The 115,343-nt window shown below is 36.5% G+C and carries 105 protein-coding genes and 1 tRNA gene (2 of these 106 only partly in view); 47 read left to right on the top strand and 59 right to left on the bottom strand.

The features are described 5' to 3' along the window. Nucleotides 1-1,034: the 3' end of a peptidylprolyl isomerase gene (locus YQ22_RS05690; RefSeq protein ID WP_071340403.1), read on the top strand. 1,084 nt of this gene lie to the left of the window's left edge; the window shows 1,034 of its 2,118 coding nt (coding positions 1,085-2,118); its start codon lies beyond the left edge, outside the window; it ends in the stop codon at nt 1,032-1,034. Between the two features lie 52 nt (nt 1,035-1,086). Here YQ22_RS05690 and YQ22_RS05685 read toward each other — a convergent pair whose 3' ends face one another. Together YQ22_RS05685 and YQ22_RS05680 are read right to left on the bottom strand one after the other, a co-directional pair. After that, nucleotides 1,087-1,998, bottom strand: a complete 912-nt coding sequence (locus YQ22_RS05685; RefSeq protein ID WP_071340402.1) for a GYDIA family GHMP kinase — start codon at nt 1,996-1,998, stop codon at nt 1,087-1,089. Between the two features lie 11 nt (nt 1,999-2,009). Next, on the bottom strand, nt 2,010-3,326 hold the full coding sequence (locus YQ22_RS05680; protein ID WP_071340401.1) for a hydroxymethylglutaryl-CoA reductase, degradative: 1,317 nt from the start codon (nt 3,324-3,326) through the stop codon (nt 2,010-2,012). Between the two features lie 210 nt (nt 3,327-3,536). Between YQ22_RS05680 and YQ22_RS05675 the strand changes: the two genes are divergently transcribed. After that, nucleotides 3,537-5,702, top strand: coding sequence for a S9 family peptidase (locus YQ22_RS05675; RefSeq protein WP_071340400.1), 2,166 nt, complete (start codon nt 3,537-3,539; stop codon nt 5,700-5,702). Nucleotides 5,703-5,718: 16 nt separating this feature from the next. Continuing rightward, nucleotides 5,719-7,251 carry a peptide MFS transporter gene (locus YQ22_RS05670; protein WP_071340399.1) on the top strand — a complete coding sequence of 511 codons (1,533 nt, stop codon included), beginning with the start codon at nt 5,719-5,721 and terminating at the stop codon, nt 7,249-7,251. A gap of 6 nt (nt 7,252-7,257) precedes the next feature. On the opposite strand, the gene YQ22_RS05665 is transcribed toward YQ22_RS05670, so the two are convergent. From YQ22_RS05665 to surE, 5 genes are all read right to left on the bottom strand, one after another. After that, entirely contained in the window at nt 7,258-9,270 is a 2,013-nt protein-coding gene (locus tag YQ22_RS05665; protein ID WP_071340398.1) for a ComEC/Rec2 family competence protein, read from the bottom strand. 1 nt (nt 9,271) lies between these two features. After that, the gene (locus YQ22_RS05660) at nt 9,272-9,838 is read right to left on the bottom strand and encodes a C40 family peptidase (protein ID WP_071340397.1); all 567 of its coding nucleotides are present in this window, start codon (nt 9,836-9,838) and stop codon (nt 9,272-9,274) included. A gap of 68 nt (nt 9,839-9,906) precedes the next feature. Beyond that, nucleotides 9,907-11,028 carry a lipid-A-disaccharide synthase gene (lpxB, locus tag YQ22_RS05655; RefSeq protein WP_071340396.1) on the bottom strand — a complete coding sequence of 374 codons (1,122 nt, stop codon included), beginning with the start codon at nt 11,026-11,028 and terminating at the stop codon, nt 9,907-9,909. Nucleotide 11,029: 1 nt separating this feature from the next. Further along, a complete protein-coding gene (locus YQ22_RS05650) occupies nt 11,030-11,314 on the bottom strand; it encodes a hypothetical protein (RefSeq protein ID WP_058105050.1) in 285 nt (94 codons plus the stop codon). Nucleotides 11,315-11,344: 30 nt separating this feature from the next. Further along, the gene (surE, locus tag YQ22_RS05645; RefSeq protein WP_058105051.1) at nt 11,345-12,118 is read right to left on the bottom strand and encodes a 5'/3'-nucleotidase SurE; all 774 of its coding nucleotides are present in this window, start codon (nt 12,116-12,118) and stop codon (nt 11,345-11,347) included. Nucleotides 12,119-12,308: 190 nt separating this feature from the next. Here surE and YQ22_RS05640 point away from each other — a divergent pair, with 190 nt between their 5' ends. Then, the gene (locus tag YQ22_RS05640) at nt 12,309-14,447 is read left to right on the top strand and encodes a carboxy terminal-processing peptidase (RefSeq protein WP_071342513.1); all 2,139 of its coding nucleotides are present in this window, start codon (nt 12,309-12,311) and stop codon (nt 14,445-14,447) included. 57 nt (nt 14,448-14,504) lie between these two features. Here YQ22_RS05640 and YQ22_RS05635 read toward each other — a convergent pair whose 3' ends face one another. The 3 genes from YQ22_RS05635 to msrB all read right to left on the bottom strand — a co-directional run bounded on the left by YQ22_RS05635 (nt 14,505) and on the right by msrB (nt 16,036). Next, nucleotides 14,505-14,912, bottom strand: a complete 408-nt coding sequence (locus YQ22_RS05635) for a DoxX family protein (protein WP_071340395.1) — start codon at nt 14,910-14,912, stop codon at nt 14,505-14,507. 130 nt (nt 14,913-15,042) lie between these two features. Continuing rightward, nucleotides 15,043-15,585 carry a peptide-methionine (S)-S-oxide reductase MsrA gene (gene msrA, locus YQ22_RS05630; RefSeq protein ID WP_071340394.1) on the bottom strand — a complete coding sequence of 181 codons (543 nt, stop codon included), beginning with the start codon at nt 15,583-15,585 and terminating at the stop codon, nt 15,043-15,045. Continuing rightward, nucleotides 15,578-16,036 carry a peptide-methionine (R)-S-oxide reductase MsrB gene (gene msrB, locus YQ22_RS05625; RefSeq protein WP_071340393.1) on the bottom strand — a complete coding sequence of 153 codons (459 nt, stop codon included), beginning with the start codon at nt 16,034-16,036 and terminating at the stop codon, nt 15,578-15,580. The genes msrA and msrB overlap by 8 nt, the downstream gene beginning before the upstream one ends. Nucleotides 16,037-16,128: 92 nt before the next feature. Between msrB and YQ22_RS05620 the strand changes: the two genes are divergently transcribed. Further along, nucleotides 16,129-16,941: a DNA/RNA non-specific endonuclease gene (locus tag YQ22_RS05620; protein WP_071340392.1), complete on the top strand. Its 813-nt coding sequence runs from the start codon at nt 16,129-16,131 to the stop codon at nt 16,939-16,941. On the opposite strand, the gene rodA is transcribed toward YQ22_RS05620, so the two are convergent. From rodA to YQ22_RS05580, 8 genes are all read right to left on the bottom strand, one after another. After that, nucleotides 16,938-18,221, bottom strand: a complete 1,284-nt coding sequence (rodA, locus tag YQ22_RS05615) for a rod shape-determining protein RodA (protein ID WP_071340391.1) — start codon at nt 18,219-18,221, stop codon at nt 16,938-16,940. The two genes, YQ22_RS05620 and rodA, sit on opposite strands and share 4 nt — an antisense overlap. Continuing rightward, complete coding sequence (mrdA, locus tag YQ22_RS05610) at nt 18,211-20,079, bottom strand: penicillin-binding protein 2 (RefSeq protein WP_058105057.1); 1,869 nt, start codon at nt 20,077-20,079, stop codon at nt 18,211-18,213. The genes rodA and mrdA overlap by 11 nt, the downstream gene beginning before the upstream one ends. Beyond that, a complete protein-coding gene (gene mreD, locus YQ22_RS05605; protein ID WP_058105058.1) occupies nt 20,076-20,585 on the bottom strand; it encodes a rod shape-determining protein MreD in 510 nt (169 codons plus the stop codon). Before mreD ends, mrdA begins: the two co-directional genes overlap by 4 nt. Next, on the bottom strand, nt 20,575-21,399 hold the full coding sequence (mreC, locus tag YQ22_RS05600; RefSeq protein ID WP_071340390.1) for a rod shape-determining protein MreC: 825 nt from the start codon (nt 21,397-21,399) through the stop codon (nt 20,575-20,577). Before mreC ends, mreD begins: the two co-directional genes overlap by 11 nt. A 172-nt stretch (nt 21,400-21,571) precedes the next feature. After that, complete coding sequence (locus YQ22_RS05595; protein ID WP_027066022.1) at nt 21,572-22,600, bottom strand: rod shape-determining protein; 1,029 nt, start codon at nt 22,598-22,600, stop codon at nt 21,572-21,574. Between the two features lie 56 nt (nt 22,601-22,656). Next, on the bottom strand, nt 22,657-24,189 hold the full coding sequence (purH, locus tag YQ22_RS05590) for a bifunctional phosphoribosylaminoimidazolecarboxamide formyltransferase/IMP cyclohydrolase (protein ID WP_058105060.1): 1,533 nt from the start codon (nt 24,187-24,189) through the stop codon (nt 22,657-22,659). Nucleotides 24,190-24,281: 92 nt separating this feature from the next. After that, nucleotides 24,282-24,731, bottom strand: a complete 450-nt coding sequence (locus YQ22_RS05585) for a GAF domain-containing protein (protein ID WP_071340389.1) — start codon at nt 24,729-24,731, stop codon at nt 24,282-24,284. 111 nt (nt 24,732-24,842) lie between these two features. Continuing rightward, the gene (locus YQ22_RS05580) at nt 24,843-25,940 is read right to left on the bottom strand and encodes a hypothetical protein (protein WP_071340388.1); all 1,098 of its coding nucleotides are present in this window, start codon (nt 25,938-25,940) and stop codon (nt 24,843-24,845) included. A gap of 183 nt (nt 25,941-26,123) precedes the next feature. Between YQ22_RS05580 and YQ22_RS05575 the strand changes: the two genes are divergently transcribed. The 3 genes from YQ22_RS05575 (at nt 26,124) to YQ22_RS05565 (ending at nt 29,396) form a co-directional block, all read left to right on the top strand. After that, the gene (locus YQ22_RS05575) at nt 26,124-26,537 is read left to right on the top strand and encodes an HYC_CC_PP family protein (RefSeq protein WP_156894537.1); all 414 of its coding nucleotides are present in this window, start codon (nt 26,124-26,126) and stop codon (nt 26,535-26,537) included. Between the two features lie 179 nt (nt 26,538-26,716). Continuing rightward, on the top strand, nt 26,717-29,008 hold the full coding sequence (locus YQ22_RS05570; protein ID WP_071340387.1) for a TonB-dependent receptor: 2,292 nt from the start codon (nt 26,717-26,719) through the stop codon (nt 29,006-29,008). A 22-nt stretch (nt 29,009-29,030) separates the two neighbouring features. After that, entirely contained in the window at nt 29,031-29,396 is a 366-nt protein-coding gene (locus YQ22_RS05565) for a heavy-metal-associated domain-containing protein (protein ID WP_058105147.1), read from the top strand. Between the two features lie 401 nt (nt 29,397-29,797). Here YQ22_RS05565 and groL read toward each other — a convergent pair whose 3' ends face one another. The 7 genes from groL to miaB all read right to left on the bottom strand — a co-directional run bounded on the left by groL (nt 29,798) and on the right by miaB (nt 36,752). Continuing rightward, nucleotides 29,798-31,432, bottom strand: coding sequence for a chaperonin GroEL (groL, locus tag YQ22_RS05560; protein ID WP_058105064.1), 1,635 nt, complete (start codon nt 31,430-31,432; stop codon nt 29,798-29,800). Between the two features lie 118 nt (nt 31,433-31,550). Beyond that, entirely contained in the window at nt 31,551-31,829 is a 279-nt protein-coding gene (locus YQ22_RS05555) for a co-chaperone GroES (protein ID WP_036156781.1), read from the bottom strand. A 142-nt stretch (nt 31,830-31,971) separates the two neighbouring features. Then, a complete protein-coding gene (gene secG / locus YQ22_RS05550; RefSeq protein ID WP_058105065.1) occupies nt 31,972-32,331 on the bottom strand; it encodes a preprotein translocase subunit SecG in 360 nt (119 codons plus the stop codon). Between the two features lie 6 nt (nt 32,332-32,337). Next, nucleotides 32,338-33,453 (bottom strand): hypothetical protein, encoded by a 1,116-nt coding sequence (locus tag YQ22_RS05545; protein ID WP_071340386.1) that lies wholly within the window; start codon nt 33,451-33,453, stop codon nt 32,338-32,340. A 4-nt stretch (nt 33,454-33,457) separates the two neighbouring features. Then, on the bottom strand, nt 33,458-33,979 hold the full coding sequence (locus YQ22_RS05540) for an LptE family protein (RefSeq protein WP_058105067.1): 522 nt from the start codon (nt 33,977-33,979) through the stop codon (nt 33,458-33,460). A gap of 21 nt (nt 33,980-34,000) precedes the next feature. Then, nucleotides 34,001-35,287: a sigma-54 interaction domain-containing protein gene (locus YQ22_RS05535; RefSeq protein WP_071340385.1), complete on the bottom strand. Its 1,287-nt coding sequence runs from the start codon at nt 35,285-35,287 to the stop codon at nt 34,001-34,003. A 19-nt stretch (nt 35,288-35,306) separates the two neighbouring features. Beyond that, nucleotides 35,307-36,752 carry a tRNA (N6-isopentenyl adenosine(37)-C2)-methylthiotransferase MiaB gene (miaB, locus tag YQ22_RS05530; protein WP_071340384.1) on the bottom strand — a complete coding sequence of 482 codons (1,446 nt, stop codon included), beginning with the start codon at nt 36,750-36,752 and terminating at the stop codon, nt 35,307-35,309. Between the two features lie 151 nt (nt 36,753-36,903). Here miaB and YQ22_RS05525 point away from each other — a divergent pair, with 151 nt between their 5' ends. The 9 genes from YQ22_RS05525 to YQ22_RS05485 all read left to right on the top strand — a co-directional run bounded on the left by YQ22_RS05525 (nt 36,904) and on the right by YQ22_RS05485 (nt 48,829). After that, the gene (locus tag YQ22_RS05525) at nt 36,904-37,632 is read left to right on the top strand and encodes a hypothetical protein (protein WP_071340383.1); all 729 of its coding nucleotides are present in this window, start codon (nt 36,904-36,906) and stop codon (nt 37,630-37,632) included. Nucleotides 37,633-37,706: 74 nt separating this feature from the next. Then, entirely contained in the window at nt 37,707-38,972 is a 1,266-nt protein-coding gene (locus YQ22_RS05520; RefSeq protein ID WP_071340382.1) for an LVIVD repeat-containing protein, read from the top strand. Nucleotides 38,973-39,184: 212 nt separating this feature from the next. Beyond that, nucleotides 39,185-41,674 carry a type I DNA topoisomerase gene (gene topA, locus YQ22_RS05515; protein WP_071340381.1) on the top strand — a complete coding sequence of 830 codons (2,490 nt, stop codon included), beginning with the start codon at nt 39,185-39,187 and terminating at the stop codon, nt 41,672-41,674. 59 nt (nt 41,675-41,733) lie between these two features. Further along, on the top strand, nt 41,734-42,891 hold the full coding sequence (locus YQ22_RS05510) for a formimidoylglutamase (RefSeq protein ID WP_058105073.1): 1,158 nt from the start codon (nt 41,734-41,736) through the stop codon (nt 42,889-42,891). 122 nt (nt 42,892-43,013) lie between these two features. Further along, nucleotides 43,014-44,378, top strand: a complete 1,365-nt coding sequence (gldK, locus tag YQ22_RS05505) for a type IX secretion system lipoprotein PorK/GldK (protein ID WP_058105074.1) — start codon at nt 43,014-43,016, stop codon at nt 44,376-44,378. A gap of 85 nt (nt 44,379-44,463) precedes the next feature. After that, complete coding sequence (gene gldL / locus YQ22_RS05500; protein WP_058105075.1) at nt 44,464-45,120, top strand: type IX secretion system motor protein PorL/GldL; 657 nt, start codon at nt 44,464-44,466, stop codon at nt 45,118-45,120. Between the two features lie 56 nt (nt 45,121-45,176). Beyond that, nucleotides 45,177-46,736, top strand: coding sequence for a type IX secretion system motor protein PorM/GldM (gldM, locus tag YQ22_RS05495; RefSeq protein ID WP_058105076.1), 1,560 nt, complete (start codon nt 45,177-45,179; stop codon nt 46,734-46,736). Between the two features lie 64 nt (nt 46,737-46,800). Then, complete coding sequence (gene gldN / locus YQ22_RS05490) at nt 46,801-47,688, top strand: type IX secretion system ring protein PorN/GldN (protein ID WP_058105077.1); 888 nt, start codon at nt 46,801-46,803, stop codon at nt 47,686-47,688. 97 nt (nt 47,689-47,785) lie between these two features. Continuing rightward, entirely contained in the window at nt 47,786-48,829 is a 1,044-nt protein-coding gene (locus tag YQ22_RS05485) for an NAD(P)/FAD-dependent oxidoreductase (RefSeq protein WP_071340380.1), read from the top strand. On the opposite strand, the gene YQ22_RS05480 is transcribed toward YQ22_RS05485, so the two are convergent. Further along, nucleotides 48,819-49,214 (bottom strand): DUF983 domain-containing protein, encoded by a 396-nt coding sequence (locus YQ22_RS05480; RefSeq protein ID WP_071340379.1) that lies wholly within the window; start codon nt 49,212-49,214, stop codon nt 48,819-48,821. The genes YQ22_RS05485 and YQ22_RS05480 overlap by 11 nt on opposite strands. Before the next feature lie 135 nt (nt 49,215-49,349). Here YQ22_RS05480 and YQ22_RS05475 point away from each other — a divergent pair, with 135 nt between their 5' ends. The 8 genes from YQ22_RS05475 (at nt 49,350) to YQ22_RS05440 (ending at nt 60,460) form a co-directional block, all read left to right on the top strand. After that, nucleotides 49,350-51,260: an ABC-F family ATP-binding cassette domain-containing protein gene (locus tag YQ22_RS05475; RefSeq protein ID WP_071340378.1), complete on the top strand. Its 1,911-nt coding sequence runs from the start codon at nt 49,350-49,352 to the stop codon at nt 51,258-51,260. A gap of 161 nt (nt 51,261-51,421) precedes the next feature. Then, a complete protein-coding gene (locus YQ22_RS05470) occupies nt 51,422-52,297 on the top strand; it encodes a leucine-rich repeat domain-containing protein (protein ID WP_058105081.1) in 876 nt (291 codons plus the stop codon). Nucleotides 52,298-52,508: 211 nt separating this feature from the next. Beyond that, nucleotides 52,509-53,393 carry a leucine-rich repeat domain-containing protein gene (locus tag YQ22_RS05465; protein ID WP_071340377.1) on the top strand — a complete coding sequence of 295 codons (885 nt, stop codon included), beginning with the start codon at nt 52,509-52,511 and terminating at the stop codon, nt 53,391-53,393. A gap of 429 nt (nt 53,394-53,822) precedes the next feature. After that, a complete protein-coding gene (locus YQ22_RS05460; RefSeq protein WP_071340376.1) occupies nt 53,823-54,953 on the top strand; it encodes an efflux RND transporter periplasmic adaptor subunit in 1,131 nt (376 codons plus the stop codon). Beyond that, a complete protein-coding gene (locus tag YQ22_RS05455) occupies nt 54,953-58,213 on the top strand; it encodes an efflux RND transporter permease subunit (protein ID WP_071340375.1) in 3,261 nt (1,086 codons plus the stop codon). Before YQ22_RS05460 ends, YQ22_RS05455 begins: the two co-directional genes overlap by 1 nt. Then, nucleotides 58,213-59,577: a TolC family protein gene (locus tag YQ22_RS05450; RefSeq protein ID WP_071340374.1), complete on the top strand. Its 1,365-nt coding sequence runs from the start codon at nt 58,213-58,215 to the stop codon at nt 59,575-59,577. Before YQ22_RS05455 ends, YQ22_RS05450 begins: the two co-directional genes overlap by 1 nt. Before the next feature lie 22 nt (nt 59,578-59,599). Then, the gene (locus YQ22_RS05445) at nt 59,600-60,268 is read left to right on the top strand and encodes a hypothetical protein (RefSeq protein ID WP_071340373.1); all 669 of its coding nucleotides are present in this window, start codon (nt 59,600-59,602) and stop codon (nt 60,266-60,268) included. A gap of 9 nt (nt 60,269-60,277) precedes the next feature. Further along, complete coding sequence (locus YQ22_RS05440; protein ID WP_071340372.1) at nt 60,278-60,460, top strand: CPXCG motif-containing cysteine-rich protein; 183 nt, start codon at nt 60,278-60,280, stop codon at nt 60,458-60,460. Here the strand turns inward: YQ22_RS05440 and YQ22_RS05435 are convergent, their stop codons facing one another. Then, nucleotides 60,461-61,138: a head GIN domain-containing protein gene (locus YQ22_RS05435; RefSeq protein WP_083414199.1), complete on the bottom strand. Its 678-nt coding sequence runs from the start codon at nt 61,136-61,138 to the stop codon at nt 60,461-60,463. Nucleotides 61,139-61,301: 163 nt separating this feature from the next. Between YQ22_RS05435 and YQ22_RS05430 the strand changes: the two genes are divergently transcribed. The 5 genes from YQ22_RS05430 to YQ22_RS05410 all read left to right on the top strand — a co-directional run bounded on the left by YQ22_RS05430 (nt 61,302) and on the right by YQ22_RS05410 (nt 66,471). After that, on the top strand, nt 61,302-63,617 hold the full coding sequence (locus YQ22_RS05430) for a glycoside hydrolase family 113 (protein ID WP_198033518.1): 2,316 nt from the start codon (nt 61,302-61,304) through the stop codon (nt 63,615-63,617). A gap of 241 nt (nt 63,618-63,858) precedes the next feature. Then, nucleotides 63,859-64,242 (top strand): hypothetical protein, encoded by a 384-nt coding sequence (locus YQ22_RS05425; RefSeq protein ID WP_071340369.1) that lies wholly within the window; start codon nt 63,859-63,861, stop codon nt 64,240-64,242. Between the two features lie 124 nt (nt 64,243-64,366). Then, the gene (locus YQ22_RS05420) at nt 64,367-65,401 is read left to right on the top strand and encodes a sensor histidine kinase (protein ID WP_071340368.1); all 1,035 of its coding nucleotides are present in this window, start codon (nt 64,367-64,369) and stop codon (nt 65,399-65,401) included. Next, nucleotides 65,398-66,159: a LytR/AlgR family response regulator transcription factor gene (locus YQ22_RS05415; RefSeq protein WP_071340367.1), complete on the top strand. Its 762-nt coding sequence runs from the start codon at nt 65,398-65,400 to the stop codon at nt 66,157-66,159. Before YQ22_RS05420 ends, YQ22_RS05415 begins: the two co-directional genes overlap by 4 nt. 90 nt (nt 66,160-66,249) lie before the next feature. Then, nucleotides 66,250-66,471 (top strand): hypothetical protein, encoded by a 222-nt coding sequence (locus YQ22_RS05410; protein WP_071340366.1) that lies wholly within the window; start codon nt 66,250-66,252, stop codon nt 66,469-66,471. 109 nt (nt 66,472-66,580) lie between these two features. Here the strand turns inward: YQ22_RS05410 and YQ22_RS05405 are convergent, their stop codons facing one another. The 18 genes from YQ22_RS05405 to YQ22_RS05320 form a co-directional block, all read right to left on the bottom strand. Further along, nucleotides 66,581-67,819 (bottom strand): DUF2130 domain-containing protein, encoded by a 1,239-nt coding sequence (locus YQ22_RS05405; protein ID WP_058105094.1) that lies wholly within the window; start codon nt 67,817-67,819, stop codon nt 66,581-66,583. A 305-nt stretch (nt 67,820-68,124) separates the two neighbouring features. Then, entirely contained in the window at nt 68,125-68,661 is a 537-nt protein-coding gene (locus YQ22_RS05400; RefSeq protein ID WP_071340365.1) for a DinB family protein, read from the bottom strand. 29 nt (nt 68,662-68,690) lie between these two features. Beyond that, nucleotides 68,691-69,194, bottom strand: a complete 504-nt coding sequence (locus tag YQ22_RS05395; RefSeq protein WP_071340364.1) for a hypothetical protein — start codon at nt 69,192-69,194, stop codon at nt 68,691-68,693. A 178-nt stretch (nt 69,195-69,372) separates the two neighbouring features. Next, the gene (locus YQ22_RS05390; RefSeq protein WP_071340363.1) at nt 69,373-70,047 is read right to left on the bottom strand and encodes a hypothetical protein; all 675 of its coding nucleotides are present in this window, start codon (nt 70,045-70,047) and stop codon (nt 69,373-69,375) included. 214 nt (nt 70,048-70,261) lie between these two features. Further along, entirely contained in the window at nt 70,262-71,434 is a 1,173-nt protein-coding gene (locus YQ22_RS05385) for a Shedu anti-phage system protein SduA domain-containing protein (protein WP_156894536.1), read from the bottom strand. Between the two features lie 244 nt (nt 71,435-71,678). Next, the gene (locus YQ22_RS05380; protein WP_071340362.1) at nt 71,679-72,161 is read right to left on the bottom strand and encodes a hypothetical protein; all 483 of its coding nucleotides are present in this window, start codon (nt 72,159-72,161) and stop codon (nt 71,679-71,681) included. Nucleotides 72,162-72,520: 359 nt separating this feature from the next. Continuing rightward, nucleotides 72,521-72,913: an endonuclease domain-containing protein gene (locus YQ22_RS05375; protein WP_071340361.1), complete on the bottom strand. Its 393-nt coding sequence runs from the start codon at nt 72,911-72,913 to the stop codon at nt 72,521-72,523. A 103-nt stretch (nt 72,914-73,016) separates the two neighbouring features. Continuing rightward, a complete protein-coding gene (locus tag YQ22_RS05370) occupies nt 73,017-74,777 on the bottom strand; it encodes a serine hydrolase (protein ID WP_071340360.1) in 1,761 nt (586 codons plus the stop codon). A gap of 38 nt (nt 74,778-74,815) precedes the next feature. Further along, the gene (locus tag YQ22_RS05365; protein ID WP_083414197.1) at nt 74,816-76,090 is read right to left on the bottom strand and encodes a metal-dependent hydrolase family protein; all 1,275 of its coding nucleotides are present in this window, start codon (nt 76,088-76,090) and stop codon (nt 74,816-74,818) included. A 788-nt stretch (nt 76,091-76,878) separates the two neighbouring features. Then, nucleotides 76,879-77,391: a hypothetical protein gene (locus YQ22_RS05360; RefSeq protein ID WP_071340359.1), complete on the bottom strand. Its 513-nt coding sequence runs from the start codon at nt 77,389-77,391 to the stop codon at nt 76,879-76,881. A gap of 166 nt (nt 77,392-77,557) precedes the next feature. Beyond that, nucleotides 77,558-78,400, bottom strand: coding sequence for a sugar phosphate isomerase/epimerase family protein (locus YQ22_RS05355; RefSeq protein ID WP_442914839.1), 843 nt, complete (start codon nt 78,398-78,400; stop codon nt 77,558-77,560). 62 nt (nt 78,401-78,462) lie between these two features. Further along, nucleotides 78,463-79,164, bottom strand: coding sequence for an NUDIX hydrolase (locus tag YQ22_RS05350; protein WP_071340357.1), 702 nt, complete (start codon nt 79,162-79,164; stop codon nt 78,463-78,465). A gap of 158 nt (nt 79,165-79,322) precedes the next feature. Further along, nucleotides 79,323-80,171 carry a GNAT family N-acetyltransferase gene (locus YQ22_RS05345; RefSeq protein WP_071340356.1) on the bottom strand — a complete coding sequence of 283 codons (849 nt, stop codon included), beginning with the start codon at nt 80,169-80,171 and terminating at the stop codon, nt 79,323-79,325. Nucleotides 80,172-80,198: 27 nt separating this feature from the next. Further along, nucleotides 80,199-81,398, bottom strand: coding sequence for a glutamate-5-semialdehyde dehydrogenase (locus YQ22_RS05340; RefSeq protein WP_071340355.1), 1,200 nt, complete (start codon nt 81,396-81,398; stop codon nt 80,199-80,201). Continuing rightward, entirely contained in the window at nt 81,398-82,186 is a 789-nt protein-coding gene (proB, locus tag YQ22_RS05335; protein ID WP_071340354.1) for a glutamate 5-kinase, read from the bottom strand. The genes YQ22_RS05340 and proB overlap by 1 nt, the downstream gene beginning before the upstream one ends. Further along, nucleotides 82,179-82,994 (bottom strand): pyrroline-5-carboxylate reductase, encoded by an 816-nt coding sequence (gene proC / locus YQ22_RS05330; protein ID WP_071340353.1) that lies wholly within the window; start codon nt 82,992-82,994, stop codon nt 82,179-82,181. The genes proB and proC overlap by 8 nt, the downstream gene beginning before the upstream one ends. Before the next feature lie 44 nt (nt 82,995-83,038). Continuing rightward, entirely contained in the window at nt 83,039-83,230 is a 192-nt protein-coding gene (locus YQ22_RS05325; protein WP_071340352.1) for a hypothetical protein, read from the bottom strand. A 139-nt stretch (nt 83,231-83,369) separates the two neighbouring features. Then, nucleotides 83,370-84,230: a sigma-70 family RNA polymerase sigma factor gene (locus YQ22_RS05320; protein ID WP_071340351.1), complete on the bottom strand. Its 861-nt coding sequence runs from the start codon at nt 84,228-84,230 to the stop codon at nt 83,370-83,372. Nucleotides 84,231-84,584: 354 nt separating this feature from the next. Between YQ22_RS05320 and YQ22_RS05315 the strand changes: the two genes are divergently transcribed. The 7 genes from YQ22_RS05315 to YQ22_RS05290 all read left to right on the top strand — a co-directional run bounded on the left by YQ22_RS05315 (nt 84,585) and on the right by YQ22_RS05290 (nt 92,673). Further along, nucleotides 84,585-86,237, top strand: a complete 1,653-nt coding sequence (locus YQ22_RS05315; RefSeq protein ID WP_071340350.1) for a PAS domain-containing sensor histidine kinase — start codon at nt 84,585-84,587, stop codon at nt 86,235-86,237. A gap of 129 nt (nt 86,238-86,366) precedes the next feature. Further along, on the top strand, nt 86,367-88,166 hold the full coding sequence (locus YQ22_RS05310; RefSeq protein ID WP_071340349.1) for an alpha-amylase family glycosyl hydrolase: 1,800 nt from the start codon (nt 86,367-86,369) through the stop codon (nt 88,164-88,166). Nucleotides 88,167-88,348: 182 nt separating this feature from the next. After that, nucleotides 88,349-88,882: a helix-turn-helix domain-containing protein gene (locus YQ22_RS05305; protein WP_058105162.1), complete on the top strand. Its 534-nt coding sequence runs from the start codon at nt 88,349-88,351 to the stop codon at nt 88,880-88,882. A gap of 36 nt (nt 88,883-88,918) precedes the next feature. Next, nucleotides 88,919-89,359 (top strand): response regulator, encoded by a 441-nt coding sequence (locus YQ22_RS05300; RefSeq protein WP_071342509.1) that lies wholly within the window; start codon nt 88,919-88,921, stop codon nt 89,357-89,359. 131 nt (nt 89,360-89,490) lie between these two features. Further along, nucleotides 89,491-91,422, top strand: a complete 1,932-nt coding sequence (locus YQ22_RS05295) for a PAS domain-containing sensor histidine kinase (protein ID WP_071340348.1) — start codon at nt 89,491-89,493, stop codon at nt 91,420-91,422. 106 nt (nt 91,423-91,528) lie between these two features. Continuing rightward, nucleotides 91,529-91,690, top strand: coding sequence for a hypothetical protein (locus YQ22_RS19065; protein WP_156894535.1), 162 nt, complete (start codon nt 91,529-91,531; stop codon nt 91,688-91,690). Then, nucleotides 91,681-92,673 carry a helix-turn-helix transcriptional regulator gene (locus YQ22_RS05290; protein ID WP_071340347.1) on the top strand — a complete coding sequence of 331 codons (993 nt, stop codon included), beginning with the start codon at nt 91,681-91,683 and terminating at the stop codon, nt 92,671-92,673. Before YQ22_RS19065 ends, YQ22_RS05290 begins: the two co-directional genes overlap by 10 nt. Nucleotides 92,674-92,910: 237 nt before the next feature. Here the strand turns inward: YQ22_RS05290 and YQ22_RS05285 are convergent, their stop codons facing one another. From YQ22_RS05285 to YQ22_RS05265, 6 genes are all read right to left on the bottom strand, one after another. Further along, nucleotides 92,911-93,354, bottom strand: a complete 444-nt coding sequence (locus tag YQ22_RS05285; protein ID WP_071340346.1) for a response regulator — start codon at nt 93,352-93,354, stop codon at nt 92,911-92,913. A 188-nt stretch (nt 93,355-93,542) separates the two neighbouring features. Next, entirely contained in the window at nt 93,543-93,983 is a 441-nt protein-coding gene (locus YQ22_RS05280; RefSeq protein WP_071340345.1) for a response regulator, read from the bottom strand. 15 nt (nt 93,984-93,998) lie between these two features. Next, nucleotides 93,999-94,856, bottom strand: coding sequence for an SDR family oxidoreductase (locus YQ22_RS05275; protein ID WP_071340344.1), 858 nt, complete (start codon nt 94,854-94,856; stop codon nt 93,999-94,001). Between the two features lie 21 nt (nt 94,857-94,877). After that, nucleotides 94,878-95,120, bottom strand: a complete 243-nt coding sequence (locus YQ22_RS18900) for a four-helix bundle copper-binding protein (RefSeq protein ID WP_232231319.1) — start codon at nt 95,118-95,120, stop codon at nt 94,878-94,880. Between the two features lie 244 nt (nt 95,121-95,364). Beyond that, nucleotides 95,365-95,886, bottom strand: coding sequence for a DUF421 domain-containing protein (locus tag YQ22_RS05270; protein ID WP_058105168.1), 522 nt, complete (start codon nt 95,884-95,886; stop codon nt 95,365-95,367). Continuing rightward, the gene (locus YQ22_RS05265) at nt 95,883-96,143 is read right to left on the bottom strand and encodes a SemiSWEET family sugar transporter (RefSeq protein ID WP_071340343.1); all 261 of its coding nucleotides are present in this window, start codon (nt 96,141-96,143) and stop codon (nt 95,883-95,885) included. The genes YQ22_RS05270 and YQ22_RS05265 overlap by 4 nt, the downstream gene beginning before the upstream one ends. Before the next feature lie 196 nt (nt 96,144-96,339). Between YQ22_RS05265 and YQ22_RS05260 the strand changes: the two genes are divergently transcribed. Continuing rightward, complete coding sequence (locus tag YQ22_RS05260; RefSeq protein WP_156894534.1) at nt 96,340-96,777, top strand: DUF6789 family protein; 438 nt, start codon at nt 96,340-96,342, stop codon at nt 96,775-96,777. A gap of 48 nt (nt 96,778-96,825) precedes the next feature. Beyond that, nucleotides 96,826-97,359, top strand: coding sequence for a hypothetical protein (locus tag YQ22_RS05255; protein ID WP_071340341.1), 534 nt, complete (start codon nt 96,826-96,828; stop codon nt 97,357-97,359). Nucleotides 97,360-97,397: 38 nt separating this feature from the next. Here YQ22_RS05255 and YQ22_RS05250 read toward each other — a convergent pair whose 3' ends face one another. The 3 genes from YQ22_RS05250 to YQ22_RS05240 form a co-directional block, all read right to left on the bottom strand. Next, nucleotides 97,398-97,829, bottom strand: a complete 432-nt coding sequence (locus YQ22_RS05250; protein ID WP_071340340.1) for a BLUF domain-containing protein — start codon at nt 97,827-97,829, stop codon at nt 97,398-97,400. Between the two features lie 128 nt (nt 97,830-97,957). Beyond that, nucleotides 97,958-98,031, bottom strand: a tRNA-Arg gene (locus tag YQ22_RS05245). Between the two features lie 104 nt (nt 98,032-98,135). Next, nucleotides 98,136-98,582, bottom strand: a complete 447-nt coding sequence (locus YQ22_RS05240; RefSeq protein WP_058105173.1) for a MarR family winged helix-turn-helix transcriptional regulator — start codon at nt 98,580-98,582, stop codon at nt 98,136-98,138. A gap of 99 nt (nt 98,583-98,681) precedes the next feature. Here YQ22_RS05240 and YQ22_RS05235 point away from each other — a divergent pair, with 99 nt between their 5' ends. The 5 genes from YQ22_RS05235 to YQ22_RS05215 all read left to right on the top strand — a co-directional run bounded on the left by YQ22_RS05235 (nt 98,682) and on the right by YQ22_RS05215 (nt 104,398). After that, nucleotides 98,682-99,809 (top strand): pyridoxal phosphate-dependent aminotransferase, encoded by a 1,128-nt coding sequence (locus YQ22_RS05235; RefSeq protein WP_232231314.1) that lies wholly within the window; start codon nt 98,682-98,684, stop codon nt 99,807-99,809. Between the two features lie 61 nt (nt 99,810-99,870). Next, entirely contained in the window at nt 99,871-101,001 is a 1,131-nt protein-coding gene (gene hppD, locus YQ22_RS05230; RefSeq protein ID WP_071340338.1) for a 4-hydroxyphenylpyruvate dioxygenase, read from the top strand. A gap of 75 nt (nt 101,002-101,076) precedes the next feature. Then, on the top strand, nt 101,077-102,231 hold the full coding sequence (locus YQ22_RS05225) for a homogentisate 1,2-dioxygenase (RefSeq protein ID WP_071340337.1): 1,155 nt from the start codon (nt 101,077-101,079) through the stop codon (nt 102,229-102,231). Nucleotides 102,232-102,248: 17 nt separating this feature from the next. Continuing rightward, nucleotides 102,249-103,484, top strand: a complete 1,236-nt coding sequence (fahA, locus tag YQ22_RS05220; RefSeq protein WP_071342508.1) for a fumarylacetoacetase — start codon at nt 102,249-102,251, stop codon at nt 103,482-103,484. A 17-nt stretch (nt 103,485-103,501) separates the two neighbouring features. Then, on the top strand, nt 103,502-104,398 hold the full coding sequence (locus YQ22_RS05215; protein WP_071340336.1) for a flavin reductase family protein: 897 nt from the start codon (nt 103,502-103,504) through the stop codon (nt 104,396-104,398). On the opposite strand, the gene YQ22_RS05210 is transcribed toward YQ22_RS05215, so the two are convergent. Then, on the bottom strand, nt 104,399-105,271 hold the full coding sequence (locus YQ22_RS05210; protein WP_071340335.1) for a cation diffusion facilitator family transporter: 873 nt from the start codon (nt 105,269-105,271) through the stop codon (nt 104,399-104,401). Between the two features lie 68 nt (nt 105,272-105,339). After that, nucleotides 105,340-105,882 carry a DUF4287 domain-containing protein gene (locus YQ22_RS05205; RefSeq protein WP_071340334.1) on the bottom strand — a complete coding sequence of 181 codons (543 nt, stop codon included), beginning with the start codon at nt 105,880-105,882 and terminating at the stop codon, nt 105,340-105,342. A gap of 250 nt (nt 105,883-106,132) precedes the next feature. Between YQ22_RS05205 and YQ22_RS05200 the strand changes: the two genes are divergently transcribed. Genes YQ22_RS05200 through YQ22_RS05190 form a run of 3 tightly spaced genes read left to right on the top strand, consistent with a single transcriptional unit; the run spans nt 106,133 to nt 112,922 of the window. Next, on the top strand, nt 106,133-109,456 hold the full coding sequence (locus tag YQ22_RS05200; protein WP_071340333.1) for a transglutaminase family protein: 3,324 nt from the start codon (nt 106,133-106,135) through the stop codon (nt 109,454-109,456). 11 nt (nt 109,457-109,467) lie between these two features. Further along, nucleotides 109,468-112,029, top strand: a complete 2,562-nt coding sequence (locus tag YQ22_RS05195) for a circularly permuted type 2 ATP-grasp protein (protein WP_071340332.1) — start codon at nt 109,468-109,470, stop codon at nt 112,027-112,029. Nucleotides 112,030-112,031: 2 nt separating this feature from the next. Then, nucleotides 112,032-112,922, top strand: a complete 891-nt coding sequence (locus YQ22_RS05190; RefSeq protein ID WP_071340331.1) for a transglutaminase family protein — start codon at nt 112,032-112,034, stop codon at nt 112,920-112,922. 5 nt (nt 112,923-112,927) lie between these two features. Here the strand turns inward: YQ22_RS05190 and YQ22_RS05185 are convergent, their stop codons facing one another. From YQ22_RS05185 to YQ22_RS05175, 3 genes are all read right to left on the bottom strand, one after another. Further along, nucleotides 112,928-113,650, bottom strand: a complete 723-nt coding sequence (locus YQ22_RS05185) for a hypothetical protein (protein ID WP_071340330.1) — start codon at nt 113,648-113,650, stop codon at nt 112,928-112,930. A 196-nt stretch (nt 113,651-113,846) separates the two neighbouring features. Continuing rightward, a complete protein-coding gene (locus tag YQ22_RS05180; RefSeq protein WP_071340329.1) occupies nt 113,847-114,512 on the bottom strand; it encodes a response regulator in 666 nt (221 codons plus the stop codon). A gap of 3 nt (nt 114,513-114,515) precedes the next feature. Then, nucleotides 114,516-115,343: the 3' portion of a tetratricopeptide repeat-containing sensor histidine kinase gene (locus tag YQ22_RS05175; protein ID WP_071340328.1), read on the bottom strand. The gene runs 837 nt beyond the window's last position; only the last 828 of its 1,665 coding nucleotides appear in the window; its start codon lies beyond the right edge, outside the window; the stop codon is at nt 114,516-114,518.

The following is a 115,343-nucleotide window of genomic DNA, read 5'->3' as shown; positions in this document are numbered from 1 at the left end:
CTACAAGAGCAAACCCGGAAGTAAAGAGAACAAAAGAAGAAGCTGAGGCAAAGGCAAAAGAACTATTAAGGGAAGCAAAAAAATCTGGTGTTGTTTTTTCAACCTTGGCTAGAGATAATTCAGATGGTCCATCTGCTCCTAATGGTGGAGATTTAGGGTACTTTCAAAGAGGGGTAATGGTTCCTGCTTTTAATGACTTTGCATTTGGAAACTCAGAAGGTTCGATCGGTATGGTCGAAACAGATTTTGGATTTCATGTAATTAAAATTGATGATAAGGAAGATGTGGTTCAGATTGCAACTGTTTCAAGAGAGATAGTAGCTTCAGAAGAAACAATAAATACGTTGTTTACCAATGCGACCAAATTTGAAATGGAAACTACGGATGATGAAAGTGCTTTTTCGACATTGGCAAAAGAGGGTAACTATGTTGTACGTCCGGTAAACAAAATTAAAGCTTTGGATGAAAACCTTCCTGGTTTGCCAAATCAAAGAAATATTGTACAATGGGCCTTCAATGGAGATACTGAGGTTGGTGACATTAAGAGATTCAATATTAATAACGGTTATGCAGTAGTTCAACTTACAGGTTCTTACGCAGAAGGTGTTATGAGTGCTGAAGATGCTTCTGTGCTAGTGTTGCCTAAAATTAGAAAAGAGCGTAAAGCCGCAAAGATTATTGCAGCCAATAAAGGTAAAGACATGAGTGCTATTGCATCTGATAATGGTGTAAGTGTATCAAATGCTTCTGCTCTTACGGTAAAGTCTCCTACAATTCCTGGTGCAGGTAGCGAGCCTGTAGTGGTAGGAACTGCTTATGGTATGGCTGAAGGTGCAACTTCTGGTTTAATAGAAGGTAACACCGGAATCTTTAAAATTGAAATTGTAAAGAAAACCGAAGCACCTAAGCTTGATAATTATAGTGTATATGCAAATGCACTAAAAACAGGAGCTGCTGCTCGTGTGAATACAGCAGTGTATAACGCTCTTAAAGAAGGTGCGGAAATAGAAGATAAAAGAGCTACTTTTTACTAAAAAGTTAGTTTGTCAAAATAAAAAAAGAGCATCTAATTTAGATGCTCTTTTTTTATAATATCATTTTTTGATAAGGCAGAACGGTATGGTAGCCTTTATTTTTAAAATATACCATATCATCCTCTGTTCCAATAGCAAGGACAAAATCTCCGCCCCAGGCACCTAGACTTTTTATTGTATGTGGATAGTCTGCAAAAAGAGTGCTTTTAATAGTGGGTACCTGAAGTGTTTTAGATAAAATCTTTTCGTGTTGGTTGAGTAGGTGTTCAAACTCCTTCAAAGTAGTACAGCTTAAAATTTTATCGGTGATATTGTTGATTGCGCTAAGCAGTTGGGTTTTATTGAAATTCAAGTTGCGATAACTGGTAATGGCATCTCTACTATTTTTCTTTTCGTTCAGGTAAACAAAGAAAAGTCGGTCTTCAAAATTAGGTTTAAAACTGACTTCCTGTATGTTTGGACTAAAGCCATTTCTTTGATAAGTAATTGGCGTTTTATGTGTAGCACAAGCAATATCGTAACCACTACCGCCAAAGGTGGCCTCCAGTAATTCATAGGGGTTAATTTCTGCCCAAGATGCTATATTTGATATTAAGGTAGAAGAAGTGCCAAGGCCCCAATCTCTAGGGAAGGTTACTTTTGTTTCTACAGCATTTACTTCATCTGTATTTGGTGAAAATAAAGGGTTAAGTTTTTTAGCCGCTACTAAAATTTGAGATAGCCTGTGAGCTACTTCCGGGTCAGAAGTGTGAATGGTTTCAAGCCTATTCTTGGAAAATTCTGAACTGAACCAAACAGCATCATTTTCATCTAAACTGTTCCAAATAAAATTCTCTGACTCTGAGTGTGATAAGCTCAGGTACTGTCCAAATTTTGTAGGCAAAGCCAGACCTGTGGCTCCGTCAAGAATAGCATATTCTCCAGTGAGCAATAGTTTACCGTTGCTGTAAAAGGATGTGGGCATATGGTAAAGGCTTATTTTCTTATCTCGTTAAGTTGTAGTTCAACGCCGTGGTGCGTTACGGGGTTGGTCTTAAAATACGTAACTAATTTAGCTTTTTCGTTTTCATTGGCGCCCAGCTGGTTAAGAATGTTCAAAAGGTGCATTTTCATGTGTCCTTTTTGAATTCCTGTAGTAACCAATGAACTCACTGCTGCAAAGTTTTGTGCTAAACCCGCTACCGCTATAATTTGCATGAGTTCTTCAGCAGAAGGGCGTTGTAGTATTTCAAGGTTTAGTTTTACCAGCGGATGTAAATTTGTGAGTCCGCCAACAGTACCTAAAGCCAAGGGAAGTTCTATCCAAAATGTAAAGATTCCATCTTCAATGGATGCATGGGTCAGGCTGCTGTATTGACCATTTCTACAAGCATAAGCATGTACGCCTGCCTCTATGGCCCTAAAGTCGTTACCAGTGGCCAAAACAACCGCATCTATACCGTTCATGACGCCCTTGTTATGCGTAACCGCTCTATAGGGTTCTATGTGTGCAATATTAATGGCCTGTACTATTTTTTCGGCGGTATGCTGTGGTGTTAATTCTTCTGTAAGGTTTAAATCTTCAACCGGGCAACTAACTTCTGCACGTACGCTACAATTGGGTACGTAATTGGACAGAATGCTCATTACTACTTCAATATCTTTTTCCTGTGGGGAAAAATCATCGTAATTACCGGCCTCTTTTTTTAAAGTAGCTGCAAATTGTTCTAAACAGCTGTTAATAAAATTGGCACCCATGGCATCCTTAGTTTCAAAGGTGGCATGTAGTTGGTAATAGTTTTCTAGTTGCTTGGTTTTATCTTTTAAATCAATATCTGTAATACCACCGCCCCTTTTTTCCATACTGGAAGTTAAAGAGGCACTTTCAGCTAATAAAATGGGCTTTAAATAAGTAAAAAAAGAATTTAACCTATTGGTATCGCCCTTGTATATAAAGTGAACTTGACCTACTTTTTCGGTTCCTAATATGGTTGTTTTAAATCCTCCTTTTTTTAACCAAAACTTTGCGGCTTTGCTCGCTGCCGCTATAACCGAACTCTCTTCAATGGCCATGGGTATGGCATAAAGCGTATTGTTTATTAAAAAGTTGGGAGCTATGCCCTGGGGTACGTAGAGGTTGGTAATGGTATTTTCTATAAATTCATCGTGTAACTGTTGAACGTTTTGGTCTATATTCCAATACGTTTGCAGAATTTTTCTTGATTGTGCTGCATTCTGGGTGTAATTTGTGGTGATCCAATCTATTTTCTCTTCTTTGGAAAGTTTGGAAAAACCACTTATTGGCTCGGTCATTTAGATATAACTTTCTACTAATGGTTCATGTTTTGTAAAGAATTGGATACCTCCAATAGATTCCAATTTTACGCTGGTAAAGATAAGCATATTGACCTGAATCTAATTTATCTATGCAAAGCGTTAAAACCAGCTTCTTTTTTTCAGTAAAGCGTGTTTTTTTAAGGAAATAGTGGTAAACTTGAGAGATTTAACAAAATTCAAATTTTTATGCGAAAAACACACTTATTTACGTTGATTTTACTTTCGTTCAGCGTAATTATTTGGGCACAGGAAAAAAAGATATCAGTTTCCGAAATTTATCAAGGTGCTTTTAGAACAGAAGGTCTTGAAGCGCTACGTTCCATGAATAACGGTACTCTATACACCGTACTTCATACAAATAGGTTCAGCCAATCTACAACGGTAGATAAATATGATTATAAGACCTTGGAAAAAGTAGGTACCGTAGTATCTTCTGCAGATTTAGCCGAAATACCTTCCTTTTCAGCTTATACCTTTAGCGATGATGAAAAAAAATTATTGCTCTCAACTGAAATAGAACCCATTTTTAGAAGGTCAAGGTTGGGTGTTTTTTATGTATATGAAATTGCATCTAAGAAGGTAGTAAAGGTTAGTGAATCAAAAATTCAAGAACCATTGTTTTCTCCAGATGGTAGCCAAGTAGCCTATGTGAAGGATAATAACCTCTATATTTTTACCATTGAAAGTGGTGAAACCAAACAAATAACCCAAGACGGAGTTAAGAATCAAATAATAAATGGTGTAACAGATTGGGTATATGAAGAAGAATTTTCTTTTGTACGAGCTTTCGAATGGAATGCCGATGGAAGTAAGATAGCTTTTTTACGTTTTGATGAAACAAGTGTCCCCGAATTTTCAATGGATGTTTACGGTACAGGGCTATATCAACAACCACACGTATTTAAATACCCAAAGGCCGGAGAGAACAATTCAAAAGTTACCTTACATCTTTTAGATGTGGCTAGTGGTAATATTGCTGCGGTAGATTTAAATAGCGCATACTACATACCAAGAATTAAATGGATGAACCATAAAGATATGTTGAGTGTTCAAACCTTGAACAGGCATCAGGATCATTTAACAATGTATGCCGTAAATGCTAAAAAGAATGAAGTATCTGTTTTACTGGAAGAGAAAGATGATGCTTATGTCGATATCACCGATAATCTTACTTTTTTAGAAGATGATAGTTTTATTTGGACCAGTGAGAAAGACGGTTTTAATCATATATATCTATACGGGGAAGACGGTAATCTTATGAGTCAGATCACCAAGGGAGATTGGGAGGTTACCAAATACTATGGTTACAATCAAAACGAAGATAAAATTTACTATCAGTCTACCGAGAACGGATCAATAAACCGTGGGGTATATAATATTAGTAGCGGCGGAGATGATAAAAAGGCATTAGCTGTTACCCAAGGAACCAACAATGCTTCATTTAGTACAGATTTCACGTATTTTATAAATACGTATTCTAGTGCTGAAATACCACCTGTATACACACTGCATAAGGCAATAAACGGTAAAAAGGTAAAGGATATAAAAGATAATGGTCAATTGTTGCAAAGACTGGAAAGTTATGCTGTGAGTCCTAAAGTATTTTCTACAATTTCAATTAATGGCAATGATTTGAACATGTATATGATCAAGCCAAAAGATTTTGATTCGTCTAAGAAATATCCATTGTTTATGTATCAATATAGTGGTCCTGGATCTCAAAATGTATCTAACAGTTGGATGGGGGCTAACGACTACTGGCACCAGAGTTTGGTGGCGGAAGGTTATATTGTTGCCTGTGTAGATGGCCGTGGTACGGGTTTTAAAGGAAGAGATTTCAAGAAGGTTACCCAAAAAGAGTTGGGTAAATATGAAGTAGAAGATCAAATAGCCGCTGCTAAGAAATTAAGCGAGTTGCCATACATTGACGAAAGTAGAACAGGTATTTGGGGCTGGAGCTATGGTGGTTTTATGTCCACAAACTGTATTTTAAAGGGTAACGACACTTTTGAAATGGCAATTGCCGTAGCACCTGTTACCTCATGGGCTTTTTATGATACAATATATACAGAGCGTTATATGCAAACACCACAGGAAAATCCAAGTGGATATGATGATAACTCGCCGTTTAACTATCCTCATTTGTTGGAAGGCGATTACTTACTTATTCATGGTACTGGTGATGATAATGTTCATGTGCAGAATTCAATGCGTATGATCGAGGCTTTGATACAGGCAGATAAGCAATTCGATTGGGGAATTTATCCGGATAAAAACCACGGTATTTATGGTGGAAATACAAGAATTCACCTCTATAACAAAATGACCAATTTTATTAAAGAAAAACTATAATCAAACTAACATCAATATGACTGAAAGTACCGAATTTTCAGACCAAAAGCAGGTTTTTGGGCACCCACAGGGTTTATTTTACTTATTCTTTGCAGAATTATGGGAGCGTTTTAGCTTTTACGGAATGCGTGCACTGCTCACGCTCTACATGATAGACGTAATATTCAAAGCCTTGGCAGAAAGAGATTATGCTACGGCGGCAGTTTATTCTTCCTATGGTTCATTGGTATACGCCTCTACCGTAATTGGTGGCAAATTATCAGATAAGATTTTAGGAATGCGAAACTCAATTTTTTTGGGCGGTATTCTTATGTCCATAGGGCATTTTGTATTGGCTATAGAAAACAATATGGCCTTCTTTTTGGCCTTGTCTCTCATTATTGTGGGTAACGGGTTCTTTAAACCTAACATTTCTACTTTTGTGGGTACGCTTTATGAAAAAGGAGATCCTAAAAAAGATTCTGGGTTCACGATATTTTATATGGGTATTAATATTGGGGGCTGGGTAGCTCCATTATTATGTGGATGGCTGGCCGCAACATATGGCTGGCACTATGGTTTTGGTCTGGCAGGAATAGGTATGTTGACCGGGTTGATCGTTTTTTGGAGCGGAATTCAAAAAAATGTATTTGGCGATAGAGGTTTACCTCCAAATGAGCAAGTCTTGGAAAAAAAGGTACTTGGTGTAAAACAAGGAATTCTTGTGCCGGTTTTAGCTGTGTTGTCTGCACCGTTGATTGCGTTGTTATTATCTTCTTATAAGGCAATTGCTACAGAAGGTATGTTTGCGGATCAGAATATTGTCAATATTATATTTACAGGTATTGGTATAGCGGTTTTGGCATACTTGGCTTACGAAATGTTCAAAGCGAATATTAAAGAGAGAAAAGAATTGTTTGTCGCGGTGTTACTTACCTTTTTTATGACCATTTTCTGGGGTTTCCATGAACTATCCGGAAGTGTAATTACGTTGTTCGCAGCAAGAAATATTGATCTTGACGGTATTATGTCGGCTGCACAGACCAATTCGTTGAACTCTATGTTTATTATCATTTTGGCTATTCCTATTTCAATGATGTGGACATGGTTAAGTAAAAAGAATTGGAACCCTAGAACACCTTATAAATTTGGATTGGGATTACTTTTTGCGGGAATCAGTTTTTACGTTCTTGCTATTAGTGGCGGTAGTGCCAATGAAAATGGTTTTGTACCGTTCACATACTTGTTGCTAATGTATTTCTTGCTATCTGTGGGTGAACTTTTTATGTCACCTGTTGGGTTGTCTAAAATGACTGATCTAGCTCCTGCAAGGTTAATTGCTTTTATTATGGGGGTATGGTTCTTATCATCTGCCTTTGCATTCCAAATTGTTGGCTTCATCGGTAAACAACTGGCTATAGAAAGTTCAGATGGTGATGTAAATGGTTTTGAAACCTTATCGGTATATACAGATGGCTTTTTATTAATAGCCAAGTATGCTATAGGTGCAGGGTTAATTGTACTAGTAGCATCACCGATCATTAAAAAGTTAATGGGTAAGGTACATTAGTATTCCTTACTTGAAATAATAAGCTCCCTTTTCACCTGTGTAGTGGAAAGGGATTTTATTTTTAATACAAGTGACTTTCCAGCGGTCAACATAACTTTTGTAGTTACTGCCATCTGCAATAATTTCTTTAGGTTGTATGCTATCTATTAATCGGTCCAGATTAATTTTTGGTGATTGTGTTAAAAGAATTTTGTTGGATGTTGAAAGGGGATAAACACCGGTGCTATCAATAATCAGCAACGAATTATTTTTAATATGGTAACCGTTTTTTAAGGTGTCGAAACTAACGCTATGTATGCGTTCAGCAGTTCTATATCTTGAAATTAAATAGTCTGGTTGGTTATTGTTATCTGTTAAAACGGTCAATTCTTTTCCATTTCTACTAAAAAATATGCGCTCCTTGGTTTTGTGCAATACCATAGCTTCTACCTTTTCATTTGTGTTGATTTCTTGATATATCGTATAACCTTGAAAACATAGTACACTGCCAAGACACAATAGTATTCTTTTAGAATTAAATCTTGTAAATAATTGAACTCCCATGACTAAAACTATGAAGGAGAGTATCAGCTGCACCACATCAAAAGGAATATCACCGAATATAAAGCTTTCTTGTCGAGCGACCCAGGCTATAAGGTTATTCATAAACCCAATAATTTTATTGTATAACCAGACGAATTGAGCGGGAAGCCAGTTGAATATAGATAAGAAAACAACCAAAATCCCCATGCCTAAAATAACACCTAATGCAGGTACGATAATTAAGTTGGAAACAAAGAACAAACCGGGAAATTGGTGAAAATAAAACAGACTAATTGGTAGAACACCTAGTTGAGCGGCTATACTTACACATAGTAATTGCCAAAAATAGCGCACCACTTTATTTTTTGGAAACCACAAATCCCTAAGAATAGGAAAAATCCAGAGGATGGCGAAAACCGCTGCATAGCTCATTTGAAACCCTACTTGAAATAGCAGGTTGGGATCTATGAATAATAAGATAAATAGAATGGATAAAGCCAAAATGTTGAAGGTGTTGCTAGGTCTGTTTAAATACAGTGCATAGGCTACAAACGTAAACATAGTGGTGGCGCGTATTATGCTGGCTGAGAGTCCGGCTATAAAGGCAAATGCCCATAAAAATATGACTGATAGCAATAGGATAATAGTTCTGCCTTTAGGAATTTGTTTTAGCGGACTCAATAGAAATTGAATTAATAAAAGTAAAATACCTATATGCAGTCCAGATACGGCTAAAATATGTACGGCACCAGCTTTTTGGTAATTGGTGTAGGTCTCTTCGGAAATATCTGATCGTTGTCCTAATAGCAACGCTTGAATTACCCCTAATTCATCTTCACCAAAACTTTCTTTTTTAAGTTTTGAAATAATATGGTTTCGAACGCTTGAAGCTATGCCTTTTAAAGTGGTCCTTGACCTAGAGGTAATTGTAAAATGATGTTGTTCAATCTGCATTTGATGATAAATACCAACATTTTTTAGATAGTTTTTATAATCAAATTGGTGCGGGTTTAAGGTAGGGTATATATCGGTTAACTTCGTACGGGTCACAAATTCATCATCAATATGAAACTGTTGTCCAGAAGAACCTTTAGGAATGCTTATTAATATAGTTCCAGTGGTAGGGTGTTGACCAATACCTTTTACCGTTGCATAGTACCGATATGAAAATGGATTGGGCTTTAATACATCCTTAATTTTCAAAGACCATAAATCACTGTTGGTATAAGTGATCTTTGTGTAATGGTCATTGTGGTTTGTGGGTTGGGCATTAGTGTAACAATACGTGCCTAAAAACACAAAAATTAAGGCAGAGACAATTCCGAAAAATATAGATTTTGTGTTTTTTTCAAATAAAAATATGGCGGATAATAGTACAAAAAGAGCACCAATAAATATACCTAAGTAGAGCAGGTCAAAGGAGAAAAATTTCCCAATTAAAATTCCAAGAATAAGTAATAGCGTTAATCTAATGGGAATAAACGCTAAGAGCTTCATTTTATAATATTCTTGTGGCTTTTACAAAGGCTTGGTTCCAAAAACCGTCTCTTAAAGAAGAAACAGTAACACCTCTTGAAGTAGATGCGTGTATAAAGGTTATTTCATTATTATCAGTACCCACCACCATACCTACGTGGTTAATTCGTTTTGATCCACGGGTGGTCTTAAAAAATAGTAAATCTCCTTTTTCAATATTCTTTACGGCTATTCTATGACCTTCTTCCGCCATATGAAAAGAAGTGCGTGGCAATTGCACATCATGCTCTCCAAAAGATACATATAATAATCCTGAACAATCCATCCCTTTTTTGGTAGTGCCACCAAATTTATATCGTGTACCCGCAAATGAAAGAGCGGTATTAATAATATCGTCTGCTTTTGTATTGGTCGGTGCGTGTGGGTTTATGTTGTGTTCTTTATGATAAGAAGGTTTTTCAGTATTACCCGTTCGCTCATTATTTGCGGCGGCAACAGAGATTCTTCGTTCCTTGTCAGAACTGGAACTTTTTTTAACACCACAACTGGCTAAAAAACAAATAACTATTAAGAAGGGTAGTTTACGCATAAATTAGAGAATACACTGTAATACGTGTAACTTCAAAATTATAGAATTATTTTTTAAAATAGATCTACCTATGCAGTTTTAGCATTTTCAATAATCAAAGAAGCAGCATTGGAACTTGCCCCGGCACCACCTAATTTTTTAATAAGTTCATTGTAAGATGATAGTTGTTTTGCCCTTGCTTCACCATTTAAAATAAGGGAGAGCTCTTTTTTTAAATTCTGCTTAGTAAGGTCATCTTGTATAAGTTCTTTAACAACTTCTTTTTGCATGATAAGATTGACCAAGGAAATATACTTTAAAGTAATAATGCGTTTGGCAATTTGGTAAGAGATCCAATTTGCCTTATAGCAGACTACTTGTGGTACTTTGAACAAAGCAGTTTCCAATGTGGCCGTACCGCTGGTAACAAGGGCGGCTTTAGAAACCGTAAGTAAATCATACGTTTTATTTTGAATGAACTTTACATTGGCATCTTTTAAAAACGAAGCATAAAAATCTTTATCAAGACTAGGGGCGCCGGCAATAACAAATTCATAATCTGAAAAATCAGAAGTAAGTGAGAGCATTACACTGAGCATTTTTTGAACCTCTTGTTTTCTGCTTCCGGGAAGTAATGCAATAATTGGTTTTTCAAGGTCGAGACTATTTTGTGCCCTGAACTCACTTTCATTTAATATTGGTCTATTGGCAATGGCGTCCAATAAAGGATGTCCCACAAAATTGACAGGAAAATTATGTTTCTTTTCATAAAATTCTTTTTCAAAAGGCAGTATTACATACATGTGGTCTACCGTGGCCTTAATTTTTTCAATACGGCCCTCTCTTGATGCCCAAATTTGAGGAGATATATAGTAATTGGTCAAGAAATTATGCTCTTTTGCCCATTTTGCAATACGTAAATTAAATCCGGAATAATCAATGAAAATTATAGCGTCCGGTTGAAATGCCGCAATATCTTGTTTACAGAACTTAATATTTTTAAAAATAGCGTTCAGGTTCATGAGCACCTCAAGAAACCCCATGAAAGCAAGCTCTTTGTAATGTTTTACCAATGTTCCACCAGCATGTTGCATTAAATCTCCGCCCCAGCATCTGATCTGGGCATCACCATCTTGTGCCATGATCGCTTTGATCAGATTGGAACCATGTAGGTCGCCCGAAGCTTCACCTGCAATAATGTAGTATTTCATTTTAAAAGATTTTATAATAGAGAATTATAAAAGCGGTTAAAATGGTAGCGATTAAAACCCCTTTTGCTCTATGATCTCTTTTGATTTTTAAAAAACCAAAAAAAGCAATTAAGTTTAAAATGGCGCCCAATGCTAAAAGACTGCCAATATGCTCTTGAGTAACGGCAGCCTGAAATGTTTCGGTAATACTCAAATCAGAAAATAAAAGAATGTATAATAAAGTACCAATGGTATTAGCAATGATACCTACAATAAAACCGATTATAATTTCTTTTTTAATGTTCATTAAAGTGTTGCTTCTAAATAATATTATCAATTAAAAATTCCAAGTATTCAATTCCTGAATAACATGGTGTGCGGTTAAATCAAATTGAGTGGGTACTACTGAGATGTAACCATTGGCCAATGCCCATTCATCTGTATCTTCACCTTTGTCCAAAAGTTCAAACTCTCCCGTAAGCCAATAATAATCTTTACCCATAGGGTTGGTTCGTTTGTCAAATTTTTCTTTCCAATTTGCCTTTGCTTGTCTACATACTTTAATGCCTTTTATTTTTTTCTTTTCTAGCTTAGGTATATTGACATTCAAAACCGTTCTTTTAGGAATACCATTTTCTAAAGCTTGGGTAACGATCGTGGCAATAAAATCTTGTGCATGGGAAAAATCTGCATCCCAATTATAGTCACAAAGAGAGAAGCCAATAGCGGGAATGCCCTCTATACCAGCTTCAATGGCCGCACTCATGGTACCGGAATAAATAACGTTGATAGAAGAATTTGCACCATGGTTTATGCCACTGACACAGATGTCGGGTTTTTTAGGCAATAGCTCTTGCAATGCCAGTTTTACACAATCCGCAGGTGTTCCGCTACAACTATATTCTTCAATATCATCATTGTCCAAGTCTATTTTCATTTTTTTTGAAAATAGGGCGGTGTCTAAGGTAATAGCATGTCCCATACCAGATTGCGGACTATCCGGTGCAACGACCACGACATCTCCTATTTTTTTCATGATGGAGATCAGCATGCGTAATCCGGGTGCGGTAATACCATCATCATTGGTAACTAAAATCAATGGTTTTTCCATAGCGTATACTTTCTGTAGTAAAAATACGTTTTTAAATATGATATGTTCCGATGGCCGTTTAACAAAAAATTAATCGCAAGCCCATTAAATGGCATGGTTTTTTCTTTACCTTAGAGGTTTAAGTGGCTTTTACCACTACTGTAAACCCTCAAATTCGGAGATATTGAAAAGGAAAGTAAAAGATAATTTTATGAAAAGAAATTTAGCCTACGTACTGTTATTGATGTTAGCGGCAGTTGCATCATGCAGTTTTACCAATAAGAATTTTGAAAATGACGATAAGGATAAATTATTGTTGGATCTCATCACTTACGTACTTGAAAAGGGGCACTATGAGCCAAAAGCATTGAACGACGATTTTTCCGTTCATGTATTTGAAGACTTCATAGATGTCATAGATCCTACCAAAAGATATTTTTTAGCTTCGGATATTGCCGAGTTCGAAAAATATAAGTTTCAAATTGATGATGAAATTAAAAATACCGACATAACTTTCTTTAATATAGTTTATGAAAGATTAATGGAACGTATGAATGATGCAAAGGGTATTTATAAAGAGGTTTTGGAAACTCCTTTTGATTATTCCGAAAATGAAAGCATCAGTATAAAGTATGATGAAGAGCCTTTTGCGGCAAATAGGGAAGAGCTTAAAGAACGTTGGAGAAAGCAGTTGAAATATGCTACTTTGGGTACTTATGATTCTAAGATTTCTCACATGGAGAACAAGGAAATCGAAAGTACTGATGAACATGATCATACTGCTCATTCACCAAAAGAAGCCGAAGAACAATCTAGAAAATCTACGGAAACTACATTAGATGAGTTTTTTGATTTTGTTGGTGATTTAGAGCGCAAAGATTGGTTTGTACAATACATCAATACCATAGTAGATGAGTTTGATCCACATACATTCTACTTCGCTCCAGAAGAAAAAGAAAAGTTTGATACCAGCATGTCTGGTAAATTTGAGGGTATTGGAGCAAGACTTCAGAAAAAGCCGGAAGGTGCAAAGATTGTAGAGATCATTTCTGGCGGACCAGTTTGGAGAGATCAACGATTAGAAGTTGGTGACGAAATTATCAAAGTTGGTCAAAATGGTGAAGAACCTATCAATATTGTTGGTATGCGTTTAGATGATGCCATCAAATTAATTAAAGGTGCACAAGGTACCGTTGTAGATTTAACGGTAAGAAAAGTAGATGGGTCATTAGATGTGGTTTCATTGACAAGAGATGTTGTAGAATTGGAAGAGTCATATGCGAAATCTGCCAATATCATTAAGGGACAAGAGAAATTTGGGATTATAAATTTACCAAAGTTCTATGTTGATTTTAATGATTATAGCGAAAGAAACGCAGCTACAGATGTAGCCAAAGAAGTAGAGCGTTTAAAGGAAGAAGGCATGGAAGGTCTTATTTTGGATTTACGTGATAATGGTGGTGGATCTTTAAAGACCGTTGTTGAAATGGCAGGTCTATTTATAAAAGATGGACCAATTGTTCAGGTTCGTTCTAAAGATAAGGGTAAAGATGTATATGATGATAAAGACGAAAGAATACAATGGGATGGTCCTTTGGTTATTCTTGTAAATGAATTGTCTGCATCGGCCTCTGAAATTTTAGCTGCGGCAATGCAAGATTACAAAAGAGCAATCGTAATTGGTAGTAAGCAAACATTTGGTAAAGGCACGGTACAAAATGTAATACCGCTGAACAATATGTTGCGTAGTAATGAACATGGAGATTTGGGAGCTATTAAAATTACGACCCAAAAGTTCTACAGAATTAACGGCGGTTCTACACAATTAGAGGGTGTAAAAAGTGATATCATTGTTCCAGATAGATATAGTTATATTGATTTAGGCGAAAGAGATCAATCCAATCCATTAGGGTGGGATAAGATTACTCCTGCGGATTATAAAGCTTGGGATGGTTATATAGATTACGAAAAAACTATTGCCGATAGTAAAAAACGTATGGCCAACAGTCCTCAAATTAAATTGATCGAAGAAAATGCCAAATGGTTAAAGGCTGAACAAGACGAGACGGAAATTTCTTTGAATTATGATACCTATAAAGAAGAAAAAGACAAGGATAAAGAACAATCTGATTATTTTAAAAAGCTAACGGATTACGATTCACAACTTACCTTTCAATCTTTAGGATATGAGGAACAATTATTTACAAAAGATTCAGTTTTACGTGAAAAACGTAATAGATGGCATAAAAATCTAGCCAAAGACGTTTACGTTGAAGAAGCGGTAAATGTTTTAGAAGATTTAAAAATGAATAACATTAAGCAAGGCAAATTGGCAAGTGTTAAGAATTAAAGAGTTAAATAAGCTATTAAAGCCGCTACATATTTATGCAGCGGCTTTTTTTTTGAGTTAGATATATTTTGCGAATTGTGGTTTTCCAAATTCAGCTAATTCATTATTACTATTTCGAATTTTTCTGCTTTGAATATAGGTTACAAAAAGTAGCACTATACATACTACTGCAGATGCACCGTTACCATCTTTCACGGCTAAATGGGCTAAGGCACCTAAGGTGTAGTTCATGAAAAAACCTGCGTATACCCACTCTAAGGTCCAGTGAGATTTGTTCAACAAAATCATGGTTAAACCAATAAATTGACAAACACCTAAAATGTAAATAAGATATATAGGATAACCTAGTTTAGTGAAGGTTTCTGAAACCGTATTAAAATTTATGACGGAGTTAATTATAGAGCCAATTACCGCTATAGCAAAAAGCCCTAGGGCAATATAGTAGAATGTTTTTTGAGATTTCATAATAAGTAAGATTTTAGGGTTACTATGTCTCAAAAATAAACTCACCTATGAAATGAAATTGACATTCATAGGTGAGCGGAAAATTTCTATAGATAAATAGAAATTTATGATCGTTAGGCAGAAAACAGTATTATTTCAGCAGTTTATCTGCATGTAGCTGCCTTAATTTTGCCAATTTAGGGTTAATGACCACTTGGCAGTATCCTTGTTCAGAATTATTTTTATAATAATCTTGATGATAATCTTCTGCATCATAGAATATGCCAAGCGAGCTTAACTCGGTAACAATGGGCTTTTCATACACCTTCTGCATTTCACTTAAGACCATATCTGCTTTTTGCTGTTGATTGGCATTGTGATAGTAAATTACCGATCTATATTGCGTTCCGGTATCTGCCCCTTGTCTATTCAAAGTCGTAGGGTCATGCGTGGTCATGAAGATAATCAGTATATCTTCATATGTTATTACAGCTGGATCAAAAGTAATCTGTACAACCTCTGCATGTCCGGTAAGACCAGAACAGATTTCTCTATACGTAGGTCTTCCAGGGGCTTTGCCACCTGTATATCCTGAAACTACTTTATGAACACCTCTTACTTCTTGAAAAACGGCTTCTGTACACCAAAAACATCCACCGCCAACCGTAGCAACTTCAAAATTAGTATTATCCATTAGCTTCCTCCTTTTCTAATTGCATAGATTCAGAATTAATGCAGTACCGTAATCCGCTTGGTTCTGGTCCGTCAGGAAAAACATGTCCCAAATGGGCATCGCAAGTATTGCACATAACCTCTACCCGTATCATTCCAAAAGAGGTGTCTTTGTGATATTTTATGGCGTTTTCTTTAATAGGTTGCGTAAAGCTTGGCCATCCTGTACCAGATTCAAACTTAATAGTTGAATCGAATAAAGGTGTGGCACAACAAACACATTCATATTTGCCTGCTTCATGCGCAGAACATAAGGCACCTGAATGCGGGGCTTCGGTTCCTTTTTTACGAGTAATTTTAAATTGTTGGGGCGTAAGTACATCTTTCCATTCCAGTTCGGTTTTTTCAACCCTTTGGTCTGGTTCAGGATTACCATTTACTGAAAAATGAATAACATCTTTCCAAGTTAACATCATAATATTTCCTTTCGTTTTAGACTTATTATACTGGTTTTATTGGTCGGTAAATTGCTTTGATTCTTACAAAATTACGGTAATTTTGGCGCATGGCATACCGTAATAAAAATAGAACTATTTATAGCGTTCTAATTCTTGTTTGCGTAGTTGGTTTTTGGTTGTTTGATAATTTTTATACCCCAGCTACGTATTTGAAAACAGATACAGATAATGGTCCCAATGATTTTCCAAAAGAGTTATTACCCGAGTCCACCACCGGAGAAATTGTAAATCATTCATTTTTTACCCTGTCTTATAATGAACCATATGAGCAAGCAGAGTGGGTAGCTTATGTGTTGGATAAAAGTCATTTGACGTATGATGATAGAAAGCGACCATATTTTATTGAAGACCCGTTTGTATCATCAAAATCTGCCGATTGGCGTAATTATAAAGGGTCTGGCTATGATCGCGGGCATTTGGTACCGGCTGGTGATCGTAGGTTTTCCCTACAAGCTTACAATGAAACCTTTTATACCAGTAATATAAGTCCGCAAAATAGGGAGTTCAATGCTGGTATTTGGAACGATTTAGAGCAACAGACAAGACGATGGGCAAAACAATATGGCACTTTGTATGTATTTACTGGTGGTGTATTGGAAAAAGGTTTAGAAGAAATAGGGGAAGAAGATGTTGATGTTCCTGATCATTTTTATAAAATTATTGCCAGAAAAAAAGATGATAAGATATACACGCTTTCTTTTTTAATCCCCAATAAATCCCAATTCACATCGCTCAGAAATTTTGTGGTATCTGTGGATGAAGTTGAAAAAGCTACGGGTATTGATTTTTTTAACCAAATATCAAAAAAACAACAAAGTGCTTTTGAGGGTAGTAAAAGTACGGTGGGCTGGAAATTTTAAAAACCTTCTTTTAATCTATTGGTATCTAGTCTTAAGAATATAAAAAGTAAAATTGTAAAAAATAAAAGACCAGATCCCCCATAACTAAAGAAAGGCAAGGGTATACCTATAGTAGGTAAAATACCTATCACCATTCCAATGTTGATGAAATAATGAATTAAAAGGATAGATATTACACCGTAACCGTACATACGGGCAAAGGCATTTTTTTGACGTTCCGCCAATGAAATCAATCTTAGGAACAACACCGAGAACAGAACTATTACGGTAGCCGTACCCAAAAAGCCCCATTCTTCCCCAACGGTGCTAAAAATATAATCTGTATCCTGTTCAGGTACAAAGTCACCTTTTGTTCTTGTACCTTCTAAAAAGCCTTTACCAAAAAATCCTCCAGACTCAATTGCTTTTTCAGATTGGTAGGTATTGTATCCGATAGACTTTCTAATTTGCTCCAATTTTTTTGGATCTTTCTCCAATCTTAACCATAGCCCAAAACGGTCTCTATGGCGTTGTTCAAAAACATTGTTGAATACAAAGTTTACCGAAAGGGAGAAAAGTATAACTGCAGCATACGTTAGGCTAAGTGGTATAACGGGAATTTTGAAAGTTTTCTTTTTTAGTGCAAATAAAATTATGGTAAATAATACCATACCGATTACAAGCCAAACCGTACCATACATTAGGGTAATAACAAATACGAGAATTAAACTTACTAGCACTACTAAATAATAGAGTGGTAAGCCTTCTCTAAAGATGACAAATATTAAGGCAAAGAATACCAAGGCACTACCAGGGTCCGGTTGTGGTATGATCAATAATGCGGGTACTATAATAATTAGTAACGCATAAAATTGATCTTTTCTTCTTTTGATATCTGTTTGTATATCACTTAAGTATTTTGCTAACGCCAAAGCAGTAGCCACTTTAGCTAGCTCAGAGGGTTGCAAATTGAAAAAACCAAGATCATACCAGGAAGTTGCTCCGGCAATGGTTTTACCAAATACGAACAATCCAAGTAGGGAAACCATTGAAATAAGGTAGAAGAGGCTAGAAAATCTTTCGTAAAAATTGACCTCCAATGCTAAGATAATAACAATGGTCACTAGACTTACCCCTATGAAAAATAGTTGCTTTCCATATCTGGTGCCAATGTCGAATATAGAACTACTGTCATCTGTAAAGGTGCTGGAATATATATTGATCCAGCCAATGAGCACCAGTGCAAAATAGATGAAAACACTTAGCCAGTCTATTCTTTTGAGTATACTTCTACCAGACACGCTCGTTTATTTTGAACTCCTCCCCACTGTAGGGTTTCGCGTATTCGGCTTCCAATGTTTTTTCCAACATTCTTTTTTCCAAATCCTTTCTGGAAATTTCTCCTTTTAGGTATTTCTCTATCATAAGCGTGGCAATGTGGCCAGCATATCTAGAGCCAAAGTATCCATTTTCAATATAAACGGCGATGGCAATTTTAGGGTCGTCTACAGGTGCAAATGCCACAAAAACGGAATGGTCCGTCAATTGGGTACGTACACCATCTATTTTGGTAAAATTCTCCGCCGTACCAGTTTTTCCTGCTACTTCTATTCCTGGTATCTGTAACCATCTTGCAGTACCGCTTACATAAACATCTGCCATACCTTGAACTACCGGCTCAAAATATTTTGGGTCGATCGTTGTGTGCTTTGCTTCGGTAAATTTTGGTTCTGTAATATCCTTGCCTTCAATTTTCTTTAAAATGTGCGGTGTAAAATAGTGCCCTCTGTTGGCAATGGCAGCTGTCATGTTCGCTAATTGTACAGGAGTTGCCAATATTTCACCTTGCCCTATAGAATTTGAGATAATATAAGACGAACTCCATCTATTATCCCCATACCACTTGTCATAATATTCTTTACTAGGAATACGACCTCTTTGACCAAATGGCAAATCGTAACCTAAATAATCGCCTAGACCAAAGCTTCGCATGTGTTTTTCCCACACATCCATGGCTTCATCCGTAGTTTCGAATTTTTCGAATATTTTTCTGAAGGCACCCGCAAAATAAGCGTTGCATGATTGAGATATTCCGTTATTTAGTTTTCTTAAACCTCCACCACAGTGACATCCTCTTTTTTTCTTGCCCACATAAAAACCGTGATAACACTGAATGGTCGTAGACTCATCCAAAACCCCTTCTTGAAGGGCGATGAGTGCGTTCAGCGTTTTAAATGGTGATCCAGGGGGTTGCTGTGCATGAATGGATCGGTCCCAGGTAGGGTTCGCTATGGTATCGTTATAAAGTTTAGTATAGTTTTTTGAACGTTCTCTGCCAACCAATAATGCAGGGTCGTATGTTGGCCCGGAAATCATGGAGAGAATTTCTCCTGTAGCAGGTTCTATAGCTACAATACCACCTCTTTTTCCGTTCATTAGGGTTTCACCATACTCTTGTAAGGTTTTATCAATGGTAATGCTAATTTGTTTTCCTTGCTCAGGTAAAGTATCTAATTCCCCATTTTTATATGGACCAATATCTCTATTGAATCTGTCTTTTTGTATGTATTGCACACCCTTTCTTCCTCTTAAAAGGTCTTCGTAATAACGTTCTACTCCAGTTCTGCCTTTTAATTCACCTTGTACATAATACTTGTTAACGGCAAGATCTCCTTCGTTTACCTCGCTAATATACCCAAGAACATTGGCTGCACTGGGCGTGTCGTAATAACGTAAAGATCTTTTTTGAATATAAAAACCTTTGTATTTACGCATTTTCTCTTGGAGCTTAGCATAATCTTGTTTTGATAGTTGAGGTACAAGTACAGAAGGAAGTCTAGGGGAGTATACTCTTGCTTTTCTTAGTTTTTCAACGAATTTTTCTTTTTCTATGCCTAAAAGCCCACAGAACTCTAAAGTGTCCAGAGCCTTTACTTCCCTTGGTATGACCATGACGTCATAAGCAGGATCATTACCTACCAATAGATGACCATTACGATCGTATATGTAGCCACGTTCTGGATAATCATAAATAGCTTTAATTGCGGGGTCTTCTAAAACCTGTTCTGCAGAAAAACTAAAAATTTGCAAATAGGATAGCCTTCCCAAAAAGGTAATTGCGATTACAATGATAATAGATGATAAAAGAATTTTTCTCATTCTTTTTTAGTGCTGAATAACGTACTGAACAAAATGCCTAATATCAACGTGGAAATACCCACTACGACTGTTTTTTGTAAAATTAACAAGCTATTTGCAAAGCTGAAAATTTCTAAAGTGAAGTATACCAAGTGATGTATTATAATCAATAACGCTAAAAACGTAAATTGTTGTGCCTTAGTGCTATTGTTTAACTTAAAACTTTGAAATTCATAATTGACACCAAAGACAAAACGCATAATGGTTGGTCTTAAATAGGCTATGGTTACTGTGGCCGCTGCGTTAATGGCAAGTGTGTCAGAGAAAATATCTACGCAAAGACCTAAGAAAAAACATAGAAGTATAAAGGTAGTTCTATTTTGTTTGATAGGATACCAGTAAAGAAAGAGAATGTAAACCAGTGGGTTTATATACCCAAAAAAATTCAATTTATTGAATACTAGTACTTGTACCAGTACCAATAAAATAAATCGGAGTACAATTAAAAATGTCGTACTATTGATCATTGGCCTCTGTTTCTGCTTCTAGTTCTAAAACTTCTTTGCGATTTAAATTTTTAATGATGTATATAGTCCCAATATTGGTCATGTCATTGAACAGTTCTACATTAATAAAGTAGAAACTTTTAGAATTGTCCAAATCAAAACTTTTAATGGTTCCTATAGGTATATTCTCCGGGAAAATGCTACTCATGGCTCCCGTTACAATGGTATCGCCAATGGTTAATGGCACCAATCTTGGAATGTCAATTAGTTGAACAACATTATAGTCGGTCGTGTTTTCCCAAACTAAAGATCCAAAGTGGTTAGAATTTTTGATTTTAGCGTTTATGGTAGATTTGTCACTTAAAATACTCTGCACGGTAGAAAAATTATTTGATGTATTTTCCACGATGCCAAGAATACCTTTATCAGTTATAACACCCATATCTTGTGCAATACTATCGTTTTCACCTTTATTGATAGTTATATAATTACGTTGATCGGCATAGCTGTTATTAATTGCCCTACCTCTAATTATTTCATAATTAACAGAAGTAGAATCTATTCTTGAAGGCGATAGTAATACGTTGTTGAATAGCCTATCCCTAAGTCGTTTGTTTTCCTCTATCAGCCTGTTGTTTTCTTCCCTTAATCCAAAATAAGAAGTTATATTATCTGAGAATGTATATATACTTCCAGTAATATAGTTGGAGGAATTTAAAAATTTAGATTGATGGTACGAATGCGATTGAAATGTAAAAATGAATGAAATAAAGAGCAAAAAAAGGTATAGTAAGAAAATCTTATTCCTAATTAAAAAATTTATGATCTGCTGCATTCACCTCTAAATTTTTACTCAATAATTGAGATTTGAAATTAACTCTCGTTAGTTAAGTTCTAACAAGTATTAACTTGTAAAACATCATCATAACCACTATTAAATGATTTTTAAACTTTACTAAAGGTTGTTTATCGTGAAGTTAAAAAGTTATTCTAAAAAAAAGAACTTCTTACTTGATCAATATACTCTTATAGCGTTCTAGATTTTTTAATGCAATACCGGTACCACGAACAACTGCACGTAACGGATCTTCCGCGATATACACAGGTAGATCGGTTTTTTGTGATAGCCTTCTATCCAGACCGCGTAGCATAGAACCGCCACCGGCAAGATAAATGCCTGTATTGTAAATATCGGCAGCTAATTCTGGTGGAGTTTGGGATAATGTTTCCATTACCGCATCTTCTACACGCAAAATAGATTTGTCAAGAGCTTTAGCTATTTCTCTATATGAAATTTGAACTTGTTTTGGCTTTCCTGTTAAAAGATCGCGTCCCTGAACCGACTTCTCATCTGGCGGAGATTGTAGGTCTTCGGTAGCCGAACCTATTTCTATTTTAATGGCTTCTGCAGTACTTTCACCTACATAAAGGTTATGTTGGGTACGCATGTAATAAATAATATCGTTGGTAAATACATCACCTGCAATTTTAACAGACTTATCACAAACAATACCACCAAGTGCAATTACGGCAATTTCAGTAGTACCACCCCCTATATCAACAATCATGTTACCTTTTGGTTGCATAATGTCTAAACCTATACCAATAGCTGCTGCCATTGGTTCGTGGATCAAATACACCTCTTTACCGTTAACACGTTCTGCGGATTCTTTTACGGCACGCATTTCTACTTCTGTAATTCCACTAGGAATACAAATAACTAAACGCAATGCTGGTGGAAACCATTTTTTCTTTAATGCCGGAATATTCTTAATAAACATCATCAACATTTTCTCAGAAGCGTCAAAATCAGCTATTACACCATCTTTCAATGGTCTAATAGTTTTGATATTTTCATGGGTCTTTCCTTGCATCATGTTGGCTTCTTTACCAACTGCAATGATTTTACCGCTAATTCTATCTCTAGCAACTATTGACGGACTGTCAACAACTACCTTGTCATTATGAATTATAAGGGTGTTCGCTGTACCTAAATCTATAGCTATTTCCTCGGTCAAGAAATCAAAAAATCCCATATGTGATGTTTAAATTTTAGATAAAAGGGTGTATTTCATCGACAAAAGTAATGAAATTAATGCTTGAAATGACGTGTGCCTGTCATCACCATTGAAATTTTGTGTTCGTTGCAATAATCTATGCTTAATTGGTCTTTTATAGATCCGCCTGGTTGAATTACACTGGTGATTCCTGCTTTATCGGCAATTTCAACACAGTCTGGGAACGGGAAGAATGCATCACTTGCCATAACCGCTCCTTTAAGGTCAAAATTAAAAGACTCTGCTTTGTGTATTGCTTGGTTTAAGGCATCTACTCTACTGGTTTGACCGGTACCACTTGCGCAAAGTTGTTTGTTTTTGGCTAAAACAATGGTATTGGATTTTGTATGCTTACAAAGTTTTGATGCAAAAATTAGATCTTCTAACTCTTGATCAGTAGGTTTAGTGGTAGTTGCATTCGTAAGGTCAGCAATAGCATCTGTTTTATGATCTTTTTCTTGAAGAAGCATACCGTTTAAACAAGTTCTTACTTGCATTTCTGGCATGTCAACTTCATTTTGGATCAAGATGATTCTGTTTTTCTTTCCTTTTAAAATTTCCAATGCCTCAGCATTGTAGCTTGGAGCTATAACTACCTCGCAGAATAATTTATGTATTTCCTCTGCTGTAGCCTTATCAATTTCTTTGTTACTGATTAAAACACCGCCAAAAGCAGATACGGGGTCACCGGCTAAAGCGTCTACATAAGCTTGGTGTAACGTGTCTCTTTGTGCTAGTCCGCAAGCATTGTTATGTTTCAAAATAGCAAAGGTTGGTGCGTCATTTTTAAACTCTAGCATTAAGTTTACAGCTGCATCAACATCCAATAGATTGTTATATGATAATTCTTTACCGTGAAGCTTGGAGAACATTGCATCAAAATCACCAAAGAAGAATCCTTTTTGGTGAGGGTTTTCTCCGTAGCGTAAAACCTTACCGGAAGTTTCACTGACTTTAAGCGCGGCTAAATCATGGTTTTGGTTGAAATAATTGAAAATAGCAGTATCGTAGTGGGAGGAAACATTGAAAGATTTAGCAGCAAAACGCTTTCTATCTTCTAGGCTAATGTTTCCGTTATCTGCAGAAATAACTTCAAGAAAATCAGCATAATCTTCCATAGAGGAAACGCAAGTAACATCTTTAAAGTTCTTGGCTGCGGCACGTATAAGCGAAATACCACCTATATCTATCTTCTCAATGATATCTTGCTCAGAAGCACCACTGGCAACCGTTTTTTCAAACGGATACAGATCCACAATAACAATGTCTATTTGCGGAATTTCGAACTCTGCCAACTGGGCAACATCACTTTCGTTATCCTGTCTGTTTAAAATACCGCCAAATACTTTTGGGTGTAAAGTTTTAACTCTTCCTCCTAAAATAGAAGGGTAGCTTGTTACATCCTCTACGGGAACAACGTCTATTCCTAAATCAGTGATGAATTTTTCGGTTCCTCCAGTGGAGTAAATAGTGATTCCTAATTCTTGAAATTTTCTTACTATCGGCTCTAATCCGTCTTTATGAAAAACTGAAATTAAGGCTGAAGACGCTTTTTTTACACTGCTCATTGTATGATGCTTAAATGTTTTTAATAAGCAAGCAAAAGTAATTTTTTTGCGGTTACAAAATGGCGTAGTTTATCAACAAAAAACCTAAAGTTTTAAAGAATTTTGGCTACTTCAAAATTAACGAATTCCAAAAAGCTCTCATCTGCCTTTGTAAATGGGTCTGGAGTATTGGAATCTATGTCTATTTGCCCAATGTTTTCGCCATTTAAAAATAAGGGTATAACTATTTCTGATTTCACGGTAATACTGCAGGCTATGTAGTTGTCTTGGGCCTGTACGTCTGGCACCACAAAATTTTCATTACTTTCTGCAACCTGCCCGCAAATGCCTTTGCCAAAAGGAATAATGGTATGGTCTGTTGGTGCACCGGCGTATTGGCCTAGTTTTAGTTCGCGCTTGTCCCCGTTTTTAAAATAAAACCCTACCCAATCATAATGTGGTACTTCGGCTTTTAGAAGTTCACAAATGGCTAGCATTTTTGCATCCGGAGTTTTGTTTGAGTCTATAATGGAGCTTACTTGAGGGCGCAATAAATTGAACATACCTTTTTTTGACAAAAATACATATTGTTATTGTGTAACAATAGACTCTAAAACAAAAAAAGAGGATGTATTTAAACATCCTCTTTTTAACTATTTGATTATGATTTAAGATTATGGTTGAATCTTTACATCGAATTCAATAAAATCGTTATTGTTGAAGCCAGGTTCTATGGCTGTAATTTTAATTAAACCTTTTTTGCCGTAATTATCTACAAATTCAATAATATCGCCTACACTTAAGTTCGTGATTTTTTGGGCGCTAGAACTTGTGATAAAATTTAATTCACTGTTTAAGGCTATTGCATCAAATGCAGCGACATCTATTGTTGTAGAAGTTGCAAAAAACATTTGGTTCAATGTTTCGGTAGCGGCATTCTCTTCCTCTGCGCCAGGCTTAAGTCCTTCTACATCAAATCCAAAAGAAGCATCATATTGTTCCGTTGAAGCAAAAGAAGCGTTGTCTTCTGCAGAAGGGCCGGAAGCACCGTAGTAGTATCCAAAATCCCAGAAAGCTCTAAACTCAGGCCCTACATCAATTCTATATACAGTTTCATTTAATAGGGAAAAGAAAGATTCCGTTGATCCATCTTGTGCAGGGGCAAATAGTTTAATATCTGTAAATTCCCTAACTGCAGCTACAGGGTTTGCGCCTGTACCTACGGTAACTGTAATTTGACCTACTCCTAGTGCCAATCTTTTTGAGCTATCTCGAAAATCACCTTTGCCTGTAGTGGTCCAAAATGAGTAAACAATTTCACCGTTTTCAATATCTGGTACAGGAAGTGGAAATGAAAAATCTATTTCTTTCTTGGTGGCGCCATCTAAATCTAGAGAGCCGTCTGCTTTCAGTGCTTTGTCAAGATCATCACTTTTCAAATCAAAAGAACTAAAAGGCATTTCACCTTGACCTAAGTAATTTTGTGTAATATACATTCTACGTTGAGTAGTGGCATCTGAGGTAAAAATAACCCTACCGGTTACATTCGTGCCCGCTTCTCCGCTAGCAGAGGCAGAAGTTATGTTAGATGAAGGTACGGCCTCATTGAAAACTATTGTTGCTACCTCCGGTTCATCAGTGTCATCGCCATCATCACCGCCAGTGTTATCTGGTATTGGGGTGTCAAAAACAGATCCGTCGTCTGAACTACAACTGCCTATAAAAAGCGCAATAGTGCAAATAAGAAAAGTGGTTTTTAATTGTTTTTTCATAATTGTTAAAAATTTAGTTATTGGTTATTACGTTAATGTGTTCAGTGCTTTTAACTTGAAAAAAGTTTTTATCGTATATGTTTTGCAATATTTCTTAATGAAATTACTAGGGATTTAATGTCTTGTACTAAATTTCATTAAATATGTGATTTTTAATTTTTTATAATCTGTAACTTTGTAGTCATGAAAAATTTGTTTCATAAGCTGTTTTCCTTGACAATGGTATTTCTGTTGTTGTTGTCCACTATTTCGTGGACGGTAGAGAAGCATCTTTGTATGGGGCGTGTTATGGATGTTGGTGTATTTACACATGCAGATGATTGTTGTTTGGGATTAGATGCTTTGTCAACAAGTGATGAGCCAATTGAAGATAAAAAGCCTTGTTGTGATAATGAAGTGTTTACCATGCAAGGGCAAGATGATTTGACTTATCATGAAACAGATTTAGATTTCCCTTTAAAGATATTTTTATATTCTTATGCAAGTACCTATTTAGGCTTGTTTGTAGAAACGGAATATGATATTCTTTGTAATGTAAATCCTCCTCCTATACTCACAGAGGATTTACATATTCTTCACGAAGTTTTTTTAATTTGATTCCAAGAGATAATGGTATTTAATGCCATGTCGTAAATTGTAGATACCCGTTAAAAGTTAAATATTCCTTGCTGGAACTCATGTAGGTGGCATGGTCTCAATATTTAAATTTTATGTCTTAGTGTACAGGATGCACAGATTAGGGAATAAATGAAATGAAATACTTCGAATAAAAAATAATGAATAAATATATAGTAATACTAATAACGGCTATGCTGCCTGCTTTTATATTTTCGCAAGAACAAGAAAAGGTGGACGGTGTGGTCTTAGATTCAGAAGGCTCAAATGCGCTTAGTCTTTCTGGTGCCAATGTGTATTGGCAAGATTCCCAAACGGGAGTGGTAACTAATTTTGATGGTGAATTTTCCATACCTTATTTAAGAGGGCATAATAAATTAATTATTAGTTATGTAGGTTTTGAAAGTGATACGTTGGTTATAAATGAACCTAAGACAATTCGTATTAGTTTAAAGCCTTCAAATGAGCTAGATGAGGTGGTGGTGCAACAAGAGCGTGATGCTATTCAGAAAACCTATTTTAGTCCGCAGAATGTGATTACGGTAAACAGCTATGAGCTTTTGAAAGCGGCCTGTTGTAATTTGGCGGAAAGTTTTGAAACCAATCCGGCTATTGACGTAAACCTGTCCGATGGGCTAACGGGAACCAAGCAAATTGAAATGTTAGGTTTAACCAGTCCGTATTTATTGATAACCCAAGAGAATATTCCAATGGTGCGCGGTGCATCGCAGGCTTATGGCTTAACGTTTACACCAGGTACGTGGATAGAAAGTATTCAAATAACCAAAGGGGCTGGTAGTGTTGTTAATGGCTATGAAAGTATTTCAGGGCAAATAAATACAGAGCTCGTAAAGCCGTTAACCGATAATGCCGTATTTGTAAATGGATATGTAAATCAAAATGGGCGTTATGAATTGAATACCCATTTCAATAGAAAGTTAACGGATAAGTTGAGCACAGGACTTTATGTTCATGGTAATACCAGAACGCAAAAAGAGGATGACAATAATGACGGATTTTTAGATGCACCCTTGGGTAAGCAAATAAATGTAATGAACAGATGGCAATATCAAGATGCCGAAAAAGGATGGGTTAGTTTCTTCAATATTCGTTTTTTGAATGATGAAAAACAAGTAGGGCAAGTGGATTTTGAGCCAGATATGGATAGGGTAGATGGTGGAAATAAGTCACTGAGCGGAGCCGAAGTTCTTGCACTGAGCGAAGCCGAAGTGTGGGGAAGTGAAATCAATACCCGCCGGTTTGATACGTCAATTAAGTTAGGTTATGTTTTTCCGGAATTGCCTTTTCAAAGTCTGGGTTTTCAAACTTCTTACAGTTTACATAAACAAGATTCCTACTTTGGATTTAGAACCTATGATATTAACCATGAAAGTTTGTATAGCAACCTCATATTCAATTCTATTATAGGTGATACTAGAAATAAGTTCAAAACCGGTATTACTTTCGCTTACGATGGCTATGATGAATTGGTGTCGGCAACAGATTACTCTAGAGTAGATAATTCTGTAGGTGCATTTATGGAGTACAGTTATGAGAATTTAGAAAAAGTGAGTTTAACCGCAGGTTTACGTGTAGATAATCATAATAGATTGGGAACATTTGTGACACCAAGATTTCACATTAGATATACACCATGGGAAAAAGGAAGTTTACGGGGGTCTTTTGGTAGAGGTAAAAGGGCCGCCAATATTTTTGCCGAGAATCAGCAGCTATTTGGCTCTGCAAGAACCATCAATATTGCCAGTACAGATGGAGAAGTTTATGGTTTGGAGCCGGAAGATGCATGGAATTATGGAGTAAGTTTTTTGCAAGGATTTAATTTCTTGAACAAAAAAGGTGATATTACTTTAGATTATTACATCACTGATTTTAAGAATCAGGTAGTGGTAGATTGGGAGAACCCTCAGGAAGTTTCTTTCTACAATTTGGATGGTGATAGTAGTGCCAAGAGTTTTCAGGTTGAGGTGAATTATGAACTATTACCACGTTTAGACTTAAGAACATCATATAAATTCTATGATGTTTCAACAGACTATAGAAGCGGAAACCTTCAAAAACCCTTACTGGCGCAACATCGATTTTTTGTTAATTTAGGGTATGAAACCGAAGCCAAGGAGAACGGATCTCAGTGGAAATTTGATTATACCTTGCATAGTATGGGGAAGAAAAGATTACCAGATACAAGTAGCAACCCTGTAGCGTACCAGTTGGCTGAGTATTCATCGCCTTATAACCATATGAATGCTCAAATTACCAAGGTGTTCTCAAAAAGTGTTGAGGTATATGTAGGAGGTGAAAACCTTTCTGATGTACAGCAAGACAACCCTGTTTTAGGGGCAGATGATCCGTTTGGTCCAAATTTTGATACTACAATAGTGTTTGCGCCAATTATGGGTAGAATGTTCTATGCAGGCTTTAGATTTAAAATTTAATTTATCAATTAATATACATACTATGAAAACAACTATTTTATCCATTGCAATGATGCTAATTGCCGTGATAACCTATGCACAAGAGAAGAATAAGAAAATGACATTTGATGTCAATGGTAAATGCGCCATGTGTAAAGAGCGTATTGAAGAAGCTGCGCTGAATGTGAAAGGAGTAAAGTATGCAAACTGGAGCATACCAACGCACCAGTTGGATATTATAATGGATGAGCGCAAAACCGATGCAATGAAAATAAAAACGGCTATCGTTGCCGTTGGTCATGATACCAAAGAATTAAAAGCAACAGAAGAAGCTTATAATAGTGTGCATCCTTGTTGTAGATATAGGGAAGACAATTCTGATGATGGTCAACATCATGATGGTAACTAGATAATTGCTTGGTTTAGAGTGAGGTTTTGAAAAGAAAAAAATGGGTGAAATTTTAGTTAATCTTTTGCCAACAAAATAATAACCGATCAAAATCTGAAATACATTAGCTATAGATTTATTTTTAAATTCTATACCAATGGCACAAGCAAAATCAGCAGGGAAACCAGCTGCAAAGCCTGCACCGGCAAAAGCTGGTAAAAAGGCTGCTCCAAAAGCTGCTCCTAGAAAGAAGTAGTCTAGTTATTGCCTTTAGAAGGCATACTGTTTTGGACATGAAAACCACCTTCTGTAAATAAAGAAGGTGGTTTTTTTGTTGCTCATATTTTAAAATGAAAAAAACCGCTCTTGATATTTCAAGAGCGGTTTAAATTTTAAAGTCCCCTTTGGGGATTTAGGGGCTTTTACATCATACCTGGCATTCCGCCACCGCCACCCATTGGAGGCATAGCTGGAGCATCTTCTTTAATATCTGTTAAAGCACATTCAGTAGTAAGGATCATTCCAGAAACAGAAGCTGCATTTTCTAATGCTACTCTAGTTACTTTCTTAGGATCGATAATACCTGCTTTCATCATTTCAACATACTTTTCAGACTTGGCATCGTATCCGTAATCACCTTTACCTTCAAGTATTTTGGCGATAACTACAGAACCTTCACCACCTGCGTTAGAAACGATAGTTCTTAAAGGAGCTTCAATGGCACGAGCTACAATTTGTAGACCTGTAGCCTCATCTTCATTATCGGTTGACACTTTAGAAAGAACAGATTTTGCTCTTACCAATGCAACACCACCACCGGCAACAATACCTTCTTCAACGGCTGCTCTTGTAGCGTGTAAAGCATCATCAACTCTATCTTTTTTCTCTTTCATTTCAACTTCAGAAGCAGCACCAACATAAAGTACGGCAACGCCACCGGCTAATTTAGCTAAACGCTCTTGAAGTTTTTCCTTATCATAATCAGAGGTAGTTGTCTCTATTTGAGATTTGATCTGGTTAACTCTAGTTTTGATATCTTTTGCAACACCGCCACCATTTACAATAGTAGTGTTGTCTTTATCTATCTGTACTTTTTCGCAAGTACCTAGCATGTCTAAAGTAGTGTTGTCTAAAGAGAAACCTCTTTCTTCAGAAATAACCGTACCACCAGTTAAAATTGCGATATCTTCTAACATTGCCTTTCTTCTGTCACCAAAACCTGGAGCCTTAACAGCAGCAATTTTTAAAGAACCTCTTAATTTGTTCACTACCAATGTAGCCAATGCTTCACCATCGACATCTTCAGCTATGATTAATAATGGCTTACCAGATTGAGCTACTGGCTCCAATACTGGTAATAAGTCTTTCATTGAAGAAATTTTCTTGTCGAACAACAAGATGTATGGGCTGTCTAATTCAGAAACCATTTTTTCTGAATCGGTAACAAAGTAAGGAGAAAGATATCCTCTGTCAAACTGCATACCTTCAACAACATCAACGTAAGTATCTGTTCCTTTGGCTTCTTCAACGGTAATTACACCTTCTTTACCAACTTTACCGAAAGCTTGAGCGATCAAATCACCAATAGTTTCATCGTTGTTGGCAGAAATAGAAGCAACTTGTTTAATTTTCTCGGAAGAATCACCTACTTTTTTAGATTGTTTGGCTAAATCGGCAACGATAGCTTCAACAGCCTTATCAATACCTCTCTTTAAATCCATAGGGTTTGCACCTGCAGCAACGTTCTTTAAGCCTTCTTTTACGATAGCTTGAGCAAGAACGGTAGCGGTAGTAGTACCGTCACCTGCTAAATCATTGGTTTTAGAAGCAACTTCTTTTACCATTTGAGCACCCATGTTTTCTAATGGATTCTCTAATTCAATTTCTTTTGCTACGGTAACACCATCTTTGGTTACTTGTGGAGCTCCGAATGATTTGCTGATAATAACGTTTCTACCTTTTGGTCCTAATGTTACTTTTACTGCGTTTGCCAATGCATCAACACCTCTTTTAAGGCCGTCTCTAGCATCTATATCAAACTTAATATCTTTTGCCATTTTTATTTGTTGTTTAAATTTTGACCCAATGATATGTCTTAGGTCATTAAAATTATTAATTATCTATTTCGTGAAAATTAAAAGGTCTTAGGTTTTATGCCCAAGCCAAATGCTATTTTTAGATAATAGCTAGAATATCACTCTCTCTCATCATCAAGTAGTCCGTACCTTCTAATTTTAATTCGGTACCGGCGTACTTTCCGTAAAGAACTGTATCTCCAACTTTAACGGTAACACTGTCATCTTTTGTACCAGGACCCACAGCAACAACTTTACCTTTCTGTGGTTTTTCTTTTGCGGTATCAGGAATGTAAAGTCCAGATGCAGTTTTAGTCTCAGCTGCCATTGGCTCAATAAGAACTCGGTCTGCCAATGGTTTGATATTAACTTTAGCCATAATTATTAATTTTTAAATTGATTTTTAGTTTTGTGCAAATGTAAAGGCAGAAATTATGCCATTGCCTTTTTACTGACAAATTGTAAACAAAAAATGCCAGCTTGTCATAAGCTGGCATTTTAAATATATTGTAGTGTGTATTCTATAAACTATCTGAAGGCGTAGCTTCATTTGTAACTGGTGGTGTTACCTCCTCAGGTAATGTTTCAGGAACTACGGTTTCAATGTCGTCACCTTGTAATAATTTAGAATCTGCATCGCCAAAATTGCCTTTAAGTGCAATGTTAGATGCTAAAATTAAAACTATTAATAAACCAGCTAGCGTCCAAGTACTCTTGTCTAAAAAGTCACCTGTTTTTTTTACTCCGCCAACTACTTGGTTTCCACCTCCGCCAAAAGAAGAGGAAAGTCCGCCACCTTTTGGGTTCTGTACCATGATCACTAATACCAACAATAAGCAAACGACTATGATAAGTATTAGGAAAATTGAAAATGTACTCATTCTAAATTATTTATTATCTTTTCGTAATTTTTCTACCGCCTTAATTCGGTCTGCAAAGAAACTACTTTTTTCTGGATATTTCAAACTTAAAATTTTGTAGGCCTGAATAGCGTTTTTATACTTTTTTTGTTCCAGGTAAACCCTTGCTAAAGTCTCTGTCATTAGCTCGTTCTGGTTAATGGTAGATGACTGTGAAATGTCTATGGTTGTACTTTGTTCCGTAGGTACAATTTTGGGGTTGGAAGCTATGAACTTGTCAATACGGTCATATTTCTTTTTGATGGCCTCGTTTTTTACCCTTGGTTTTTTTACAGGTTTGTCTGTTGTCTTTTTTTCTTTGACACTGTCTGTATTTTGGCTTTCTGCCTCTACCTTGTTTTCTGCAATAACGGTTTGTTGCTTTTTGGTGTCGTCCTCTTTTGAAGGAGTGGAATCTTCTTCAACTGATTTTTCTAAAGGTTTTTTGGAGGCAAGGCTTAGCCATTCTGAAAAAGAATACTTCTCTTTGGCATCAAAAGTTAGAGGTTTACCAATGTCTAGCGCATTTTCTTCTTCGGTATTATCAGGGTTTTTAGATTGAAACAACTCCGGATCCAAAATTTGCTCTGCATCTTTTTCGTCTTGTGGTAGGGGGTTGTCTTGAGATGGTGTAATAAAAGAAGGTGTAGGTGCTTCTTCAATAGGATCATTTAGATCTTCAGTTTCTTCAGTGGGGCTACTTTCATTTGTGGTAATTACTTCATCAGAAATGTCAAGAGAATCTGTGTTTTCTTTAGTTTCAGTTGAATGAACTAGTGTTAGGTCTTTATTTTCTTCTTGAACTTCAATGGCGTTATTGACCTCAATTTCGGCAATAGTTGCCGTAGCTGTATCATATTGTAAAAAGTCTCTAGATGTAATGAAATCAAAAAGCACATCTCTATCTGTCGTAAAAGCAGCCGTTGCTTTTAGAGCTTTGTTGTATTTGTAGCTGTTTAAGTTTTTGAGTCCTTTTAAGTGAAGTGCCCGTGCAGCTTGAAAATAAGGATACTCGGCTATAATATCTTCTAAATGTTTGGTATGAATGGGTTCTACCACTTTGGTAGGGTTTTCTAGAAAATATGTAAAGTCCTTAACGTTCATGTAATTACCAGTCTGCCAAAGAGGCGTTGAAAATATCTTGGGTTAGTCTTTCAAAAATTACCTCGTGGGCTTCACTTTTTATAGTTGCTAACTGTGTGTCTGCAGGGTAGTCGTAAAAGAAAGAAAAGCTTTGATCAAACGCGGCATCTTCTTTCAACTGATTATAGAACCTGACTTTAACCCGTATAGAAAGCCTGTTTTGCGCTGCTGTTTGCGCTGCAGTTGCAGACATTGGTGAAATTTTATATTCTGTAATTTCACCTTCGTATAGTAAATCTGGATTGCCCGTACTGATCAATTCTAAGCTGGTTTGGTTTTGAATTCTATCTTGCAATGCAAGTGTGAAGTCTCTATCCATACCAGGTTCAAAAGTAGAACCAGGACTTTGAGTGGCATAATTTTGAAAATAATTGACCTTAAAGGTTTTTGCTTCACCCACATTTCCGCCAGTGAAATTGTATACGCCACAACTTAAAAATAAAAATACAGGAAGTAGGTATAGTATGGATTGTTTAAGATATCTCATTGAAATGCGATTCATTTAATGTTAAAGGTCGTATTGTTTTATTTTGCGGTAAAGTGTGCGCTCAGAAATACCTAACTCAGTTGCGGCTGCCTTTCTTTTTCCTCTGTTTCTTTCTAATGACTTTTTAATCAATTCTACCTCTTTCTCCTGTAAAGATAGGGTTTCTTCTTCTTGAATTTCTTCGGCAAAATGATATTTGTCTTCGTAAGAATCTTGAATAATAGATGCTTCTTCGTTTTTAGGTTCGGGTAAGTGCAGAACGTTTAAAGAAGTATCATCTTGGGTGTTATGATCAAAATCAACATCCTCATCATCTTCATTACCATAGATTTTACGTATAAGGTTTTCATTCTCTTTTTGAACTTTTTGAGAATCATTGTTCTTAAGTAGCTCCATGGTCAACTTCTTAAGATCGTTAAGGTCACCTTTCATATCGAACAAAACCTTGTAAAGGATTTCTCTTTCGTTGCTGAAATCACTTTCAGATTTAGAATTGGAAACTACCGCAGGTAAATTGCTTGTATTGTTGTTAGGTAAATATCCGTGCAGGGTAGATGCTGTAATGGCTCTGTTTTCTTCAAGGACAGACACTTGTTCAGCAATATTCCTTAACTGACGGATGTTACCCGGCCACCTATATTTGGTAAGTAAAGAAACGGCATGGTCATCTAGTCTGATCGTGGGCATCTTGTATTTCTGACTAAAATCAGATGCAAATTTTCTGAACAATAGATGAATATCGTCTTGGCGCTCACGTAAAGGTGGTATGTTGATTTCAACGGTACTTAGTCGGTAATAAAGGTCTTCGCGAAAGCGTTCTTTTTTAATCGCCTCGAACATATTAACATTTGTGGCCGCAACAATGCGTACATCTGTTTTTTGAACTTGGGAGGAGCCAACTTTTAAAAATTCTCCGTTCTCCAATACACGTAATAAACGAACCTGTGTGGTTAAAGGTAGCTCGCCAACCTCATCTAAAAATATGGTGCCGCCATCGGCAACTTCAAAATAACCACTTCTGGTTTGTGTTGCACCTGTAAAAGCACCTTTTTCATGACCAAAAAGTTCACTGTCTATGGTGCCTTCCGGTATGGCTCCACAGTTGACCGCAATATATTTAGCATGCTTTCTGTGAGAAAGCGAATGAATAATTTTTGGTATCGATTCTTTACCTACACCGCTTTCACCGGTAACCAAAACAGAAATATCTGTTGCGGCAACCTGCATTGCTTTTTCTAGAGCACGATTCAATTTTGGGTCTTGCCCAATAATTTCAAAACGTTGTTTTATACTTTGTATGCTTTCCATATAAAATGGCTACTAAAAGTTAATTATTGTCAGAGTACCCAACAGCAAGACCTTTTAAGGTTGCTGAAGTGCAATCATTGATTTGAACATTTACAAAATCCCCTATTTTGTAGTTTTCCTTAGGAAAAACAACTACGGTGCTTTGAGAGTTTCTGCCCATCCACTCATTTTCGGATTTTTTAGAGGTTCCTTCGATCAGGACTTCTTGAATTTTACCTACGTGCTTTTCCGTTCTAAATTGACAGTGGCTTCTTTGTAGGGCTATAATTTCAGAAAGACGTCTCTTTTTTATAGGTTCAGGAACATCATCTTCCATTTTTCTGCCTGCTAAAGTACCTGGTCTTTCAGAGTAGGCGTACATATAACCAAAGTCATATTTTACATATTCAAGCGCTTTTAAGGTATCGGCATGGTCTTCCTCTGTTTCTGTTGGAAAACCGCTAATGATATCTTGGGAAATAGCGCAGTCAGGTATTATTTTTCTAATGTTGTCTATGAGTTCAAAATACTCTTCAATAGTGTGTAAGCGGTTCATTTCCTTTAGAATACGATTGCTTCCACTTTGAACGGGTAGGTGAATATGGTTGCAAATATTCTTATGTGCCGCCATAGTCTTTATAACATCCAAGGTCATATCTTGAGGGTTGGATGTTGAAAAACGTATACGCATTTTAGGGTAGGCAAGTGCTACCATATCTAAAAGCTTAGAGAAATTGGTAGCGGTGGCTTTTTGCATTTCAGATGCATTTTCAAAATTTTTCTTAAGTCCGCCGCCATACCATAAATAACTATCTACATTTTGACCAAGTAATGTAATTTCTTTAAAGCCCTTTTGCGAAAGCTCTTGTATTTCGGCAAGAATGGACTGTGGGTCTCTACTTCTTTCCCTACCTCTGGTAAAAGGGACTACGCAAAAGGTGCACATATTATCGCATCCTCTGGTGATAGATACAAAAGCCGTTACGCCGTTGGTGTTTAATCTAACCGGTGCAATATCACCATAAGTTTCATCTTTGGAAAGAATGACGTTAACGGCATCTCTGCCAGAATCTACTTCTTTAATCAAGTTGGGTAGATCTTTGTAGGCATCTGGTCCAACGACCATGTCCACTATTTTTTCTTCATCTAAAAGCTTGTCTTTTAATCTTTCTGCCATACAGCCAAGAACACCAACTTTTAAATGGGGTCTAGATTTTTTTACTTTATTGTATTCCGTAAGTCTTTTACGTATAGTCTGTTCAGCTTTATCTCTAATAGAACATGTATTTACAAGTACTAAATCTGCTTCTTCTAACGTTTGGGTGGTGTTAAAACCTTCGGTCGCTAGTATAGAAGCTACAATTTCACTGTCCGAAAAGTTCATGGCACAACCGTAACTCTCAATATAAAGATTACGTTTATTCGTCTCTTTTCCTTCTACTACCAAAGTTGTGCCCTGCACATTTTCGTCTATGGTTTTCTCCATTTTTGTAATACGTTGCGTATAAAATAATTTGGATGGCAAAGATACTATTATAATCAAAAATATGACAAGATGACATGATTATTTAGGTATAGTTTAAGCTTTGCGCTTATTAATTATTTAGATTTAACTTTAAAAATAACCACTTACTCCTATGAATTTAGAAAACCTTGCACAGCACATACAAAGTAGACCAGATCTAGACTTTGGTACCATTTTTAGCAGATCAATAGAACTTTTTAAAAAAGTGTGGCTGCAAGGCTTCATTACATTATTGTTGACATTTGTAGTTATACTGCCATTTTATATTTTGTTTTACGTGCCAATGATAGCTGCCGGAATTACGGATCGTGAAGCGCTGGAACAGAATGAACTTCCGCCAATGATGGTCATTGCAATGGTAATTTTGCTTCCTGTTTTGCTGTTGGCTATTACCACTATCGCGTTGGCGTTGAATGCGGCTTTTCTAAAGATTTGTAAGCAAAAGGATATGGATGAGGTTGCTAATGTTGACTACTTTTATTTTTTTAAGGAAGGTAGATTGGGTAAAGTATTCATTTTATCCTTGTATCTTTTAGGACTCTCACTTTTAGGTGGGCTTGCTTGTGGGTTAGGTGTGTTCTATTTGATAGTGCCTATGTCATTATTACCCGCGTTTTTGGCATTCTCAAATGATCTGTCACCACTAGAAATGGTTAAGGCAAGTTTTACGTTAGGCAACAAAAATTGGCTGGTTATTTTTGGTCTGGTCTTGGTCATGTCATTTGTGGCACAATTAGGCTTTGTTTTATGTTGTATTGGTGTATTGTTTACTGTTATGTTGAGTAAAGTACCTGCATACTATATGTATAAGGATGGTGTAGGTTTTAATGAGGTGTCGTAAATTTAACTAGTTGATAACGCAACTATTAGCGGTAGCTTTAATCTATAGGGTACAACCGTTTAAATTTAAAGGCCATGAGAAATTTCTTTTTTGTTTTGTGTGTAATTGCTATATCAGCATTGGTGTCATGCGATGATGACGGACCGTATGAAGATTACCTTGTAGCTAGACCAATTTTACAAGATGCAGTTTCTTTTAAGGCAGAAGCCGTAGCCGTTACGGAACCTGTGCCCATTGTGACTTCGGGCAAGATATACGCTTACGGAGATTATATTTTTGTGAATGATGTAAATCAAGGTTTTCATGTCATAAATAACCAAAATCCTTCAAACCCAGAGCCTATCGCATTTATTAAATTGGAAGGCAACAATGATATATCTATTAAAAACGATGAGATATATGCGGATAGCTATGGTGATTTGGTGATTTTCGATATTTCGGATATAAATAATATCACCTTAACCAGTCGTATTGTCAATGCCATTTATAATAATGATGTTTGGATGTTCAATACAGAATTTCCACAAGCCGATTTTTATGAATACGGAGATATTGATTATGATAAAGATATTGTAGTTGGGTGGGAAGTAAACACGGAAAGGCGCCCTATAAAGGAGTATGAGGCCAGGTTTGATAGCATCGATGGTGTTTTTGCAGATGTAGCCGAAAATTTTAATAATCAATCGCCAACAACAGGGCAGGGCGGTTCTTTGGCTCGTTTTAAGATTATTGGCAATTATCTATACGTGGTAGATTACAGTGATATTAACATATTTGATATTACCGATGTAGAAAATGTAAAGGTGTTAGATGATGTGCAAGTAGCTTGGGATATTGAGACTATTTATAATCAAGGTGATATACTATTTATCGGAGGTTCACAGGGCATGTATATTTATAGTATTGAAAACCCTCAAAAGCCAGAGTTTATTTCAGAATTTAGGCACGGTACTGCCTGTGATCCCGTAGTCGTTGATGGTGATTATGCATATGTAACGTTAAAAGGTGGTAATTTTTGTGGCACTGCGGAAAGTGGTCTTTACGTTGTAGATGTGTCCAACTTGGAAAATCCAGAATTAAAAGTGATTTATCCAATGGTCGGTCCAAACGGTTTGGGAATAAAAGGAGATACCTTGTTTGTTTGTGACGGTACTGCTGGTTTAAAAGTGTATGACAAGAGCAATGCTCCTAATATATCTTTAATCAACACTTTTGAAGATATTGTTGCTTATGATGTTATACCATTATCATCATCTCTTTTGATGATTGGAGAAGGTACCTTGTATCAATACGAATATGTAAATAATGATATTAGGCTGTTAAGTACATTACAGCTGTAAAATTATGAAATGGTTAAAAAAAAGGGGAGGCATTTATAGCCTCCCCTTTTTATTTCGTAAGCTTTAGCTGTTGAAGGCGAGCAATTGGTTTGTTTATAGCTGTGAATTTCATGAAATTACGAGCGTATCTCTGTTGAAATATGGGAAAAAATAAATTCCTGAAATTTCAAAGTATAATTTTTAGTATACATTTGTAAGTATAAACAAGGTTGATGGCGAAAAATTTAGTAATTGTTGAGTCTCCTGCAAAGGCCAAGACTATAGAGAAGTTTTTGGGAAAGGATTTTAAGGTAGAATCGAGCTTTGGTCACATTGCAGATTTACCTTCTAAGGAGTTGGGAGTAGATGTAGAGAATGATTTCACCCCTAAATATATAGTAGATAAAGAAAAGAAGGCTTTGGTTAAAAAGCTTAAAGGTCTTGCGGATAAAGCAGAAACTATATGGCTTGCGAGTGATGAGGACCGTGAGGGAGAAGCTATTTCATGGCACTTGGCAGAAGAATTGGGGCTAGATAAGAAAAAAACAAAAAGAATTGTTTTTAACTCTGTAACCAAGGCTGCAATTCAGAAGGCAATAGAGAATCCGCGAGAAATCAACTTTAATCTTGTAAATGCACAACAAGCTAGGCGAGTTTTGGATCGTTTGGTAGGTTATCAATTATCTCCGGTACTTTGGAAAAAAATTAAACCGGGTCTTTCTGCCGGTCGTGTACAATCTGTAGCTGTAAGGTTGATCGTAGAACGAGAAAGGGATATTGAGGCGTTTGAGCCACAAGCATCATTTAAGATCGCTGCAGAATTTAAGACTGAAGAAGGTAGTGTGTTTTCTGCCAAGCTGAATAAAACCTTTGCTTCTGAAAAAGAGGCCAAGGCATTTTTAGAAAAGAATATTTCTGCAGATTTCTCGGTAAGTAAGTTAGATAAGAAACCAGCAAAGAAATCGCCTTCAGCGCCGTTTACAACATCAACATTGCAGCAAGAGGCATCAAGGAAATTGTATTTTTCTGTGGGTAGAACCATGCAGGTGGCACAACGTTTATATGAAGCAGGTTTAATTACCTATATGAGAACGGATAGTGTAAACTTGTCCAATGAAGCATTGGCTTCGGCAAAAGAAGCTATTATAAAGAACTATGGTGAATCTTATAGCGAGACTAGAAATTTTACCGGTAAATCTAAAGGGGCGCAAGAAGCCCATGAGGCCATTAGACCTACTGATATGGGCAATCAGTCCCCATCATTAGAACGTGATCAATCTAAGTTATATGATTTAATATGGAAACGTACGGTTGCATCTCAAATGAGCGATGCACAGTTAGAGCGTACCAATGTAAAGATCAAGACCAATAAACATTCAGAAGAATTCACGGCGAACGGTGAGGTGATAAAGTTCGACGGATTCTTAAAGGTGTATATGGAAGGTGTAGATGATGAAGATGTTGCCGAAGAACAAGAAGGTATGTTGCCGGCCATGAAAGAAGGTGAGCGCTTGCTGAATAATTTTATCTCTGCGACGGAACGCTTTTCAAGACCGCCATATAGATTTACAGAAGCCTCTTTGGTTAAAAAGCTAGAAGAGCTGGGCATTGGTAGACCATCTACATACGCCCCAACAATTTCTACGATCCTTAATAGAGGTTATGTGGAAAAAGGTACAATTGAGGGTACAGAACGTAAGTATCAACAATTGATATTAGCATCAAATAAAATAGAAGAAAAGAATCTTAGTGAAAATGTAGGTTCGGACAAAGGAAAAATGGTGCCTACGGATATAGGTATGATCGTTACCGATTTCTTGGTAAGTAATTTTGCCAATATATTAGACTACAACTTTACTGCACAGGTAGAAGAAGATTTCGATGAAATAGCTTCTGGTGATGAAGATTGGAAGAAAATGATGAAAGACTTTTATAAAGATTTTCATCCAAATGTGGTAGATGTTGAAGAAAATGCGGATCGCGCAAGTGGCGAAAGAATTTTAGGTAAAGATCCTAAGAGTGGTAAACAAGTATCTGTACGTTTAGGTAGATTCGGGCCAATGGTTCAAATTGGTACCGTAGATGATGAAGAGAAGCCAACATTCGCCAGTTTATTGCCAGAGCAATCTTTGAATACCATTACTTATGAAGAAGCAATGGATCTGTTTAAGCTTCCTAGAAAATTAGGGGTTTATGAAGGAGAAGAGGTATTGGCCAACGTGGGTAGATTTGGACCTTATGTAAAATTCGGCGATAAATTTATTTCTATGGATAAAGGGGAAAGTGCCTTTGAAATAGAGATGGATAGAGCAATAGAATTAATAGTTGCCAAGCAAAAAGCGGACGCGCCAATTGCGATATACGAAGAAAAAGAGGTTACCAAAGGCGTAGGTAGGTTTGGTCCGTTCATAAAATGGAACGGTATGTTCATCAACGTTAATAAGAAGTATGATTTTGACAACTTATCAAATGACGATATTGTTGAGCTTATTGAAGTTAAAAAACAAAAAGAAATAGATAAGGTCGTTCAAAACTGGGAAGAAGAAGGTATTCGCATAGAAAAGGCCAGATGGGGGCGCCATAATGTTATTAAGGGCAAGATCAAGGTTGAATTGGCTAAAACGGTAGATGTTACAAAAATGTCGTTGGAAGAAGCTCAGAAATTAATTGAACAAAAAACACCAAAGAAAAAGACAAAAGCCAAGGCTAAGAAAAAAAAGTAATCTATTTTTAAGTCTTTATAAGAGTGTAGTATTTTTATGATTTCTAAACCTATTCAATAATGGCCTTTGATTTTTTAGTTCCGGTATCGGACAAAGTTTTAGCCCATAATGAGTTATTGCCAAGTCAATCTATTGGTAAAAACACCTATATACATACTGAAAAGGATGGTTTGCCGGTATTGGCAAATGCCACAGTAGCCATTTTAGGGGTAAGGGAGTCTAGAAATGCATATGAGAAAAAACACGAAAAGCTAGATGTTTCCGCTATACGATTACAGTTCTACAAACTTTTAATAGGAAATTGGAACGCAACTATTGTAGATCTGGGGGATATAGAAGAAGGCGCAACTGTAGAGGATACTTATTTTGTAGTAAAAGAAGTAGTTGCCGGTTTACTTGAAGAAGATATCATTCCTATCATTTTAGGAGCTACACAAGATATTACATATCCTGCATACAGGGCTTTTGATGGTATTAGGGATATGATCAACCTGGTAGCTATTGATAGCAGGTTCGATTTTGGTATAGAAGATGAGCTTATATCTTCGCATTCCTACATGAGTAAAATCATTACAGACAAACCTAATAACCTTTTCAATTTTTCAAATATTGGTTATCAAAGTTATTTTAATGCCCAGGAAGAAATAGATCTTATGGAGCGTTTATTTTTTGATGCCTATAGACTTGGTGAGGTTGCAAATGATATTTCTTTGGCAGAGCCTGTGCTAAGAAATGCGCACATGGTAAGTTTAGACTTGCGATCTGTAAAAGCAAGTGAAATTTCTATGTCGGCAAATTTCTCTCCAAACGGATTTAATGGTAGAGAAATATGTGCAATATCCAGATATGCCGGTATCAGTGATAAAGTGTCTGTTTTTGGATTGTACGAAATGGAGAATACCGTACAATCACAACAGCTAATAGCACAAATAATATGGTACTTTATAGAAGGTATCAATTTTAGGATTAAAGAATCTCCATACACCAAAACAGATGATTTTGTTAAGTATAACGTACCTAGCGAAGATGAAGAATTGGTGTTCTACAAAAGCTTATTAACAGAAAGATGGTGGACAGAAGTGCCATCTATTTTTACTTCACATACTAAAGCCAATACACCTGCGTTATTACCTTGCACCGAGAAGGATTATGTAGACGCATGTAATCAACAGATTCCTGAAAGGTGGTTCAAGGCCTATAAGAAAGGCTTTAATTAACATAATTTTTTTTAAAGCATTAAAAGACTTTAATACAATATTTTATATAAAACCTAGTTTTAGTTGTTAGAATAAATTATTGTATTCTGAGTTTAAACCATAATCGAAATTTAACCTAAAGTATGAAGAAGCTATTGTTATCCTCTATAGCGTTTGTTTTTTTACTCACAAGTTGTGGGTCTAAACAGAAAGGTGAGCTAACCGGAGTCCAGGGAAAAAAGTGGTATCCAGAAAAACCATATGGAATGGAACTTATCCCAAGGGGTTCTTTTATCATGGGTAAGAGTGAGGAAGACCAAGGAAAATTATTGAATGCACCAACTAAGACAGTTACGGTACGTTCTTTTTACATGGATGATACTGAAATTACCAATAGTGAGTATCGTCAGTTTGTAGAATGGGTAAAAGATTCTATTGTTAGAACCAAGTTGGCCATTTTAGCAGATGAATTAGGTATTGGTCCAGAAGAAGGTGGTATTGGTGATTATGCATTTAAAGATGCAGATACAACAAGAGCATCTGTATATGATAAATATATGTTGGATAATTACTCTGGTATGGGCGAAACAGGATACGAAGGTAGAGCATTGAGCAAAGATGAAGACCTAGTGTGGGACACATCGGACTATCCAGATGAGTATTATACCGAAATTATGGATTCTATCTATTTGTCTGAAGAAGAATCTTATAATGGTCAACGTACTATTGACGTTAAGCAATTAAAATATAAGTACAGCTGGATGGATATTGAAGCTGCGGCAAGAGCATCTGTAAAAGGAAATACTAGCCGTAAAGACTTTATCAGAACAGAAGAGGTGGAAATTTATCCGGATACTACGGTATGGATCAGAGATTTCTCATACTCGTACAATGAGCCTATGCACAATGATTATTTCTGGCATGATGCGTATAGCGAATATCCTGTAGTAGGTATTAGCTGGCAACAGGCAAAAGCATTCTGTAATTGGAGAACCAAGTTCAAGAATGATGATAATAAGAGTCGTGGAAAGCAGTTCGTAAACCAATTTAGACTTCCAACAGAGGCAGAATGGGAATATGCGGCAAGAGGTGGTATCGAAGGTGGAACTTATCCTTGGGGTGGACCATACGTTATTAGTGATACAGGTTGTTTTATGGCAAACTTTAAACCACAACGTGGAGATTATGCAGCAGATGCCGCTTTATATACGGTAGAAGCTAAATCTTACGAGCCAAATGATTATAACATGTATAATATGGCCGGTAATGTATCTGAGTGGACAAACTCTAGCTACGATCCAAGTGCTTACGATTATGTTTCAACAATGAACCCTAACGGAGGTGATCAATCTAACACAAGAAAAGTTATTAGAGGAGGTTCTTGGAAAGATGTAGCATACTTTTTACAAGTAAGTACAAGAGACTTTGAGTATGCAGATTCAGCTCGTAGTTACATAGGTTTCAGAACAGTACAAGATTATATGGGTGAGGAAGACTCAACACAATAAATAATAATATTAACAGTTTTATAATAAATTCAAATTCATTTTTTAACCAAATCTTTTTTATTAAACCTTAAATTAAATTAAAATCATGGCACAGTCAAAATCCACAAAAAAATTATTTAACATGGCCTACGGCCTTGGAGCATCAGTTGTAATTATCGGTGCATTATTTAAAATTCTTCACTGGGAGTTAGGACCTTTAAATGGTGGTATTCTTCTAGCGATAGGTCTTATAACAGAAGCACTTATTTTTGCGATCAGTGCATTTGAACCAGTAGATGACGATTTAGATTGGTCATTGGTATACCCAGAATTAGCTGGTGGTGAGAGCAAAGCTCCTAAGAAAGCACAAGCTGCTACAGAAGTAAAAGAAGCAGAGGCATCTTTATCTAAGAAATTGGATGACTTATTAAAAGAAGCTGGTGTAGATGCAAATCTTATGGAAAGCTTAGGTACTAGTATCAAGAACTTTGAAGGTGCTGCTAAAGGTATCGCTCCAACTGTTGATGCAATGGAGTCTACTAAGAAATATTCAAGCGAAATGGTTCAGGCTGCAGCTCAAATGGAGTCTTTGAACAGTCTTTATAAAGTACAATTGGAAAGTGCTAGCAAACAAGCTTCAGTTAATGAAGAGGTTGTTCAAAATGCAAGTGCACTTAAAGATCAAATGGCATCTTTGTCTACAAACCTTTCTTCATTGAATGGTGTATATGGTGGTATGTTATCTGCAATGAGCAAAAACTAATTTGGATTTTTACCGACCCAAATCAATTATTAATTAAAAATCTAAATTAAAAATCCATGGCAGGAGGAAAACAATCACCACGTCAGAAGATGGTCAACTTAATGTATTTGATCTTCATCGCAATGTTGGCGTTAAACATGAGTAAAGAGGTGCTAGCGGCATTCGGTATAATGAATGAAAAGCTAGAGACTTCTAACGAAAAGACAACAGCAAGTAACAATGCGTTCTTGGAAAGTCTTGGAACTAAAGCATCTGAAGATGCAGCAAAGTATGACAAGTTATATCAAAATGCTCAGCAGATCAAAGCAATGTCTCAAGAGTATTATGATTATTTGGAAGGACTTAAAAAAGGTATGATGGAAGGGATCGAAGATCCTAAAGATTATGCTCGTATGGATATGTCCGATTACTTAGACCAGAAATTATTTCAAGGTGAAAATTTATCGGAAGACGGTAAGAAGTTCATGAGTAACCTAACAGGTTATAGAGATCAAGTTGCTGCAATAGTACCAGCTGCTTTAAAGCAATCTGTTATCGATCGTTTCCAAACAGGAGATGAGAACGGTAAAGTTGAAAAAAGAGACGGTACAAAGCAAGATTGGATCAACTACCACTACGAAGGGTATCCTTTAGTAGCATCTTTGGCGAAATTAACACAGTTACAAGCTGATGTTAAGATAACTGAAGAAGCAGCTTTGAAATCTATGTTGGCAGGTGAGTTGACCGAGCAAGTTTCTTTAAAGAACTTTGCAACATCTCTTTCGGCTACTAAATCTGCATACTATGCAGGTGAAAAGTACGATGGTAAGATCATTATCAGCAAAACTGATAATTCTTCTACTCCAGTAAGAGCTGAGTTGACTTTAGACGGAAGAAAATTATCTGAAGGTTCTGATTATAAATTAGAGGCAGGTGGTGTTAAAATGTTGATTGGTTCTGGTTCTGCCGGTGATCATGAAGTAAAAGGTACGATCTACTTTAAGCAAGACGGTGAAGAAATTCCTGTTGAGGTTAATAACTCTTTCGCAACGATTTCTAAGCCAAATGCTGCTTTGATCGCTGCAGATAAAATGAATGTTGTTTATAGAGGTGTTGCTAACCCAATGTCTATCTCTATACCAGGTATACCTAACAATAAGGTTAGAGCATCTGCTCCAGGTCTTAAAGCGGTAAGTGGTAGTAAGTATGTAATGACACCAGGTACTGGTAGAAATGTTACTATTACAGCTTCAGGTACATTGCCAGATGGTCAGTCTGTATCTTCTAAGTCTGAATTCAGAATTAAGGATATTCCAAGACCGGAAGGTAGCATAAGCAAGCAAACCGGTAGTCTTAAACTTCCAAAGAGAAATGTTGAGATCGCTACTATAGGTGCTGGTTTAGAAGACTTCGATTTTGATTTGAACTTAGCGGTAAGCGGTTTCAAATTCAAAGTACCAGGTCAGCCAACCGTTTCTGTTAGAGGAAACAAAATGAATGCTAAGGCTAAACAAGCTTTATCACGTGCTAAAAGAGGAGATGTTGTGCAAATATTCGATATCGAAGCTTATATCACAAACAATAAGAGTTACAAGTTAAAGAAAGTATCTCCAGTAGTAGTGGAGATTACAAACTAAATAAATGGAATGATACCGGGTAAGCCCTATGGTCTTGCCCGGTTAATTTTAAAGTGAAACAAACATGAATTGGAAAAATGTTTTAGTAATGGGAGCGGTAACAATGTTACCTTTATCAATGATGGCCCAGGCAAATGTATTGAACGCAAAGAAACCTAGTGAGGTTGGTATTCGTACAGAAGCTCAAAAGGCTGTGGATAATGATGCTCCATTAGAATATGGTTATGTAGATGATAGGGATATACTTTGGTCTAAAACCTTATGGGAGACCATAGATTTAGATGAGAGAGTAAACTTCCCATTATACTACCCAACAGATACTATGGATATTGGACCAGATAGAAGGTCATTATACCATGTACTGGTTAAAAATTTAAAAAGTGGAAAATTAGATACTTATACAGATTCTTATTTTACACAAAAAAGAACTTATGCAGATTTAAAAGATGCCTTGCAAATGGTTGATACCCTAGATTATGGGTATGAGCAAATGAATGCAGGTGAAGCTGTTTCTGAAGAGTATATTACTCGTAGAACTATTTCTGCAGCGGATATTGAAGAATATCATATAAAAGGAATTTGGTATTTCGATAAAAGACAAGGAGAGTTAAAGTACCGTCTTTTAGGTATTGCTCCTGTTGCTCCGGATGTTAACTTTATGGACGACGAAAATCCAGATATGGTTGAGCTTTTTTGGGTATGGTACCCAGATGCGCGTGAAATGTTGCACGAGGCTAAACTATTTAACTCCCAGAATTCTGCACAACCCATATCATTTGACATGTTGTTGAATGCACGTAGGTTTGATGCTGTTATTTATAAAGAAGATAACGTTCAAGGAGATAGAAATATTGATGATTATATTTCTGATAATGCTTTGTTCCAATTGTTGGAAGCAAAAAGAATCAAAGAAACTATTAGAGATAAAGAACAAGACATGTGGGCTTACTAAGCTTGCTGAAAATCCAATTCACATAAAAAAGACCCGATCTGTAGATCGGGTCTTTTGTTTTATATACTGTTTCATACATTGTAAGTACATTTGTGGTATGGTAGATTATATGATTGTTGGTCTAGGTTTGGCAGGTACTGCCTTTTGTGAAAACCTGCGCAGAAATAATAAGACTTTCGTAGTGTTTAATGACCGTTCGCAAACATCTTCTAGGGTTGCAGGTGGTTTGTACAATCCTATAATTTTAAAAAGGTTTACACTCTCATGGCGGGCAGATGAGCAATTGCCTGTGGCTACGAAATTTTATAGCGGATTAGAGCAATTTTTAAATGTAAGGTTTGATGAAAAATTAAATGTACTCCGAAAATTCGCTTCTATTGAAGAGCAAAATTTGTGGTTTGAAGCTGCCGATAAAAACAAGTTAAAGCCCTTTTTGGATGTTACCTTGGCGCAAAACGATAATGCAGCCCTTAACATCCCTTTTCAATTTGGTAAAGTATTACAAACCGGTAAACTGGATACTAAATTCTTATTTGATAGTTATGAGAAATGGCTAAGTGAAAATGATAAAATTTACGCACAGACATTTCATTATGAGCAATTGAAAATTGAAGAGGATTGTGTTGTATATCAAAATGTAAAAGCTAAAAACATTGTATTTACCGAAGGGTACGGTATGGTGTGCAATCCGTTTTTCAATTATTTGCCAATGCAGGGGTCTAAAGGAGAATATATTGTAATCAAGGCAAAAGATTTAAATGAGAGGAATATTATTAAATCATCAATTTTTTTAATTCCGCTTGGTGATGATCTATACAAAGTGGGTGCAACCTACAATAGAGAACAAAAAGACAATATTACTACAGAGAAAGCCAAGAATGAACTTATAGAAAAACTTAATGGCCTTTTAAAGTGTAATTATACCGTGGTTGATCATGTAGCAGGTATGAGACCTACGGTAAAAGATAGAAGACCATTGGTGGGGCAACATCCTAAACACAAAAACTTATGGGTGCTGAACGGTTTTGGATCTCATGGTATTACCATTGCACCGTGGGCGGCCAAATCTCTTTATGATCGTATTGAAACAAAAGCACCGCTATTGGCAGAAATGGACATAGCCCGGTTTGCTAATGACTAGTGTTGTGTAAAGTGGCCTTGGCATCATACTTCACGAACATATTGATCCAAATATTTCTAGAAATTCTCATGATTACAGGCATAAAAACGACCAGGGTTCCAATTATCGCAATAAAAGTGGTGATGAGGCTAGCTCCAAGAAAAAGATTGGCAATGACAAAAGCTGCAACGGCAAAAGCAATACCTACTGCATAACTAACATACATAGCGCCATAAAAGAAAAAAGGCTCAATTTTATATTTTAGGTCGCAATGACCACATCTTTCGTGCATTTCAAAAATTTTGCCCATATGATATGGGTTTTTGTCCACATACATACTTTCTTTATGGCATCTGGGGCAACTTCCTGTTAAAATACTGTAGAGTTTGTTTCCTTTTTTTAACATTTGCAAAACTTTATACTAAGGTACGATTTTAAGGCATTTTTCTTGTCTTATATCTATTTGAAGAAAAGATAATTAAGCATGTATGTATAGATAATTTTTATCTATATCCAAGGCTAACAAGAAGAATTAGAATTTATGTTAAACGTTCACAACCTATCTGTCTCTTTTGGAGGAGAATATCTATTTGAAGAAATTTCATTTCGCTTAAATGCCGGTAATAGAGTAGGATTAGTAGGTAAAAACGGTGCAGGTAAGTCAACCTTATTAAAACTGCTTAATAAGGATATGGCTTTGGATACCGGAGTAATTGCAGTTGAAAAAGACATAAAAATTGGTTTTTTAAGACAGGATATAGATTTTGTTCAAGGCAGGTCGGTTTTAGAAGAGGCTTATCAAGCTTTTGAAGAGATCAAAGCTCTAGAGTTAAAGTTAGATGAGATTAACCATCAATTGGCAGAGCGTACAGATTATGAATCAGAATCGTACAATCAATTAATAGTAGATTTAAGTGATATTACCCAACATTATGAAATTTTGGGAGGATATAACTACCAAGGAGAGACAGAAAAAATACTGCAAGGTTTAGGTTTCAAAAGAGAGGATTTTGATAAAAAGACCGAAACATTTTCCGGTGGATGGCGAATGCGTATAGAACTTGCAAAACTATTGCTGCAAAGTAATGACGTGTTGCTCTTAGATGAGCCCACCAACCACTTGGATATAGAATCCATTATTTGGTTTGAGCAGTTTTTAAATAATTATACCGGTGCTGTTGTAATTGTTTCTCATGATAAAATGTTCTTGGATAATGTAACCAATAGAACTATAGAAATATCTTTAGGTCGCATATATGATTATAATAAGCCATACACCCAGTATTTGGTTTTAAGGAATGAGATCAAACAACAACAAATTAATGCACAAAAGAATCAAGAGAAAGAGATTCAGCAAGCAGAGCGTTTAATAGAGAAGTTTAGGGCAAAATCTACCAAGGCTTCTATGGCACAATCTTTAATAAAGAAGCTTGATAAAATTGAACGTATTGAAGTTGATGAAGATGACAACAGTGTAATGAGTCTGCGTTTTCCTGTATCCGTCACCCCTGGCAAAGTAGTGGTTGAGATAGAGGAGCTTTCTAAGTCTTATGGCAAAAATTTGGTGTTAAACGATATTAATTTGCTCATTGAACGTGACAGCAAAACGGCTTTTGTTGGGCAGAACGGACAAGGAAAATCTACCCTGGCTAAAATTATAGTTGGTGATCTGGAACATGAGGGTCACTTAAAATTGGGGCATAACGTGCAAATAGGATATTTTGCTCAGAACCAGGCAGAGTATTTAGATGGTAATAAGACCATACTTGATACCATGATAGATGCCGCCAATGAAAAGAATAGAAGTAAGGTTAGAGATATTTTAGGATCATTTTTGTTTAGGGGAGATGAAGTTGATAAATACGTTAAAGTATTGTCCGGTGGTGAGCGTAACCGTTTGGCTTTGGCAAAGATGTTATTGCAGCCATTTAACGTACTTGTAATGGATGAGCCTACCAATCACCTGGACATCAAATCTAAAAATGTACTAAAACAAGCCTGTTTAAATTTTGAAGGCACCTTAATTTTAGTTTCTCACGATAGAGATTTTTTACAAGGGCTTACCAATAAAGTCTATGAATTTAAAGACCAAAAGATTAGAGAATATTTGGGCGATGTAGATTTTTATTTGGAGCAACGTAAAGTAGAGGATTTTAGGGCAATTGAGAAAAAACAGACGGTAGTTACTGAAAAGGAGAAGCCAAAAGCATCCACATCATTTCAAGATCAGAAAAAAATTAAGAGTTTAAAAAATCAATTAAGCTCTGTAGAAAGTAAAATTGGTTCTTTAGAAAAGGAGATCAAAGAAATCGACCATAATTTATTGGTAGACTATGATGCTACTATAGCTGAGCCTAATTTCTTTGATGGATATCAAGCCAAAAAGAAGAAATTAGAGACGTTAATGCAAAAGTGGGAAACGTTAACTATTGATATTGAGGAATTAACATAATTCAGTTTTGTCTCACCACAGATTTTGATAGTTTCACCACAGATTTAGCTACTTTCACAACATAGCAGGGTAAATCAACGATAAAATTTCAGTTTTCAACGTTATTAGTTCAAATTTGTAGGATAATTCCTAGTTGAATACATTTACCAAACCACCATCATATGAAAAAACTATACTATTTAAGTTTCAGCTTATTATTTCTGACAACAGTTTGTTTTGCAGAAGTATCTAAAAAAGAGAAAAAAGCATTAATTGATCTTTACGAAACTACCAATGGTAAGCATTGGGTAAAGAAATGGGATCTGAATGCACCAGTTTCTAAATGGCACGGTGTAAAGGTTGAAAATGACAAGGTGGTTGAAATCAACTTGTTTCATAATAATCTTATGGGGTCTTTATCCTCGCAAATAGGTGACCTTGAGAACTTAAGAGTATTGAACCTTGCATTTAATTCAATAACAGGTAAGTTACCTGTAGAAATTGAAAACCTATCCAATTTAAAAATATTAAAGTTGGAAATGAACAGGCTAAATGGTGAACTACCTGAAGGTATTGGTAGCTTGTTACAACTAGAGGAACTTTCTGCTTTCAATAATTTTTTCACAGGGGAGATTCCTTCTACGGTTGGTAATTTAAAAGGATTAAAGGTGCTGAACCTTTCTAGTAATGAATTCATTGGTGATATACCAAGTTCATTGGGTGCGTTATCTCAATTAGAGACTTTGGGTCTTTTTGAAAATAGATTAGAAGGTGCTATTCCAAGAGATATGGGTAACCTTAGTAATTTAAAGGAATTGGTATTGGCAAACAATAGACTTATAGGTGATATTCCCAACGAATTTTCACAACTGGCTAGCCTAGAGGTATTTCAAATTCAGAACAACAATTTTAGTTCTTTTAAAGCTTTAGAGCTTTTGGAAACTAAAGAGTATTTGGTTTTTGATTACGATAAAGAAGACGATAAAATAGAATTTAAGGATATAAACTTCAGTAGAACCAGAATGGCGGATACGAAGTTTGAAGATATAGAAGAGTAAGAGTAGTTTACACTTTTAGTTAGTTTGGTGAAAGAAAGAGATGTTGAACAGCATCTCTTTCTTGTTTTTGTACCATAAAGGTTCAGCTATATATCATAAATGTATTTTTTGCACGTTATAATAAAAGTACTTTTTACACTAAAGTAGGTTTGTACTTGTTTAAGCTGTGAAATGTGTATTTAAAAAGCCCCCAAACCTTAATATTTTCAGTATGAAAAATGTTATTAATTTTACCTGCATAGTGCTTTTCATGACCTGTAGTTATTTGGTCAATGCACAAATACCTGAAAAGGAGAAACAATATTTAATAGATTTCAATAATAGCACCGTTGGTGAACAGTGGCAGCGTAAATGGGATTTGAAGTCCGATCCAGCAACTTGGCATGGAGTTGAGGTTGCAAACGGTCATGTTGTTGGTTTAAAATTATATCGCAACAATTTAACAGGTGCTATTCCAGATGGTATTTCCGCGCTTTCTCATTTAAAATCATTGAACCTTGCTTTTAACGTGATTGAAGGTGAACTGCCTAAAGATTTGTTTAGTTTGCAGAAATTGTCCTCGTTGCGTTTAGAAATGAACAAGATATCAGGGACTTTGCCCCAAGAATTTTCAAAAATGGCAGCATTGGAAGAACTTTCTATGTTCAATAATTTATTTCAAGGTGAAATTCCTGATGGTATTGGTGAAATTTCTAATCTAAAGACCTTAAACCTTTCCAGTAATTATTTAGAAGGAAGTTTACCCAAGTCGCTTGAAAAACTTGAGAAATTAGAGCGTTTAGAGTTATTTGGTAATAAGTTGGCAGGAGCAATTGAAGTAGATTTAGGACGTTTGGTGAACTTAAGGGAAATAATTCTTTCTTATAATAAATTTGAAGGCGATTTGCCTAGTGGTATGGCAACATTGAGTAACCTAGAATTTGTGCAATTACAAGGCAATGATTTTAGGTCGCTAAACTCATTGTTAAGAATGCAAAGTACTAAACTTGCCGTGTTTGATAGTGATGACGAATTTTTGAATTTAAAATTTGGTACGGGCGAAGTAAATAGAACACGTATAGTAGATACCAAATATGAAGATGCGAAGCGAAATTAAATAGCTTATAAATACAAAGGGAAAGGGATGCGAGAGCATCCCTTTTTTGTTTTAAACCTACCGTAAAGCCAATATTTTTTATGATTACTTTAACCATAAAGGCTTTCAATGCCAGAAGTGTTTTTTTGTAGTTTCGCCAATGATTAAATGATTTCCAAAAAATTCTAGTTAAAGTCTATTTAAAAAAGCTATTCTGTTTTAACAATATTTTGATGATTACCCTATAAGGTAAATACATTTTACTCGTTGATAGTAAGTGCTTTTTTTAAAACTTTTGTACAAAACGGCATGTTGATTTAAGCTGAGATTGTTTCAAAGTCGTTTCACTCTTGAATTTGGTCGTTTCATTTAATCATCATCATCCTAAGGGATATTAAAAAGTACTTTTGATCCTGTGTTTTTTGAAATACGCTTATAAATTATAATAAAATGCGAAAAATTATTTTTACCGTTCTAGGTATTTTACTAATTGTAGTATCCTTTTTTTTAGCGGGTTATATTATTGATAGTAAGAAAACATTCAAACCCAAATCTGAGAAAGTAGTAAAAACAGTATTTACCGAGGTCGTTGAAAATGGTACGGTACCAATTATAGTATCGGCAAATGGTAATTTAACCGCTAAACAACGCGTAGAGCTATATGCGGAGGTTCAAGGAGTCTTCAAAAAGGGGAGCAAATTGTTTAAAGAAGGTCAGTCTTTTCGTAAAGGTGAGACCATTATAAATATAGATGCAGATGAATACGCGGCAAGTGTGCAGTCTGCCAAAAGTAATCTCTTCAATCAATTAACGGCGGTAATGCCAGATTTACGTTTAGATTACCCGGACATTTACTCAAAGTGGCAAAACTATCTTACCAATTTTGATATGTCTAAAAGTACTCCCGCGTTGCCGGAAATGGCTACTGAAAAAGAAAAGTTCTTCATCTCTGGGAGAGGTATTTTAACCAGCTATTATAATGTTAAGAATTTAGAACAAAGATTATCCAAATACCGTATTGTAGCACCATTTTCCGGAGTACTGACAGAGACTTTGGTTACAGAAGGTACTTTGGTGAGATCAGGTCAAAAACTAGGGGAGTTCATTAATACCGAAGTTTATGAATTGGAAGTTGCCATAAGTAAAAGATATACGGATCTATTGAAAGTGGGCGAGTCGGTAGAACTAACAAATTTGGATGATAACAGCACTTATAAGGGCAAGGTTACTAGAATCAATGGAAGTATTGATCAAGCCACACAAACCGTAAATGCATATATAGAGGTAGAAGATAAGAATCTAAGGGAAGGAATGTACTTAGAGGCTGATCTTGATGCTAAAAAAGAGGAGAATGCTATTGAGGTAGATAGAGGTCTGTTATTGGAAGATAACAAGATTTTTGTAGTAAGGGATTCTATACTTGATGTCATAGATGTAGAGCCCGTTTATTTTTCAGATAAACGTGTAGTTCTTAAGAACGTACCCAATGGTGTTACTATAGTGTCAAAGCCAATAAGCGGAGCTTATACTGGTATGGCAGTTAAAATTTATGCTGAACAACCAGAAAATACTAAAGGATAATGCGTAAACTGATTGAATATTTTATTCGGTATCATGTTGCCGTAAATGTCGTAGTAATATCCTTTGCCCTATTTGGTATAGTTGGTGCAAAGGCATTGAAATCTTCTTACTTTCCATTGACGGATTCTAAGAATATTTCTATCACCATTACCTATCCAGGTGCTTCGCCCCAAGAGGTGGAAGAAGGTATTGTTCTAAAGATAGAAGATAACCTAAAAGGACTTGAAGGTGTTGATCGTGTAACCTCTACCTCAAGAGAAAATAGTGGTACGATCAATGTGGAGATCGAAAAAGGGGAAAATATAGATTTCATGCTGTTGGAGGTCAAGAATGCGGTAGATAGGGTGCCGACCTTTCCAACAGGTATGGAGCCTTTGATCGTTTCTAAGTTAGAGACCGTTCGCCAAACCATATCATTTGCCATAAGTGGAGAAAATATTCCGTTGGCAACATTAAAAAGTGTAGGTAGGGAAATTGAGAATGATCTACGTGCAATGGACGGTATATCTCAAATAGAGATTTCTGGTTTTCCAGATGAGGAAATTGAAATAGCCGTAAATGAGAATGATCTTTTGGCCTACGGACTTTCATTTACAGAAGTTGCAAGTGCAGTCGGTAATGCCAATATACTTGTGACCGGTGGTAATATTAAGACTGATGCCGAAGAGTATTTAATACGTGCCAATAACCGTTCGTATTATGGTAGTGAGTTAAATAACCTTGTGGTTAGGGCAGATCAATCTGGTAACGTAATTCGTTTAAAAGACGTGGCCGTAGTAAGGGATCGCTTTGCAGAAACGCCAAATGCAAGTTATTTCAATGGCAATTTATCTGTTAGTGTCTCTATTACAAGTACCAATAATGAAGATCTTATTGTAGCGGCCGATCAGGTGAATGAGTATGTTGATGTATTCAATGAAAAGTACAATAACATTAAATTGGATGTTGTTTCGGATCAATCTATCACACTTAATCAAAGAACGCAACTATTAACCGAAAATGCCATTATGGGTATGGTTTTGGTGTTGATATTCCTATCACTTTTCTTGAATACAAGATTGGCGTTCTGGGTAGCCTTTGGTTTACCGGTAGCGTTTTTAGGAATGTTTGTTTTTGCGGGCTTCTTTGATGTTACCATTAATGTACTGTCGTTATTTGGTATGATTATCGTAATTGGTATTCTGGTAGATGATGGTATTGTAATTGCAGAGAACATCTATCAACATTATGAAAAGGGTAAATCTCCTGTTCAGGCAGCTGTAGACGGTACTATGGAGGTATTGCCTCCAATTATTTCCGCTATTATTACCACTATTTTGGCATTCTCTATCTTCTTGTTTCTAGATAGTAGAATTGGGGAATTCTTTGGTGAAGTATCCGTAATCGTTATTTTAACATTGGTGGTGTCATTGGTAGAGGCATTGGTCATATTACCTGCTCACTTGGCACATTCAAAAGCATTACAGCCTATTGATACCAAGCCAAAAAGCGGATTCGCAAATGCATTTGCCAAACTTAGGGTAATCAATGAGTTTGGAGATAGATTAATGGTATGGATGCGTGATAATCTTTATACTCCCGTATTGAGATTTTCAATGAATCATAAAATATTTATGTTCGCCGTTTTCGCTTCGGCATTCATATTAACGTTAGGTTCTGTTGGTGGTGGTATTATTAGAACGGCTTTCTTTCCAAGAATTGCCAGTGACCGTGTGGGTATAGAACTAGAAATGCCAAACGGAACCAATGAGAAAATAACAGATTCTATTATTTCATTTATAGAGGAGAAAGCAATCATAGTAAATCAAGAACTGTCCGATAAATATTTTCCTGAAGGCGATAAAATGGTTTTTGAAAATATGATCAGAAGATTGGGACCAGGTTCTTCATCTGCGGTATTGACCATTAACCTATTACCAGGCGAAGAAAGACCTAATGAGATTTCTGCGGATATGGTTACCCGTAGATTGGAAGAATTGGTAGGTCCGGTTTTAGGCGTAGAAAGTTTGATCTATGGTTCTGGTGGTAATTTTGGTGGATCGCCTGTATCGGTATCCTTATTAGGGAATAATATAGAGCAATTAAAGGCTGCAAAGGTAGAGCTTAAAGAAATTCTTACTAAAAACCCAAGATTAAAGGATATTGCCGATAATGATCCTGCCGGTATTAAAGAAATCAGATTGACCTTAAAGGAAAATGCCTATTTACTTGGCTTGGATCTTCAAGCTTTAATGACCCAGGTTCGTGCCGGTTTCTTTGGTGTACAGGCACAACGTTTTCAAAGGTCGCAAGATGAGATTAGGGTTTGGGTGCGCTATGATAGAGAAGAGCGTTCTTCAATTTCCAATTTAGATGATATGAGAATTGTAACTCCGTCTGGTGAGCGTGTGCCATTAAGCGAGGTTGCAGATTATACTATTGTTCGTGGAGATGTAGCCATCAACCGTTTAGAAGGAAGGCGGGAAATTCAGGTATCCGCAGATATGAAAGATGTAAAGGATAGTCCTACGGAAATCATGACAGAGATTCAGAACGTACACATGCCGGAAATACAATCTAAATATCCAACGGTAAGTGCTTCTTATGAAGGGCAAAATAGAGAATTGGAGAAGTTGACAGGGTCTTTAAAACTGGTTGGATTTACGGTAATCCTTTTAATATACATCACAATTGCATTTACGTTTAGAAGTTTTAGTCAGCCGTTAATGTTATTGTTATTGGTACCGTTTAGCTTTACCGCAGTTGCTTGGGGTCACTGGATTCATGATTTTCCTATAAATGTACTTTCTATATTGGGTATCATTGCATTGATCGGTATTATGGTTAATGATGGTTTGGTACTCATAGGTAAGTTCAATTCTAATTTAAGGGAAGGTATGTCTTTTGACAACGCCATTTTTGAAGCCGGTAAATCAAGATTTAGGGCAATTTTCTTAACATCGGTAACCACGATCGCCGGTTTAGCTCCATTAATGTTAGAGACCAGTAGACAGGCGCAATTCTTAAAGCCAATGGCAATTTCCATTGCTTATGGTATTGGTATTGCTACGGTGCTTACCTTATTGATGTTGCCATTGTTTTTATCGTTCAGTAACAACTTAAAAGCACAGAATCTATCTTTCGTTTCGGGTCATAAGATTACGAAAGAAGAGGTAGAAAGAGCGATCAAGGAAAGAAAGGAAGCTGCGCATTTAGAAGGACATACGCAACATGCAATAGAAGATGGTGCACAAACACATAAGAATCTAGATAAGTTATAATGAGTAAAGTAAGATTCATCACATTATTGATATTTCTCCCTGTTTGTTCAATTTTTGCACAAGAGAAAACACTCTCAAAAGAAGAAGCTGTAGCTAAGGCATTGGAGAATAATTTTGGAATTGAGATTGCAAAAGGTCAGGTTGATGTTGCCGAGAATAATGCCAGTGTGCTCAACTCCGGCTATTTGCCAACGTTAACGGGTACTGCCGCTGCTACATATAATAACAATAATACCACTACGGAATTCCCAGGGCAGTTCAATGATGATGGTAGTGCTAGAGATGATATTTCCATAGATGGTGCAGAGAGCCAAAGATACAGTGCGGCTTTAAACCTTAACTACACTTTGTTTGATGGTTTGGGTAGGTACTATAACTATAAAAGACTAAAAGAGCAGTATCAGCTAAGTACCTTACAGGCACGTGAGACTATTGAGAACACCATGATCCAAATGTTTACGGTCTATTTTGAAATTGCCCGTTTAACTGAAAATAGAAATGTACAAAAGCAAGCTTTGGAGATTTCTAGGGATAGGATCACAAGGTCGGAATATTCTTTTGAATACGGACAAAACACCAAATTGGATATTTTGAACGCACAGGTAGATATGACCAATGATAGTATTGCATTATTGAACACTGAGCAGCAATTGGCCAATGCAAAGCGCGATCTAAACGTAGTGTTGAATCAAGATTTAAGTTCACAGTATATGGTAGATACCACAGTGGTCTTTATACCTAAGTTTCAAATAGTGGAGTTTATGGATCAGGCAATTGTCAATAACGTGGCCGTACTACAGACAGAGACCAATTTGAACATTAATGCCTATGACATTAAAGTAAATAAGTCTGGGTATTTGCCTACTATTGGGCTAACGGGTTCTTACGGTTGGAACAGAAACCAAAATGCCCCTTCTGCATTTTTAACGGGAGCGGTTTTTCCGGGTACAAATTCTAACGTTGGTAATTATGCATTGGGTGCCAGTTTAACATGGAATCTTTTTGATGGCGGTAGTACAACGGTAAGCGTAAAGAATGCAAAAATTGCCTATGCCAATCAAGAATTGTTAAGAAAGCAGGTAGAGCTAGAGGTAAATCGTGATATGCAGAATGCCATGGCGTTATATGAGAATCTGCTGAAAATATATCAAATACAAGAACAGAACGTATTTACCAATGAGAATAACTTTGAACGTTCAAAAGAGCAGTTTCAGTTAGGTAGTATTACGTCCATAGAATTTAGACAGGCACAGATCAATTTATTGAATGCGCAAACCAATAAGAATTTGGCAAAATATGATGCTAAGCTGGCAGAACTACAATTGTTGCAGCTAACTGGGCAGTTATTGAATATAGAATTGTAAGGGGCAATTAATTACGAAAGACATGTATAGCGATAGAACAAATAGCGAACTCATAGAGATAATGAACCAACATTCATTGCTCACTTTTGAAGCGCAATTAAGTTTACAAGAGGAGTTGCAAAAACGTGCTGTTGTTGTAGACCTTAGTGATTTAAACACCACCATTACAAATAAAAGGGCACAGATCCAGAATTTAGAGTATTTGAAGGATTTTGGTTTTCAAGCAAATAGAAACGTTGACGGATTTACCGTTACAAGAACTCAAAAAGCATTGTTTACAGATGTTTTAGCGGTTATTGTTGGTCTTTTGGTGTTTCTTTTGGGCGTGTACGGTTGTATCAATTTGGTATACACCTTTATAAATGGAGATGAACTGGATGTTTTTACCTTGGCATATAAATTTGCCATGGCAGGTTTAATATTTATTGGCTTCAGTTTTTTTAGTGGGTTACAGCGACTTTTCGATTTTTACGGGTTTGAGTTACGTAAGGCGAACGGTTCAATAACCTTAAAAAAACGCTTTGATGTAAAGTTGGAAGAAGTGCAGATCAACGCTACCGATATTCATTTGGAAGAGGATGAGGATATTTTGGCCATAAAATTAGGCCATGAGACCATTTTTACTTCAAATGGTGGAAATCTTATACAAACTCTTACCTTACAAGAATTGGCAAAAGAGCTGAAAGCATAACCATTTTCTATGTTCGAGCATTATTTTCAATGTCCGTATTGCTGGGAAGAAGTTTCCATGCTTCTAGACCCATCTGTTCCGCAACAGACTTATGTAGAAGATTGTGAAGTATGCTGTAACCCAATCGAGGTTACTCCGCAATTTCAAGAAAGTGAACTTGTAGCGTTTAATGTTCAGAGTATAGAACAGTAATTACTCGGGTATGGCAATCTTGCCGCCAAAGGTATCATCCTTGTCCACTGATTTTGGATTTCCATATACTGTAATGGAACCACCAGCTTTTACTTTTGCAATAACCGCCTCACTGGCATAAACTTCGGCACTGCCACCAGATAGCACTATTACGGTACTGTTTTTAGTCTTTAGCCCCTTGTTAAAAAGTTTGCCTCCGGTATTGATCATGACCTCTTGGTTGGTGCTGGTACCCGAAAGTTTTATCTCACTACCACTGGTGCTTTTGGCAGATACATTGTTATGGGCAATATTTAAGGTGATGGTGCTGGCATCTTGTGCTTCAATCGCTAAATCTGTACCAATGACCAATCCTGTAGATATAATTCTAGAATTCTTATTGGCATCTATTATCGATAATGCTTCGGTATAATAAAGTTTAAGGCTTAAGGTAGAATTTAATACAGATTCCCCAGAACACATTTTTAAGCGTAAACGTGCATCGTTTTCGGTAATGCTAAGGTCTTTTTTGTGTTCTAGAGGTATTTCGATCTTGTTTTCCTCACCTTTTACCAGGGTAACGCTAATTCTATCATACACCTGTAACTCGGTAAAGTTTTCTAAAGGAATTACAGCGTTGTTTTGAGCAACTAATAGGGTAGTGCAGAAAAGCATGGTAAAAAACAGCAAAGATTTCATGAAGCGTTGGCAATTAGATTACAAAGTTAAGATACAATTTGATTTTAAGCACCATGCGACAGCAAATCATAAAACTCCTTTTTTTAAGTTAAAAAACGCCTTGGTCAGCTTTAGGTTTTACAGTTTTGCTATCTTATACTATAGTTTAATCATCTCTTGGTTCATGAAAAGGAAATATCTTTTGGTCACACTTTTTGTAATAGTTGGCATTGTAGGTTTTGCAGGGGTACAATATCTGCCAACATCAGAAAATGAAGGTGTTTCCGTAACTCTGGATTCCGTTTCTACAAGAAGGGATTTACGCAGGTCGTTTTTTGATAAACTAGAGATTTTAGTGGTGTTTGGGGCAAAGGACCCCAACTTGCAACAGGAATATCAAAAACTTCTGGACGTACTTTCAAAACAAGAGCTTACTCGTTCTAGACGCAGTGTAAAGGTGAGTTTTAAATCGGTAGCGGAGGTTGATCAAGAAGAATTTAAGACATCTATTGTCTATTTGGTGGGTGCTGTAGATGAAAACCCATTCATTAAAAAATATATGGCCAATACGCCGTTTCAAATTTCCGAAACCGATATAACCATAGGGACTAAGAGCATTCCAAATAACAATTCAATTTTAGGCGTTTGTTTTTACCCAAGTCCGGTAGACTCAAAATTACCTTTCGCATATTTAACAGGTACCGATGCCAAAGAAGTGTTTGAACTTTTTGCCGATAAGGTAGCAGAAAGAGGTCAGTCGTTTTACCGTCAGAATTTAGAATATGAGATATATGAGCAGAAAGAACGATTGGTTATGGGCGATTTTAATACCCGTTGGGGAATTGAAGGGTCTACTTTCTTTGATTTCGCCACAGGTACAAGAGTGTTATTGGATACCGAGGAGTTTAAGTTTATAGACCATCAAAAAGCGATCGATACCGCTGATGTAACTAAAAAATTAAAAGAGGTCAAAGCGGCCAAGGCCAAAGTGGTCAAGTTTGTTGGTAACGGCAATGTCCCAAAAATTACCTATAACTTTTATACCTGTACAGAAGAGAAAGGTTTAATGACAGGCAATACCGATCACTCTACTTTTGATCCCGCAACAAATGCCGTACATACTATTGTCAACAATATATATGCACATAATAATATAGGTAGGGACAATGCATTGGTTTTATACAACCTAATTGGGGAGAGTAGTAAAACCATATTTAATGTAGGTCTACCTATTTATTTTACGGATACCTGGCAAATGAAAGGCTATAAGTACTGGGCGGCAAGATTGGTAGAATCTGAAAATACGTATTCCGTAGCAGAGCTATTGGACAATTCATTTTTGGAAATGGAATCTTCATTGATCAGAGATTGTATGGCAGGTGCTTTCACAGATTTTCTGGTCAAGACGTGGGGTAAGGATCGGTACTTGAAACAATATAAGAACATATCGCTTTCTGATGCTGAGAAAAATAGATTGAACGTAAAATGGCAGCAGTATTTAGAGGAGTTGCCAAAAGCGCATCCTATAATCCAAAAGCAGGCAAAGACATTACCCTATCTAAAAGGATTTAATTTTGCACATGAAGGTTATAGTATTTACAACGGCTACGGTTCTCAAAAAGCGACCGAATCTCTTTTAAAGCAAAAGAATATGGGCAGTAATGCCATGGCCATTGTACCCTATACGGGTATTAATGATATTAATACACCAACCCCTTTGCACTTTAGTGACAATGCCGGTAGTGAAAATGATGATGCCGTGGTACATGCCGTGTCCATGGCAAGTAAAATGGGCATGTATACTTTGCTAAAGCCACAAATATATGTAGGTGGTAGCTGGCCAGGTGGTATAGATATGCCTACGGATGCCCAATGGGATAAATTTCATGATTATTATTATAGATGGATTCGTCATTACGCTTTTTTGGCAGAAATTCATGGTATGGATGCCTTATGTATTGGTGTGGAATTTACAAAGGCAACTTTGGCAAGACCAGATGCTTGGCGCCAAATGATCAAACAAACCCGTGCACTTTACTCAGGTAAGATCACTTATGCCGCCAATTGGGGCGATGAGTTCGAGAAAATCGAGTTTTGGGACGATTTAGATTTCATTGGGTTGAACTCCTACTATCCATTAAGTAAAAAAGACAATCCTACCAATGCCGAAATGACCTTAAGGTTTGATACCGTGAAGACCAAAATTAAAAAAGTATATGACCGCTTTAAAAAGCCAATAGTTTTTACCGAAATCGGATTCAGAAGTATAGATACCCCTTGGAAGAATCCGCATGCTGAGGCAGATGAAACTATCAATGAAGAGGCACAGCAAAGGTCTTATGAGGTTATATTTAAGGGAATTCAAAATGAGCCATGGTGCCAGGGCATACTATGGTGGAAATTTCCTAGCTACATAGAATACCGTGGCGAGCATAACAATGCATTTACCCCAAATAATAAATTGGCAGAGGAAACGGTTAGGGAGTGGTTCACTAAATAGGAAGGCATCCGTAAAAACAAAAGTATACTCTTTGTTTAAAAGCATCAGATTGGTAGTGCTCAAGTACTAATTTCTTCAAAATTATTCCCGCTTTACATCCACCAAAAATAATTCATAACTGTCTAAAGCTGTTTTAGATGGCAAATTCGACAGTTGAGTCACTAATATTATCTGCCTGCGGTATTGCTCAATATCTTTGGGGTATAGAAAAACAATTCTAAAAACTTAAAATTATAAAATCATGAAAAACATTAAAATTTTATCGGCGGTAGTCTTAGTGGCCGTCACCTTTATATCATTTAAAGGAGTACAGAAACAAAAGGAAGCAGATAAGGCAGAAATCACTGCTATTTTTGAAGATTGTGTTATTGATCTAGAAGCGCAGTTAGAAGCATCTTTAGAAATGGGCAAATTAAACGCCAATGAAATAGAAGTGGTAGAGATGGCCGAAGAAGTAAACTTAGGTTTTGACACCTTTGAATATTTGCCCCTTGATTTTGATCCCTATGCAGGTGCTAATTTATCTGAAATAGATTTTGAAATTTTTGAAGAGGAAGAAATAGTGGAATTAGGTTTTGAAACAGCGGCATATTTGCCAAACAATTTTGACGCCTATGCACTTTAAGAAGTTAGTGTAGTTTAAATGTAAGTTGGTCTTTGCTTTTGTGAAGGCCGGCTTTTTTACGTTTTACAAATTCAAAGTTATTATTACGGTATATTTGAGAAGTACCATTTAGAAAAGAGATTACATGGCATTGACAAAGGTTAAACAGGGCGAAGTAGTAAAAACGGCCCTACTTATAGGTATTTTGGTATCGTTGCCAAAGACGATCTATCTATATAATGGTATTATGGAGGGGAATTTAAATTTCTCCATGTCATGGGTAACTGATTTTTTATATAGATATCTATTCTTCTTCTGTTTTTCTTGGTCGGTCATTCAGTTAAATGCCAATATAGATTATGATGGTTTAAAATGGCCTCCGTTTTTAAAATGGCTATTAATTCTGATCATAAATGTAGTATCGCTATTTGTAGTGGTCAAGGTAATTATTGCGTTTTATCCTTTGGTAAATGGCAGGGTATTGGAATCTCACGAAGAAGGTTGGGTCAATTTCACCTTCATCAATCTATCTATAGTGTTATTTTTTATAGCCAGGTTATTACGGGTAAGTACGGATAAGCAAGAAAGTAGAATAGAAAATGAACAGTTGAAACAACAAAATTTGGAGAATGAGCTTGCCGCCCTTAAAAACCAGATAGATCCACACTTTCTGTTCAACTCCTTAAACTCGTTATCGTCATTAATTCGTGAGAATGAAAAAGCTACGCAGTTCGTAAATAAGCTTTCATACATGTACCGCTACATTTTGCAGAGTAGCGAGATCAATTTGGTGCCCGTTAAAGACGAGCTAAAGTTTTTACGTAGCTATATTTATTTAATGGAAACCCGTTACCGCGATCGTATAAGAATAGAGGTAGATATAGATGAAAAACTCTTAGATCGTAAAGTGCCACCATTGGCTTTGCAATCGTTAGTGGAGAATTCTGTAAAGCATAATGAGATATCATCTACCAACCCGTTGACCGTTAAGGTGTATTCTACAGAAGAATCGTTGTTTGTGGAAAATCCTATTCGTACGCGTAGTACCGTGGCAGAAGGTATGGGCACGGGCTTATACAATTTAAAGAAACGCTACTTGCTTTTACTAAAGAATGAAGTTAAGGCAAGCACCCAAAATGATATATTTAAAGTAGAATTGCCCTTAAACCAACCGGCATGAAAGTAATAATTGTAGAAGATGAACTTGCTGCTAGTGATAACTTGGCGTATCTGCTGACCAAGATCAATCCAAATATTGAGATCGTTACGGTGTTAGATACCGTTAAGGCTGCCGTAGATTTTTTCAGTAATCCGTTTGAAGGTATTTTGGTGTTTATGGATATTCACTTGGCAGACGGTATTTCATTTGAGATTTTTGATCAGGTCACTATTAACATCCCTATTATATTCACCACCGCTTATGACCAGTATGCGTTAAAGGCATTTAAAGTGAATAGTATTGATTATCTGTTGAAGCCTATTGATCAAGAAGAGCTTTCAGATGCCTTGGATCGCTTTAATGCCCAAAATCAAAAAAAGGGTATGGACGAGCAGCAGATGCAAAGCCTCTTACATTTAATACAGATCAAGCCCAATAGGTATAAACAGACATTTTTAGTGGGTATCGGTGATCAATTGTTACCCATTAAAACTGGGGATATTGCTTATTTCTTTATAGATACCGGTGTGGTAAAAGCGGTTACGGTACAAGAGCGTTCGTATGTTTTGGATATCAAGTTAGAGGAAGTGGAAGAGGCACTTGACCCAACACTTTTCTATAGGGCCAACCGGCAATTTATAGTACGCAGAGAAGCTATTGTGACTATAAAACTACACTTTAACAGTAAGCTGTTGGTAGAAGTCCATCCGCCGTGTAGCGAGCGTATTGTAGTGAGCAAGGCAAAAGCATCGGATTTTAAAAGTTGGGTAGGTAGGTGAAAGTAAAATTTTTATTTTCCATAAAACATGTAACAATTTGCACAAAAATGCTACATATAGGCGTAGTTAATTATCAAAATCGTCCAAAACATGCAAAAACACATTCAGCCTCTTACCATGAAAATTTTAAAATACTTTATTCTTGCTGTTGGTATTTTAGGTTTAGCGGCAACACTTTTAAATGTGTTCTATTTTAAAGATACATCAAGTAGTAATTTCGGTAGTTTTATAAGCTGTGTATATTTAATATTCATCTCTTTTAGATTTGAAAAGATGATCACCTGGCTAAATTCCAAATTAAAAAGAGCTTAGCGCCCAACGCTAAACGCAATGCGTGGCACGCTTGGCGCATAATTTATTAAGGGTTTTGTGCTTAGCGCAAAGTGAATTCATTATGTTACCAACAACCAACAACCAACAACTAATCATCAATCTCCGCATCCGGAAGGTCAAGAATCGTTGAGGTAGATAATGAGTTACCGGCAATACCTTTAATAGAACCAAACAGCACGTTAATATTCTCTTGAACGCCCCAAATTTGCTTTTCCCTAACCGCAAAATTCTTGTAGGCGGCTTTTTTCTCGTAGTTCAGTTGCTTGATCATAGAATCATAATTTTCAATAATTCTATTGATATTCTGTACAAACTCGTTACTGGTTAGGTAAGAATATAAAAGCTCCATTTTATCGCCCTTGTTCTCGTCAGATGATTTGATCGATTGTGTTTTTAGCAGCAATTCGCGCAGCACCAGCGATACACTTTTTACCTCATTGAACCCACAGATCCATACACCGTTCTTCTCACCAAAGCGATCCATATCTGGTGGAAAGGTCTCCGTAACGATCACCGCAATATCTGCCTTGCAATTGATCTGGTCTTGCTTCAGCTTATTGATCCAATCATTACTGAAGTTTTTGGTGCGCTTACTCTCATATACGATAGAACCACAGGTCTGCTGAAGTGAGTTTATGACCGTTTGTATACAATCTGCACCACGAATACCCTTGCCAACCTCGTCTATATTATCAAAAGGGTAGGTGTTACGTAGCAACTCTTCTAAGGCAAGTTCTTGTATTTCGCCCTGCATTTGCATAGAACCTTGTTCGGCCTTACGCTTCATTTCATCAATAAGTTTCTTTTGGTCGTCCAGTTGCTTTTGGTATTCCTTCTCTTTTAGCGCCATGGCCTCACGCTCTTTTGCCTTGGCTTTTTCTTCTATGATAGATTGCTTCTCCAATAGCTCTTTTTGCACGTTCATCTTCAGTTCCTCGGCTTTCTCCTTTAATTCGTTCTCACGTTTTAAAAGATCGATCTCTTGGGCGCGCAAAGCTCTGTTCTCCTCTTTCTTTTTCTCGTTCTCTTGTTGTAGGGCACGCAGTTGCTGCTCAAAAGATTCATTGGTCTGTTTCTGTATTTTTTCAGATTCCTTGGCAAGACGTTGCGCCAGCTTCTCTTTAAAAAGCTCGTTCTCTTTTTCTTTCTTTTTCTCGAATTCTTCTACCTCAAGTTCAAGCTTTCTACGTTCTTTATTGAATTTCTCTGCCTGCTCTGCCACTTTACGTTCGTATTCAGCCTTAAAATGAGCCTGCATTTTGCCAGAAAGCGCCTCTTCAACATCAAACTCATGCGCACAATTCGGACATTTAATTTTATCTACCATGTTCAAATATCATTTGTAACTATAAAAATACAGAACCCAAATTAGGCATACAATCTTTAGGCGATAATCCAATCAGAAATACACTATGTTATTGTTGGCGGACTGACAATTGTCATAGAATAAACAGCCGTTAGAAATTACATTTACCGCAATTAAAATGACCAAACTATGATAACAATGAATCTTCCATTGGTGAACTGGAGCAATGGTGTAGTAATGATCGCCATATTTGCCGGTGTCTGCATTGCGCTGGTAGGGATTGTGCTTTCTATTATGAATACCGATAAAAAGAAGCAGGAGTAATATTATTGATACAAAACGTACCGTGGTGGCGTAAGACCGTTCAAGCGCATGGCAACCAACATTTGCCCTCTATGGTGGGTAATATGGTCTGCCAACAGCATACATATTTGCCTTTTAGAGCGATCCAGCCCAAAATAGTCCAAATGCTCGTCCAATGCTTTGGGGTCAAAATCCTTTAACAAGGCAATGGCTTCCGAAAAGGTTTGGTCTATACGTGCCATCATTTCCGCCTTGGTCTTATGGGCAGGTTTAAAAACGGTATCGGTTTGGTATACACGGGCTTCACGACCACCTAAGAGCGACTGGCTATGCCAATCTAGTGCAAAACCAATGTGCATTAGATTCTCGGAGAAGCTCAAAGATTCTGCCGTGGCTTTGTAACCATATTTTTCTTCGGGCATCATTTCTGCGACCAACAGCAAATACTTGCGGGAGTTCTCCAAACGCTCCATACTATCTTCTAAAAATTGATCTTGTTGGGCAACCAAGGTTATGGAGGAAAATAGAATGAAAGAGAAAAGTAGAATTGTTTTTTTCATGATGAGCGATGATGAGGTGAACAACTAATTTACTCCATTTGTTGCAGTGAACAGCCATTTTTTCGCTCTTCTTGGGAGAGAATCCAAACATTGATGACTTTTTGGTCTAAGTCAGTTTCTTCATTTGGCGCTATTAGATCTATAGTTGCAATACTTTCTGTAGCAATGGTATAGGTGTCCTGCTCCAATAAATAGCCGTTAACATATACCGGGTTGTTTTCTTTTAGGTTAAAAAAAGTATTGAGTTCTGCTTGTGTTTTAGATGGTATCTTCTTTTTTAGTTTGGCAAACAAAATACCGTTTGCCGTGAGATTATAAAAATGCGCTTTGCGGCTAGGTTTTTCTTTTATCACTGCTATATCTTCAATGTCTTCCTTTGAAGTGATAACATTTGTATGGGCAATGATATGTTCGTCAACCAATAGTATTGGGCAACTGATATTAGCTGCCTGTGGAAGTTTTTTAAAACTGTCTTGGGCATTGCTGGTAAGGTGAAGTATAAATACCAGAAATGTAGCGAAGATAGTTTTCATAGGGAATCATAGATTACATTAATTATTATTCACCTTGGCATTTGGTACAGTTTAATTCTTTTCTTCTCTTTTGAAGTTTTTCTTGTTCAAAATTGGATAGGGATTTAAGACGGTCTCGGCTTTGATTTCGTTGTAAAATCATTCGTAGGATTATTCCGCCGAAATGCAGCATTTAGATTTATAGATTGAACATCGATTTGCCTTTTTGCCACAATGAATTATAACCATTGTTGCCATTAGTTTTTATTTGGTCAATGAAAGAATCCAATTCGGTTTGTCCCAAGTCATTCGCATTGTCATAAACTAAATAAAAAGTCAATACAAAATTCCCAACTTCGTAAGTCAATATCTTTAAACTTGATGGAATTGGTTCAGTTCCATTTTTGGTTTTATACTCAAATCCATATTCAGTCGAAAGTGCACCAGTTAAGTCATTTTTCAGAATCCTTTTGGCATTCATTGGCACTTCGTTTGTCTTTTTTGCTAAATATGGTGTCCACATTAACTCAAACTTGTTTATGCTTCGAATGTTCAGGTTGCTTCCACCTTTCAATGCTCTAAAGTCGAATAAGTAACAAGCAATAATTGGTCTTCCATTATTTTTTTTGAGTGTAAAAACAGGTGGGAAAATCCCGTTTTCAAAGTTTTCTCTGTCCTTTTTTGAAAACTCCGAGTTTTCTGGAAAAACATATTCCGTTTTAAAATTTTCAAAAATTCCACCGTCATCCACTGTAAATCCATTGGGTATTGGAATTGAAATTCCGATGTCGTTCAATTCAACAGTTTTTTCTAGAATTTTAACCTTTGGTTTAAATTTCAGCTCTCGGATTTTTATTTGATCAGTTAGTTTCATTCAAATTAATGGCAACGGTCTTGTATATGAAACGTAGCGTGTAAATTGACGCTAACTTTTCGGATTATACACGAGCCGAATTTTTTAATTTTCTTTTTATATTAATTTTTATCAAAAAGCCAAATTAAAGAATTTGGCGGTTTTTGCAAATACACACAAACCTCTTGGAAAGCCCATATTAGCTATGTTTATATACATTGTTGCCAACTGTGCTTTATGCCTTGTTGCAAATGTAATTAGCTCTGTTATATAATTCGTCAAAAGTTAAGATTTCGATGTTTTTAGAATCCCTCCTGTACAATTCAAATGTTTTCTTTTTGATTTCTTTTATCTTACTACTGTCATTCGAATTTTCTATTTCATTCATTAAATTTCCTACTACCAAAATACATTTCGAATCGTAACCTTTCTGGGTTATTTTTTCTTCTCTATCGTTATAAGGCTCTTTCTCTAATTTAATTTGCCCCATCGCTTTCTGTTCCAAGATTTGCGAAACTCCATAAATTAATTTAGTAGATAAAGACCAACTTCCAGAACGATTTTTACCACTGTCCGTATTCACAAATAATTCCGTGTTTGGTGTTTTTAATTCAACAAAAGTCGTAAAGTAATTATCTCCAATTAAAAAGTCTGCGTTGACTTGTTCTTTTCCAGCAGCATCTGTGTCAGAAGCTGAAAATTCTCGTTGTAAAATATTTTGGTATCTGTAATCTAAACCATAACCGAAAATCCAAGCGTTTTTATTAAAAAAATACTGCCAAGTAATCTCTTCCTTTGAATTTTCTTTAAGAACGAAGCCCTTATCTTCTTTTTTAGAAACCATTTCTAAAATTTCACTTTCTTCTTTCCTGTACTGTTTCCAATATTCTTTTTCTTTTATTAATTTCTCGAAAATTTTCAACTGATTTTTCCTAAAGCCAGTATTGACAATATCCTGACTTGTAATTATTTCATTGTCTAAAAGTTGCTGAATTAAATCCGCTCCCTCATCTCCTTGAAGTAGTGTAGCTATAGTTTTTTTGGTTGATTCATCCAGAATGTCCAATGAGTTTTCTGAAAGTTTTAATCTACGTTCAGAAATAGTACTTAAATCTAAATCGTGTATAAAATTTAGAAATAACTCTAATTGAGCAAAATTAAATTTAGAAAATGATATTCGTTGAGTTTCTTTTCCTCTTACCAATTTAATAATATCAAATCCTTCAATATCATTCCGACTTGGCAAAAATTTTACCTGCATATAGGTTTTCGCAGCTAATTGTAAATCGGCAGTATCTTCATCAGGAAAAACAACCTTAAAGAATCTTCCGTTCTCAATTTCGTGATTGTAGAGTCTTTCTAACTTGTAGTTATCAATTATTTCGGATTCTGTTGTCTTATCGCGCATTAAATCTTATATTTTATTATTTGCTAATTTTTTTTCGCATTGCTGGCAACGGTGTGGCTATGAACAGTACGGGAGCAAACTAGTGTTTGCTTTCCGCCATGCACATAGCGAAATCTTTTGGTTTTGTTTTTTCTTTTTTGTTCGAAAGCAAAATCCCAAAGATTTTGCGGACTTCATAAAAATACACAAACCTTTCGATTAAGCCCGAAACCCGTATTGTTTATAGGTTGTGTTGTACCACGTTTTATTGCGTTTTCTTTAGTTCTCTTATCGTAAGTATATCAGTCAGCTTATTGATTCCTGTATTCGATATAAATCGAAACCCTAATTCCATAAAGACAAACCTCACAAATAAAATCCCCATCAACATTGGGATAATTATACCGTATGATTTTTCAAGTCCATTCGTGAAAATTGCGATTCCAAAACCGATAATTGGCATTAGCATTAAAATTGAAAACATCACTTTAAATGCCTTGTGTATTCGAATTTCAATTTCGCCTGTTTTACCTTCAAATTCCCCAACTATAACGCATACTGCTCCACGACCAATTTCAGATGATATTATTTTAAATCCATTTTCATTTACTTGTCCGCGAAAGGCTTTATTAGTCGGAGCAGAAGTTAGTGAATCAGTAATATCTGTATTTGATTTCAGATTTTGCATTGAGATTGAGTAATCACTTCTCAATTCTGCTTTGAAATTTTTAGAAGGAAACAATTCCATTCAGTTTGGTTAAGTATTCTTAAATGTGGTACAACTATTGTGTATGTGTACAATTACACATATTCGCAAATATTAAAATATATGTGTAATATTTTCAGTTAAAGTAGTAGGGGAGTATACTTTGCTTGCACTTGCAATATAAAGAAGTTTTCGGCATATTTTCTTACGGTTTTCCGTAAAACTGTCAGAAAAATAAAGGGGCTGCCTACTATGGGGCGGGGAGGTTTATAATTGAGATCAGAACACCTAAGAACCCACCCCTTTGGTCCCCTCCCAAGAGGGGAGGTTTTCGTCTTTGTTTTTGGGTTCGTTGGTTGTTGGGGAGTTATGTTTTAATGATGCCGACGCTCGCCCCGACCCTAAAGGGTGCCCGCGCGCAATATTGAGTTAATGTGATCAATTAGCCCTTTAAAATCATTTAGTACTTGATCATTTGTGAATCTTAGTTCGGAAATACCAATATCTTTTAGATACGTGGTTCTTTCTTTGTCTTTTTCTATTTGCTCTAGTTTTAGATGATAACCACCATCAATTTCAATGGATAACTTTAGTTTATGACAATAAAAATCTAGAACATAACCTGCAATAGGGTGTTGCCTTCTAAACTTATAACCTTGTGGTTTGGTTTTGAGATAATTCCATAAAATACATTCTGTTTCAGTCATAGAAGCTCTCAGTTTTGCAGCATTTCTAAATACCGAAGGTGTTGCTCCATGGTGCATTCCAGATACGTTTGTTTTATCTTTTTTCATTTCTGTATTGTAGAAAATCCACCCTTTAGGGTTGGGGCAAGATTTTCGGGGCTTCTTGTTTTGATGTTAAGGTGTCTACGTTCTAAAACTAAACAATCTCACACTACTCCACCTTCATACCGTTCATTTCCTGTCCGTTTTGAAATAGGGTCAAACTTTCTGTATTTCCGTTTTCGTTTTTTATGAACTGAATTTGTGCGGCAACTTCTTTTAAGTAAAAAGTATCTTTCGATTTGGCGAAAATATTGAACGATGGCTGCCCCGTTGCCTGTGCTTTTAATTGTTTACCATCTTTGGTAATCGTAATTTTAAAAGTGGGCATCAATTCGTAGACGCCTAGGTAACTTTCCAGTAGTGCTTCTGGTACTTCAAACTCTTTTGTGAGACTGCTGGTATCTACATCAAGTTTTTTCAAAATTTCTATCGCATTTATATTTCCAGGATTCATTTCTACCGTTTTGGTATAGTTTTCAATAGCACCATTATTATCACCTGATTTCATTAACGCTTCGGCATAACTATCATATACATTGGCGGAATTTGGATACGCGTCTACATTCAACTTAAAGACTTGAATAGCTTCTTTGGTTTTGTTAGACCTTAATAATTTATATCCCGCTTGGTTCATCTCATTTTCATTGACATCAAAATCTTGATTGTCTTTATTTTTCTCATAAAAGGCTACTCCTGCATCAATACCTTCTGTCTCTATGACCTCTAAAACTTTAGATGCCAAGGAAGCTTTTGGGAGGTCATAGCTCTTATCGTTTATAATACCGAGAATAGCTTGCGTAATTTGACCTAAGGGAGCGCCGCCTGTATTATTTAAAAGCACAATCAATGATCGGTTTGATGGCGCTCTGGAAATTTGTGTGTTGAATCCGTTGATTCCACCACCATGGCTAATTACGGCAATACTATCCGTTGTATTCCCAAGAGCTTCATTACCGGTCATCCATCCGTAGGCATAGTGAAAACTGCCAAATGCAGGTATGTATGGTTTAAAATACATATCCATATATTTTTGGGGTAACAATTTGTTGGTATATAGCGCTTGATCCCACAGATATAAATCTTCTACGGTAGAATAGAGAGATCCTGCGGCATACGGAATGGACATATCTAGGTAAGGAGCATTAATGAATTCGTTCCCATTTTTTTCATAGCCTGTAGCTCTATTTTTAAGGATGTTGGAGTGATGGTCATATCCGGAATCTTTCATTCCCAGTGGAGAAAATATATGTTCCGTTAGCATTTCTTCATACGTTTTGCCGGATAGTTTTTCAACAAGCAAACCCAAAAGAAAGTACCCCGAATTGCTATAATTGAATCTTTCCCCAGGGGTAAACTCCAATTCCATATCCTGAAACTTTTTAGTGAACTCTTCTGGCGAATATGGGTCGCGACTATCTTCTTCAAAAAACTTAGGAAATGAGGTGTAGTTGGGTATACCGGCGGTATGGGTCAATAAATGGTGGGTGGTAATCTGGTCTCCGGTAGTTTTTGGATATTCTGGTAAGTATGTGGTTATGGGAGCTTGAAGATCTAACTTTCCATCCGATGCCAATTGAAGAATAAGCATGGCGGTAAATTGCTTGGTGATCGATCCTAAACGATGTTTTGTGTTGGGACTGTTAGGGATATCCCACTCCATATTCGCCATACCATAACCCTTTTTAAGAATAACCTCACCATCTTTGGCAACTAGGGCAGAGCCATTGAATTTGCCATATGAGAGATATTGATCTAGGAGTGCATCTATATCGTCTGATTTTGATTGCCCGATTGCTGCAGTGCTTATTAAAAGCATAACAGATAAGCAAGTAAGTAACAAACTGCTAATACTGCGATGTAATGATTTCATAATTTGTTTTTTTGATTGATTGAATTCTAAAAGGTTATTTATTTTTCATTCTTATAAACTGTACCGTTTTTCATCACGAATTTTACGTGTTCCAAAGTGGAGATATCTTCAATTGGATTAGTGTCTACGGCAATAATATCTGCGAGCATACCTTCTTTTAATTCACCACGATCCTTGAGCCCTAGCATTTCTGCACTATTGGTAGTAGCGGTTTTGATAGCCTCTTTAGTACTCATGCCACAATCTATTAATGCCGCAAATTCAATGGCGTTTTTTCCATGGGGAATAATAGGTGTGTCCGTCCCAAAAGCAATTTTGACATCTGCTTTGATAGCTTTGGTAAGGTTTTGTTTGGCAATGGGCATTACATATTCTGCCTTACCGGCCATAACGGGATCCATTTTGTCTATCATGGGTTCTATTATAGTGGCCAGTCCCCTGGTAGGTACTAGATAAACACCATTTTCTTTCATAAGTTGAATGCCTTCATCATCTATAATAGACCCATGTTCAATAGAGTACACGCCGGCTTTTATCGCCTCTTTAATACCTTCTGTACCATGTGCGTGGGCGGCAACTTTAATATGATGCCTAGCAGCTTCGTCAACAATGGTTTTCATTTCCTCATTGCTTAGTTGTTGGGCGCCAATGGCATCTTCCATAGAGAGCACACCTGCCGTGGCGTGCATTTTTATGAATTTGGCACCATGCTTAATTTGATATCTTACCGCTTCTATGGCATCATACTTACCATTGATCACTCCGTCATTTGGACCTACGGTAACCAATCCTTCCGCTAGTCCTAAAGAAATATCCCCGTGTCCGCCGCTAATGGTGATCATATGTCCCGATGGAATAATTCGTGGTGCGGCAATAGTACCTTGGTCAGAAGCCTCTGAAACGGCAACATCAATTAACTCTGGGGTAATATGTAATTGCCCTATACTTCTTATGGTGGTAAAGCCTGCCATCAATGTTTTTTCAGCATTTGCAACAGCCCTAATAGTACCTTGACTGGCACTTTCCTTATAAACATAGTCCCAACTACCTTTAAATTCCCCATCTATATGCACGTGCATGTCCATAAGCCCGGGTAACAATATTTTACCGGTTAAGTCAATCGTTTCCAAACCTTCAGGCAATGCCTTCGGATTAATGGATTTAATATTTCCGTTTTCAATGAGCAGGTTGGCAGGTGAAATTAATTTACCGGTTCTAACATCTAAAAAAGAAGCTGCTTTTATGAGTTTTGATTGTGCTAAAACGGATGATGTAGTTGCTAAAAGGATAAGAAGGGTTAAAACTTTTTTCATTTGGTCAGATATTTGTTTTACGGTTTTTTTAAAAAATCCAATGGTTATGGATTTATGATAAAGATAATGTTATAAAGTGTTAGGGGAGAGTACTTTGCTTATGGAAAGATACAGAAGTTTGATTAATTAAAGGTTAATGGATGGAGTTTAAACAGTCACAAACTATTCCCCTCCTAGGAGGGGTTAGGGGTGGGTCCTTACAGGTTAGCATGTTCCATGAAATCTTCTGCACCCGATTACCCACCCCTTTGGTCCCCTCCCGAGAGGGGAGGTTTTCGTCTTAGTTTTGGGGTTTTTTGGTTGTTGGGGAGCTGCGTTTTCGAAAAGGTTACCACCACATTTTTATCTAGAAAGTGAAATAAAAGTCACAAACTATTCCCTCCTCGGAGGAGCTAGTGGTGGGTTCTTACAGGTTAACATGTTCCATGAAATCTTCTGCACCCATTTACCCACCCCTCAATCCCCTCCCGAGAGGGGAGGTTAGCGTTTTTGTTTTGGGTATTTTTGGTTGTTGGGGAGCTGTGTTTTCAAAAAGGTTACCAAGTATGTTTTATCTAAAATGTCCAATAATAGTCACAAACTGTTCCCCTCCTCGGAGGGGCTAGGGGTGGGTTCTTTAGGGTTAGCATGTCCCGTAAAATCTACCACACCCGATAACCCACCCCTTTGGTCCCCTCCCGAGAGGGGAGGTTAGCGTTTTTGTCACTATACTGATAGCTGCTAAAACAAAAAACCGCTGTAAAGAAAGTTCCTTACAACGGTTCACGTTTGAATTAGTCGAGTTTGTACTAAACGAATAGCAGTATAATAGTCAAAACCATACCTGCCAAAGAAAAATAAAGTCCTTTTTTGAAAACTGAAGTTTTGGGTAAAAACATCCAAAATGATGAAATCACGAAAAACAGTAATGATAGCCCAAAGAAAATATTCAAGAAATAAACAGGGCTATTGGTCGTGGCTTTATGTAGGTGCTCCATCTTATCTAAGATAAATGGAAGTTCCATCTTTTTTATAGTTGCCATACCTGTAGCTTTATTGTATTGCCCTTGCTTAAAATAGACTACATCACCTTCCGTTTTTTCCGGTTTTATGCCACCTTTAATGCGTAGTGCTCCGCTAAGTTCACCAGCTTTTAAGTTTGGTTGTAATTGCTGCTCAATTATTTTTTCACTCTTAAGAAAATCGGTCTGTCTAAAAATCATGATTATTCCGCTTATGGAATACATAGCCATAATACCTGCTAGAAAGAAGCCTAGATAGCGGTGAATAATTCTCATTCGTAAACTGGTGGTCATTTTCATTTTATAAATTTTAAAGTCGGTTTTGCGCGTGCAAATGTAAGATTATAGTTAATAAGAGTTTTAGACCTAAAAAATTATAAAAGGTTTAATCTGGACAGTGCAAAAAAAAGAAAACCCCAAAGAAAATAAATTCCTTGGGGCAATCTCCGTTGTTTGGTATTTAAATTTATTTGAAACCTATTTCTTTAATGCCTTCATGGCTTATTTTAATAGCTTCTAAAGGTTTTAGTCCGTCAAAAGTCATGTCCTGTTCAACCATGTAATATTTCATGCCAGAAAGTTCTTTGTTGTCCAAGATATTTTCAAAACCGATAGATCCTTTGCCAACAGGGGCAAATCTTCCTTGCTCATCCATGTCTTTTACATGCCAAATTTTAAATCTTCCCGGATATTTGTTGAAGTAAGCAATTGGGTTGGCCTTAGCCTTGGTTACCCAATAAAGATCCATTTGAAAGTTCAATAATTTTGGGTCTACATTTTCCAATAGGTAGTCTATGGGTACAATACCATTTTCATTCTTATTAAATTCAAAATCATGATTATGGTATAATAATTTTAACCCTGCCTTATTTGCTTTTTCGCCTAAGGTGGTTAAAATTTCCGCCAGTTCTTCTACGGTACCGGTCATGCCCATAGTCATGTTCTCTTGGTTAAAGGTAAACATGCCCATTGGTGGAATAGGAACAACGAAATACTTAAAACCTGCGGCTTTGGCATCTGCCATCATTTGATCGGCATTGTCAAGGGTAACCGCGCTTTGGTGCGTACTGATCGGTTTCAGTTTTAAAGATTTTAATAAACCTTTAAAGTCAGATGGAGTCATACCATAATATTTTCCATCTTCATAACCTGCAGCTTCAATATTCTTGTATCCTGCATCTGATACCGCTTGTAATGTAGCTTTGGCGTCTTTGCCCATGTCATCTCTGACCGTGTAAAGCGCAAGACCTCCAAATTTCTTTTGGGCATAAGTGGTTACCGTGCCCAGCATAAAAATGGCAATTGCCATGCATTTAAATAAGTTGTTAGTTGAATTTTTCATTGTTGTTGTATAAAGTGTGAGTATTATTTTTATTGTTTAAAGCTGTATAGATAAGGTGCTTTGTGCGCCTTGCCTTCAAAAAGCTTCTCATGACGTTCTAAAATATCCAACGACAGCATTTTACGTTGAAAACTTGTACGTCTTAATTTTTGGTCTAGGATTGCCTCAAAAACCTGTTGTAATTGTTTCATGGTGAATTTTTGGGGCAATAGGTTGAGCCCTATCAATTTTTCGCTAATGTTATTACGAAGAACCTCTAATGCTTTATCCACGATTTCATTGTGGTCCATCATTAATTTTGGAACATCATCTATTGCGTACCAGCCAATACTGTCAGATAAATGATCTGGTTTTGGGTTTACCTCTTCATAATTGATCAGTGCGTAATGGCCAACGGTTAAAAAACGATTCATCATCCATTGGTTTTCGGGGGTATTTTTGTTGCTACCATCTAAAATGCGGCTCATGGCATAAGAATCTGCCCTGTCAACTTCACCAAATACCTGAAACTGATCTAGGTAAACATTGGTTAATCCGGTACGTTCTTTTACCCCTTGTTGTACGGCTTCTTTTAAACTTTGATTTTTTCTGATAAAGCCACCGGGTAGTGCAAAAAAACCAGTGTTATGATATTCAAGAATGAGTATTTTTAACGACTTACCATTAAAACCAAATATGACACAGTCATAAGAAAGGTTAGGAATGTAATTCGTATTATTTGCACCTTTCATGAGTGAATTTGATAAAATTTGAATAGTTATTTTTCAAATAAAGCACAAAATTGAACACTATCAAAGAATTATTGTCATAAAGTGAGACAATAAATAAATAATGCCGATTTTGAGTAGTTATAGGCTCAAAACCGGCATTCATTATATGTAATGTTATATTACTTTTCTTTGTAATACCAAACATTCATACTCTCCATAGCATCTCTTACCATACAATTATTGGTAAGGGTGCCCGCAAGAACAAACCCATGTTTGCTAAAGGTGATGTTTAAACCATATGAGGTAGCCCTAACCATGGTATAAAGGGTTTTGCATCCATAAATATTCATTTGCCCCTTAATATCCTGTACTAGGTAATAAGAAAGATTTTGACCTCTAAAATCTGGATGGGTTACAAAATCTACAATCTCCATATTCAGTTCGCTTTCATTAATGGCAAGTATGGCAGAAACCAGTAATTGACCATTTTGAAAGAGCCCATAGAACTCATGGTTCAAACTCTTTAATTTAGAGAAGTATTCCGCATTCTTAATTTGATGCGGGTGATATTTATACGCTTTCTGATGTAAATCTTCTAAATTTTTGAAATCCGAGTCCGTTAGTGACCTTATTTTCAGTTTACTAGGCATTTGAAGATGTGGATCTGTTTGAGGTTTATTAGCGGCTTCTGCAATGGTCTTTACCGAGCTAATGGTCTTTTTGGTCTTTTCATCATGGGCAAGACGTTCTTGCTTGGTGTATTCTGCAAGAAAATAGCCATCAACTGTACCACGATACAAACTTGGTATTTTAGCCTCCACTACAAACCCTTTTGATTTTAAAACCTTAACACCTTTTTCAGATGCTTTGCCAAGTATTTTTTCGTAGTTTTTCTTTTTGGCCAAATCTTTCATTTTAAGAAGTAAATGGTCTAGGTTGACATTTTCTGCTTCAGAAAAAAAGATTCGTTTGTGCATGTTGCCATGATAGACCAATGCACCGTCTATATTTTCAATTGTTTCGAACATTATTTCACTTTTAGGGGAACTAGAATGCTATTCACGAATTTGTCCGTTACCAAATATATAATATTTATTGGTTACCAATTGTTTAAGACCCAATGGACCACGGTGGTGCAATTTATCTGTACTAATCGCAAGTTCTGCACCAACACCCATTTGACCGCCATCTGTAAACCTCGTAGATGCGTTTTGGTATACTGCGGCACAATCTACTTCTTCCATAAACTGTAGTGCCGTATTTTTATTGGTGGTCATAATAGTGGCAGAGTGTCCGCCAGAATTATCGTTTATTTTTTCTACCGCTTCATCTAGAGATTCAACAGCACCTAAACAACATTTCATGGCTAGAAATTCTTCTTTCCAAATTGCTTCATCATGTATTTGTTGAGCATCTTTTAGAATATTGTTTACATCGGCATCAACCAATGTTTCCACACCATTTGCATTTAAAAGTTGGTAAATATCCGCTAATTTCTGCTCGTAATTTTCAATATTGGAATTGATCAATATTTTATCCAAAGCATTACATGCCGATATTTTTTCGGTTTTGGCGTTCATGATGACCTTAACGCTTTTTTCCCAATCTGCTTCTTTATCTACAAATAAAAAGTTATTTCCTCTTCCGCTAACCAACACGGCACATTTTGCATGTTCCTTTACAAAGTTAATGAGGCGTTCACCTCCTCTAGGTACAATGAGGTCAAGTTTTTCAGTAGGGTTTCTTAAGAACTCTTGCGTTTCTTCCCTGTTCATGGTCAATTGTTGAATGTAGTCTTTAGACAGTCCATTCTCCTCTAATGCCTTGTGCCATAGTTCAACAAGAATCGTATTACTGTAAAGCGCTTCTTTACCACCTTTTAGCAATATTTTGTTGTTGGCCTTAAAAGCAAGAACCGCTGCCTCAATTGTTACATCGGGCCTAGATTCATAGATGATCATGATTGTACCAAAAGGAGCTGTTTTGTTGGTAATATCTAATCCGTTATCCAAATTTTTGGTCGAAATGATTTTACCCACAGGATCTTCTTGAGACATCACCTCTTTAATAGATCCGATCATACCATCAATTTTGCCGTTGGTTACAATGAGTCTATCATACATAGCTTGATCTTCTTTGGTAAACAAATCAAGATCTTTCTTGTTGGCGTTGAGAATGCTACTTCGATTGGTATCCAAAAGTAACATCATACTATTTAAAACCTTATTTTTTATTTCTGTTGAAATTATCTTCATTATGCTTCTGCTTTTTCTTCAAGGGTAACTTTTGTACCCACATTTTTTCCTTCTATAATATCAATGATCGTCCGATCTTTTTTACCGTTGGCAATAAACGTAGGTATGTTTTTTGCGGCGGCTTGCTGAGCGTAATCTAATTTAGAACCCATGCCACCACGACCTTCACCGGCTTTTTTAGTGTTATCTTGAATAAATTCTTCTAGATTTTCTTCAGGATTAACATGTGCTATAAGGTCGCTGCTTTCTTCGTTAGGGTTACCGGTATAGAGTCCGTCAATATCCGTTAGAATAATCAGCTTGTCAGCATCTATCAGCTGAGCTATTAAACTTGCCAGTTCGTCATTATCGGAAAACATACTCATGGTGACAGATACGGCATCATCTTCGTTGGCGATCGGTATTACCCCTTCGGACAACAGACCTTCTACGCAATTGATCATGTTCTGTCTGTGTACACCAGGTGTAAAATCGCGTTTTGTAGGCAGTACCTGAGCACATTTCATACCATAATCATGAAAAATGTTATAGTATAATCGCATCATTCTAGGTTGGCCAATTGATGAATATACCTGTCTACGTTGCGTGTCGTTCTCTATAGATGACGTACCAAGCACCTCACGGCCTGCAATTACCGACCCTGATGATACCAATACGGTTAAAATATCACGTTCATATAATTCTGCAATCTGTTGTACCAAATTTCGTAATACCGGTCTCACTATACGATTGTCCTTATTGGTCATGACGTTAGTACCTACCTTAATTACTATTTTCTGTTTATACATTTACTTTTTCTTTTCCAAGTTCTACTGCACGTTCAAATGCTGCGAACGCTGCTTCTTTAATTAATTCACCAACATTGTTATTTTCCATAGAGTCTAAGGCTGCACGGGTAGTACCACCCTTACTTGCTACCTTGTCCATCCAAGAATTTGGCGATAGTTCATTTTGGTTAAAAAGTTCAATGGCTCCTGTAAAGGTCTGTGCTACCAGTACTTTAGAAACACTTGGGGTAAAGCCCATTTTTAAAGCGGCCTCCATCATACTTTGCATAAAGTAAAAAACATAGGCCGGTCCACTACCTGAAATACCCGTAGAGGCGTCAATAAAGTTTTCATCACTAACCAATATAGATTTACCTGTGGTGTCCAAAAGACTTTCAATAGTCAACAGCTCAATTCTGGTAACATCTTCAGAGGCTACAAAAGAGGTGAGGCCTTTACCGATCTGTGCCGGTAAATTAGGCATGGCACGAACTATTTTTGTGAGTCCCGTTAATTGTTTTATGGTATCTATGGTAACGCCCGCCATGATCGATATCATGATTTGGCCAGGTTTTACTAACGGATTCAGCTTTAAAAAAACACTTTCGGCATGGTACGGTTTAACGGCAATAAAAATGATATCTGCCTGTGGGGCACAATTTTTAAGGTCATCAAAAGCATCAAATTGAGGATTTTCTTTTAATTCCTCCAATTTTTCTTCAGAAGTGTCAAGCACCATTATATTCCTTTTCTTAAGTAATTTTGATTTGGACATGCCCTCAGCATACGTTAAGCCCATGTTACCTGCTCCTATTACTAATATCTTCATGAATTCTGTTTAATTTATTGGATAATATTTGTGTGATAATGTGATTATATAAATAGCATTTTTTCAATGGCATTATTTTTACGCCCTTGATAAATTTGTTTGTATGAGTGAATGGTTTTTATAGGTACTCCCATAAAATATTTGGTGATCGATGTCACTTTCGATTTCATAAGTCCGGTGCGTGTTCTGTATAATTCTTTGATATTACTTTCTCTTTTGATGTAGATTAATTTCATGTATTCTTTTTTAAAACAGTAACATAACATAAGCATCACCAACTACAAATTAGAGGTGTTAAGCTTATGTTATACTATTTTTAAGGGGTGTTAATAATAGTTTGTGTATAAGGTGATTAGCTAATTATGTAGCTTTGGTTTACAGGTAGGCTCTTAATACTTCTGTGTTAGAGGCTCGGCGTAAAGATTTAATACCCTTGTCTTTGATTTGGCGAACTCGTTCCCTGGTAACATCAAATACTTCGCCTATTTCAACCAAACTCATAGCAGGTTGGTTCCCTAGGCCAAAGAACAGGCGTAAAACATCGCCCTGTCTTTCTGGAATTTTTTGCAAAACTTGATTGATGTCTGTTTCCAACGACTCTGCCATAACATCTTTGTCCGGTCTTTCCAGGGATGTAGACTCTAATACGTTGTATAGGGATGAGGATTCACCTTCTTTAAAAGGAGCATCAAGTGAAATGGATTTTGCGGAGTTTTTCAAAGAGCTCTTAACTTTAGAAACGCTCATATCCAATTCTTTTGCAATTTCCGTAGCACTTGGAGGTCTTTCATTTTCTTGCTCCAAGGTTGAATACACCTGATAAATTTTAGAACTAACCGCTATTTTGTTTTGAGGTAAACGTATCATGCGTGAATTCTTGGAAAGTGCTTGTAAAATAGACTGGCGGATCCACCAAACCGCATATGAGATAAACTTAAATCCTCTAGTCTCGTCAAAACGTTTTGCAGCCTTTACCAAGCCTAAATTGCCTTCGTTAATAAGGTCTGTAAGGCGTAGGCCTCTATTTTGATATTGCTTGGCGGCAGATACTACGAACCTTAAATTGGCGCTCACTAGCTTGTCCAATGCTTTTTGATCACCCTCACGAATTTTTCGCGCCAGCTCTACTTCCTCGTCGGCAGTAATTAAATCTATCTTACTGATTTCTTGAAAATATTTTTCTAATGATTTGGCATCTCGGTTCGTAATTTGTTTTGTGATCTTTAATTGTCGCATAGAATAACTTTAGTTAAACAGTAACATAGTAAAATTCAGTTAAAATGCAAGAAATTGACTTGTTTTATGATTTTTTTGACTATTTTAAAGGGTTTTTTGCTTGTTTTTGAGTCAAAATTGCTGATTTTCTAACATTTTCAATTTTAAGGTTTTTTATAAAATGGAATGGAAAAGTCACATTGTTGCAATCACTCCTCAAGGTCTTAATAAAGAGCAATTCTATTTTATTGAGTTAAGACTTTCTTCAATAAATTATTTAATTTGTAATAGCTAGTTTAATTTAGCTAATCTTATAATGCTTTTACATAAAGAGTACAATAACCATAATTTTAGAAACTTCTATTTGCAAGCCTTATGAACAAAAAATTTCATTTTCTTGATGATGGTGGTGAAATGGGTAGGTTGATGCGAGAAAAAGATTGGTCACTAACACCTTTCGGACCTCCTGATGGCTGGCCGCAGAGTTTAAGAACAACCATAAACATTCTACTGAATTCACCCTTTCCTATGTTATTGTTTTGGGGAAAGACTTTAAAAAGTTTTTACAATGATGCCTATAGGCCAATTTTAGGTAACGATGGTAAACATCCAAGAATTTTAGGACTAAATGGAAAAGAGGCTTGGAATGAAGTTTGGGAAGAAGTTGAACCAATGTTAAAAGTTGTTACAGATAAGGGCGAATCTATTTGGAGAGAAAATTTGTTGATACCTATTTTTAGAAACGGTAGAATAGAAGACGTTTATTGGACATTTAGTTATAGCCCGGTAAAAGATGAAGAAGGTGATGTATCTGGGGTTTTGGTCATTGTAACAGATACAACAGAAACAGTACTTGCAGAAAGAAGATTAAAGGAGAGTGAAAGAAGGTTCAGGGAACTGGCAAATCTTTCGCCAGTATGGATTTGGGTAACTGATAAGGTAATAAATATACAATATGCCAACCGTGCGTTATTGGACTATGTTGGTATAGAAAAGGAAGAAGATTTTACGGGACAGGTTTGGGTAGATGTAGTTCACCCAGATGATTTGGATCTGATCTATGCCGGGTTTGGACATGCAGTAGAGAATAAAACCGAGTTTGCCTTGGAGTATAGGGTCAAAAGACATGCAACCGGTAAATATGAATGGTTCAAAGTGCTAGGAGTTCCAAAATATGAAAAGGAAGAGATGGTAGGTTTTGTGGGTACGGCCATGAGCATTGATAAGCAAAAATCATTTGCAGATGAGTTGAAATTGGAAGTGGAGAACCGTACCAAGGAATTGGCGGATAGCAATATTAAGTTAGAAGCCATGAACAAAGAACTGCAGTCCTTTGCCTATATTTCTAGTCATGATTTGCAAGAACCATTACGTAAGATTCAAATGTTTACGGAAATTTTACTCGATAAAGAATTTGATAAACTGTCTGATTCCGGTAAGACAAAATTCAAAAAAATACAGTCCGCAGCTTTTAGAATGCAATCTCTTATTAATGATCTATTATCCTACTCACGGGCAGATACTGAGCAACGGGTATTTGAAAAAATTGAACTGGAGAATCTGGTAGAAGACGTAAAAAGTGATTTAGGGGAAGAGCTTCAGAAAAAGAACGGAAAAATTACTTTACTGAATTCTTCAGAATTGGAGGTAGTGCCATTTCAATTTAGACAGTTGGTCTATAATTTATTGTCTAATTCATTGAAATATGTAAAGCATGACACTGCACCTATTATTACCATTGATACGGAAACTATAAGCAATGCACAGATTATTGATGATAATTTATTGGAAGGTAAGGAGTATGTGAAAATTACCATTACCGATAATGGTATTGGTTTTGAAGAGCATTTCTCTAAGAAAATATTCGAAGTCTTTCAGCGCTTGCATACCAAACAAGAATATGTGGGTACCGGTATTGGTTTGGCAATCGTTAAAAAGATTGTACAGAACCATTATGGGAACATCAGCGCATCTAGCGAATTAAACAAAGGTTCCGTTTTTACTGTAGTTATTCCTAAGCAGCAATAAACATATATTTTAGAATATTATTCAACTCCATAATATTTCATTTAGCGGTTATTCAAAATTTATTTTTTTGAGTTAAAGCATCAAGCTTTAAGGGTATTACAAGCCAAAATTGAAGTCTATTTTTGACTTATGAACACGACTTCTATTACAAAATCGGCAGGTATGGGTGCTATCATAGATGATGGTACTGTAACCTTTAGAGTATGGGCGCCTAATGCAGACAAAGTTTTTGTGGCAGGTAGCTTTAACAATTGGTCTAAAAGAGAACTTTCCCTTGAATTAGAGGAGAATGGTTATTGGTCAATGGTCACAGATATAGCATCACCTGGTGATGAATACAAATATTTTATTGAGTACAACGGCAACTTATTGTCAAGAAATGATCCCTATGCCTATGAGGTAACGAACAGTAATGGAAATTCTGTGATAAGGTCTTTAGATTTTCAATGGGAAGATACCGATTTTAAAATGCCAAGTTGGAATAAATTGGTGATTTATGAACTGCATGTTGGTACTTTTAACAGGGCGTCACCAGATGCCGTAGGTACTTTTGATGATGTTGTTGAAAAGTTGGATTATTTAAAAGGTTTGGGGATTAATTGTATAGAACTATTGCCTGTGTCTGAATTTGCAGGTGGAATATCTTGGGGGTACAATCCGGCTCATCCATTTGCTATTGAACAAGATTATGGTGGACCAGATGGTTTTGCTAAACTTGTGAATGAGGCGCATAAAAAAGGAATTGCGGTAATTATGGATGTAGTGTACAATCACTTTGGTCCTTCAGATGTAGATCTGTGGCAGTTTGATGGTTGGAGCGAAAATGATAAGGGTGGAATTTACTTTTACAATGACCACAGAAGCGATACACCATGGGGAGACACCAGACCAGATTATGGTAGAGAAGAAGTGCGCCAATATTTGCGAGATAATGCGTTGATGTGGATAGAGAAATACCATTGTGATGGGCTGCGAATGGACGCTACTTCTTACATACGTTATGAAGGTGGCGGATTGGGGTATGATACAGAAATAGAAGAAGGGAATATATTAATGCGTGACATTAATATGGAGATTAGGGAGAAATACCCTGACGTTTTGACCATAGCAGAAGATTTGAAAGGTGATAGTAGGGTGACGGATGCCGTAGAATATGGTGGGTTAATGTATGGCTCACAATGGGATATGAATTTTGTGCATCCGGTAAGGGAAGTTATTGAAGATACCCATGATGATGGTAGGGATTTGGAAAAAATCGTAGGAGCTCTAAGTTTTAAGTACAGTAACGATGCCTTTAGCCGCGTAGTTTATACAGAATCTCATGATGAGGTAGCCAATGGTAAGGCAAGGGTGCCAGAAGAAATTCAGCCAGGCGATGCAGAGAGCGATTTTGCCAAGAAAAGAGCCATATTGGGAATGGTATTAACGCTGACCGCACCTGGTATACCCATGCTTTTTCAAGGACAAGAGTTTATCGAGGATGAATATTTTAAAGACACCGAAGCCTTAGACTGGGGAAAATTTGAAAAACATGAAGGAATAGAAACTTTAATCAGTGATATTATTCATTTGAGAACTGGAGAAATGCCAGGAGGCAAAGGGCTAAGAAGCCAGCATATTGAGTTTCTTCATGTTAATAACGAAACCAAAATTTTAGCTTACAAACGTTTTGATGCCAATGACCCTACAGAACCGGTATTGGTTATTTTGAATTTCAGCAATCAAGAATATAAGGACTATGGTATTGGGTTAAATGAGAACCAACCATTTATGTTAAAAATCAATGCAGGGAGTGAAATCTATGATAATGCATTTTCTAATATGGAAGTTGCCGATGTAGAATTTGTAGATAAAGTCACAGACGCCAAACATTTCACTGGAAAAATGAATATACCTGCATATGGAGCATTAATTTATACAATGAAATAGCAAACATGTGTTTAATTAATTTCTTCTGACACTATAAACAATGTAGCTTAAATCTTACAAAATTAGTAATAATTTGCAATGGACTTAATAGTGGTCAATATTTATTGTATTTTGTTATATTAAGTTTTATATAAATAATACTTTTACAACTTAAACTGTTGCGAAATAATTACTGTTTTTAAATGGAATATAGTTTCATAGTCGACCCTGAAAAAATGGTTAGTGAAGTATTTCGTAAAACAATGGTTGCAGCGGGGATTGATTTTGAAATTTTGGAAGACGGTACTATTAAGCTACCTGAAGATTTAAGCAATGAAAAGCTTGAGTCAATTTCTAAAGAGCTTAAAGGTTTTGGAATAAAAATCCAAACAAAGGAGAATAGGGATATCGTTGAGGAAATCAAGATATACATTAAGAAAATGGTGTATGATGGGGATATTAGAAACGTAAAAATATCAGAATTACTTTCTAATCAGTTGGGTTTTAGTTATCCATATCTTTCAAACTTGTTTTCTAGTAAAACATTCACCTCAATTGAGAATTTTTATATCTTAGTGCGCATTGAAAAAGTGAAGGAGTTAGTGCTTTTAGAAAATGCAAGTTTGGGCGAAATTGCGCATGACTTGAATTTTAGTAGTGTACCTCATTTATCGAATCAGTTCAAAAAAGTAACGGGGTTGACAATTACCCAATACTTGAAGTTTAGAAAAAAGTAAGAAGAATGGTTCTTCTTTCAATACATGAAAAGTGAAATGGATAAATTAAAGATACTCCTTGTAGATGACGACGAAGACGACAGACAGTTTTTTGCTGATGCGTTAGAAGGAATAGAGCTTAATACAGATTTGCACCAATTGGAAAATGGAAAAAGCTGTATGGAGTTTTTGCTTAGTGATACGAAGAATACTCCAGATTTGGTGTTTTTAGATTTGAACATGCCTATAATGAATGGGTTTGAGTGTTTAGAAGCCATTAGAAATACACCACATCTTAAAGATTTGTTGGTGGCTATTTATTCTACCTCTTCTGCAGAAAGAGATATTGAGGAGACCTTTGAAAAAGGGGCAAACATTTACATAAAAAAACCTTCTAGTTTCAACGAGCTTAAAAAGTCATTGAAACAAGTGGTTAAAATGAATTGGGCATACCACCTAAATGATTTTAAGAAAGAGAATTTTTTATTGAAAATTTAAATTTTCAATAGGTCTTATAGGTAAAAGTTGTTTCATTAGGAGCAACTTTTTTTGTTTTAGCACTAGTCAAATCATAATATAAACGGTTACTTCGTAGTGTATTAACTTAAAATAAAAAATAGTAGGAGATAATGGTGAATAATATGGTAGGCAGTTTTTTTGAGGATATTGTTGACGGGTTCAACACTGCACTGCTATATATTGAACCAGAAACCGATGTAACTTCAAAAAGTTCAGCATATACTTTAAAGTATGCCAACCAAAAAGCCCTTGACTTTTTTGACAAAACAACCGAAGTAGTTACTGGCCTAAATTTTGGGGAACTTTCCAATGTTGATGGAATACTAACTCTTGCCGATAAGGTACTTACCACCAAAGAACCAAATACTACACATATATCTATTAAAAAAGATGACGGGGTTTTTAATTACCGTGTAGATGCAAAGTGCCTTAACAATGGACTTTTGATTACCCTTGCTGAGTTGGAACCAAGTTATATTACCGATGCTGAGTCTAAATTACCATTAGGTACTAAACAATCTAGAACGCATGAATTGGAAATTTCCAATCTATTTGGTGTTCGTGTTTTAGATAGTAATGATAGTATTATATGCTATTTAAAGCCTATTTTCAATGATAACGGTGAGGTTAAAGATTTTAGAATCGATTATTTAAATAATCGAATGGATGAAATTACCAATGAAGAAGCCGATAAAATAGTAGGGTTGAGTATTTTAGAATATTATCCAAAGAATTCAGAAAACGGAGTAATGGAAATATTGAAAACCTGCTATGCTACGGGAGAGAATAAAGAATATACCAGGGAGTTCATATTTAAGGAAGAATCATTTTGGTTAAGTACTAGAGCTGTCAAAATGAACGATGGTCTCATTTTATTTTCCAAAGATGTTACCAAAGAAAAGAAATATGAGAATGAACTTTTCATACAAAATAGATTATTGTCAGAGGCTGAACATGTGGCTAATATTGGTAGTTTTCGTTGGAATTTAGAGAAAGAACAGATTAAGTACTCGGATAATGTGTACCGGTTATTTGGCTATGAACCTAACGAGTTTGACAATCAGTTTGATCGTTTATTGACCTTTCTGCACCCTAATGATATAGAAAAGGTTAAGACAAGTTTTAAAGAGGCTAAAAGAAAAAAATCGAAGACAGATCAAGTGTTTCGGGTGTATACGAAGTCTAATAAACTTAAGTATATGAACACCATTGGCGAGTGTTACCAAAAAGAAGGTAATTGGTATATGGTAGGCGTTATAAGAGATGTTACCAATCAAATAGAGGAAGAATCCGTTTTACAGATTAAAAATGCAGAACTGAAGAGAACCAATGCTGATCTAGAAGCTTTTAATAGAGTGGCCAGTCATGATTTGCAAGAACCTTTGCGTAAAATACAAATGTTCGCTAGTCGTTTGCATGATGAAGAAGAAGGTCGTTTAAATAGTCGTTCGCAGGGATATTTGGATAAAATAAAATACTCATCTGATCGAATGCGAAATTTGATAAGTAATCTTCTCTCATATTCAAAAATTGATGAGGTTAATGAGCAGCCAAAAAGGGTAGATCTTAACGATGTTCTTAACAACGTACTTGAAGACCTTGGTGAACGTATAAATGAGTTGAATGCGGAAATTGTTACTCAAAATTTACCGGTGGTCAACGGCATTCAGTTTCAATTAGAACAGCTATTTGCCAATCTTATTGGTAATTCTTTAAAGTATATAAGGGAAGGGGTTCAACCTCAAATTAAGATTGTAAGCAGTGTTATTAATGGCAAAAATGATAGTTTAGAAACTTTGCTGCCTAATATCAATTATGTAAAATTACAGTTCATTGATAATGGTATAGGCTTTGAGAAAAAGTATCAAGAAAAAATATTCGAGATTTTTCAGAGACTACACGGAAAAACCGAATTTACCGGTACAGGTTTAGGGTTGTCTATTTGTAAAAAAATTGTTCAATCCCATAATGGTGTAATACATGCCGAAGGGGAAATCAATAAAGGTGCAGAATTTACTGTTTACTTACCTACCTTGTTATAGTTCATAATTCGCCTTTCTTAAAATTGTGTAACAGCTTCTAAAAATCATGTAACACATTTACACTTCTTTGGCTGCATCTTTGTAACAACAAGAAATGCAAGTCCCTATGAATAATCTTCAATATGCTAGAGTAGGTAACGTAAGACGAAAAAGTTCTTATGACCAAACGTCAAATGTAAAAGGTAGCACTCCTGATTCATCAAATGCTTTTGAGGCACAAGAGGCTGCGTTAAATAATAACCTTCAAAACAATTTATCATGCAAATAGTTCATAATCAATTAAGTTATTTCAACAATGTGTTAGGTGGAAGTATTTCTAGCTTTCAAGGCGATCGTATTCTTCAATACGATAATGATAAGGGAACAGGTAGAATACAAACAGTCTCATTAGGATCAGGTATATCTTATACTGAATATGACATGGATTTAAATCAAGATTTTAATTTTGATTTAAAGCTTGATGAAAACCGTAGTTTATATTTCGTTTACTGTTTAGAAGGTAATTTTAGATTTACAAAAGGTAGCGATTCTCAAAAAGTTGAGGCTCTGCAAACCGTTGTAGTAGGTGGATCTAACGATACAATAAATATTAAGTTGAGAGGAGCTTCAAAATCCAATTTATCTATTATTAAGGTTACTCAAGATGGTAGTGCAATAGATAATAATAACCATCAAGAACTTTATGATCAATTATTCGCAACTTTTCTAAATGAAGATGGAGAACCACATATAGGTACTTTTAATTTAAAGATTAAAGAACAATTATTGCAGATTAGAGCTATTACGCAGGTAGGCTTGGTAAGAAAGCTACTTATTGAAGGAATAGTGAATTTTACCCTTGCGTTAGAGATTTTACATTGTAAGCAAGATATGGAGAATGATGGGCAAGTATCTTCAATGTTGACCAAAAAAGAGCTTTTAAGAATAGAGGAAGCAGTTAATGCAATTAAGAGAAAGCCAGAGTACCCTTATACCGTTACAGATTTAAGTAAAGAATACGGTCTTTCGCCAACAAAACTTCAAGAAGGTTTTAAAGTGATGGAAGGTACCACGGTGACTAATTTTATCAGAAACGAACGTTTAATTTTAGCGGAAGAGCTAATTCAGACTTCTGATATGAATATTTCTGAAATAGTATATTCAATAGGATTTACCAGTAGAAGTTATTTTTCTAAAATATTTAGAAACAAATTTAATTGTACGCCAAAAGCTTACTTAATGAATATTAGAAACGTATCTCTTTCTGCATAAGAGGAACGATATAAAAATAAAAAAGCCAGCTCTATGAGCTGGCTTTTTTATTTTGGAAAAATCTGAAGTATTACGTGGTATCAAAAATCGAAATCTGGCTTTATAAAATAATTATTTGCCAGATAAGTGCTATCTAGGTATTACTGGTTTAGTGTAATAATTAATAAAAAAACTAATAATTAAATATAAAAGTGTTCAGATATAATTTAAAGGAGGAGGGTAATATGAATAGGGGAATTAGATAGAGATTACAAATTCCTTGTCGATAATATTGCCCTCAGTGTTTTTAACATATCGAAGGCATTTGTGTAAAAGTGTTTTTAATTGATTATAAGATGAGGGTTTCTGTAGGTATAATGAAGCCCCCATTTCCTCTAATCTGTCAATTTCTTTAGGATGGTAAGAGGTAGAGTAAATAATTACCGGTATATCAGTAAATTTTTCTAAATCTCTAATATCGGCCAAGCATTCAAAACCATCCATCATGGGCATTTTTAAATCTAAAAATATTACATCTGGCTGTGCTGCTGTATCAGATAGTAGTTCTGCCATTAAATCAACACCATTGTTAAATTCCGAAATCTTGGTTTGTATCGGTATTTCACGCAAAGCGTCAGAAAAGAATGTTCTGTCATCACTGTCATCATCTGCCAGGAAAACATTTAAAATTGGTTTGCTCATGTTCGGTAAATAATTTGTACTCTAAAATTATTTGGTTGAATATGCACTATATGTGCTGATAATTCAATTGCAAGTTAGCTTTTGGCTTTGTTGTGCAATAATGCGATTGATTTTAAAAATAACTCAATACCTAAAAGTTTATTGATCCTTTTGAGTCAAAAAAAATGAATCATCCTACTATGTAACCATTATTCTACATAGTTTATTATCGCCGTACCCCCTAAAGTGTTGTTTTTAATAGATTCTATAGTTCTCTTTAAAGCAAATGTTAGCGTTTTAAATGAATTAGGCTTATGGAGATATCTATTTGCACCATTTTGGAACAAATTTGAAATACGGTCAATATCGTACAGATTAGAAAATATAACTACCGGAATATCATCAAGGGCAGTACTCTTTCTAATTTCGGTCAAACTTTCCTCTCCATTCATTCGAGGCATAAAAAGATCCAGAAAAATAACATTTGGCTTTAGAGTTTTAGTTTGCAATTCATTTAGTAAATCTAACCCATTTGAGAACATGGTAATATTTATATTTTCTTGCAAACTAGCTATAGCATCTCTAAATATTTGTTGATCTTCCATATCATCTTCTGCCATATAAATATGGAACATTTCATCTTTGATCATTATGTATACAATTAATTATCCGCCAATTACTTCACCACCATTTATATGTAATACTTGTCCTGTCATATAGCTACTGTCTTCACTGGCTAAATACACATAGGCTGGAGCTACTTCGGCAGGTTGGCCAGGTCTACCCAACGGCACATCTTTACCAAATTTCTCTAGTTTTTCACCATCAAAAGTAGCTGGTATCAAAGGAGTCCAAATAGGTCCGGGGGCTACAGCATTTACACGAATTCCTTTCTCTGCAAGTGATTTTGACAAGCTTCTGGTAAATGAAACAATTGCTCCTTTTGTACTGGCATAATCTATTAAGTGCTCAGACCCTCTATATGCAGTAACAGATGTCGTATTGATAATGGTATCACCAGATTTTAAATGTTTCATGGCAGCCATGACAATATAAAAATAAGGGTAGATGTTGGTTTCAAAAGTGGTATGCAAATTCTCTATTTTGATATCCTCAATATGCTCGGTAGGGAATTGCATGGCCGCATTATTGATAACACAGTTTAAGGTTCCAAAATTAGAAATGGTCTTATCAATAGCATCTTTGCAAAACTGTACATTTTTAACGTCTCCTTTGATCAAAAGACACTCTCCACCTTCATTTTCAATTTCAATTTTAGTTTGTAGTGCATCTTTTTCCTCGTTTAGGTAAATGATGGCAATTTTTGCGCCCTCCCTTGCAAAATGTACCGCTACGCTTTTACCTATACCACTATCTCCACCTGTAAGCAGTGCAACTTTGTTTTTTAATTTATCACTGCCTGTGTAGCTTTCACGTATGGTAAGTGGCTCAGGATTCATTTTGAATTCATTACCAGGTTGTTTTGCCTGTTCTTGATTTTTATCTATCGTTATATTTTCCATGTTCTTAGTTTTAAATACGTATTAGGCTGCAAGTTTTCTACATTCTTTGGCACATGCCAAGCAAGATTCTGCGCACAATTGACAATGCTCATGGTCATGTTGTTGGCATTGTTCTGCGCACCATTCGCAAATTTCAGCGCAAAGCGCTGCTTGTTTTGAAGAAAAAGGACTATCTGCCATTAATATTTTAATGGTGCTAAGGCAAGTATCTACACACTGAATACAGCAATTTGGACACTCATTCATACTTTCTTTACCAGCCATGTTAACTATGCAGTTTTGGCAATCGATAAAGCATTTTTTACAGGCTTCTATGCAACTTTTATATGCTATTTTCATCTTGTTAGATTTTAATATGTTGTAATTTCTTACTTGAAATTAAAATTTGAGCACTTAATTGATTTGCTCTTTTAATTGGAAATTGTGCGGTATAGCATATGGATAAATAATGATAGCAATAAGACACAAATTAGGACTAAATTGTAATGGTGTAAGTATGAGAAAGGTGCTATTCTCTTTTCACATCTTTCATAATCCATAAATCTAAAGGAGCATCATCTTTTTTATGTAGAACTGAAATGTCTCCCGTAGTTTCAAAAATAACCGCTTTAATTTGACTGAGTTCAGTTACATTGGCTTCTCTCAATTTTGAACGTAAATCACTCTCTGTAACTCTGGCTTTTCTTAAATTGGATTCAATAATTTTCTCCCCGTCCATGAGTAATAAAGGTGAATTATCTACCAAATTCTGTATAGTTTTATTTCTTCTGGCAAATGCAATGCTTATTTGTAAAAGATATACCATTGCCAAACCTACTATACCCTCGATCATTTTTACAGAAGAAGATAGGATTGTAGTAGCAATAATTGATCCAACGGCAACGGTCATTGCAAAATCAAAACTTGACATTTTAGAAAAACTTCGTTTTCCGGTAATGCGTGTAAAAACAATAATTGCTAAATATATACCACATGCACTGATTGAAATTAACATTACGGTTTCCCAAGAAGTGTTAAATAATTCTTTCATTTTTCCAGTTTTCTATATTTAAATATGAGAATGAACATGGTGATGTTCAATAGTGTTGAAATACCGTTTGTAATAATAATTGGAGCATCTTGTTTCATAACACCATATACTGTCCAGAGTAATACCCCTAGAATTAAGATAAAAAACATTTTAGGGGAGACATCATCTACCTTTTTTGTTTTCCAAGCTCTGTAAATTTGTGGAACTGCCGCAATGGTGGTAAAGATGCCGGCAAAAATTCCAATGATTTCTTCCATGTTATTTAATAGTAGTTGATTATTTAGAATGCATAACTGCTATGATATGCATTTAACAACATTGAAGGTACTGGCGTTAAGCTCCAAAAAGTAATTCATTACAAGTAAATGTTGGTTCAAAAAAATATAGATAGTGGTAAGCACCAATTATTATTTAATTTAATGCTTGGATTAGTTTAATGAAATAAAAACAGCAATGGAATTGTTACTTATATTTTGCGCTGGCATTTTAGGAACTACGATTATGACAGGTTTTAGCCACTTGGTTGAATTGTTAAGCGGTCATAAATTTAATGAGGCACATTTATTAAATCAGCTTATTGATCTTTCTAAGACCTTCAAAGGAAAAGTGGATAATAATTATTACTTAGGCTGGTTAATTCATTTTTTAATAGGCATTAGTATGGCTGCCATTATGTACGTCTATTACTTCCACTTCAATAAAGATATTGTCATTTGGACAGGATTGATTTTTGGATTGGCACTTGGGGTCATAGGTGTTGCCGGGTGGTCAATGATAATTAGTAATCACAGTAACCCGCCAAAAATTAATTGGACATACTTCTTTTTGCAATTGATCCTTGCACATATGATTTTCGGTATTACAGTTTCATGGGTATTCGCAAGGTTTTAATGGGAAACTTATAAAAAAATCTAATCAGTATTAATTTGTTTATGTAATATGAGTATAGATATTTCACTTTATACAAAGCGCGCAATTATAGGCGGCTTGATTTCATTAGGGTTTATTGGATTAGGAACTTTTATGCTTGGAAATTTAAGCGGTTATGAAGCTAAAGTTTTAATAAAGTCTAGCCTTACGGGATTAAATACTTTATGTAATACCATAGTGCTAGCATCGGCAACCATATTGGCGTTAATGTTAACCCTTTTAGGGGTGAGCTCAGGGACAAATTCTAAACTGAAGAATGATCATTACTTGCACATTATGCAAATTGCAAAGCTGGATACGGCAATTTTTATAGCCTCTTTGTTGTTCTTTTTGGTATTTAATCTACCTGTCACCGAAAGTGAAAATATTCCGGAAAATTATTTTGATGCTATATATTACATTACTATCGGTGTAAGCGCAATATTAAGTTCTGCCTTGATCGTAGTGGTATTAATGTTGTATAATACGATAATCAATATTATAAAGATAATTGGTTTAGGCAGAACGGATCATCCACTTATAAAGAATGAAGATGATGATTAATTACTGTTAGATAATAAAATGATATAGAATTGAGTAAATTACATGGGCGATTCTGCAATCATTGTCTTTATCTTTTTCCAAAATTGCTTTGCTGTCAAATTAGTAGGTTCAACAAGATCGGAAAGTAAAATTAAGTTTCTTTTAAACTGTTCAAGTTCATATTGGTTGGTGTGCTCCTCATCCATAGGGTAGTAAGCCATGCCCCAATTAGGGAAAGTTCTTTTGATAATTTTATCCTCTGAAAATAAGGTAACCTCTTTATGGCGTGGGTCTTTTTTTATTCTATCATAGAGTTCTTGCACCTCCTTTTTGTCCCCTTCCAAAAGTTGAACAAATTTTCCTTTATAATAGATAAGGCAACCGGTAATATCTTTACTCTTGTTATGTGTACGTGCTTCCTCAAGCAAAGACTCCATTTCTGAACTGGTCATAATATTAACGGCAGTAGATTCGTAGGTAAGTGTATACATGGTAGTTTGGTGATGGTCTTAGTATCTCAAAAATAATAAAAACCTTAAGATTATTGGGTTTGTGAAAAAAATAGAACGACTTGAATAAGTTATTTAAACAAAAAAGCCCCTAAAAAGGGGCTTCAGAGTGATCGCAGGAGGATTCGAACCTCCGACCGTCTGCTTAGAAGGCAGATGCTCTATCCAGCTGAGCTATGCGACCGACACCATTTTTTCAAATGTGGGTGCAAACTTAGTGATTTTTATAGACTGGTAAAACCAAAATCAATAAAAATTTAATTATTTCTTTTATCGACTGGAATATGACTATGAACGACCTTCGTATTGATCAAAATTTTCCCATAATTGGTCAAGTACTTTGTAGAAAATTTCGAATTCTTCTTCAGTGATTCCCAGGGTACTAACTTTTCTTAAATCAAGTATAAAGGGCATTACTTGTTTTATTAGAGCAGAACCTTCTTCTGTGATGACCAATTTATATCTTTTTTGATCATCCCTGAATCTTGATTTACGTAGCAACCCTTTTTTGCATAATCCACTGATTACCCTAGAGGTTGTAGCCCTATTTCTAAAGTTAGATTTGGCAATGTCAGCTTGCGAAGCGTCTTTTCCTTCTAAATGTACACGCTGCAAGATCACCCATTGTTCAATAGTAAGATCAATGTTGTTTTCTGCAAATACCTGTAAAAAAGTGCTCTGTACTTTTTTTAAAGTACGATCAATGTAAACGCCGAAGCCCTCCGTCCTGTCCATAATCTCAAAGTTATTCTTCCAAAAATACAGGAGTTTATCGTTAAAATTGTTGTTAATGCAACAAAATTAAAAAAAAATTGTATTTTTACTTAGTTCAAATTGGCAAAAAGTACTAGAAATATGCAACCAGGTTTTAAGAAATATATATTAGAAGATAGCACTTACAAAGGCGGAGGTAAGAAGATTGTAATGCCCGATGGTGTTACCGTTCACAAATTGTCCTCTAACGAAAATCCGTTAGGGTATTCCCCAAAAGTTAAGGAAGCCTTGGCAAATACCTTAGATGATTTGAGCCTATATCCGGATAATACGGATATAAGGTTACGTGAGGCGTTGGTGAAAGATTTTGATGGTGTACTTACCGTAGATAACTTTATTACTGCAAATAGTGGTTCAGAAATTATAGATATGATTTCTAAGGCATTTTTGAACGAAGATGACGAGGTAATTGTGAGTCAGCCTTGCTTTTTACCTTATACGGCCTTTACCCGTTGGATGGGAGCCAAGGCGATCAACGTACCCATGACGGAGGATTATGATTACAATTTGGACGGTATTTTGGAGGCTATTAATGATAGAACAAAGTTTGTATTTCTAGCATCGCCCAACAATCCTTCAGGAAATTATATTCCACTGACAGATTTAAGAAATTTCATTGATAAATTACCTGACCATGTAGTACTGGTGTTAGATGAGGTATACAGACATTTTGCCGAAGCCGAAGATTACACTTCGGGAATTCCTTTTGTAGTAGAAGGTAAAAATGTAATTGCAATCAATAGTTTTTCAAAGACCTACGGTTTGGCAGGTCTAAGGGTTGGCTATTGTTATGCCCCTTTAGAACTAAGCAATTACATGCGTAAGATTTGTAAACCTTTTCTATTGTCATCATTGGCTTTAGAGGGGGCAATTGCTGCTTTGGAAGATGTAGCGTTTGTAAACAAAACTGTAGCATTGGTTAAGGAAGAAAGAAAGTTTGTTTTGAACGGACTTGATACAATGAATATAAAATATTGGCCAACACAGGGTAATTTTGTGCTAATAGACCCACCGGTGAATGATATGGAGTTTACCTCTTTTTTAGAAAAGAAAGGTATAATGGTACGCCCTGTAGGTAATTTTGGTGCGCCGGGAAAAGTGCGTATATCTTTTGGGGTAAGAGAGGCTAACAAAGCACTTTTGGCCGCAATTGAGGTTTTAATGAAGAGCCAAACGACCACAGCATAAATTTTTTTATCATATATGTTGCATAAGCAACTAAAAACAATATAAAACTAAATCATATACTATGTCAACTTCAACAGTAGCAGAAAACAAACACAAAGAGGCACAAGATTTTATGCCTATTAACGGTACCGATTATTTAGAGCTTTATGTAAGTAACTCTAAACAAGCGGCACATTATTATAAGACCGCTTTCGGTTTTAAATCTTTAGCTTATAAAGGTCTTGAAACTGGTAGTAGGGATTTTGAATCCTATGTGGTAGAGCAAGATAAAATTAGATTGGTTTTGACATCACCGTTAAAGAGTGGTACAGATGTGGGTAGGCACATAGACAAGCATGGTGACGGAGTTAAGGTAACGGCATTGTGGGTAGATGATGCTACCTATGCTTATAACGAGGCTATGAAAAGAGGAGCTAAAAGTTACATGGAGCCAAAAACCGAAGAAGACGAGCACGGTAAGGTGGTAAGTTCTGGTATTTATTCTTATGGTGAAGTAGTGCACATTTTTGTAGAGCGTAAAAATTATAACGGTACATTTTTACCGGGCTACCAAAAATGGGAAAGCGATTATCAGCCAACGTCTACTGGATTAAAATTTGTAGATCATATGGTAGGTAACGTGAACGAAGGTAAAATGAATTATTGGGTAGATTTCTACGCCAATGTAATGGGCTTTAAGCAAATAATGTCTTTTGATGATAAGGATATTTCTACCGATTATACTGCGCTTATGAGCAAGGTAATGAGTAATGGCAACGGTCGTATTAAATTCCCGATCAACGAGCCTGCTCCTGGAATGAAAAAATCTCAGGTAGATGAATATTTGGAGTTTTATGAAGGTGAAGGTGTACAACATATTGCCGTAGCTACTGATGATATCGTAAAAACGGTTTCTGATTTAAAAAGTAGAGGTGTGGAGTTCTTGACCATACCTACAACGTATTATGATGTATTGACAGAGCGAGTTGGTGAAATCGATGAGGATATAGAATCATTGAGAAAACTAGGTATTTTGGTGGATCGTGATGATGAAGGATATCTGTTGCAAATTTTCACAAAAACGGTACAGGCAAGACCAACCATGTTCTTTGAAATTATTCAGCGTAAAGGAGCAACTTCTTTTGGAAAAGGAAATTTCAAGGCTTTATTTGAAGCTATTGAGCGTGAGCAAGAATTAAGAGGAACCTTATAAATTCAACAGATTTCTTGACAAGCCAAGAATAGTTTAATTTTAATAAAATAGTAGTAACTAACAAAACGAACGTATATGCCTATCTATCATAAGCAAGGTGCGTTGCCGCCAAAAAGGCACACGCAGTTTAGAAAACCCAATGGGGAGTTGTACTCGGAACAATTGTTCGGTACCATTGGTTTTGACGGTATGTCCTCTTTATTATATCATCATAATAGACCTACCATGGTCAAAGAGATCGTAAAGAGTACTGATGTGTCTCCTAAAATTGCTTTGGAGAAGAATATACGTTCGTTGAAGTTGGTTAGTTTTAATGCACCCGCAAAAGACGATTTTTTAGTAGCTCGTGAGCCACTTTTGGTCAATAGTGATATTATCATTGGGGTAGCGGCACCACGAAAATCCTTGCGCGAATATTTTTATAAGAATACCGATGCCGATGAAATGTTGTTCATACATAAAGGCTCTGGTACCTTAAGGACTATTTTTGGACAAATTCCGTTTGAATATGGTGATTATCTGATCATTCCCAGAGGAACCATTTATCAAATAGATTTTGATAGTGAAGACAATCGCATATTATATGCCGAGTCATATTCACCGATTTATACGCCAAAAAGGTATCGAAATTGGTTTGGGCAGTTATTGGAGCACTCTCCGTTCTGTGAACGCGATTATAAATTGCCACAAAACCTTGAAACATTTACCGATACCAATGAACATTTGATAAAGGTAAAAAAGCAAGGAGTCATGCATGAAATGGTGTATGTAGGGCATCCTTTTGATGTTGTAGGTTGGGATGGATATAACTTCCCATACGGATTCTCCATTCATAATTTTGAACCTATTACGGGCAGAATTCATCAGCCGCCACCAGTGCATCAAACTTTTGAAACAAATGCCTTTGTAATCTGTTCATTTGTGCCAAGACTGTACGATTATCATCCGCAGTCCATTCCGGCACCATATAACCATTCCAATATAGATTCGGATGAAATGCTATATTATGTTGATGGTGATTTCATGAGCAGAAACGGTGTACAACCGGGAAATATTTCTTTGCATCCCGCAGGCATACCACACGGTCCGCATCCAGGTGCTGCAGAACGTAGCATAGGTCAAAAAGGGGCTGAAGAATTAGCGGTTATGATAGACACCTTTAAACCGTTGATGGTTACTGAGAATGCCATGAAATTAGATGATGGCGATTATTACAAATCTTGGTTATAACAGAAATAAGAAAACACTTGACAACACTAAAAACATGGGTCAGCGTACCCCATAATTCAGATTTTTCCATTTACAATCTTCCTTTTGGCATATTTTCGGTGAACGATGATCAGCCAAGAGCAGGTATTGCTATTGGAACGCAAATTGTTGATTTGGTTGTGGTATCAGAGTTAGGGTTGTTAGAGGTCAATGCCAACTATTTTAATCAATCAACTTTAAATGCATTTATCGCTCTAGGAAAGAAGATTACCAATAAAGTCCGTTTAGATATACAGCAGTTGCTGGTGATAGAAAATTCGCCATTAAAAAATCATCTGGAAGCATTTATATTACAGAAAGACGCTACCATGCATTTACCGATGCAAGTAGGCGATTATACCGATTTTTATTCGAGTATTGAGCATGCTACCAATGTAGGTAAAATGTTTCGTGATCCAGAAAATGCACTGTTGCCCAATTGGAAGCATATTCCGGTAGGCTACCATGGTCGCGCTTCTTCCATTGTGGTAAGTGGTACCGATATTCATAGACCTATGGGGCAAGTGAAAACCAATGAAATGGAAACGCCGGTTTTTCAAGCATCGGGGCGTTTAGATTTTGAATTGGAAATGGGGTTTATAGTAGGTAAAACTACACAATTGGGAGATCGAATTACAGTTAAAAATGCTTATGAACATATTTTTGGATTGGTGTTATTCAATGACTGGTCCGCTAGGGATATCCAAAAATGGGAATATGTACCTTTAGGTCCGTTTTTGGGCAAAAGTTTTGCATCATCCATGTCGCCGTGGATTGTTACGTTAGAAGCACTGGAGCCATTTAAGGTTCAAGGTCCTAAGCAAGAACCAGCCGTACTTTCGTATTTACAATATGAGGGAGCCAAAAATTATGACATACAATTAGAAGTAGGCATGGGTACCAAATCTTCGGAAGAAACAATAATCAGTCGCTCAAACTTTAAGTACATGTATTGGAATATGATGCAGCAATTGGCGCACCATACCGTAAATGGGTGCAATGTAAATGTAGGCGATGTCATGGCATCGGGTACCATATCGGGCAAAGATGAAAGCTCCTATGGGTCATTGCTGGAGATTTCGTGGGGAGGTAAAAAGCCTTTCGAATTAAAAGACGGAAGCAAACGCACATTTATTGAAGATAATGACACCATAACCTTGAAAGGATTTGCCGAAAAAGAAGGCGTAAGGGTTGGTTTTGGTGAAGTAACGGGTACTATTTTACCCAGTAAGTAATTTAGAATATGAGCACAATGTCACAACACGAAGAAATAAATACAATAGACCCAGCAAGTATATCTCAACAAGAGTTGCATGGGTATTTATTATCTGCTGTAGCGCCAAGACCTATTTGTTTTGCTAGCACAATAGATAAGGACGGCAATGTAAATTTGAGTCCGTTCAGTTATTTTAACCTATTCAGTATAAACCCTCCTATCATGATTTTTTCCCCTTCAAGAAGAGGTCGTGACAATACCACCAAGCACACCTTGGAGAATGTATTGGAAGTAAAGGAAACGGTAATCAATATTGTGAATTATGACATGGTAGAACAAATGTCATTGTCAAGTACGGAATACGGTGACGGTGTAAATGAATTTGTAAAATCAGGATTAACGCAAATACCAAGTAATAAGGTAAAGCCACCAAGAGTAGGTGAAGCTCCCGTAGCTTTTGAGTGTGTAGTGGATCAGGTAATAGCATTGGGTGATGGTCCAGGGGCAGGGAATCTAGTGTTGGCAAAAGTAGTTCAGATACACGTAAAGAAAGCATTTCTAGATGCCGAAGGAAAATTGGATACCCCCAAGTTAGATTTGGTTGCCCGTATGGGCGGTAATTGGTATTGCAGAGCCAATGGCGATGCGCTATTTGAAATTCCTAAACCTATACGAACCAAAGGTATTGGGGTAGATATGTTGCCAGAAGCTGTGCGTAACAGTACGGTACTAACGGGGAATAATTTGGGTAGATTGGGGAATCTAGAAGAGTTACCAACTAAAGAAGCAATTGCTGCTATTGCGGCACATGCTGAGGTGAAATCTATACTAAACGGCAATGAAGATGCTGTAGCATTGCACAAACTGGCACAACAGTGGTTGGCAGAAGGAAAAACTGAAGATGCTTTGGCCTTGTTGCATTTGGGGGGTTAGTTACAAATCATCAGGTTCAATATGTATTAATATGTGACCAAGGTTCGGAATTTCATGATGTAGATGGTCTTTTAGTAAATGTGCAATATCATGTCCTTTTGTAACCGATATAGTGCCATCTACCATGGCATGGAGGTCAATATGAAATTTCATTCCGGCTTTTCGTATAAAACATTTTTCTGTACCGGTAACCCCGGGTACTTCCAGTGATTTTTTACGTATTTCTTCCAATAGTTCGTCATACCGTTGCTCGTCCATTATTTCGCCTAACGCAGGTCGTAAGATTAGGTAGCTATTGTAAAGAATAAAACCCGAGGCAATTAGGGCGGCCCAATCATCGGCCGCTTCGTAACCCTTTCCAAAAATTAGGGCAATTGAAATACCTATAAAAGCCATGATTGATGTTATGGCATCACTTCTATGGTGCCAAGCGTCCGCTTTTAGCGAAGTACTATTGGTTTCCTTACTTTTTTTAATGACGATTCGGTATGAGATTTCTTTCCAAAGAATGATAACGCCAAGAACTATTAATGTCCATGATTTTGGGGTTTTGTGTGGAGTTTGTATGTTGTCAATGCTTTCATAGGCAATAACGGTGGCAGATATCACTAGAAAAGCAACAATTAAAAAAGTAATAATGGGTTCTATTTTACCATGACCGTAAGGGTGATTTTCATCTGCTGGTCTTTCTGCATACTTAAATCCTAATAACACCAAAATAGAGGAGAAGATGTCAGTGGTAGATTCAATGGCATCTGCAATAAGAGCGTAAGAATTACCAAAGAATCCCGCTAAACCTTTGATAAGAGCCAAGAGAATGTTACCTACAATGCTAAAGTATGTTGTTTTAATGGCAGTCTGTTCAATACTCATAGGACAAAGGTACAGTGCCAAGAAAATGTATGATAGCTTAATGCGATATAATTAATGAAAGGGTTGTGTTAAATAGCTTTTTCATAAGCCTCTTTTAGCCAATCGATTAATTCGGTATCCACTTGGGAAACTTCGGTAAGTTGAACCCTATGGGAGCACATGGTGCCGAAAGGACCAGAATTCTGCAAGCGCTCAGTAGTGGGCTTGTCTTTTATTTTTAATCCTAAATCTATTCTAGTTTTGGTAGCAGGTTTTATCAATGCAAATTGCTTTTTACGAATAATACTTACGGTAGTTTTCTTTGGGGTAATGGTAATATCATCTCCAAAAGGCTTTATTACAAGTAGCAGCTTTTCATAAATAGGGAGTAGGCTTTCTTTCCCTTTGTATTGCTGATCCACCAAATCCGTTGGAGCATGGTTTTCTTCTTTTGAAAGGGTAACAATGGTATTTGCAAAACCGTGGGTAACACCGTGCTCTTTCTTTAAATAATTGACACCTTCAGAATGTTTGGCAAATGACTTTTCTTTAAGAATGGTCTTCCATTCGTTCAATGATTTCCCTGTCTTTTCAGGCATGTTGTCGATCATGGTTTGCAGTGCCTTTTCCATAAGTAGAGCGTTTTATGTATGTTTCAATTTACAAAAAAATAGTAAAGCCTTGGGTTGGTTATTCAGCACCATCTTTTTTTTAATGTTATTCTATCCAAAAAAGATCAACAAACACCCCCTAACATTAGCAATCTATCAATAAATAGCGTTCCAACTCCAATTTGAATAAAAATTTTATGATTCACGCCTAGTTATATTCATTTGCTGATTATAGTGCTTATATTAGGTAGTACCGAAATCCCACAACCGTATGGCATTAAAAGTTGCAATTAAACACAAGACCAAGTATATCTACGATAGAAGTATAAATCTATCGCCACATATTTTTAGGTTGCGTCCGGCACCACATAGTAGAACACCAATAGAGGCTTATTCAATTAAAATTAAACCTGAAAATCATTTTTTTAATTGGCAACAAGACCCTTTTGGAAATTATTTGGCTCGAATTGTTTTTCCCGATAAAACTACTGAGCTGTCAATTGATGTAGAAATTATAGCCGATTTAAAAACGATCAATCCGTTCGATTTTTTCGTTGAGGAAGCTGTAGAGGAATTTCCATTTAAATATTCCGATGAGGCTAAGAAAGAACTTTTGCCCTATTTGGAAAAAGTGGAGAGCGGTCCGTTGTTGAAAGAGTGGCTGTCAAAGATAGATTTGACTCCGCAAAGAAGTATAGATTTTTTAATTGGGTTAAATAGCAAATTGTATAATTACTTGGATTATACGTTGAGAATGGAGCCCGGGGTACAAACCTGTGAAGAGACCTTAGAGGCTAAGTTGGGTTCTTGTAGGGATTTTGCATGGTTACTGGTGCAAACACTTCGTCATTTAGGTTTGGCGGCTCGCTTTGTTTCCGGGTATTTGGTGCAATTGAAATCGGATGAAAAATCATTGGACGGTCCGTCAGGGCCAGAAGAAGATTTCACCGATTTACATGCATGGGCAGAAGTATATTTACCAGGTGCCGGATGGATCGGTCTAGACGCCACATCTGGTTTGTTTACGGGAGAAGGTCATATTCCATTGGCATGTACACCATCTTATGAAAGTGCCGCACCGGTAAGCGGATTTAGTGATTTTGCTGAAACTACCTTTGAATTTGAAAATTCGGTTACTAGAATTTTTGAATCGCCACGTGTAACCAAGCCCTACACAGATGAACAATGGCAAGCAATCTATGATCTTGGTTTTAAGGTAGAGGAAGAATTGCAGGCCAATGATGTTCGTTTAACTATGGGAGGCGAACCTACATTTGTCTCTATAGATGATATGGAATCTGAGGAGTGGAATACCGCTGCAGATGGTCAACACAAAAGGGAATTGGCGAGCAAACTTTCCATCAGGCTACTAGAGGTATTTGGTAAAGGGGGGCTCTTGCACCACGCACAGGGTAAATGGTATCCTGGAGAGGCCTTGCCGCGTTGGCTCATTGGTATCCACTGGCGCAAAGACGGAAAACCCATTTGGAACGATCCAAGTTTATTGGCATCTTTCTCTGAGGAATATAAAATGCCCAGAAATATTACCAAACGATTTTTAAAGACTTTAGGTGGCTATTTGGGTTGTAAGACCAACAGTGTAATGCCAGCCTATGAAGATGCCTTTTACTTTTTATGGGAAGAAGGAAAATTACCGGTAGATGTCAATCCTAAAAAATACAATAAAGATGATGGTCACCTACGTAGAAAATTGGGTGAAATATTGGAAAATGGAATTGGTGAAGTAGTAGGTCACGTATATCCTTTGACCAAAAAGAACAACAAATGGCTTACGAATAAATGGAAGTTTAGAAATAAATATTTGTTTCTTACACCCGGTAATTCCGCTATAGGACTTCGTTTGCCTTTGGCGGCATTGCCCCAAGACCCGCCAATACCTTCAGAACCAACGGCAGAGGTAGAGTTGTTTGAACCCTCGCCGGATTTGCCAAAACCTGGCGATGCATTGGAAAAACGATTGAAATTAAAATCTATAGGTCACCCAAGAAAGCACCCTTATGTGCGTACGGCAATTTGCGCAGAGGTCAGGGAGAATAAATTATTTCTTTATTTGCCTCCGTTAGATAGTGCCGAAGACTTTTTGGACTTGGTGGCAAGTATAGAAGCTACGGCAAAAGAATTGAAAGTTCCGGTGATTCTAGAAGGCTATGAACCACCTCGTGATAATAGGTTAGAAGTTTTAAAGGTGACCCCTGATCCTGGTGTTATTGAGGTAAACGTACATCCTGCAAAAAACTGGCAAGAACTTACGGACAATACGCTAACCTTATATGCCGAAGCAAAGCAGGCCCGTTTAGGAACCGAAAAATTTATGCTAGATGGTAAGCACACCGGTACAGGCGGTGGTAATCACGTTACCTTGGGCGGTATAACTCCGGCTGATAGTCCGTTATTACGTAACCCACAGTTATTACGAAGTCTTTTGACTTTTTGGCAACATCACCCCGGACTGTCCTACTTGTTCTCAGGTGCATTTATAGGACCTACTAGTCAGGCTCCACGAGTAGATGAAGCAAGGTTGGAGAACTTGTATGAACTTGAAATTGCCTTTTCGCAAATACCAGATGATAAAGAGGTACCGTTTTGGATCACTGACCGTCTGTTCAGGCATTTGTTGACGGACATAACAGGGAATACCCATAGAGCGGAGTTTTGTATAGATAAATTATACTCTCCGGATTCTTCTTCCGGGCGCTTGGGTATCTTGGAGCTACGTGCTTTTGATATGCCTCCTCATGCGCAAATGAGCTTAATGCAAATGTTGTTGGTGCGTACGTTGGTATCATGGTTTTGGAAAAAACCGTACAAACACAAATTGGTGCGTTGGGGTACAGAATTACATGACAAATTCTTGCTGGAGCATTATGTAAAAGAAGACATTAAGGATATTGTAGAGCAGTTGAACCAAGCGGGATATCCGTTCAAATTAGATTGGTTTGACCCCTTCTTTGAATTCCGTTTCCCGTTGTACGGTATGGTAGATGTCAATACCATACAAATGGAATTGCGTATGGCCATAGAACCGTGGAATGTGCTTGGTGAGGAAATGACCGGTGGCGGAACATCCCGTTATGTAGATTCTTCATTAGAGCGTGTACAGGTAAAAGTCAATAATTTTAATGAAAAGCGATACTCGTTAACGTGTAATGGAGTTAAAATTGAATTGAGCTCTACAGGAACAAAGGGCGAGTACGTAGCGGGAGTGCGTTTTAAGGCCTGGGAACCATGGTCTGCCTTACACCCGACTATTGGGGTAGATACTCCGTTGGTATTTGATATAGTTGATGATTGGAACAAAAAGTCGATTGGCGGCTGTACCTATTTTGTGGCACACCCAGGTGGTAGGTCGTATGACACCTATCCGGTAAATAGCTTAGAAGCAGAATCGCGCAGAATAAATAGATTTTGGGATATTGGCATGACACAAGATGAGGTAACTCCTACAGAATTGGTGGCCTCAACAAATTTTACGGGCAGAATGGTAGAACCTAAGAAAGGTTCAAATACATTTGCATACAAAGAGATGCCGGTCAACCCAGAGTATCCACATGTAACAGATTTGCGTAAGAAGTAATTGAAGAGGTAATGCCAACAACAAAAACCACGTGGTTCAATAATTATGATACCCAACAGGGCAATGATGAAATGTATTCATTGAACAATGGTATAAAACCCTATTGGAACAAACTATTGACCAGTTTTGATACCTTGGGGGTCACGGGCCTAACGGCACGTCAAAAAGATATAGACTGGCTATTGTCAGAAAACGGGGTCACTTATAATGTATACAACGATCCACAGGGTATGCATAGACCTTGGAACCTTAATGTGGTTCCTTTTATGCTGCACCAAAATGAGTGGGCAGAGGTAGAGGAAGGGTTAAAGCAACGGGCAGAACTGCTCAACTTGGTGTTAAAAGATGTCTACGGCGACCGAAAATTAATAAAAAACGGTATTGTACCCTATGAAGTAATTTATGGGCATAGGGGTTTTCTTAGGCAATGTTCCGGTATGGAGCTTCAGTTAGAACAGTATTTATCTATCTATGCCGCAGATTTATGTCGTGGAACGGATGGGCGTTTATGGGTAGTAAATGACAGGACAGAAGCACCATCAGGTATGGGGTATGCTTTAGAGAATAGATCCACGACCAGTAGAATTCTGCCGGATTTGTATGCGGAAATGAAAGTGAAGCGTTTATCCGGATTTTTTCAGGAATTCAATCAAATGCTTATTGATGCCGCACCTGGGAAAAAGGAAAATCCGAATATTGTGATTCTTACACCGGGCTCACATAACGAAACCTATTTTGAACATGCCTATATGGCGTCTTTCTTAGGGTATCCATTAGTACAAGGTAATGATATGGTGGTGCGTGATGGTTTTCTTTGGATGAAGTCTTTACAAGGCTTAAAGCAGATCGATGTTGTACTGCGTAGGGTAGACGATGCCTTTACCGATCCCTTGGAACTACGGGAGGATTCACATTTGGGCGTAGCCGGATTATTGGATGTTGTACGAAGAAACAATGTAGCGGTCATAAACCCTATAGGAAGTGGAGTTATTGAAAATCCGGGATTGATTCCGTTTATGCCGGCCATAGCAAAATTCTTTATGGATGAGGAATTAAAATTACCTCAGATTGCATCATGGTGGTGCGGACAAGAAAAGGAAAGAAACTTTGTTTTGGATAACATTTCAAAATTGGTCATAAAAAGAATAGATCGTACCAATAGGGAAAGTATCTATTTTGGAGAACTAATGAGTACGGAAGCATTGGATGAACTTAAAAAGGTCATTTTGGAACGTCCGTATCGTTTTGTTGCACAAGAACGCATTAATTTCTCAACGGCACCCAATTTTACCAATGATAAATTAGCGCCAAGAAATGTTGTGGCAAGAGCATTTTGCATCGCATCTAAAAAAGACTATTCCGTAATGCCAGGTGGTTTGGTAAGGGTGGCACCAGATGGCGAGACGGTAAGAGTGTCTAATCAAAGAGGTGGTACCAGTAAAGATTTTTGGATATTGGACGATGAACCCATTGTGGAAGAAAAAAATAGGCATTGGCAGCAAAAATCATCTATTGCCATTTCGGGTCTAAATGATTTACCCAGCTTAACGGCAGAAAATTTATATTGGGCGGGGCGCTACGTGGGTCGAACGCTTGTCAATGCGCGTTTTTTACGTACGGTGATGCGACAAATGGCCATTGTGCAGAACAGAAACGAAAAACCCGATTCTGAAAAACTTAAGGTGCTTTTTAAAGCGGTTACACAATTAACGGGTACCTATCCTGGCTTCGTGGAAAGAGCAAAAGATGGCAAATTGGCCATGGATAATCCGTATGAGGAAATGTTGTCCGTTATTTTAGATAAGAATAGGGTGGGCAGTCTGGCGCATACCATAAGTATGTTCGGTAACTCCTATTATTCCATCCGTAATTTATGGTCCTCGGATATGTGGCGTGTATTTGAGAATATCCAAAAAATTTGGAACTCCTTGGTAGATGGTGATGATCACTCCATAAATAAAATTCTTAAAGTCTTAAATCAATTGATTACTCGGTTAATTGCATTTATGGGGCTTATTGAAGAAAGTATCATGGTGCAACAAGGTTTGCTATTATACTTTATAGGATTGCAATTGGAGCAAAGCAGTTTAAATATTACTAAATGTAGGGCCTTGTTGACCATAAAATTTGATGAGCAGGTAGAGTATGATTTGTTGGAGTACCTATTGACCAGTCATGAAAGCCTTAATATATACAGATACAGTTACCGCTCTCATATAGAATTGGCACATGTGTTGGATCTTGTTGTGTTAGATCTGGATTATGCACGTTCATTGACCTTTATGATCAATAGATTGCAAAAAGATATCGCAAGATTGCCGCACTCCAAACATGACCATCAATTAAGTAACTATCAAAAATTTGTATTTGAGGCATTTTCAAAGTTAAGATTGGCAGAGTCTTCTAAGTTGGTTCAGACAAAATCTGAAACAGATGTTACAAGAGAGCAGTTAGATACCCTTTTAAAAGAACTTTCTGATTTGTTGTATAAAACGTCACAATCTATATCCAACACCTATTTTAATCATACGGACAAGCAAACACAATTGTTTACACAGTCATTTCCCATTTAATAATGATATTCAACATTACACATATTACCAAGTATGACTATAACGCTCCTGTAAGCTATTGTCATAATATTGCGACATTACGCCCTAGAGAATCAAAAGGCCAGGAACTGTTGGATTATGCCATTGAAATATCGCCAGAACCAGCTGAAATTACCGAGCGTAAAGACTTTTTTGGAAATTATATAACCCGTTTTTCCATTCAAACCGAGCATAGAACATTAAAAGTAACCACAAAGAGTAAGATTAAAAGAGAATACGCCCAATACCATGAATCATTCAATAGCGGGGCATGTAAAAATATTACCATGAACCATGCCCTAGCTGCATTACAGGGGATGGATGCGGAAACTTTGGAAGCTAAGCAGTATGTGCTGGAATCTATTTTTATTAGAAGGACGGATAAGGTGATTAGGGACTATGCAGAATTGTCCTTTAAGGGCGATAGGTCTGTTTTTGAAGCTGCATATGAATTGATGCAACGCATTTATACCGACTTTGATTTTGATTCGGAATTCTCCACTATTTCCACGCCAATAGAGGAAGTGATGAAGGAGAAAAAAGGAGTGTGTCAAGATTTTGCCCAAATAGCCATTGCTTGTATACGGTCTGTAGGGTTACCGGCACGCTATATTAGTGGTTATATAGAAACCTTACCTGCTCCCGGTAAAGAAAAATTAATAGGAGCCGATGCTTCCCACGCATGGTTTGCTATTTATATTCCAGGTTTCGGTTGGGTAGATTTTGATCCAACGAACAACCAGATACCCAAAGACCAACACATTGTGGTAGGCTGGGGTAGGGACTATTATGACGTGCCGCCTTTAAAAGGGGTTGTTTATGGTAGTGGACAGAGTAAATTAAAAGTGGCAGTTGATATTGCTGCTGTGATTTAAGTTGTTTATTCTTCAAAAAAGAATTCATGTAGTTCAATTAAACTACTCCTTTTAATTTGAACGAGGTCTCTCGTATCTTTTAAGAAAATACCTAAAGATCGTTCGTTATAAATGAATTTCATTTCATTAGAATAGTCTGTAACAACATACATATCGCCAGAAAGTTGATAAAATGGTATGGTCATTTTGTTTTTGATTTTGACACCTTTATTAACAATACGTCCTTCTTGTAAAGTAGAAGCCACATTATAGTCACTTGATTCTCCAGATGCTACCTTAACGTAAGAAACCATCATATTAACCCATTCTGCTTCATCGATTAAAAACCATTTTATTTTATTGAAATCAATACCATATTCATTAATCCACCCGTGACTAGTAAAACCTAACAGTACTTGCTTTTTGCCATCTAAAACCGGCTTGTCCGCAGGTTCAAATTCTTGAATTTTAAAGGTGATGACAGAAGCAGATGACATGTCTTTTAACTTTTTACCATCGAAATCTAAAGTCTTTAATGAAAAACTGGTTATGTTGGGGTTGTTTGCCAATAACCATTCCGTGGCAGTAAGTTCAGCACGTTCTTTCATTTGTTCCACTGCTGCTACACCTGCTCCTATTGCAGCAAGGGCACCCACTGCTCCTGCGACAACGGCACCATTGTCTTGAGCATAGTTTTTGGTAGGAATTAGAATTGAAAGAATAAATAATAGGGTAATTAGTTTACGCATAATGTTTTGTTGAGTGGTTGATTTATAATTAGGCCATACCTACCAAATCGGTCAGTTCCCCCGAATTACCTCTTCAGCAGGATGGCCATAGCAATGTATTTTAATTCTGGTTAGTGTGCCTATTGCTAAGCAAGAACAAACCTAACACCATTATAACTAAAAATATTACGGTTTTCCGTAAGGCAACGGTTTATTTTTAGATTAGCCCTAAATCTTTTACGATTGCCACAAGGTGAATGGCATTATTGGCATTGAATTGTATTCGTAATTTGTTCAATCTTTTTTCAATTGAACTTAGGCTAGCAGGTGAAATATTCTCTTTTTTATACAGTGCGCTGATCTCATCTTGAGATAAGCCTTTACTAAGGTTGTCTAAAAGTGAAATATCGTAGTCATCAATTTCCAGTTCGTTCTCGGCACTAAATGCATTTGAAACTTCTGGGGATAAGAATTTTCCGTCTTTAGCAACTTCACAAATAGCTTGGGTCAAATTTTTAAGTCCGGTTCTGCTTTTGCAAACATATGCATCTATATCATGCTGGTTAAAGAGAGTGCGCACGGCTTGCAAACGATCTTCAACAGAATACACAATGACTTTTAGGGAAGGGAAATCTGACTTTAGTTTAGCCACTAAAGCCTGCCCTGATGGGTAAGTCTGTGACCTGTGGTCCACCTTAAATGATAGGTCCGATATTACAAGATCAAACGGAACCGAATCCAAATCCGCCCTTTTTATTTTTAAATAGGCATCATCGCAATATTGAACTTGATCTATTTGTGAAACACCCAATTCGGTCAGCAATGAAAAAACACCTTTATTGATGTCTTCCATATCCTCCGCAATTAAAACTTTTTTGAACATGCATTAAATTATTATTGATGCCTTAAAGCCATCACCTTGCTTGGATTCAAAATTAATAGTTCCATTTATAGAAGCGATACGGGATTCCGTATGTTGAAGGCCATTTTTCTTAAAAAGATCACATCCAACGCCATTATCACGATAATTAATATGGATTTTTTTTCCTTCTTTTTCAAAAACTAGGGTTACAAAAGTTGCGTGGCTATGTTTGCGCATATTGGTCATAAGCTCTTGCAATACCCTATAGATAGCTGTTTTTTTCATTTCAGAAATACCGTCCCAAGGCATTTTGGAAAGGTTACGGGTTATGATATTGACTTTGCTATTTTTATATCCTAGCAATAAATCGTTTAATTGTTTGCCAAAATCTTTTCTAAGGTCAATTGCACTATTTTCTCTAGAAATATCTCGTGTTTTGGTGTAGATTTTTTCCATTTCATCTAAAATAGTAGTGTCAATTCCTGAATTGTTCTCAAGAGATGTCATCACTTTATACATGTCATTGGCAACTTCATCATGTACTTTTTTAGCAATTCTGGTTTCGGTTTTATAGATTTCTTCGATTTTAGCCTTTCTGTATCGGTTTTTGTAGATAAAATAAGAACCAACGAGAATTAGAAAAATAATAAAGGCAAGGGCTTGGTAAGCCAACCGCTTACGTGATTCTATTTCTTGCAGTAATATACTGGCTTGAGTTTTCTTTTGTTCTTCGGCTACATTATATTTTAGAAATGCATTTTTGTTCTCTGCTATTTGCTTGGCATTGGCTATGCTGTCGGTCAGTTTTTTATATTCATGAATAAGAGGATTCTTATCCATATTCATAAGTAA

This window comes from Maribacter sp. 1_2014MBL_MicDiv (assembly GCF_001865655.1).
GTDB lineage: Bacteria > Bacteroidota > Bacteroidia > Flavobacteriales > Flavobacteriaceae > Maribacter > Maribacter dokdonensis.
The sequence above is the reverse complement of the archived record's forward strand: the minus strand, read 5'-3'. Positions and strand labels throughout refer to the sequence as shown.

Coding starts and splice junctions, on each gene's coding strand:
- YQ22_RS05685 (WP_071340402.1), bottom strand. CDS start 1,998: ATGCCCACATCCTTTTACAGCAACGGTAAACTATTGCTCACTGGAGAA.
- YQ22_RS05680 (WP_071340401.1), bottom strand. CDS start 3,326: ATGACCGAGCCAATAAGTGGTTTTTCCAAACTTTCCAAAGAAGAGAAA.
- YQ22_RS05675 (WP_071340400.1), top strand. CDS start 3,537: ATGCGAAAAACACACTTATTTACGTTGATTTTACTTTCGTTCAGCGTA.
- YQ22_RS05670 (WP_071340399.1), top strand. CDS start 5,719: ATGACTGAAAGTACCGAATTTTCAGACCAAAAGCAGGTTTTTGGGCAC.
- YQ22_RS05665 (WP_071340398.1), bottom strand. CDS start 9,270: ATGAAGCTCTTAGCGTTTATTCCCATTAGATTAACGCTATTACTTATT.
- YQ22_RS05660 (WP_071340397.1), bottom strand. CDS start 9,838: ATGCGTAAACTACCCTTCTTAATAGTTATTTGTTTTTTAGCCAGTTGT.
- lpxB (WP_071340396.1), bottom strand. CDS start 11,028: ATGAAATACTACATTATTGCAGGTGAAGCTTCGGGCGACCTACATGGT.
- YQ22_RS05650 (WP_058105050.1), bottom strand. CDS start 11,314: ATGAACATTAAAAAAGAAATTATAATCGGTTTTATTGTAGGTATCATT.
- surE (WP_058105051.1), bottom strand. CDS start 12,118: ATGGAAAAACCATTGATTTTAGTTACCAATGATGATGGTATTACCGCA.
- YQ22_RS05640 (WP_071342513.1), top strand. CDS start 12,309: ATGAAAAGAAATTTAGCCTACGTACTGTTATTGATGTTAGCGGCAGTT.
- YQ22_RS05635 (WP_071340395.1), bottom strand. CDS start 14,912: ATGAAATCTCAAAAAACATTCTACTATATTGCCCTAGGGCTTTTTGCT.
- msrA (WP_071340394.1), bottom strand. CDS start 15,585: ATGGATAATACTAATTTTGAAGTTGCTACGGTTGGCGGTGGATGTTTT.
- msrB (WP_071340393.1), bottom strand. CDS start 16,036: ATGTTAACTTGGAAAGATGTTATTCATTTTTCAGTAAATGGTAATCCT.
- YQ22_RS05620 (WP_071340392.1), top strand. CDS start 16,129: ATGGCATACCGTAATAAAAATAGAACTATTTATAGCGTTCTAATTCTT.
- mrdA (WP_058105057.1), bottom strand. CDS start 20,079: ATGAGAAAAATTCTTTTATCATCTATTATCATTGTAATCGCAATTACC.
- mreD (WP_058105058.1), bottom strand. CDS start 20,585: ATGATCAATAGTACGACATTTTTAATTGTACTCCGATTTATTTTATTG.
- mreC (WP_071340390.1), bottom strand. CDS start 21,399: ATGCAGCAGATCATAAATTTTTTAATTAGGAATAAGATTTTCTTACTA.
- YQ22_RS05595 (WP_027066022.1), bottom strand. CDS start 22,600: ATGGGATTTTTTGATTTCTTGACCGAGGAAATAGCTATAGATTTAGGT.
- purH (WP_058105060.1), bottom strand. CDS start 24,189: ATGAGCAGTGTAAAAAAAGCGTCTTCAGCCTTAATTTCAGTTTTTCAT.
- YQ22_RS05585 (WP_071340389.1), bottom strand. CDS start 24,731: ATGTTCAATTTATTGCGCCCTCAAGTAAGCTCCATTATAGACTCAAAC.
- YQ22_RS05580 (WP_071340388.1), bottom strand. CDS start 25,940: ATGAAAAAACAATTAAAAACCACTTTTCTTATTTGCACTATTGCGCTT.
- YQ22_RS05575 (WP_156894537.1), top strand. CDS start 26,124: ATGAAAAATTTGTTTCATAAGCTGTTTTCCTTGACAATGGTATTTCTG.
- YQ22_RS05570 (WP_071340387.1), top strand. CDS start 26,717: ATGAATAAATATATAGTAATACTAATAACGGCTATGCTGCCTGCTTTT.
- YQ22_RS05565 (WP_058105147.1), top strand. CDS start 29,031: ATGAAAACAACTATTTTATCCATTGCAATGATGCTAATTGCCGTGATA.
- groL (WP_058105064.1), bottom strand. CDS start 31,432: ATGGCAAAAGATATTAAGTTTGATATAGATGCTAGAGACGGCCTTAAA.
- YQ22_RS05555 (WP_036156781.1), bottom strand. CDS start 31,829: ATGGCTAAAGTTAATATCAAACCATTGGCAGACCGAGTTCTTATTGAG.
- secG (WP_058105065.1), bottom strand. CDS start 32,331: ATGAGTACATTTTCAATTTTCCTAATACTTATCATAGTCGTTTGCTTA.
- YQ22_RS05545 (WP_071340386.1), bottom strand. CDS start 33,453: ATGAACGTTAAGGACTTTACATATTTTCTAGAAAACCCTACCAAAGTG.
- YQ22_RS05540 (WP_058105067.1), bottom strand. CDS start 33,979: ATGAGATATCTTAAACAATCCATACTATACCTACTTCCTGTATTTTTA.
- YQ22_RS05535 (WP_071340385.1), bottom strand. CDS start 35,287: ATGGAAAGCATACAAAGTATAAAACAACGTTTTGAAATTATTGGGCAA.
- miaB (WP_071340384.1), bottom strand. CDS start 36,752: ATGGAGAAAACCATAGACGAAAATGTGCAGGGCACAACTTTGGTAGTA.
- YQ22_RS05525 (WP_071340383.1), top strand. CDS start 36,904: ATGAATTTAGAAAACCTTGCACAGCACATACAAAGTAGACCAGATCTA.
- YQ22_RS05520 (WP_071340382.1), top strand. CDS start 37,707: ATGAGAAATTTCTTTTTTGTTTTGTGTGTAATTGCTATATCAGCATTG.
- topA (WP_071340381.1), top strand. CDS start 39,185: ATGGCGAAAAATTTAGTAATTGTTGAGTCTCCTGCAAAGGCCAAGACT.
- YQ22_RS05510 (WP_058105073.1), top strand. CDS start 41,734: ATGGCCTTTGATTTTTTAGTTCCGGTATCGGACAAAGTTTTAGCCCAT.
- gldK (WP_058105074.1), top strand. CDS start 43,014: ATGAAGAAGCTATTGTTATCCTCTATAGCGTTTGTTTTTTTACTCACA.
- gldL (WP_058105075.1), top strand. CDS start 44,464: ATGGCACAGTCAAAATCCACAAAAAAATTATTTAACATGGCCTACGGC.
- gldM (WP_058105076.1), top strand. CDS start 45,177: ATGGCAGGAGGAAAACAATCACCACGTCAGAAGATGGTCAACTTAATG.
- gldN (WP_058105077.1), top strand. CDS start 46,801: ATGAATTGGAAAAATGTTTTAGTAATGGGAGCGGTAACAATGTTACCT.
- YQ22_RS05485 (WP_071340380.1), top strand. CDS start 47,786: ATGGTAGATTATATGATTGTTGGTCTAGGTTTGGCAGGTACTGCCTTT.
- YQ22_RS05480 (WP_071340379.1), bottom strand. CDS start 49,214: ATGTTAAAAAAAGGAAACAAACTCTACAGTATTTTAACAGGAAGTTGC.
- YQ22_RS05475 (WP_071340378.1), top strand. CDS start 49,350: ATGTTAAACGTTCACAACCTATCTGTCTCTTTTGGAGGAGAATATCTA.
- YQ22_RS05470 (WP_058105081.1), top strand. CDS start 51,422: ATGAAAAAACTATACTATTTAAGTTTCAGCTTATTATTTCTGACAACA.
- YQ22_RS05465 (WP_071340377.1), top strand. CDS start 52,509: ATGAAAAATGTTATTAATTTTACCTGCATAGTGCTTTTCATGACCTGT.
- YQ22_RS05460 (WP_071340376.1), top strand. CDS start 53,823: ATGCGAAAAATTATTTTTACCGTTCTAGGTATTTTACTAATTGTAGTA.
- YQ22_RS05455 (WP_071340375.1), top strand. CDS start 54,953: ATGCGTAAACTGATTGAATATTTTATTCGGTATCATGTTGCCGTAAAT.
- YQ22_RS05450 (WP_071340374.1), top strand. CDS start 58,213: ATGAGTAAAGTAAGATTCATCACATTATTGATATTTCTCCCTGTTTGT.
- YQ22_RS05445 (WP_071340373.1), top strand. CDS start 59,600: ATGTATAGCGATAGAACAAATAGCGAACTCATAGAGATAATGAACCAA.
- YQ22_RS05440 (WP_071340372.1), top strand. CDS start 60,278: ATGTTCGAGCATTATTTTCAATGTCCGTATTGCTGGGAAGAAGTTTCC.
- YQ22_RS05435 (WP_083414199.1), bottom strand. CDS start 61,138: ATGAAATCTTTGCTGTTTTTTACCATGCTTTTCTGCACTACCCTATTA.
- YQ22_RS05430 (WP_198033518.1), top strand. CDS start 61,302: ATGAAAAGGAAATATCTTTTGGTCACACTTTTTGTAATAGTTGGCATT.
- YQ22_RS05425 (WP_071340369.1), top strand. CDS start 63,859: ATGAAAAACATTAAAATTTTATCGGCGGTAGTCTTAGTGGCCGTCACC.
- YQ22_RS05420 (WP_071340368.1), top strand. CDS start 64,367: ATGGCATTGACAAAGGTTAAACAGGGCGAAGTAGTAAAAACGGCCCTA.
- YQ22_RS05415 (WP_071340367.1), top strand. CDS start 65,398: ATGAAAGTAATAATTGTAGAAGATGAACTTGCTGCTAGTGATAACTTG.
- YQ22_RS05410 (WP_071340366.1), top strand. CDS start 66,250: ATGCAAAAACACATTCAGCCTCTTACCATGAAAATTTTAAAATACTTT.
- YQ22_RS05405 (WP_058105094.1), bottom strand. CDS start 67,819: ATGGTAGATAAAATTAAATGTCCGAATTGTGCGCATGAGTTTGATGTT.
- YQ22_RS05400 (WP_071340365.1), bottom strand. CDS start 68,661: ATGAAAAAAACAATTCTACTTTTCTCTTTCATTCTATTTTCCTCCATA.
- YQ22_RS05395 (WP_071340364.1), bottom strand. CDS start 69,194: ATGAAAACTATCTTCGCTACATTTCTGGTATTTATACTTCACCTTACC.
- YQ22_RS05390 (WP_071340363.1), bottom strand. CDS start 70,047: ATGAAACTAACTGATCAAATAAAAATCCGAGAGCTGAAATTTAAACCA.
- YQ22_RS05385 (WP_156894536.1), bottom strand. CDS start 71,434: ATGCGCGATAAGACAACAGAATCCGAAATAATTGATAACTACAAGTTA.
- YQ22_RS05380 (WP_071340362.1), bottom strand. CDS start 72,161: ATGGAATTGTTTCCTTCTAAAAATTTCAAAGCAGAATTGAGAAGTGAT.
- YQ22_RS05375 (WP_071340361.1), bottom strand. CDS start 72,913: ATGAAAAAAGATAAAACAAACGTATCTGGAATGCACCATGGAGCAACA.
- YQ22_RS05370 (WP_071340360.1), bottom strand. CDS start 74,777: ATGAAATCATTACATCGCAGTATTAGCAGTTTGTTACTTACTTGCTTA.
- YQ22_RS05365 (WP_083414197.1), bottom strand. CDS start 76,090: ATGAAAAAAGTTTTAACCCTTCTTATCCTTTTAGCAACTACATCATCC.
- YQ22_RS05360 (WP_071340359.1), bottom strand. CDS start 77,391: ATGAAAATGACCACCAGTTTACGAATGAGAATTATTCACCGCTATCTA.
- YQ22_RS05355 (WP_442914839.1), bottom strand. CDS start 78,400: ATGGCAATTGCCATTTTTATGCTGGGCACGGTAACCACTTATGCCCAA.
- YQ22_RS05350 (WP_071340357.1), bottom strand. CDS start 79,164: ATGAAAGGTGCAAATAATACGAATTACATTCCTAACCTTTCTTATGAC.
- YQ22_RS05345 (WP_071340356.1), bottom strand. CDS start 80,171: ATGTTCGAAACAATTGAAAATATAGACGGTGCATTGGTCTATCATGGC.
- YQ22_RS05340 (WP_071340355.1), bottom strand. CDS start 81,398: ATGAAGATAATTTCAACAGAAATAAAAAATAAGGTTTTAAATAGTATG.
- proB (WP_071340354.1), bottom strand. CDS start 82,186: ATGTATAAACAGAAAATAGTAATTAAGGTAGGTACTAACGTCATGACC.
- proC (WP_071340353.1), bottom strand. CDS start 82,994: ATGAAGATATTAGTAATAGGAGCAGGTAACATGGGCTTAACGTATGCT.
- YQ22_RS05325 (WP_071340352.1), bottom strand. CDS start 83,230: ATGAAATTAATCTACATCAAAAGAGAAAGTAATATCAAAGAATTATAC.
- YQ22_RS05320 (WP_071340351.1), bottom strand. CDS start 84,230: ATGCGACAATTAAAGATCACAAAACAAATTACGAACCGAGATGCCAAA.
- YQ22_RS05315 (WP_071340350.1), top strand. CDS start 84,585: ATGAACAAAAAATTTCATTTTCTTGATGATGGTGGTGAAATGGGTAGG.
- YQ22_RS05310 (WP_071340349.1), top strand. CDS start 86,367: ATGAACACGACTTCTATTACAAAATCGGCAGGTATGGGTGCTATCATA.
- YQ22_RS05305 (WP_058105162.1), top strand. CDS start 88,349: ATGGAATATAGTTTCATAGTCGACCCTGAAAAAATGGTTAGTGAAGTA.
- YQ22_RS05300 (WP_071342509.1), top strand. CDS start 88,919: ATGGATAAATTAAAGATACTCCTTGTAGATGACGACGAAGACGACAGA.
- YQ22_RS05295 (WP_071340348.1), top strand. CDS start 89,491: ATGGTGAATAATATGGTAGGCAGTTTTTTTGAGGATATTGTTGACGGG.
- YQ22_RS19065 (WP_156894535.1), top strand. CDS start 91,529: ATGAATAATCTTCAATATGCTAGAGTAGGTAACGTAAGACGAAAAAGT.
- YQ22_RS05290 (WP_071340347.1), top strand. CDS start 91,681: ATGCAAATAGTTCATAATCAATTAAGTTATTTCAACAATGTGTTAGGT.
- YQ22_RS05285 (WP_071340346.1), bottom strand. CDS start 93,354: ATGAGCAAACCAATTTTAAATGTTTTCCTGGCAGATGATGACAGTGAT.
- YQ22_RS05280 (WP_071340345.1), bottom strand. CDS start 93,983: ATGATCAAAGATGAAATGTTCCATATTTATATGGCAGAAGATGATATG.
- YQ22_RS05275 (WP_071340344.1), bottom strand. CDS start 94,856: ATGGAAAATATAACGATAGATAAAAATCAAGAACAGGCAAAACAACCT.
- YQ22_RS18900 (WP_232231319.1), bottom strand. CDS start 95,120: ATGGCTGGTAAAGAAAGTATGAATGAGTGTCCAAATTGCTGTATTCAG.
- YQ22_RS05270 (WP_058105168.1), bottom strand. CDS start 95,886: ATGAAAGAATTATTTAACACTTCTTGGGAAACCGTAATGTTAATTTCA.
- YQ22_RS05265 (WP_071340343.1), bottom strand. CDS start 96,143: ATGGAAGAAATCATTGGAATTTTTGCCGGCATCTTTACCACCATTGCG.
- YQ22_RS05260 (WP_156894534.1), top strand. CDS start 96,340: ATGGAATTGTTACTTATATTTTGCGCTGGCATTTTAGGAACTACGATT.
- YQ22_RS05255 (WP_071340341.1), top strand. CDS start 96,826: ATGAGTATAGATATTTCACTTTATACAAAGCGCGCAATTATAGGCGGC.
- YQ22_RS05250 (WP_071340340.1), bottom strand. CDS start 97,829: ATGTATACACTTACCTACGAATCTACTGCCGTTAATATTATGACCAGT.
- YQ22_RS05240 (WP_058105173.1), bottom strand. CDS start 98,582: ATGGACAGGACGGAGGGCTTCGGCGTTTACATTGATCGTACTTTAAAA.
- hppD (WP_071340338.1), top strand. CDS start 99,871: ATGTCAACTTCAACAGTAGCAGAAAACAAACACAAAGAGGCACAAGAT.
- YQ22_RS05225 (WP_071340337.1), top strand. CDS start 101,077: ATGCCTATCTATCATAAGCAAGGTGCGTTGCCGCCAAAAAGGCACACG.
- YQ22_RS05215 (WP_071340336.1), top strand. CDS start 103,502: ATGTCACAACACGAAGAAATAAATACAATAGACCCAGCAAGTATATCT.
- YQ22_RS05210 (WP_071340335.1), bottom strand. CDS start 105,271: ATGAGTATTGAACAGACTGCCATTAAAACAACATACTTTAGCATTGTA.
- YQ22_RS05205 (WP_071340334.1), bottom strand. CDS start 105,882: ATGGAAAAGGCACTGCAAACCATGATCGACAACATGCCTGAAAAGACA.
- YQ22_RS05200 (WP_071340333.1), top strand. CDS start 106,133: ATGGCATTAAAAGTTGCAATTAAACACAAGACCAAGTATATCTACGAT.
- YQ22_RS05195 (WP_071340332.1), top strand. CDS start 109,468: ATGCCAACAACAAAAACCACGTGGTTCAATAATTATGATACCCAACAG.
- YQ22_RS05190 (WP_071340331.1), top strand. CDS start 112,032: ATGATATTCAACATTACACATATTACCAAGTATGACTATAACGCTCCT.
- YQ22_RS05185 (WP_071340330.1), bottom strand. CDS start 113,650: ATGCGTAAACTAATTACCCTATTATTTATTCTTTCAATTCTAATTCCT.
- YQ22_RS05180 (WP_071340329.1), bottom strand. CDS start 114,512: ATGTTCAAAAAAGTTTTAATTGCGGAGGATATGGAAGACATCAATAAA.